Below are 110,319 nucleotides of genomic sequence, written 5' to 3' on the forward strand. Positions count from 1 at the left end.
GCGCCTGCTGAGTTATCAGGTGGCTGACGATTTGGCTGCTGGGACCATGATGAGATTGTTGCCCAACGACGAGCCGCTGCCGATGCCGGTGCAATTGGTGGCGCAAAAGGTGGAAAGGATGCCGCGCAAGGTGAGAACGTTTTGGGATTTTGCCTGTGACAGGCTGGGGCAGTTACCGCAGATTCATACTTGATTTGAAGGCAGGAGGATCACCCCTTCTCCCAAAGCAGGAGAAGGGGTGAGAAGCATTAGGCCGATTTCTTGGCTTTCTGCTTGTGATGCTCAAGGATAGGCTTGAGGAAGCGCGCGGTGTGCGACTCTTTGCACTCCGCTACGGTTTCCGGCGTGCCGGAGACCAAAATCTCGCCGCCGCCGCTGCCGCCTTCCGGGCCTAAATCGACAATCCAATCCGCCGTTTTAATCACGTCCAGGTTATGTTCGATTACCACGATGGTGTTGCCTTGGTCACGCAGCTGGTGCAATACCGCCAGCAGCTGCTGGATATCCGCGAAGTGCAGACCTGTGGTCGGCTCATCCAGAATATACAGCGTCTGGCCGGTGCCGCGTTTCGACAGCTCGCGCGCCAGTTTCACACGCTGGGCTTCACCACCGGACAGCGTAGTGGCTGACTGGCCAAGGCAAATGTAAGTCAGGCCAACGTCCATCAGGGTTTGCAGCTTACGCGCCAGCGCAGGAACGGCGTCGAAGAAATCACGCGCTTCTTCGATAGTCATTTCCAGCACTTCGTGAATGCTCTTGCCCTTGTACTTAATTTCCAGCGTTTCGCGGTTATAGCGTTTGCCTTTGCACTGGTCGCACGGCACATAAATGTCCGGCAAGAAGTGCATTTCGACCTTAATCACGCCATCGCCCTGACAGGCTTCGCAGCGCCCGCCCTTGACGTTAAAGCTGAAACGCCCAGGGTTGTAGCCGCGCGCACGTGACTCAGGCACGCCGGCAAACAGCTCGCGAACCGGAGTGAAAATGCCGGTATAAGTGGCCGGGTTAGAGCGCGGAGTACGGCCGATTGGGCTTTGGTCGATGTCGATAACTTTGTCGAAGTGCGCCAGACCGTCGATTTCACGATAAGGTGCCGCTTCGGCGATGGTCGCGCCGTTCAGCTCGCGCTGGGCCAGCGGGAACAGGGTGTCGTTGATCAGCGTCGATTTACCCGAGCCGGACACGCCGGTGATACAGGTAAACAGGCCCACCGGCAGCGTCAGGGTGACGTCTTTCAGGTTGTTGCCTTTGGCACCAGACAGCTTCAGCACTTTGGTGGGGTCGGCCGGGACGCGTTTCTCTGGCAGCGCGATTTCACGTTTGCCGCTGAGGAACTGGCCGGTCAGCGAGGCTTCCACCGCCATGATTTGGTCCACCGAGCCTTCTGCCACCACTTCACCGCCGTGGACGCCAGCGCCCGGACCGATGTCGATGACATAATCTGCGGCGCGGATCGCATCTTCGTCGTGCTCGACCACAATCACCGTGTTACCGAGGTCGCGCAGGTGGATCAGGGTTTCCAGCAGGCGTTCGTTATCGCGCTGATGCAGGCCGATTGACGGCTCATCCAGCACGTACATCACGCCCACCAGACCAGCACCAATCTGGCTTGCCAGACGGATACGCTGCGCCTCGCCGCCGGACAGGGTTTCTGCCGAGCGCGAGAGAGAGAGGTAGTTCAGCCCGACGTTGACCAAGAATTTCAGGCGGTCGCCAATCTCCTTCAACACTTTCTCAGCAATTTTGGCGCGCTGGCCGCTGAGTTTCATGTTTTGGAAGAATTCCATCGCATGACCAATGCTGAAATCAGAAATCTGTGGCAGCGTGGTCTCCTGCACAAACACGTGGCGCGCTTCTTCGCGCAGGCGGGTGCCTTTACAGGACGCACATGGGCGGTTGCTGATGTATTTGGATAACTCTTCGCGCACCGCGCTGGACTCCGTCTCTTTATAACGGCGCTCCATGTTGTGCAGCACGCCTTCAAACGGATGGCGACGAATCGAGGTGTCACCGCGATCGTTAATGTATTTAAACTCGATGGTGTCCTTGCCGGAGCCGTGCAGGATGGCGTGTTTTACGTCGCTGCTCAGCTCGCTATAAGGCGCTTCCACGTCGAATTTATAGTGCTCGCCCAAGGAGCGCAGCATCTGGAAGTAGTAGAAGTTGCGGCGATCCCAACCACGGATTGCGCCACCCGCCAGCGAAAGCTCTGGGTTTTGCACCACGCGTTCAGGGTCGAAGAACTGCTGTACGCCTAAGCCGTCACAGGTCTGGCAGGCACCGGCCGGGTTGTTAAACGAGAACATGCGCGGTTCCAGCTCGCTCATGCTGTAGCCACAAATCGGGCAAGCAAAGTTAGCGGAGAACAGCATCTCGTCGGCTTTCGGGTCATCCATATCGGCGACCACGGCGGTACCGCCGGACAGCTCCAGCGCGGTTTCGAAAGATTCCGCCAGACGCTGGGCGATGTCTTCGCGCACTTTAAAGCGATCCACCACCACTTCAATGGTGTGCTTTTTCTGCAACTCCAGCTTCGGCGGATCGGACAGATCACAGACTTCGCCATCAATACGGGCGCGGATGTAACCCTGCGCCGCCAGATTTTCCAGCGTCTTGGTGTGCTCGCCTTTACGATCTTTGATGATGGTCGCCAGTAGCATCAGGCGCTGGCCTTCCGGCTGCGCCAGCACGTTGTCGACCATCTGGCTGACGGTCTGTGCTGACAGCGGCACATTGTGGTCCGGGCAGCGCGGCTCACCCACGCGGGCAAACAGCAGGCGCAGGTAGTCGTGGATTTCAGTGATGGTACCGACCGTCGAACGCGGGTTGTGCGACGTGGATTTCTGCTCAATCGAAATCGCCGGAGAAAGACCTTCAATATGGTCAACGTCCGGTTTTTCCATTAAGGATAAAAATTGGCGAGCATAGGCTGACAGCGACTCAACGTAACGACGCTGGCCTTCCGCATAGAGAGTATCAAACGCCAGTGAGGATTTACCTGAACCCGATAAGCCGGTGACAACAATCAGTTTGTCGCGCGGGATAATCAGGTTGATATTCTTGAGATTATGGGTGCGTGCGCCCCGAACTTCGATCTTATCCATTCATCATTCCCGGATTAACGTGATAGCTCACCGTGCCGATGGCCGTCGCTCAATCTGTATCGCGGCGGTCAACGAATCGGGCACAGAGAAAGAACATAACGGGCAATTATGACACAAAATAAATCTCCTCGCACAAGAAAACCTGAATGTATATCCAGTATCCCATGTAACGATCGAGGGTTTCATAAACAAACTGGAATGAATCTTCCAAGGAATGACATCCTTGGTACGGACGCTACGTTTTATGGTTATAATGGCACAAAGTGAATTCCTCACCTTCAAACTGTGGTTTCAACCACGACATACATCATCAGGAGAATCCACATGGCCAGCAGAGGCGTAAACAAAGTCATTCTCGTCGGTAACTTGGGTCAAGACCCAGAAGTCCGCTACATGCCTAACGGCGGCGCCGTAGCCAATATCACTCTGGCGACATCTGAAAGCTGGCGCGACAAAGCGACCGGCGAGCAGAAAGAAAAAACTGAATGGCACCGCGTGGTGTTGTTCGGCAAGCTGGCTGAAGTGGCAGGCGAATACCTGAAAAAAGGCTCTCAGGTTTACATTGAGGGTGCACTGCAAACCCGTAAATGGACCGATCAGGCTGGCGTTGAAAAATACACCACCGAAGTGGTTGTTAACGTGGGCGGCACCATGCAGATGCTTGGCGGTCGTGCCGGCGGCGGCGCACCAGCAGGCGGCGGTCAGGCTTCTGGCGGCCAGAGCGGTTGGGGCCAGCCTCAGCAGCCACAAGGCGGCAACCAGTTCAGCGGCGGTCAGCAAGCTCGCCCAGCTGCGCAAAACAACGCGCCAGCGCAGAACAACGAACCACCAATGGATTTCGATGACGATATCCCGTTCTGATCCTTTGCCCTCAGCGGCAATATGACTCAGAAACTATGGTCCTTCAGCACTTGGGTCCATAAACAAAGAAGCCCCGAAAGGGGCTTTTTTGTTTTTTCGGCCATCCCCTCTATCCTTACCTTTTCACTCTTTAGCCCAGGAACAGCCCATGAATTCTACTCCTCGCTGGATTAACCCGCCGCAACAGTGGTCGGAGCAAGATGGCGTGCTGCGCGCCGTGACTGATGACACCACCGATTTTTGGAGCAATACCTGGTACGGCTTCAACCGCTTTAGCGGGCATGTTTATGGCTGGGACGTGGCAGAGGACTTCACCCTACAGGTGCGGGTGCGCAGTGATTTCACCACGCTGTACGATCAGGCGGGCATCATGGTGACTGCCGACGAGAGCCACTGGCTGAAGGCGGGCATCGAGTTCAACGACGGCCAACCGATGATTGGTAGCGTGCTGACCAATGAGAATTCTGACTGGGCGACGGGGATTTTTTCTGGCGATCCGCGAGATTTTTGGATGCGCGTCACCCTGACCGAAGGCTGCTTGCGGGTGCAATACTCCACGGATGGCCGGGTCTGGCCGCTGCTGCGTTTATGCCCATTCCCCGGCGCGAAAAGCATTCACGCTGGCCTAATGTGTTGTACGCCGCAGCGTGCCGGACTGGCAGTGGAATTCAGCGACATCAGCCTCACCAAAGCGTTGAAAAAAGAGCTGCACGACTTGTCGTAAATTCAGGTTGTAGACTTACAGCTCGAACTTCGCGCCTTGCACCACAATCTCTTCGAACTGCAAATGGTGCATGAATTCGCGCAGGATCAGCAGCGTGGCGGCGAAGTCATTGCCCTCGGGGATGCCTTCAAAGCTGGCCGGTCGGCCATTAATCACTAAGGCCAGACGATCAAAAGTGCGCTCCACGGCCTCCACCGACAGCGGCATCTGTTCATTTTCCGCCACTCCGGCCAGCCGCGCGATCGCACGAATGTCGTTATCACTGCTGCTCACTCGCGCCCCTGACGGGATGTCGTGGCGTACGCGCATCAGCTCGTCTTCCACCACCATAATGGCATTTTCCAGCTCGGCGGGCGTGGGCGGCGTATGGCGAAAATAGGCCAGCGAGGTGAGCTGGGAACCCAGTGTCAGCAGCAAGTGGAGGTCTTCGCGCCCGGCGGTGCGGACAGTTATCTCAGTCTGTTCAGGGCCAATATGCAGTAATACGCTGGATGTGGTCATCGCTCTTCATACTCCAATTATTGATGATTCAACTTACTCCCGAACAGCAGGATTAGGCAATCCTTCCACAGTATCGGTCTACCGCTGATTTCCCTCCGCCACCTAACATGATTGTTCATTCACTGAGCGGCTTGGCCGCAGCGGAGTCATTCATGTCATCCCCAACGATAAAGCAGATCAACCAGATTTATATCAACGGCCAGTTTGTCATCCCGCACGGCAGCGAAGTGATGGACCTGATAAACCCGGTGACCGAGCAGGTGGTCACGCAGGTGCGTCTGGCGGATGAAGTTGATACCCAGCGGGCGATTGCCGCCGCCAAAGCGGCTTATGTCAGTTACTCCCAGACCAGCAAAGCCCAGCGTATCCAATATTTGCAACAATTGCATGACGCCGTGCTGGCGCGGGCCGATGAGCTGGAAGCCGTGATGATCGCCGAATACGGCGGCGCGGGCTGGATGGCAAAAGGCACGGTAGCGCGCGCCTCCGGCGCTTTCCTGCAAACTATCAAACTGCTGCAAGAGTACGATTTTGTTCGCTATGTCGGGCAGGCTAAAGTAGTGATGGAACCCATGGGCGTCGTCGGCCTGATCACGCCGTGGAACGCCAACTATGGCTTTATCACCAACAAAATGGCGACGGCTCTGGCGGCGGGAAGCACGGTGGTGATCAAGCCGAGCGAGCTGAGCGCGGCGCAGACGCAAACCATCACCGAATGCCTGCACGACGCCGGACTGCCGCCGGGCCTCTTCAATATCGTCACCGGGCGTGGCGACGTGGTCGGCGCAGAAATCACTCGCCACCCGGACATTGCCAAAATCTCCTTTACCGGTTCAACGCTGGTGGGTAAAACCATCGCGCGCGGCGCGGTGGACACCATGAAACGCGTCACGCTCGAGCTGGGCGGTAAGTCGGCCAACGTGATTCTTGAAGATGCCGATTTGGAAAAAGCCATTCCTCTGGCGCTGACCATTGGCACCATCAATAGCGGGCAGGCCTGTCTGGCCGGGACTCGCCTGCTGGTGCCGCAGAGCCGTTTTGAAGAGGTGAAAGCGCAGATTAAACGCACGATTGGTCAGCTTACCGTCGGCGACCCGGCCAAGAGCGATGTTTTCATCGGCCCATTAGTCACCGCCAAGCAGTATCAGCGCGTGCAAAACTACATTCGTCAGGGCGTGGCCGAAGGCGCAGTGCTGCTGTGCGGGGGCGAAGGGCGCCCAGAAGGGCTGGAGAGCGGCTATTTCGTCAAACCGACGGTGTTCGTCAACGTGACGCCTGAAATGACCATCGCCCGCGAAGAGATCTTTGGTCCGGTTATCTCAGTGCTGACCTACAATAACGTTGAAGAGGCCATCGCCATGGCTAACGACACGGTCTATGGCCTGCACGGCTACGTGAGTGGCCAGAACCTTGAGCAAGCGCGCTACGTGGCGTCGAAAATCGTCGCCGGGCGGGTGTTCATCAACGGTATGTACGACGTGCCCGATGCGCCGTTTGGCGGCTTCAAGCAGTCGGGCATGGGCCGAGAATTTGGCACCTATGGGCTAGAGGCGTATCTTGAGCCAAAGAGCATTGTTGATGACCAACCGCTAATAACGAGCAACGCATAATGAATCGACAGCCAGAGAGTCCGCCAACAAGCCGTTCACATCTCGAGGATTCGCCGACGCTGCACAAGCTGCGTCAGCGGGTAACGGCCTGCTATGCCGGTCTCGACGCCAGTGAAGTGACGCTGCAAACCGCGCTGCCCTGGCTGTCTTTCATTCGCTACGCCGAGCCGACCGACATGAAGAAGGGCATGCTGGAACCCGCGGTGTGCATGGTGTTACAGGGTGGAAAGCGCGTGCTGATCGGCCAGGAAGTGACGGATTACGGTGCGGGCAGCTACGTGCTGGCCGCCATTGATATGCTGATTGCCGGGCAAGTGACGCGGGCGACGCAGGATGAGCCTTACCTTGGCGTACGCATTGACCTGAATATCCCGGAAATGGCCGACCTGCTGATCGACATGAAAGTCGCGCCGCCCACAGGGCAAGGCAGCAGCGTGGCGGCCTATGTGGCCCATTCTGACGAGCAGTTACAGGACGCGTTTTTACGGCTGATTAGCATGCTCGACAACCCGCAGGAGCTGCAGGCATTGGGCGGACTGGTGAAAAAGGAGATCTTCTATCGGCTGATCACTAACCCAAAATGCGATGCGTTTTACCACCACCTGCTTTCCTATTATCAGGGCAAAGGGGTGAGCGACGCGGTGATATGGATTAAACAGAACTTCACCAAACCGCTGCGCATGGAGGAGTTAGCCAAGCTGGTGGGCATGAGCGTCTCCAACCTGCATCATCGCTTCAAGGCGCTAACGGCCATGAGTCCGCTGCAATATCAAAAGCAAATTCGCCTGCTGGAAGCGCGACGTTTGCTGTTGGCGGGGGACCTCGACGCCGCCACGGCGGCTTTTCAGGTCGGTTATGAAAGCCCTTCGCAATTTAACCGTGAGTATCGCCGCTCTTTTGGCGCGCCGCCGTTGCAGGACATTGAACAGCTCAGGCTGGTCAGCATGGTGCTGTAACATTTACTGATTTCTGGTCGCAAACTCCTTCACCATCCAGTCAATAAACACCCGCACTCTTGGCGACAGCTGGCGGTTACGCGGGTAAAGCAGGGAAACTTGCATCGAAGCAGGGGGGAACTGCGGCAAAATCTGCACCAATGCGCCGGTTTGTAAGTCCTCGGTTAAACCATATTTCGGCACCTGAATAATGCCCAGCCCGCGTCTGGCGGCTTCTTTCATGCTCTCTGCGCCGGTCACCGAAAGCGTGGTGGGCAGGGTCATTGAATGCACTTTGCCCTCAACGTTGAACACCAGTGGCAATAAGCCGCCAGTGGCGGTCGAGCGATAGCCAATCATCTGATGTCCCTGGAGATCTTCCAGCGTTTTTGGCGTGCCGACGCGCTGCAAATAATCAGGGCTGGCGCAGGTTATCTCTTCAAGCTGCCCCAGCGATCGCGCCACCATATCGCTGTCTTTTAGCTCACCGGCGCGGATCACGCAGTCGATGCCTTCGCGTACCAAATCCACCAAGCGATCCCCTTCGCTCAGCACCATTTCTATGTCGGGATAGCGCGCCAGAAACTCCGGCAGGCCCGGCAGGACGAAGTAGCGTGCCATGGTGCCGTGCACGTCTACCCGCAAAATCCCCTTGGGTTGTGCTCCGGCAAAAGCCATCTCGGCCTCCTCGACGTCAGCTAAAATCCGCAAACAGCGCTGATAATAAGCTTCACCATCCAGCGTCGCGCTGACGTGGCGAGTGGTGCGCTGCAACAGCCGGACATTCAGCCGCTGCTCCAGCTGCTTGATGGCGTCGGTGACGGTTGAACGTTTTAAATCCAGATCCTGCGCGGCCTGGGTAAAACTGCGCAGTTCTACCACGCGGGTGAACAGCCGCATGCTGTCGAGTTTATCCATCTTTGGCTCTCTTTATTGTTCGAGTTATTCGGATAGTGTTAACGAATATTAGGTAATTATTCGAAAAGTTCAATGGACTACTCTCTGTTCAACGGTGAGCAACGCTGCTGACTAATTAATCAATGACGAGGAAGAGAACATGACAACCACAGCTCAAAACAAAGTGGCTTTAGTAACGGGCGCGTCACGGGGCATCGGCGCGGCGATTGCAGAACGTTTGGCGAAAGAGGGGTTCACCGTGATTGTGAACTACTCCCGTGGTGCTGAAGCCGCTGACGCGTTGGTGCAGAGAATCGAACAGGCGGGTGGCCGCGCAGTGAGCGCACAGGCAGACGTGAGTGACTCTGCGGCTGTGGCAAAAATGTTTGCCAGCGCCGAGCAGGCTTTCGGCGGCATCGACGTGTTGGTCAATAACGCGGGCGTAATGCCGCTGTCGAGCATTGCTGATACTGACGATGCCACCTTCGACAGCCTGATTGATATCAACCTGAAAGGCACCTTCAACACCCTGCGCGAAGCGGCGAAAGGCATGCGTAACGGCGGCCGAATCATTAACTTCTCTTCAAGCGTGGTGGGCCTCTACCAGCCAACGTACGGCGTCTATGCTGCCACCAAGGCGGCGGTGGAAGCCATGAGCCGGGTGTTAACCAAAGAGCTGCGCGGGCGCCAAATCACCGTCAACTCGGTAGCTCCAGGCCCAACGGCCACTGACCTGTTCTTCAACGGTAAGTCAGAGCAACTGATTGAAACCATTTCAAAAGTGGCTCCTCTGGAACGCCTCGGCCAGCCAGAAGATATTGCCGCCGTGGTTGCCTTCTTGGCTGGTCCTGATGGTGCATGGATCAATGGCCAGACGCTGCGCGCTAATGGCGGCATCATCTAAATCCCCTTCATCCCCGTCATACTTCGAGTTGTGGGGGTGTTGGCTGCGCTCGCTCACCCCGGTCACATGGATGGCCGCACCGAGTTGTTCCGCCGTATTGGGTTGGAAGATTTGTTGAAGCCTGCGATGTAAGATCGTTTATTGCAGAATTTTATCTGAAGGCAGATCTGATATTTAAATGATAAAGCCCGTCACTGCATAGTCAGCGGCGGGCTTTATTGCGTATACTCCTTGTAGATACATTGATGAAGGAATATACGATGCGAACACAAGCTACATTACAGAAATGGGGTAACAGCATTGCGCTCAGGCTGTCAGGAAATTTGAAGTCGATTCCACAGTTTGAAGAAGGGGATGTCGTAGACGTCGAAATTACGGAAGAGGGTTTGCATATTCGTAAAGCCGAGAAGAAAAACGTGACGGAAGCAGATTTACTGATGGGATTGAGTGCCTACACCGCCCATGCGGATGAATTGGTAGAACCTAAGGACAGGGAGTTAGATTTTTGATTTATATACCCAAACGCGGAGATATTTGCTGGCTGGATTTTGAGCCGACGAAAGGCAAAGAAATAGGGAAGTACCGTCCAGCCCTTATCCTCTCTCATGAAACTTACAGCACCGTCACTGGCTTGGTGATATGTACACCGATCAGCAGCAGTATTCGGGGAGCGCCGACGGAAGTATTGGTCAATAACCTTGAAACTCCTAGTGTTGTCGCCACCACGTTAATTCACACACTTGATTGGCGGCAGCGTAAGGCCAAGTTTATTGTCCGAGCTGAACCTCAGCTTTTTGATGATGTACTTGCCAGAATCATTCCGCTGATTGGTGGAGAAAGTCTATTGGCCTGATCCCTCAGGCCAACCAGATTTAACTCAATGCTTTATCCGTTTTACGCCATCCGCTGAACCAGTTAGGTTTGGCGAACATCACGAAATTCCCCAGCAGGATCATGCCGAGCCCAATCACTGCGTTAACGTGCCACTGATAGCCTTCGCCGAAAGTGGAGACAGTTAGCGCCACCAGTGGGAACAGCAGGGTGCTGTAAGCCGCTTGGCTGGCCCCGATACGCCCGACCAGGCTGAAATAGATGCCGAACGCCACTACCGAGCCGAACACGGCGAGGTAAATCAGTGAGCCGATATACTGCGGCGTCAGGTCGATGGCGAAGGATTCACCCTGCGACAGAGCCAGCGCGCCAATCACTGCGGTGCCATAAAACATCGCGTAAGTGTTGGTGGAGAACACGTCCAGCCCGCGATTTTTGTGGCGGGTGCTGATCATATTGCCCAGCGAGAAACCGTAGGTGCCGAGCAGGCTCAGGCCAATGCCTTTTAGTAATTCTGGCGCGATATGGGACGCGGAAAGGTCGTGCCAGAACAGGGTCACAATGCCCGCCAGACCGAGGATAGAAGCCGGGATCAGGGTTGGCGCGAGCTTTTGGCGGAAGAACAGCATGCCGTTAAAGGCATTGAACAGCACTGACATGGAGAAAATCACCGATTCCAGCCCGGTGCTAATATAGGCTGCAGCATGGTAGAAGCAGTAGAAGTTGAAGCTGAACACGCAGCAGCCCTGCACCATGCAAAACAGGTGGTCGCGCAGCGGCAGGCGGCGCAGGCGACGGGTTGCCAGCATGACAATCAGCATCAGGATGGCGGCCAGCAGGAAACGATAAAAAATAGAAACTGACGCAGGAACATCACCTTGCTGAAGATAAATAGCAAACCACGTCGTGCCCCAGACCAAAATAATCGAAATATATAACAGCGCGTTCATGTTCAATCCCCGGTATAGAAAGGCGGAATTCTGCGGCATTTGCCGCGACCGCGCTTGCACCGGGCTGCTGGGGTTTGCATATTCTTGCGCTTTTTTTTCCGGGCGAAAGCTCAAAAACTGGCCTCCGTACCCGCCAAACCGTTACACTTAGCGCTCTCATTCATTCCGACGGTGCGCACCATGGGCAAGGTTTATCAGGCGTTCGAAACGCTCAGGAAGCATCATGCTGTCCTGCACGACAGCGTGGAGTTAGGCTCTGGTATTAAGCTCGCCGCCTGGTCGAACAAGAATGACTGCGTCACGCAGGAGAATCCTGACCACCATACTCTGAGCCTCTACGTGGCGGATGGCTATGAAACCTATCATAAAACGCGCTCCGGCTGGCGGAACGGCGGTGGCCCGGATCGCTTTTGCATCATGCCCAAAAATAATGTGTCGAGTTGGGACGTGCGCGACGATCTCTCCTTCGTGCATCTGTATTGCAGTGATGAGCATCTGCTGCATTTGGTCGAGCAGACGTGGGAACGCACACCAGCGAGCATTCAATTGGAAGAGCGAACTTTTGCCGAAGACCCGCAAATCACGCTGCTCTATCGCCAGTTTTTGCTCAGCAGCCAGTGGCAGGAGCGCAGTAACCACCTGATGCTCAGCAGTGCATCCACGCTGCTGATGGCCCATCTGGTGAAAAACTACACCCAGCTACAGTGGGCCTTGCCGACGGTGCGCGGCGGGCTGTCGCCTGCGGTACTTAACCGGGTAAAAGAGTATATTCACGCCAATCTTTCCCAGTCGCTGCTCTTGGCCGAGCTGGCGGCCTTGGCGGAGCTGAGCGAATTCCACTTTGCCCGCATGTTCAAACAGAGCATGGGCATGGCGCCCCATCAGTATGTGATGAATGCGCGGCTGATTCAGGGCGAGAACTTACTGCGCGGCAGCGCGCTGGACGTCACGGCCATTGCGCTGGAGTGCGGCTTCAGCTCGACCAGCCATTTTAGTAACCGTTTCAAAGCCATGCGCGGTATCACGCCGACCGAACTTCGCCAGCAAATCTTGCGCTAAAAAGTCCATTCCCTCCCCACGTATTTCAGTGTTAGCTTATGATTTAGTGAAATTTAATGAGCCAACCCCATGCTGACTTCTGCCCCCGTTTTAGAAACTGAACGCCTTATCCTGCGCGGCCACCGCGTGGAAGATTTTGACGCCATTGCCGAACAGTGGGCCAACCCCGACGTGGTGAAATATATCGGCGGCACGCCGTCCAGCCGCGAGGCCAGTTGGAGCCGCTTATTGCGTTATCCGGGTCACTGGCAGATGCTGGGCTTTGGCTATTGGGCCGTTTGTCTGCGTGACGGCACCTTTGTTGGTGAAGTCGGTATTGCGGATTATCAGCGCGATATCACCCCCTCGCTGGAAGGTTTGGCCGAGATGGGCTGGGTGATCTCCCCGGCTTTCCACGGCAAAGGCTATGCGCTGGAAGCCGCGCAGAAAGTGCTGGAGTGGGCCGACACCCACCTCGACCGCCAGCTCTGCTGCATCATTGCGCCAGAGCATGTGGCTTCGATTCGCCTCGCCGAGAAGTGTGGCTTTGTGGCGGAAACCGACACCGAATATTACGGCAGCCCGACCCGCATTTTTAAACGTGCGGGGCCGCGTTTTTAACTCTTTTTATGGGTCACCAGATCCACATTGATGTTCACATTGTCTGCTGTCTATCAGGAGGTATCATGTTGAAATTATTGGGTAAGGCGTCATCTATCAATGTCCGCAAAGTGCTGTGGACCTGTCATGAGCTAGGGCTGGATTATTTACGCGAGGACTACGGCAGCGGATTTCAGTCCACCGAAACCCCTGAGTTCAAAGCATTAAATCCCAATGCCATGGTGCCGGTGCTGATCGACGGCGATTTTGTGCTGTGGGAATCCAACGTGATTTGCCGCTATCTGGTGGCGCGCGAAGGGCGTGAGGATCTGCTTTCGGCAGATATAAAAACCCGCGCCCTGGCCGAGCAGTGGATGGACTGGCAGGCGGGCGAGTTGAATAACTCTTGGCGCTACGCCTTCCCGGCGCTGGTGCGTAATAGCGCGCAGCATCAGGACCCGGCGTTAATTGAAGCCGGAGTGAGTAACTGGAATCGGCATATGCAGATTTTGGAAGCGCAGCTACAAAAAAGCGGTGACTACGTGCTGGGAGACAGCTTCACGCTGGCGGATATCCCGCTGGGCCTGTCGGTAAACCGCTGGGCGATGACCCCGATGGCTCGCCCGGCGCTGCCTGCGGTGGAGGCTTACTACGAAAGATTGAACCAGCGCGAAGGTTTCCGGCTGTTTGGTCGCAACGGAATGCCGTAAGCGAAAAATTTGTCGCTAAAAGCCCGCAATAAAAAATCCCGCGCAAAAATATAACGCGGGATTTTTATTTTCAGCGGTTTCTCTGAACGCTTATTTAAAATCAACCATCATCAGTTCGGAGATGGTTTGACCGTGCGTGGAGCTAACGCACTTATCGATATAGTTTTTAAATGGCATAGGTTTTGGCAGGCCCATGTCCATTACACGACGGTTATCGAATTTGACGTTTAATTCCGCGAAGCTGCCGTATAATTTAATGGCGCGTAAAATAATCTTATCATTGCACGGGCCAAGGATATCTTTGAACTGCTTGCGAATACCAATGAAGTCTTGATAAGTCGTTTGTTTATATTCATTAACGGCCGCTGGCGTATTGCTGGCTTTGGCGACACAAATATCTATTTCATGGAAAGGCGTGGACATATCGCCGGATGAAATATGATAGAAATCGTGCTGAATATCGCTATTCAGGCAGAGATTGACCAATACCATGGCGCAATAATCCACCGGAATAACGTCAATTCTATCTTCCAACGTACAGGGGAATTTCTTCAGTTTTAGCGCCATCAGGAACACCCAGAAAATACTGCTGGATGGGCGACAACCAAACTGAGTGTGGCCGACGATAATTGACGGGCGCGCCACGACGAAGGGCATATCAGGACACTCTTGGCGGATCAGATTTTCAATCGCACGCTTGGACGCCGTGTACTGCACCAGATCTTCGTTATGGGCGTTGTCGGGCATATCTTCATAGAAGATACTGTCTTTATCTGGCATGGAGGCCATGGCGGTGCCCACGTGGACAAAGCGTTGCAGGCTTTTTACCTGTGCCATACGTTTAGCAAAAGCCAGTGAGCCATCAACGTTCACTTTCCATAGCACCGGGTTATTACCGAATGATGCGATAGCGGCGCAGTTGATCACGTGAGTAATGTCATCAAGGCGCGGATCGTTAATAAAACCTTCAGGTTCGCCGAGATCGCCAATCAAAATAGAGTCTTCGGTGATAACGGAAAGCTGTTGTTCGGTTAAATCGAATTTTTGCAGATTACTAATAATACGTTTACGGCCAGCCAGATTATCGTCGGCCCTGACTAATAAAAGTAATTGAAGGTTATCCATAGCGACGTGACGAATAATATGTTCAACCACTGCGCCACCCACGAAACCTGATGCGCCGGTAATTAAAATATTTGGCATGACTGTTACCTATAACGAGAAAGTTCCGGCACAGTACCACTCTCATACTAAACGATATGTATACCAACGCGGGTGATAAATAAACTATAGTTAAACGAAGTGCGGGGGTAAATAATGGGGTTTATCATTACTAATATATTCTTGATATTAATTTACACGCATTTTTACAGATGGAAATAATGAATGTTTATTAATGCTTAATAAATAGCAGGGTGGGGTAAATAAACAAACCCTTCCAGCTTATCTTTTCTGACAGGTTCTTTGATGAGCGCACTGCCCTTAGCTGGCATAAGCATCAGTTTGTGCAGGAAGTGATCACTAAGATAAACTGACGGAAATCCCCCGTCGTAGTCAGGTGTTGTTTGCGGCGGAGTGTTACAGTATGCATTACGAAATGGGGGAAGTGAGCCGCAGGCCGCTCTCTCATCAAAGTTCACGAAGGGAATATTGCGCTGGTGATTCCCTCGCGCGAGTAAATAAGGTACAAGGCTGCATGAAAATCCCAAATAGAATCCAACCTCTGGTGGATGACGGCCTGATAGACGATGTGGTCCGTCGACTGAAAAGCGGCAAAGAAGCCGACGTTTACACTGTACTTTGCGGTGAAGAGATCCGTTGCGCCAAGGTTTACAAGGAAGCCACCCAGCGTAGTTTTAAGCAGGCGGTGCAGTATCAGGAAGGGCGTAAGGTTCGCAACAGCCGCAGTGCGCGTGCGATGCAAAAAGGCTCGAAGTTCGGTCGCAAGCAGCAGGAAGAAACCTGGCAGACCGCCGAAGTCGACGCGCTTTTCCGCCTCGCTAACGCCGGGGTGCGCGTGCCACAGCCTTACATCTGTCTCGACGGCGTGCTGCTGATGGAGCTGATCACCGATGCCGAAGGGCTGGTGGCGCCGCGCCTGAGTGACGTGATGCTTACGCCAGAAGAGGCGGTGGCTGACCACGACACTATGATCCGCAATATCGTGCGCATGCTCTGTGCCGGTATCGTTCACGGTGACTTGTCAGAATTCAACGTGCTGATGGACGCCAACGGGCCGGTAATTATCGACTTACCTCAGGCGGTTGACGCCTCGGCCAACAACCACGCCGAATCTATGTTCGAGCGCGACGTGAATAACATGCGCAGCTACTACGGCCAGTTTGCGCCGCAGCTGCTGGAGACGCGCTTCGCCAAAGAGATTTGGGCGCTGTATGAAGACGGCAAACTGACGCCGGAAAGCGTGCTGACGGGTCACTTTGTGGAAGACACTTCGAAAGCCGATGTGGATTCGCTGCTGGATGAAATTATTGCCGCAGAAGATGAATATTATGATCGCCAGCGTGCGCTGAAGGAACGTGATTTCAACGATTGATCTAGCAAGATTGCAATAAGAAGGGCGCAAGCAGAGAACCCACTTCGCGCCCGACGACATCGCTTTGACCAAGCTTAAAACAGTTCCCCGGTTATTCCCGCATTACCGAGTCCCGCCCGCAAAAACCGGCATTCTGTATCAGGTGCTGGCCTTGGTCAGACAGAATAAATTCCGCCAGCGGCTTGGCCTTCTCCGTACAGGTCGCCAGCGCGTAGTTGGCCCGCACGTTGTAATCCGCCGGAATGTTAAACACCCGCAGTTTATCGTTTTCACGCAGCAATCTGGCATAGCTGGTGTAGCCGATAAACAGGTCAGTCTGTCCGCTGCAAATCAGCCATTCTGACGCCAATTTGCCTTTGGGTACCACGGCACTGTTGGGGCCGCCAACCAGTCTTAGCGCTTTATTACGCAACCCCTCGCCAGAACCCGGATGGCGGCGCTCAATCTCTTCGAACATCTGCAAGGTGTAATCCCCCGACGGGTCGCTTTGCGGCGTCGAGGTGGCGAGGCGAAAACGAGAGTCGAGAAGCACGGTCAGCCAATTCAGGCCGTCCAGCTCTGGCGTATCACGCGCCACCAGACAGAGGCTGTTGCCGCAGAAGGTATTCACTTCCAGCGCGCGGCCCTGCTGCTGGATGGCCAGCGGATGAGCAGTGTTGGCGGAGGCGAAGAGATCGGTTTTCTCCCCCTGCTCAATGCGCTGGCGCAATAGCCCGGCGGGTCCAAATTCGGTTTTTACTTTCGTGCCGGTGGCTTCGGTAAAGGCTTGCGTCAGCTGCTCCCACACCAGACGCAGACTGCCCGCCGCCAACACGTTGATTGAATTTGCCATCTCTTATTCTCCTTTATTATTTTATCGCCTCACCGTGACGGCATCAGGGGCGAGGCTGGCTCCCTTTCTGCTCGGCTTGACTGACATAGCTCGTACGGTAGAAACGCTGATAATAGTCATCTGCCTGTTTCTGCATATTGATGTCGGTAAACTTTTGTGGATAAAGCTTTTTCGCCATCCACAGTTCGCCAATCGCCAGCGCTTCGGGCATCGGGTAACCCCAGGCTTTGGCGTACTCCGGCATCAAATACACGCGATGGTTCTTCACGGCGTCGATGGCCTGCCATTTCGGATCGTTATTAATTTGATCCACCACTTCCGGATAGCGATCTTGCACGAAGATCACCTGCGGATCCCACGCGATCACCTGTTCCAGCGCCACCTGCTTGAAGCCTTTCACCGTCGCGGCGGCGACATTCATCGCACCGGCATGGGCCATCATCAGCCCGGTATATTTGCCCGAGCCGTAGGTGGTTAATTCAGGATTGGCCATGTAAGTGCGTATACGCTGATCGGCAGGAATGTCTTTCAAACGCTGGCTAACAATCTGACGCTGAGAAAAAGTATAGTCGATCAATGCCGCGGCCTGTTTTTGGCGGTTCACAACCTCGCCAATCAGTCGGATGCCTTGCTTAAGCCCGTTGTCGTAAGCCTGATCCTCGTTGTCGAGGGTCGGATTGAGTTTTCCCGCCTGATCCTTGGCATCTTCGCGCAGGGAAATAGCCACCACCGCAACGCCGGTATGGCTAATCTGGTCAATCATCTCCTGCGGCGCGTAGTTGGTGACGAACACCACCTGCGGGTGCAGCGCCACCAGGCTTTCCAGATTCACACTGGTCAGGTCGCCGACCTGCGCCTTGCTATCAAGAGACGGGGCCAGACGCTCATAGCCATCGCCCAGCTGTTTTTTCCAGTTATTGAGCACGCCGACGATGTCGTCCGTGGCATCAAGCTGCGCCAGCAGGTTGAGCGTCTGGTGTTGCAACACGACGACGCGATCGACTTTATCGGGAATCGTCACCTTACGGCCTAACTGGTCGGTAATCTGGCGGGAAGCCCATGATGAAAGTGGAGCAAAGCTCAGCGCAAGGCCAAGCAGCAAAATTGAACGGAAAGCGCGCACGTTATGATCCTCTGGTTCGTTGTGAAATGGATTATATAACGGGGCGGCTTAACAAAATATGACCAAAAGTGGGGAGATGAAACAGAAAACGCAGAGCAACGGAAAGCAAAAAAATCTAGCAACGCGCAGAGGACCAGAGGCGCTATATTGGTAAGCCTTTCGACACTCATCGGAGAACCTATGTTAATCATTGCGGCGGTTGACCCTTCTACGTCAGGATTTGATGCTCTCTGCGCCGAAAGTCAGCGCGAGGGGCAACGCATGCTGGTGCGCCTGCGTGACAACTGGCGCTCTGGCGCCAACCGTTTTGCCCTAAAGGGGGAGATGCTCAACGGGGCATTTTTATTGCAGCAGGGCAGCGATGAGCGCCAACTGGTGGGCATCTGCGGGCGCAATATCGACCCCTTTGCCAACTCGCCGCGCATTGGCCGGGTGCGCCATCTGTTTGTGACCCGCGAGCTAAGGCGGCAGGGCGTCGGCCAGCTGCTGATGACTCACCTGCTGGCCGATGCGCCAGACTACTTCGACCTGCTCAATACCCATGCCCCGGAGAGTGCCGACGCCTTCTACCGCAGTTTGGGGTTTGTGCCGGTGACGGATGACCCCAATGTGACCCATCGTTTGACGCTCTAACGGCGGATTGTCATATTTTGTTCATCACTCAGAGGGCATGCTGTGGCCAATTTTTATTTTTGCTCAAGCAAAACGGGATGAAATTCAGGGACAACGATGATTAACCAAGACATGTCACCACGTCTGGCCAAGGCCAGCCAGATTGCCGCGCAGGCCGCCGAGCTGGCGCTAAACTACTTCAACCGCCGGGATGAGATTCAGGTCAGTAGCAAAAAAGTGCAGGATTTTGTCTCACAGGCCGATGTCGCCGTGGAGCAATTTATCCGCGCGCAGCTGGCCGAGCATTTCCCGCAAGATGCCATTATTGGCGAAGAGCTTGGCGGCACGCTGACCGACGCGGCCTGCTGGGTCATTGACCCTATCGACGGTACCTCGAACTTCCTGCGCGGTTCGCCGCTGTGGGGCGTGTCGCTGGGACTGGTGGAGGGCAGAAAGCCGGTGATTGGCGTGGTGGCGCTGCCGGTGCTTAATGAGCAGTTTGCGGCGGAAAGCGGCAAAGGCATCTTCCTCAACGGCGAGTATTTTGTCCGCGACAACCGTTTTGGCGACGTGCAGATCCTCTCCCTCGGCGACAGTTCCGACGACCGCCTCGATGACGCCGCCAGCTTCTACCAAGGGCTGCGCGCCGCCGATTGGTCTGTACAGTGTTATCGCTGCACCACCGTGGGCATGGTGTTTGCCGCCAAAGGGGTGATTGACGGCCATCTGCAGCGCCGCACCACCCTGTGGGATATCGCCGGAGGCGCGGTGCTGTGCCAAGAGGCCGGGCTGGAAACCGTGGTCAACTTCTGCGATGAAGGTATTCGCGGCTTGTCGGTCGCCAGCGGCACTGCCAGCTTGATGAGCACGGTCAGAGGCCTGTGGGATTTAAAACCTCGGGATTGACATATTGACTGCATCAATAGATATTGAATTTCCATTCAAATAATAAGAATTTTTATTCAATATCGGAGTTAGTATGTCTTCACCTTTATTGCCTGTTGAACAGCAGTTTTATGCCTATAACGAGCACGACTTAGAAAAGTTCGTCGCCTGTTTCAGTGAAACTTTCAAAGGGTTCCGTATGCCTGCCACCGAGCCTTCGACCGTCGGCAAGCAGCAGTTACGTGAGTTTTATGCTAATCACCGCTTTAATAACCCGAAGCTGCGGGCTGAATTAATATCCCGTTCGGTGCTGGGCAATAAGGTGTTTGACCACGAACGCATTCACGGCATTAATGAGCAGCCCATCGAAAGCGTCGCGGTGTTTGAAATTGAAAATGGCCTGATTGAAACCGCGTGGTTCTACTTCGCGTAACGGCTTCTAAACCAGATGAAAAAAGGCGACTTTCGCAAGTCGCCAATAGTTCAGACACAGAGGTTGTTGAGAAATACAGCCAAATAACACCAAGCGCATTGCAGTAAACTAGCCCTTCACCCCGCCCGCCGTTAATCCTCCCACCAGCCAGCGTTGTGCAATCAGGAACACCGCCGTGATAGGTATCGCAGACAGAATTGCCGCCGCGGCAAAGTCGCCCCACAGGTAGTTTTGCGGGTTGAGATATTGCTGCATGCCGACCGCCAGCGTGTAGCTATTGACGTCGCGCAGCAGCAGAGACGCCACCGGCACTTCGGTGATCGCGGCAATAAACGACAGAATAAACACCACCGCCAGAATCGGCACCGACAGCGGCAACAGCACCAGCCGGAAGGCCTGCCACGGCGTCGCGCCGTCGAGCGAGGCGGCTTCTTCCAGTGAATTATCAATGGTTTCGAAGTAGCCCTTAATGGTCCAGACGTGCAGCGCGATGCCGCCCATATAGGCGAAAATCACCCCGCCGTGGGTGTTCAACCCGAGGAAAGGCACATACTGGCCGAGGCGGTCGAACAGGGCGTAGAGCGCCACCAGAGAGAGCACCGCCGGGAACATTTGGAAAATCAGCATGCCTTTCAGCAGCGTGCTTTTACCGCGAAAGCGCATGCGCGCGAAGGCATAGGCGCAGGTGGTGGAGAGCGCCACAATACCAATCGCGGTGATCACCGCAATCTTGATGGAGTTCCACAACCACAGCATCACCGGGAAGGGCGGCGGCGTGACGCTGCCGTCGCTGTTGGTTACCGCCATACCCAGCGCCAGCTTCCAGTGATCCCAGGATATTTGCTCAGGAATGATGCTGCCGGTGGCGAAGTTGCCGGGCCGTAGCGAAATCGCAAATACCATCAGCAGCGGGAACAAGATCAGCGCCACAAAGCACAGCAGCAACACGTGAGTGACCAGCAGCCGGAGTTTTTGCGACTTAGGTTTAACCATGGGCATTTGTCTCTCTCCTTGTCGACTAGTCGAATTTCATGCGGGAAGCTTTCAGGTTGATCAACGCCAGCGCACCCACCAACAGGAAAATCAGTGTGGCAATCGCCGCCGCCAGCCCGAAATCTTGGCCTCCGCCGCCCTCAAAGGCGATGCGATAGGTGTAACTGACCAGCAGGTCGGTATGCCCGGCCGGGGTCGTGGTGCCAATCATGTTCGGGCCGCCGTTGGTCAACAGCTGGATCAGCACGAAGTTGTTAAAGTTAAAGGCAAAGCTCGCCAGCATCAGCGGTGCCAGCGGCTTAATAAGCAACGGGAAAGTGATACGGAAGAAGTTCTGCATCGGCGTCGCGCCGTCCATCGCCGAGGCTTCATACAGGTCATCAGGAATGGCCTTCAGCAGCCCCATGCACAAAATCATAATGTAGGGATAACCCAGCCACGTATTGACGATAATAATCATCGTCTTGGCGGTCAGCGGGTCACTAAACCACGCTGGCTTGATGCCAAACAGGCTGCTGAGCATCAGGTTGATTTCCCCGAAGCTTTGATTAAACAACCCTTTGAAAATCAAGATGGAAATAAAAGCTGGCACGGCATACGGCAGAATAAACAGCAGCCGATAAATGGCCTTGCCTTTCAGCTCCTCCCACTGCACCACGCAGGCCAGCACCATGCCCACGGCGGTGGTGAAAATCACCGTCAGCAGCGAGAAGATAATGGTCCAGACAAAGATAGACAGGAACGGCTTCTGGATGCCGTCGTCGTGCAGTACGCGCAGGAAGTTGGCCCAGCCGATATTCACCGTAAAGCCGGGACTGAGCTTCTCCGCCTGCCACTCGCCTTGGGCATTCACCGCCTGATAGAAGCCAGTTTGCATATTCGGGCGATACACCACGCCGCTCTGCACATTGGTCAGCTGTTTGCCATCTTCGGCGCGCTGGTACAGCGGCTGGCTGCCGGAAAACTGGCGCAGCGAGCTCATTTTCAGGCTTTCGCCACTCGGCAGCTTGGCAGTCAATTGCCCCAGCGCCTGACGGTTTTGGGTGACGACGCGCAGCCCGGCTTTTTCCCCCTCGGGCATGGCCTGCGGAGAGAGCGTTAAGGTTTGCGGCGTCGCCGGATTAAAAGCAAAGGGGACGGACACTAATATTTCGCCACTGTCTGGCGAGGTCAGGGCCAAGCGCCACTGGTCGGCGTCGGCGGGGAATAAGACGAACGGGTAGGCTTTATCAGCCTGAAACTGTCGGTCCATTAATACCGACTGCGCCCGTTCAAAGGTCAGTTGGTTGGTGCTGCTGTAGTTGGTGAAGGCGATGAAAATGGTACAAACCAGCGGGAACAGCACGAACAGCGACATACCGGCGAGGCCGGGATAAATATAGCGCCACGAGTAGGCGCGGCGGTTAGCATAAATATATAAGCCGACGCTAGAAAGCAGCAGCGTTAGCATGGCAAACAGCATCTCGCCCTGCGCGTACATCAGGACAATCAGGTAGCCGGTAAACAAGGCGAGCAGACTGACCACCAGCCATTTCACGCCACTGCCGATGCGCCCTTTTTTTCTGGCTGACATTCCGCTTTCTTGCATAGCACATCCCTTGTTACGCCGGGGCGAAGCTTCACCCCGGCGGGTTACGACTCACTTTAGCTCAGGCGTCAGATTACTTGGTGACGCGGGTTTCAGCTTCTTTCAGCGCCTGCTCGACGGTTTGACGACCATTGATAGCATTGATGATCGCGCTGCGTTCGGCATACCAGAAGTTACTCATCTGCGGGATATTCGGCATGATTTCGCCGGTTTTCGAGTTCGCCATGGTGGCGGCAATGCGCGGATCTTGCTCCAGTTTTTCCTGATAGGACTTCAGCGCGACGGCGCCCAGCGGCTTGTCTTTATTCACTGCCGCCAAGCCGTCATCGGTCAGCAGGTAGTTTTCCAGAAACTCTTTGGCCAGCTCTTTATTCGGACTGGCGGCGTTAATACCCGCGGTTAATACCCCGACGAACGGCTTCGACGGTTTGCCGTGGAAGGTTGGCAGCAGCGTCACGCCGTAGTTGATTTTGCTTTTATCGATGTTTGACCATGCCCAAGGGCCATCAATGGTCATCGCGGTCTTGCCCTTGTTAAACGCGGCTTCGGCGATGGAGTAGTCAGTGTCGGCATTAATATTTTTGTTCTTCACCATGTCGATGATGAATTGCAGGCCAGCCTGCGAACCCGCGTTATTCACGCCGGTGTCTTTGATGTTGTATTTGCCGTTTTCGTATTTGTACGCGTAACCGCCGTCGGCGGCGATAATTGGCCATGTGAAGTAGGGTTCTTGCAGGTTCCACATGATGGCGCTTTTGCCTTTGGCGCGCAGCTCTTTGTCCAGCGCGGGGATCTCTTCCCAAGTCTTCGGCGCCTGCTTGATGATGTCTTTATTGTAAATAAGCGACAGCGCTTCCACTGAAACCGGGTAGCCGATCAGCTTGCCGTTGAAGGTCACCGCGTCCCAGGTAAACGGGAAGAGTTTATCTTTGAACGCCTGATCCGGGCTGATTTCCGCCAGCAAGCCGGACTGGGCGTAGCCGCCAAATCGGTCATGGGCCCAGAAGATAATGTCCGGGCCGTCGCCAGTGGCAGCCACCTGCGGATACTTCTCTTCCAGTTTGTCTGGGTGTTCAACCAGCACTTTGATGCCGGTGTCCTTCTCAAACTTCTTACCCACTTCGGCCAGGCCGTTGTAGCCCTTGTCTCCATTAATCCAGATGACCAACTTGCCTTCTTCGATTTTGGCAAACGCGGAGGACGACATGAAAAGCGTTGCCAGGGCAGATACTGCGAGAGTTCGTGTGACTGTCTTATTCATCATCTAATCCTTTAACGAGCGTAGAGAGGCGATTTTTATTCCGTCTGAAGGTGACGTTAATGTCGTAAAAGTCGGTTTGAGGTAGCCAGATAAGCTTGCCGGACCAGTGTCGGCGATAACTCAACATAGCTTCATCATCCCCCTCTCTACGCCCCCCTCTCTGGTTGTGTGATCCACTTAACACTGCCGCGCATTCTGTGGGGTATAACTCAAAATTATGGGTGGCAATTTGCCATCAAGATCACGAATTTGATCTTTAGTGTGAACTTTCAGCCGTTTGCGCAATAGCCTCATCCTCCTTCCTCCTCCCCCACTAAAATCTTTGTTACGGATGATTACGAAAAGGTATCGTTCCCGCACTCTGCCTGACATTCAGTTTCCTTGCTTACGCGGCAAATAAATGATTGACCGCGCGGTGAGCAGGAGACTCCAGCAAGTCTGTTCAGGAGTCGGCTATGGCGGGCGTATCACTTCGTAACCTCTACAAAGCCTTTGGCGACACGGTCATCTCAAAAGACGTGAATATTGAGATTGCCGAAGGTGAGTTCGTGGTTTTTGTCGGACCGTCTGGCTGTGGCAAATCCACGCTGTTACGCATGATTGCGGGCCTGGAAGACATTACCTCCGGCGACTTGCTGATTGGCGAGAAACGCATGAATGACGTGCCGCCCGCCGAGCGTGGCATCGGCATGGTGTTTCAGTCCTACGCGCTCTACCCGCACCTCTCCGTGGCCGAAAACATGTCCTTCGGCCTGAAGCTGGCGGGCACCAAAAAAGCCGAAATTACCCAGCGCGTGAATCAGGTTTCAGAAGTACTGCAACTGGCTCACCTGCTGGATCGCCGCCCGAAGGCGCTCTCCGGCGGCCAGCGTCAACGCGTCGCCATTGGCCGCACGCTGGTGGCGGAACCGACGGTTTTCCTGCTCGACGAGCCGCTGTCGAACCTCGATGCCGCGCTGCGCGTCCAGATGCGTATTGAGATCTCCCGTCTGCATAAGCGTTTGAAACGCACCATGATTTACGTCACCCACGATCAGGTCGAAGCCATGACATTGGCCGACAAAATCGTGGTGCTCGACGCCGGTCGCGTGGCGCAAATCGGCAAGCCTCTGGCCCTTTACCATTACCCGGCCAATCGCTTTGTGGCCGGGTTTATTGGCTCGCCAAAAATGAATTTTCTGCCGGTGAAAGTCACCGGTGTTGAAGCCGAACGTGTGCAGATTGAACTGCCAGACCGCCAGCGCGTATGGCTGCCGGTCGAGGGCAAAGAGGTCACGGTCGGTAGCAATCTGTCTCTGGGTATCCGTCCTGAACACCTCTTACCGAGCGATATTGCAGAAGTGACGCTGTCCGGCGTGGTGCAGGTGGTCGAGCAGCTCGGCAACGAAACCCAGATTCACATCCAGATCCCGGCTATCCGTCAAAACCTGGTGTACCGCCAGAACGACGTGGTGTTGGTAGAAGAAGGTGCAACATTCGCAATAGGCTTGCCGCCTCATCGCTGTCACTTGTTCCGCGAGGACGGGACTGCGTGCCGACGGCTACACCCAGAGCCCGGCGTTTAAAGCACGCGATCCCCCTACAGGAGAACAATGATGATGACTTTGCGTAAATACTCTCTGCCGCTGGCAGTCGCGGCGGGTATTTTTTCTACACAAGCGATGGCAGTTGACTTCACTGGTTATGCGCGTTCGGGCATTGGCTGGACTGGCAGCGGCGGCGAGCAGCAATGTTTTAAAGCGACCGGTGCTGACAGCAAATATCGTCTGGGTAACGAATGTGAAACCTATGCCGAGTTACGTCTTGGACAGGAAGTGTGGAAGGAAGGGGATAAGAGCTTCTACTTCAACAGCAACATCGGTTACGCCGTAGACCAGAGAAATGACTCCGAATCGACCAGCCCTGCCGTGCGTGAAGCTAACGTGCTGGGTAAAAATCTGATTGACTGGCTGCCGGGTTCAACTATCTGGGCCGGTAAGCGTTTCTACCAACGTCATGACGTGCACATGATTGACTTCTACTACTGGGATATCTCTGGTCCTGGTGCAGGTATCGAAGACATCGACTTGGGCTTTGGTAAGTTGTCTCTGGCAGCCACCCGTAACACCGAAAGCGGCGGTTCTTACGGCTACATCGCTGACCAGCGCAACGAAGTTCCAACCTCTAACGACGTGTTCGACGTGCGCGTAGCGGGCCTGAACACTAACCCAGGCGGCGTGTTAGAGCTGGGTGTTGACTACGGCCGTGCTAACCCGCGTGACGGTTTCTCTCTGGCTGACGACGCCACGAAAGACGGCGTAATGCTGACTGCTGAACACACGCAGAGCATCTACAACGGCTACAACAAATTCGTCCTGCAATACGCCACCGACTCCATGACCGATCCGGGCACTAACGGGGCAAGCGGCCACTCCAGCGGCGGCAGCGTAAACAACAACGGCAACATGTGGCGCGTGCTCGACCACGGTGCCATCGACTTCAACGATACTTGGGGTCTGATGTATGTCGCGATGTACCAAGATGTTGATCGCGATAACAATAACGGTACAACCTGGTACACCGTGGGTGTGCGCCCGATGTATAAATGGACGCCAATCATGAGTACCTTGCTGGAAGTGGGCTACGACAACGTCAAATCCCAACGCACCAGCCAGAACAACGGCCAATACAAAGTCACCCTGGCGCAACAATGGCAGGCTGGCGACAGTATCTGGTCACGTCCGGCAATTCGTCTCTTCGCCACCTACGCCGACTGGAACGAAAAATGGGGCTACGACACCGACCGCGGTCTGAACAACGGTCTGGCCATGAGCGACACCAGCACCAATACTTTCAGTCGTGGTAAGGACAGTGAGGTTACCTTCGGGGCTCAAATGGAAATCTGGTGGTAAAACCTTCGTCATCCTTCGCGCTGTGGCCGCGTTGGCTTCCGGCGCTCACCCCAGTCACGTAGTTGTCTACGCTCCTGGGGATGAGCTTGGTTGCCGCCTTGCCACAACACGAATGATTTAGAAGGTTGTGTGCCTACATTGGCTCAAAAAGATAAAAGACCAAGATGTGCTGGCTGGCGATCCTTTCGCCAGCCTTCATGGTGATTCAAAAGGAAATAACGATGAAAAAGAATCTGCTGTCACTGTGTCTGTCATTGAGCCTGTTGGCGATGACCCCCGCAGGTGTTTATGCTGCGCAAACTGACACAGCGGTTGCGCCGGTGATCTCCGCTCAGACCTTACAGAAATTGTCGTGGACGCCACTGGTTCCTCCGGTGACGCAGGATGTGACGCTGTCGGCCTCTGGCGCACAAATCAATCAGGGTAATATTCAGGGCGCGGTAGGGGCATTTGCTGTTCCAGCTGACCGTGGATCTCTGGAAATTACCGTCACCAGCATCGCGACCGGTAAAACGGTATATGTGCCGAACGTCTTAGTGCTGGACGAACAAATGCGCCCGGCGGCCTATTATCCGTCGAGCTACTTCCCGTATGAAAAACCGGGCATTGTCTCTAGCGATCGTCTGGAAGGCACTTTGAAACTGACGCCAGCGCTGGGTCAGAAACAGATTTACCTGTTGGTTTACACCACCAAGCAGGACCTGGCGACCACTACCCAGATGACCAACCCGGCCAAGGCCTATGCCGCTGGCGTGGGTAACGCCATCCCGGATATTCCAGACCCGATTGCTCGCCACACGCCAACCGGCACGCTGAGTATTAAAGTTCGCGCCGAGCAGAAGTCGGGCAACATCATGATTGGTCAGATTCTCGATAACGTGAATACCAGCACCAGCTCTGCGGCTCCGGCTCCAACGCCGATTATCGTTGGTCAGCAAGCTGCGCCAGCACCGGTTCGCACCGAACCTGCTGCACCAGCCAAACCGGCCGAGCCAATGCTGTCTGATTCAGAAGCCTACTTTAACAATGCGATTAAGAAAGCGGTGAAAGCCGGTGATGTCGATAAAGCACTGAAACTGCTGGACGAAGCCGAGCGTTTGGGTTCGAAAACCGCCCGTAAAACCTTTATCGACAGCGTTAAGCATTAATCCCCGCTGGCGCTTCAGCTCCTCCGTTTTGGGGGAGCTGAACATCCTTTCTCTTCCTCCTGCCCTTTTGTTACTCTGTTGTTAATTTAGACAGCGGAGCAGGGCCATGGCGCCAAAAAACTGGGTCGATTTATCGAAAGATAGAGAGAGGCATCGAAACCATTCAGGCGCATTTTGAAGGCCACGCCTATGATCCCCACTGGCACGACAGCTATTTAATTGGCGTAACCCGGCAGGGCGTGCAGCAGTTCAGCTGCCGTCGGCAAAAACACCAAAGCCTGCCCGGCAAAGTCTTTATGCTTGAACCCGGCGAGATCCACGACGGTGACGCCGTGGCACCCGACGGTTTCACCTATCACATGCTCTATCTCGACCCGCAGTGGCTCAGCCGCGAACTGGCCTCGCGTCGGGAGGATTTCATCCCCGGCGGCGACCCCAGTTTTGAGCGCACTCTGGCGCAGGATGTGCAACTGGCTCAGGCGGTTTCCAGTGCCTTCGACGCTTTGCACGGCAATGACCTGCGCATTGTCCGCGAGTCCGCGTTAGACGGCATGCTCAATGCGCTGGGTGGCCACCTGACGTGGCGACTGAAGGCCGACGGCGAGGGAACAGATGCCTCACTGGCCTATCGCGCGCGGGACTATCTTCACGCCCATATGCAGGAAGATATTGGGTTGGATCAATTGGCCGCCGCCCTTGGGGAAAGCCGTTTCATCGTCACTCGCGCCTTCAAGGCCGCTTTCGGCTTGCCGCCTCACGCCTACCTGATTCAGCTAAAACTGACCCGCGCCCGCCACTGGCTCGCCGCCGGGCACTCGCCGGTAAGAGTCGCCACCGACCTCGGTTTCGCCGACCAAAGCCACCTCGGCCGCTGGTTCCGCCGCGCATATCAGCTGACGCCAGCGCGTTATAGGCGGCTGTGTGGCAAAGAGGGCAATATTTAACGAGGGAAATCTAAATGAGGGGAGGTTTGCTTGCAGAGGGTGTCAAATAGCCGCTATAAAAAAGACTCCCGAAGGAGCCTTTTCTACGTGGTATTAACCTAAGTTCGCCATCTTTTGGCTTTTAGGCTGACCGACTAAATCCATATCTTTTTCTTTCAGACCGACTTTAGCGAGTTTGCTGCCATCAATTTTCGCCCAAAAATCCACTGAACGTTGCGCGGCGGCATTGGCTTTCTCGGCGCTGATTTTTGTCGCTTGCTGAGTCATAACGCCTCCTAATCATATTGTGGCTGATGCTGCTGATTCTAACGCAGCCCTGCTCATTTAACAATCAACTATGGATCGCACTAAGACGGCCTTTTATTGCTCAAAACGACTTATCTTTTCGATGAGGCGTTGCTTAATGTCGTCTAAACCTGCCGAAATTTTATTAAGGTCGTTCCAAACGGCGGCAAAGCCATAAGACCTATAACGCGGTCTTGCTTCATCGGTCGGATCTTGAATAATAATGTCCTCGATGCCAGTCATATCACAAAAGGTTGTCGAGTAAATCAGCGCAATAATGAACACGTTGCCTGTTAACGGAGTCCGCTGCTTGGCTAAGAAATTTTCTAGCATGCAAATAGCAAATTCACCTCTTAGCGGATCATATTTGCAAAGTATTACGGCATGAAGAGAGTCTGGATCATTATGGTCGATAACCTTAAGTGAGATATCCAGAATGCCGTCCTCTACGCTGCCTTGGTATCGCTCCATTGCCCACTGCCAATCTAAAGTGCCGCTGTATTCATCACTTTTAAGCCGTTGTTTATCTGTACCACTCAATGTACCTACAGAAATATTATTCCACCCGAAACCTGAAATGACCTCTGAGGTGGCACCCAAACATTTATCGTGAATATCCTTATTTGATAACTCGTTCACTAGGCATCCTTCCTTAGCTTGTTTTTTGTGCGACAGATAATACCCCCGTTACCGCCGGCTGTGCACAAATCTTCCAGATTGAGTTTTTCTGGCGGGCTATGCTCCGGTTTTCACTGTGCAAAATCGGAGTTTGTTTCTATGAATGCCCCTGTATCTCCTTCATCCTCATCCTCTTCACTACCGGAACGCTGCGTGGTGGTAATCAATAGTGAACTGAGTGCCGGACATGCCGCCAATGCCGCGGCGGTGCTGGCGTTGACTCTCGGCCAGCGCCATCCGGGGCTGGTGGGGGAGCCGTTGATTGATGCCGATGCGCGAGTGCATCCGGGGTTAATTCCTATCGGGATTAGCGTGCTGGTGGCGGACAGCCAAACCCTGTCGCAGCTGCACCAAACGCTGCTAAACGATGATGAGATGGACGGAGTGATTTTCCCGGTCGAAGGCCAGCAAACCACCGACTACGCGGCATTTCGTCAGGCGGTCACTCAGGTGCCGACGGATTCGCTGAAACTGCTGGGCATCGCGCTGGCAGGTAACAAGAAAGTGGTAAGAAAACTTACCGGCAAGCTCGGCTTATTGGGCTGATTCTGTGAATTCAGTCACGCCAGTGGTCATTCTTTCAAGCATAAAACTATTTTTTCATTAAAATGAAATGACGGTTCAATAATTGAAAGGGATGAAGAAATGAAAATTGCACTGATGATGGAAAACAGTCAGGCCGCGAAAAATGCGTCGGTCCTGAAAGAGCTGAAAACCGTGGCGGACGAGAAGTCTTACTCGGTTTACAACGTCGGCATGAGCGACGAGCAGGATCATCACCTGACCTATATTCATCTCGGTATCATGGCCAGCATCTTGCTGAATGCCAAAGCGGTGGATTTTGTGGTCACCGGCTGCGGCACCGGGCAGGGCGCACTGATGTCACTGAATATCCACCCTGGCGTGGCCTGCGGTTACTGTATCGACCCAGCGGATGCCTACCTGTTTGCCCAAATCAATAACGGTAACGCGCTGTCTCTGCCGTTCGCCAAAGGCTATGGCTGGGGCGCCGAGCTGAACGTGCGCTTTATTTTCGAGAAAGCCTTCTCGGGTGAAAGAGGTCAGGGCTACCCGGCTGATCGCAAAGAGCCTCAGGTGCGTAACGCCGGGATTCTCAATCAGGTCAAAGCCGCCGTGGTGAAAGAGAACTATCTCGACACCCTGCGCGCCATTGATAAAGATCTGGTGAAAACGGCGGTAAGCGGCCCGCGCTTCCAGAAATGCCTGTTTGAAAATGGGCAGAATAAAGAGATCGAAGATTTCGTCAGAACCCTGCTGGCGTAATTCCCCAGCCATGCCTCGCAACGCGCGCGGGCATGGCTGTCATATTGCTGTCATATCCGCTCTTTACTCTCCTGCTATTCGAAAAAAAACTCAGGAGCTCTCCCTTGCGTAAGTCCCTCGTCGCATTACTGTTTTTAACCCTTTCCGGCGCTGCATTTACTTCTCAGGCCGCTGAAGAAGCTAAGCCGTTTGTCACCAGCAAAGAGGTTGATCTGAGTAAATATCTGCCAGCTCCTCCGGCGGATGACTCGGCGCAAACCAAGGCTGAAATCAAAGAGCTGTTGGCGATTCAGGCCAGCCGTACCCCGGAGCAGGAAAAGGCGGCGATTGCCGACGCGCAGGAAAACGTCTGGCGCTTTGCCGATGTGATGGGCCCTGAATTCACCGCTGAAAAATTGCCAAAAGTGGCCGCGCTGTTTGACCGTGTCGTCGCGACGGAAGACGTGGTGGATGACTCCGCCAAGAAGTTCTTCAACCGTTCGCGCCCGTACATGGTGGATGAGCAGATCCACCCGCTGCTGAAAAAATCTAAGTCTGGATCATGGCCGTCTGGTCACTCCACCGTCGGCTATCTGATGGCGACCGTGCTGGCCGATATGGTGCCGGAAAAACGCAACGAGCTGTTCACCCGCGCCGCAGGCTATGCCGAGAACCGTCTGGTGGCAGGTTTCCACTACCGTTCTGACACCGTAATGAGCCGCACCGGTGCTGCGCTGATCGCCCAGAAAATGGCCGAGCAGCCAGAGTTCCAGACTGAATTCGACGCCGCCAAAACCGAACTTCGCGCGAGCATGGGGTTGAAGTAATTTCCCCGTGTCCACTCGCTCACAGGGATGTGGCGCGATCTAAACCAGTAAGTCCTCAAAGGCACTTACTGGTTTGGCCTTTCAGGTATTATTTTGGCAATCAGATAGACGACTAATATAGACAGGCCAATTGCTATAAAACGCTCATGCCAAGTTTCATAGTGAAAGAACCAATAACAGCATACAAAGAAGAGTAAGCCGCCGACGATAGCGCCAATAGACTCTATTAAGCTATACATGAGGCGTTTGCCCATACTTAGCTTAGGTTGCTGATCTTTTCTTCGCATTTATCTCACTCTCAACTAAATCAATGATGCTCTCAAAAGCTGGTTGGCCTTGAGTTCGCCTTACGTTTAGGGCTTCCACGAAGGGATTAAGAGCCGGCTCGACTAGAAAATAGAGCAGATCATAATTTCTATGCCGTAGTGCATTATAAACTTCAGGATTGTTCTTCAGAAGCCTGTCGGATGTATAGAGACACCTTTCGATCATACCTCCAACGAGCAACGTATTGCCGATCAATCCACCACGAATTGTAATTAAGACTGAGCTACGTTGGGCAATCGTTGTTGCAATCTTACCTGCTATAAGTGAGTTCGTAAGTGTACGCCCAGCCACTGAGGCCATTGTTTTGCTATAGATAGTGTTTTGCTTAGACTCAGGCACACTCTTGTTGAAGATGTTGAGAACAGTCTCGATAGTTCTCATAAAGTTATGATTTTCAAGAATGCCATGTCTAATTGCTCCTACCATTCTGATCCTTTCTGTCTCCCGTTGATAGCGGCTATTAGTGTTAATGAAGCCGTAAGCAAGGTATCCGATATCAGTTGGCACAGACATAATTCCGTGCACAAAACCAATGGCAGTTTCAGGTGAAATAATGATTTTGGCTATACGTTTAGCAATTTCTGCATAGCTACGCATGATTGATTCCTTTCATTTTTTCTTTGATTATAGAATCGATATTTAAAATTGGCAAAATATCTCTTCAATTCAATATAATAACAAAAGATTGAATGTTGGGGTTTTATAAACCTAATGGCTTTGCTTTATTGTTGGAGATTTTTTTGATTTTATAAAGTAATTATATTTATGTTTTTAATATGATGCATTAACTACTGATTTATTCATTTTATAAATGAAATCTTTATTAGCTGTGGCAATATATTTTAGGAAGACTTTTAAATCTGATTTCTTGCTTGGTGTTAAGCCGAGATGCATCGAGTAACATCAATTGCACTTAATTAGTTTTCTGTATTAAATTCGGTACAGTTCGCTGTAAGCTCACTGTGTTATACAGTTTTAAACGGGGTTTGTGATTGCTGATGGCTCTACTTTCACCTCTCGCCATGTATCCCCAGCCCGTCCAGATACACTGTGGTACAAAGCCGACTTTTTAGGCCGAAATAATAGGATACACTCTGTTCATCCCTCCTGATGCTAATGGACGTTTCCGTGGATCATATTGACCATATTCTGATCGTGGATGATGACCGCGATATTCGTGACCTTATCGCCGATTACCTGCAAAAGGCCGGGCTGCGCACCAGCGTGGCGGCTAATGGCAAGCAGATGCGCGCCTTGCTGGAAACTCAGCCAGTGGACCTGATTGTGCTGGATATCATGATGCCCGGTGACGACGGTTTGGTGCTGTGCCGCGAGCTGAGCAGCGGCAAGCATCGCACCATTCCGGTCCTGATGCTGACGGCCCGCCATGAAGAAACCGATCGGATTTTGGGATTGGAAATGGGCGCGGACGACTATTTGGTGAAGCCTTTTGTCGCCCGCGAGTTGCTGGCGCGCATTAAGGCAATTTTGCGCCGGGCGCGCATGTTGCCGCCGAATCTGCAAGTGACCGAAGCAGGGCGGTTGCTCTCCTTTGGCGTGTGGGATTTAGACACGTCGGCGCGCCATTTGGTGGATGCCGACGGCACTATTGTGGCGCTCAGCGGCGCGGAATATCGGCTGCTGCGGGTGTTTCTCGACCATCCCCAGCGCGTGCTAAACCGCGACCAACTGTTGAATCTGACTCAAGGCCGCGACGCCGAACTGTTCGAGCGTTCGATAGATTTGCTGGTCAGCCGCCTGCGTCTACGGCTCAACGATGACGCCCGCGAGCCGGCCTACATCAAAACCATGCGCAGCGAAGGCTACGTTTTCTCCATGCCGGTGGTGATCAAAGAGGCACGCGAATGACGTGGTGGCCGCGCTCTCTGCTTTCTCGCCTGCTGATTATCGTGCTGCTCGGCCTGCTGCTGGCTAACGCCCTGACGCTGAGCTTATTAATGTATGAGCGTATTAGCAGCGCGCGCTCGGTGATGCTGGGCAACCTCGAATATGACGTGGCGACCAGCGTGGCGATCCTCGACCGGCTGCCCGCCGCCGAGCGCCCGGCCTGGCTGAGCATGCTCGGGCGCGGAAACTACCACTATTTGCTCAGCGCCGGTCAGTCCGGTAAGTACCCGACGACGTGGCGTTCACAGGATACTGCCAAGTCGCTGGAGCAGGCGCTGGGGGCCAATTATCACCTGTCGATCAATGCTATTCCGGGCAAGCATGAGCAGTTACAGGCGCACCTCACCCTGAAAGACGGCCAGCCGCTGACCATCGACATCACGCCGCGCCCGACGCCCATCGCCAACTGGCTGCCCTTTGTACTCTGCGTGCAGCTGGCCTTGTTGCTGATTTGTTCGTGGTTCGCCGTGCGTCAGGCGGTGCGGCCACTGACCGTGTTCACCAAGGCGATAGAGTCCCTCGACCCAACTTCGCTGTCAGCCAGCACCATGGCGGAGAGCGGGCCTGCCGAAGTGCGCTACGCCGCGCGGGCTTTTAACGCCATGCAGGCCAGAATCAAAGGCTATCTGAAGGAGCGGGCGCAAATTCTGGCGGCCATTTCTCACGATTTGCAGACGCCGATAACCCGCATGAAATTGCGTGCCGAAATGGCCGACCAGCCCGAGCTGCGCGACAAGCTTCTGTTAGATCTCGAGGAGATGACCCATCTGGTGCGCGAAGGGATTGCCTATGCCCGTGCGTCAGAAAATCTTGAAGAGAAGTTCAGCCGAATCGACCTCAACGCCTTTATCGACAGTCTGGTGTGCGACTATCTCGACGTGGGGAAAAACGTCGCTTTCATCCCCGCCGGGCAGCCCGTGGCGCTGGTGACTCACCCGCAGGCGCTGCGGCGTATTCTGACCAATCTAATTGATAACGCGCTGAAGTTTGCCGGCAGCGCCGAGCTGCGTCTCAGCCTGAGTGAGAGTGGGGCGGCGGAGATCGTCATCGCCGACAATGGGCCGGGGATCCCGCCGGAGGAGCTGGAGTCCGTGTTGCAACCTTTCTATCGGGTCGAAAGCTCGCGCAATCGCGATACCGGCGGCACCGGGTTGGGTTTGGCTATCGCCCAGCAGTTGGTCAATCAGTTGAAGGGCAAGCTACAATTGGCCAATCGCCAGCCACAGGGTTTGCAGATCACAATTCATCTCCCACTGACTGAATAATTGTTTTCTTATGTATCAGCGCCGCCCGGCGCTATACAGAAAAACAAATCTCGCGTTAACTGAAACAGCCCACATACATTTATCCGTTTAAATAAGTCATCCGCCGAGACAAGGTTCGGCGGAAATAAACTTAACTTAATCGATATATTATGAGGCTTATTATGAAACTCTTCCGCACCGTTATTCTGCCACTCTCTTTGCTTATTGCCGCCGCTGCCGCCACGCCTGTCTTTGCCGCAAAAGAAGTCAATAATACACAGGGCTTGGTGAAAATTGGCACCGTTTCTGACAGCAGCAGTAATGCTCTGTCGTTATCGGAGTTAAATGACAACCTCTCCATGAAAGCCGATAAAGCCGGAGCCAGCGCGTATCGCATTATCGCCGCCGGGGGGAATAACAGTTATTACGGCGTGGCCGAAATATACCGTTAATTGTGTATCTCATTATTTATTACGTCATCCAGATACATAGACATAAGAATCCGCTACCAGACCGAAACATGCCAGATACATAACCACTTTAGTCTGGTTATGTCGGGAAGCTCATCCCGCCCATGTCCCTTGGTCTGGTATTTCAGGAGAAAAATGATGAAGCCGCTACACAAAACGTTTTTGGCAATGACCGTCGCCGGTCTAATGACCGGCTTTTCCGCCCACGCGGAGCAGGTTCACACCATTGTTCTGGTGCACGGCGCTTTCGCCGACGGCACCGCCAGCTGGGAACAGGTGATCCCCGCGCTACAGTCGCGCCATTACGAAATTATCACCGCGCAAATCCCGCTGACCTCGCTGAAAGATGACGTCGAAGTGACCGAACGCGCTATTGCCCGCGCCAAGGGCGACGTGATTCTGGTCGGCCACTCGTGGGGCGGCACGGTCATCACTCAGGCTGGCAACAACCCGCGCGTCAAAGCCTTAGTGTACATCAACGCCTTCGCGCCGTCCGCCGGGCAGTCCACCGCCGATCTGGTGAAAAGCTTCCCGGCACCTCCGGGCAGCGCAAAAATTGTGAAAGGGGTCGACGGCTTCCTCAGCCTGCCAGCCAGCGCTATTGCCAGCGACTTTGCGCAGGACGCCACGCCCGAGGCGCAGAACATCGTGGGCATAACTCAGGTGCCAATCCGCGCCTCAAGCTTTGATGAAAAAGTCACTAAAGCCGCGTGGGAAACCAAGCCCAGCTGGTTCTTGGTCGGCAGCAAAGATCGGATGATCAACCCCGACTTGGAGCGCGCGATGGCGAAGAAAATCCACGCCCGCGTGACCGAGCTGCCGGTAAGCCACGTCCCGATGCTGTATGACCCAAAAAACGTCGCCCGCACCATTTTCAAAGCGGTGAATATCACTTCGGGTAACTAGCCCGTCGTCAGGGAGTTCTCATGTCAATTCTGATTGCTTATCTGGGCGGAATGCTCACTTTATTAAGCCCGTGCACGCTGCCGGTGATCCCGCTGGTATTTGCCGGAGCGGGCAGCAATAAACGCCATTTCGCGGCTCTGCTCGTCGGCATGGTGCTGACTTTCACGCTGGTGGCTTTGCTGGCAACGGCAAGCAGCGAGTGGGTAGTGCATGCCAGTAAATATGGCCGCTGGCTGGCGCTGGGCTTACTGGCTATCACAGCACTTTCGCTTATCTCTGAGCATTTTGCCCAGAAGATTGCGCAGCCCGCGGTGCGCCTTGGCTCCCTGCTTGATAGCCGCAGCCGCCAGCAGCGGGGGGTGACCAGCGCTCTGCTGGCCGGTGGGGCAGTCGGGTTGTTGTGGGCACCCTGCGCGGGGCCGATTCTGGGGGCCATTCTCAGTACCACCATGCTCAACGGAGCCTCCGGGCAGAGTGGATTACTGCTGCTGGCCTACGGCAGCGGCTGCGCGACGATGCTGGCAGTGCTGTGGTTTTGCGGCGACAAACTCTTGGCCAAGCTGCGAGCTAAAATGGCGATCACCGTACGTTTTCGCCAGATGGCCGGGGTGATGATGTTGGCGTCGGTAGTGTTTATCGCCTCGGGGGCTACCAGCTTGCTGGATACCAATAGCGCCGTCGGCCAGCAGTTAGAGCAGCATCTGCTGACACTTAAGCCTTCGCCGGCCAAGAGAGTCGTTCTGCAACCCGTTGATATTCAGGCGCCGTCCAGCCAGATGCCGTCTCTCAATGGCGCTATAATCTGGCTGAACTCCCCGGCACTCACGCCAGAGCAGTTAAAAGGCAAAGTGGTGCTGATCGACTTCTGGACCTTCGACTGTATTAACTGCCAGCACAGTATTCCCCACGTTCGCGAGTGGGCGGAGAAATATCAATCTCAAGGTCTGGTGGTTATTGGTATTCACACCCCGGAGTATCCGTGGGAAAAGAATATCGATGCTGTGAAACAGGCGCTGAATAAATGGAGTATTAAGTATCCTGTCGCCATTGATAATAATTACGCCATCTGGAATGCCTTCGGTAACCAATATTGGCCTGCGCATTATTATTTCGATGCTAAAGGACAATTGCGTTATCAGAACTTCGGGGAGGGTAATTATCAACAGCAAGAAAAAGTCATTAATGCGTTATTGGCCGAAGCTAAGGCTTAATTTAATAAGGAGGTAATTTCACATTAGATAATCTCGCTGTGTTAATGCTGTGTCTGTAATCATTTATTTAATTTAACTCTCAACTTTCTGGAGCTTTATATGAAACGTATTGCTATGTCCGCTATTGCCTTATCTCTGATCTCTTTTAGCGCTGCCTCTTTAGCTGCTGAAGCCACGGGCCCCAATTTAGAGCGTTGCTTTGGCGTGGCGAAAGCGGCAGATAACGACTGTAAGGCCGGGGCGGGCACCACCTGCGCCGGGACTTCCAAAATCGATTATCAGAAAGACGCCTACAAGATGGTTCCGCAAGGCACCTGCACCTCAATCCAGACGCCAAAAGGCCACGGTTCACTGACCGAAGGCTAAGCCAAAAGGGCCACCACCATGACGACAATAACTCAACTGGGTGCCGGGCTTGGGCTGAAGCCGGAGCATTACCAGCAGGCGCTTAACAGTCCGGCGGACGTTTGGTTTGAAGTCCACAGTGAAAATTATCTCATGGCCGGTGGCCCGCGCAGGGAGTGGCTGGAGGCGATTCGCCAGCAGCACGCGATTTCCCTGCATGGCGTTTCGCTCTCTCTGGCCGCCGACGCCCCGCCGGACGCCGCGCTGCTCTCTCGCCTAAAAGTGCTGGTGGACGAGGTTAAACCGGCCTTGGTTTCCGAGCATTTGGCCTGGTCACAGTGGGACGGCGCTTACTACCCGGACCTGCTGCCGGTGCCGCGCACCACGCAGGTGATGCGCCGGTTAATCGACAATATCGACCGGGTGCAGGACGTGCTGGGCAGGCAGATTTCGCTAGAGAACCCAACGCACTACCTGCATATGCCGGAGCACGAGTGGGATGACATCGCGTTTCTGCATGAAGTGAGCTGTACCACGGGGTGCGGGCTGCTGCTGGACATCAACAATGTGTGGCTCAGCGCCCACAACCTGGGGTTTGACGCCGGCGCGTGGCTTGACGGTTTTCCGGCAGACAGTGTTACCGAGATTCATCTGGCCGGATTCAGCAGCGACGAAGGCGGCAGCAGCTTGCTGATCGACAGCCACGACAGCCCGGTGTCCGACGACGTTTGGGCGCTTTATCAACGACTTATTCAGCGCATCGGCGCGCGCCCCACGCTGATTGAACGTGACGACAAACTGCCCGAGTTCGCCGTGTTATTGCAGGAGCAGCAGCGAGCACGAGGCATTCTTCACACCTACGGAGGCTGGCGATGAACGACGAACTGGCCCGATACCATCAGGCTTTTATCCGCGCCCTGTATGACGAGAACAGCGCCGAGCTGGCGCATTTACAGCAGCAGCCGGGCTTCTCGGTCTATCGCAACAGCGTGCTGAAAGGCTGCATCGACGCGCTTCAGGCCAATTTCCCCAGCGTCGCCAGCCTGACCGGTGAGCATTTCTTCCGCGAGATGGCGCGGCAGTACGCGCTGGTGGAGCCGCCACGGGAAGGGATGCTGATTCGCTACGGCGAGTTTTTCCCGGCATTTATTGCCACTTACCGGCCCGCTGCCGAACTGGGCTATCTGGCTGACGTGGCGCGGCTCGACTGGCTGTGGCTGGAGGTGTTTTGCGCCAAAAAGACAGCGGCCTTGGAGGTGCAGGCATTGACCGGGTTGTCGCCAGAGTGGGTTGGCGAAAGGGTTTTAACTCTTCGCAGCGCGGTGCGCTGGCATTGGCACCCGAGCCTGCCGGTCTTCACCCTGTGGCATTTCAACCGTTACCAAACTGCGCCGCCGGAGAACATCCAGTGGCGCGGCGAGGGCGCGCTCTTGGTGATGCGCCAACAGAGCATCGAGGCCGAGCCGATAAGCCGTGGCGGCGCGGCATTCCTCACCGCCTGCCGCGATGGCGCGAGCCTGAACGCGGCGAGCGAACGGGCATTACTTACAGAGCCGGCATTAGACATTGGCCCTTTTTTCACGCGCTTACTGCATCTCGGCGTTTTTGCCGCGATGGCGCATTAATTCGTAGAGGTAATAATGAAAACGACAGACATATCTTTGAATACTCAGGCTTCTGCTGAGCAGGGCTTGCGCGGATTGTGGAATGCCACGTGGCGCGGCGTGCAGCGTCTGGTTAGCGACAACCTGCTGCTGCTGGTCGCCCGAGTGGGTATCGCAGCGGTGTTCTTCCTTTCTGGGCGCACCAAAGTGACGGGTTTTATGACCCTTAAGCCTTCGACCTATGAGCTGTTTAAAACCGAATACGCCTTGCCGCTGATCCCCTATGACATTGCCGCGCATCTGGCGACCTTCGCCGAGCACACCTTCCCGGTGCTGCTGGTCCTCGGCCTACTCTCCCGCTTCGCCGCCAGCGGCCTGCTGTTTATGACGCTGATTATTGAGATCTTTGTCTATCCCGACGCATGGCCAACCCACTTGATTTGGGGAGGATTGCTGCTGATGGTCATCTCACGCGGAGCCGGGAAGTGGTCGCTGGATCGGGTGTTGGGGTTGGTTTGAGGTAGGAGTCAAAGCCAGTTTTGGGGCTGGCTTTGACTTAAACAATGACCAAGCTTACCAGGCTAGCTTCTCTTTGCTGGCTTTCTCGTTTTGGTCATACATCATTTTGATGGTGGTGTAGTTACACATATCCACAGGACCTTTGCAGTAATCTTTGATCACTTTATCCATGATCTTTTTGTCTTTCGCTTCAGTCAGCGCTTTGAAATCAGACAGGTTTTTCTTCTCCATCATGCGCAGCATAGAGTCCTGACACATATCCAACTGCCCGTCGCAATATTCCTTCTTCACTCTCGCCTGAATGTACTCAATGACCTCTTTCTTCTGCGCTTCTGAACCATCGAATTTCATCGGGTTCACGAAAGCGGCGCTAGCCATGAATGTGCATGTCATCAGAGCAAAGCCCAGAATTTTTTTCATCAGAATGTCCCTTTACGTTATACGAATCATTTAGCGCGCGAATGGTAACATTTTCTAATGGGTGGATCATTTATGTTACGGATGATCTAAAGAGGGCTTATGGAAGATGTAAAAAAGCCACCCGACAAGGTGGCTTAAATATCTGAATCTAAATCGAATTTGGTGGCCCCTACTGGACTTGAACCAGTGACCAAGCGATTATGAGTCGCGTGCTCTAACCAACTGAGCTAAGGGGCCGTGGGGCGGGATTATACGGTAAGTTGCTGTTACAGGTCTACTGGTGTTCTGTTTGTATGCGCGTTTTATGTGCAATTGTAGACTGTTGTCATTCAAGCGTTTTTTTGCGATAACTCAGGTAAATACGTCTTAGGGATGCATTATGATTACCGATATTATTGCCGAGGATTTGTGCGTGGTTTTCTGTGGGATCAACCCCGGCCTTTCGACTGCGCATCACGGTTTCCATTTCGCTAACTCTAATAATCGCTTTTGGAAAGTTATCCATCAGGCGGGGTTCACCGAGCGTTTGCTGAAGCCGGAAGAGGAGCAGCACCTGCTGGACACGCGGTGTGGCATCACCATGCTGGTTGAGCGCCCGACGGTAGAGGCCACTGAGCTGGTGCGCGATGAACTGCGCGAGGGCGGGGCGGCGCTGACGGCTAAGATTGAGCGCTATCAGCCACGTGCTCTGGCCGTGCTGGGTAAGCAGGCGTTCAGTAAGGCGTTTGGTATCAGCAAAGTGAGCTGGGGGCGTCAGACGTTAAAAATCGGTAAGACGGAAGTCTGGGTGTTACCGAACCCAAGCGGGTTGAATCGCGCGACGCTGGACGAGCTGACGGCGTCTTACCGCGAGCTGTATGACGCGCTGAACGCGCAATAATTTGCGGCTGGCTGAAAAGCAAAAGCCCCGCGGCGGCATCACCATCGCGGGGCTTTTTAATGACGTTTAATCTAAAGATTAGTCGTCGAGGAAGCTGCGCAGCACTTCAGAACGGCTTGGGTGACGCAGTTTGCGCAGAGCCTTAGCTTCGATCTGACGGATACGTTCGCGGGTAACGTCGAACTGTTTACCCACTTCTTCCAGCGTGTGGTCGGTGTTCATATCGATACCGAAACGCATGCGCAGGACTTTAGCTTCACGCGCGGTCAGACCGGCAAGAACGTCGTGTGTTGCAGAACGCAGGCTTTCTGAGGTTGCCGAGTCCAGCGGCAGCTCGAGGGTGGTATCCTCGATGAAATCACCCAGATGCGAATCTTCATCGTCGCCGATTGGCGTTTCCATGGAGATAGGCTCTTTAGCGATTTTCAGCACTTTACGGATTTTGTCTTCCGGCATCAGCATACGTTCAGCCAACTCTTCCGGCGTCGGCTCGCGGCCCATCTCTTGCAGCATCTGGCGTGAAATACGGTTGAGTTTGTTGATAGTCTCAATCATATGCACCGGAATACGGATGGTACGCGCCTGGTCGGCGATGGAGCGGGTGATAGCCTGACGGATCCACCAGGTCGCATAAGTTGAGAACTTATAACCACGGCGATATTCAAACTTATCAACGGCTTTCATCAGGCCGATGTTACCTTCCTGAATCAGATCAAGGAACTGCAGACCACGGTTGGTGTATTTCTTGGCGATAGAAATAACCAGACGTAAGTTTGCTTCAACCATCTCTTTCTTCGCACGACGCGCTTTCGCTTCGCCGATGGACATACGACGGTTGATATCTTTAACCTGCTCGATGGTCAGGCCGGTTTCTTCTTCGATTTGACGCAGTTTCATCAGGCCGCGTTGCACTTCTTCGGTCACTTCTTTCAGCTTCTCAGACCATGGTTTGCCCATAGCCAGAGCGGCATCAAACCAGGTTTGGCTGGTTTCGTTGCCGGCGAACAGGTTGACGAAGTTTTTCTTCGGCATTTTGCACTGTTCAACACAGACTTTCATGATGAAACGTTCCTGAGCACGGACGCGATCCATCATGGAACGCATGCTGTTAACCAGGAAGTCGAACTGTTTTGGTACTAAACGGAACTGTTTGAAGACGTCGGACAGTTTCAGAATTTCTTCTGCGGCGCTTTTGTGATTACGGCCGTTTTTCTTGATGACAGCGCGTGTGGCTTCGTGCTGCTCACGCAGTTCGGTGAACTTCTGGCGCGCCAGCTCTGGGTCGATGCTGTTGTCGTCTTCAGCGTCGTCATCTTCATCTTCGTCTTCGTCGTCGTCGTTTTGCTCTTCAGTCGTCAGTTCAGAACCAACGTGAGTGGCAGTCGGCGCGATCTCTTCTTCTGCGTTCGGATCAACGAAACCGGTGATCAGATCAGACAGACGCGCTTCGCCCGCTTCAACGCGATCGTACTGTTCGAGCAGGTAAGTGATGGCTTCTGGGTATTCGGCAACTGAGCACTGGACCTGGTTGATACCGTCTTCAATACGCTTAGCGATGTCGATTTCGCCTTCACGGGTCAACAGTTCAACGGTACCCATTTCACGCATGTACATGCGCACGGGGTCAGTGGTACGTCCAATTTCAGATTCAACGCTGGAAAGCACCTGAGCAGCAGCTTCGGCTGCATCTTCGTCAGTATCAGGACGGTTTTCGGCCAGCATTAAGTCATCGGCGTCAGGAGCTTCTTCAAGAACCTGGATGCCCATGTCGTTAATCATCTGGATGATGTCTTCGATCTGGTCGGAGTCGACGATATCTTCCGGCAGATGGTCATTGACCTCAGCATAGGTCAGATAGCCTTGCTCCTTACCACGGGTGACAAGTAGCTTAAGCTGTGACTGCGGGTTTTGCTCCATAAGACGGTATCCACACTTCAGAGTATTTGGGTTGGTGTTGGTCAGCGAAACCGCCAACAATAACGTTTACCCGTTAGGGTATCGGGGCGTTTACTTGTTGCCGCGGCCCGCGATGGCGGCATCGTGCGGGACTCTGTCCCACTATATATCGGCACTTAAGCCGTTCAATTTTTCTTCGCTAAAACCTGATTTAACGAGCTGACTTCGGCGCGTTCTTCCGGGCTAAGCCCGTGGGTTCTGGCTTTAGCGATTAATTCTTCAAGCCGCTGCTCTAAAATCGAGTCATAGAGGCTGGCTAGCGTGGCGCGAAACTCTTCTTCGACCATATCCTCAACGATCATATGGTTCCAAGTAGCCAGAGTTTCAAGCTGCTGGTAGAACTTATTGTCGCGATACAACTCAAGCAACTGGCCGGTAGTCAGGCCCGGCTGGGCTAAGCAAGTGGTTACTAACTCGCTAAACAGATCCAGTCCCGGTTGCTTCGCTCGCTCCAATCCTTGCAGCGAGGGTATAAGTGTAGCCAGTTGTGGATTTTGTACCAGTAACCCAATAAGTATACGCATGGTTGTGCGTTTTAGCTGGGGCACCTGATAGGTATTGCCACTATCGACCTGCTTAGGAACCAGTTTTTCGAGCTGGCTGTCGTCTAAAATACCGAGCTTATTGCCTAGCTGCTGGCGCAAATACATGCGCAGCGTCTCGCCGGGTACCTGGCGAATCAAAGGTAGCGCCAGCATGCTCAACTTGGTACGCCCGTCGGGGCTGCTCAAATCGACCTGCGGCATCAGCGATTCAAACAAGAAGGTTGAGAGCGGCAGCGCCTGCTCCATCCGTTGTTCGAAGGCTTCTTTACCTTCTTTACGCACCAGCGTGTCTGGATCTTCGCCGTCGGGTAAAAACATAAAGCGTAACTGGCGGCCGTCGCTCAAGTAGGGCAGCGCTGTTTCTAACGCACGCCATGCTGCTTCGCGACCGGCTCTGTCGCCGTCATAGCAACACACCACGTTATCCGTGGCGCGGAACATCAGCTGAATGTGGTCGGCGGTGGTCGAGGTGCCTAAGGATGCAACGGCATAATCGATGCCAAACTGCGCCAGCGCCACGACGTCCATATAACCTTCGACAACCAATAAGCGTAAAGGTGTCGGATGTTTCAGCTGTGCTTCATAAAGGCCATACAACTGGCGGCCTTTATGGAAAATCTCGGTTTCGGGGGAGTTCAGATATTTTGGCGTACCCTCGCCTAATACCCTGCCACCAAACGCAATAACCCGGCCGCGCTTATCGCGGATGGGGAACATGACGCGTTCGCGAAAACGGTCATAACTGCGTCCGTTGTCATTGGTGACCAACATACCCGCATCAATTAATGAGGCTTTGTCATCGGCATTTTTGCCAAAACGCTTGAAGGCGTTGTCCCAGCCAGGAGGCGCGAAACCTATGGCAAAATGAGCGATAACATCTTCACTTAATCCGCGCTGAGAAAGGTATTCTCTGGCAGGTGCGCCAACGGGTTGTTTAAGTGATTGCTGATAGAAGTCGGCAAGCGGCTCCATCAACTGGTAGAGGCTCTGACGCTGATGGCGCTCCATCTGGCTTGGACCGGTGCCCGCTTCATACGGCACTTCCAAACCCTGCATTGTCGCCAATTCCTCGATACTTTCGACAAACTCAAGCCTGTCGTAGTTCATCAGGAAGTCGACGGCGTTGCCGTGGGCTCCACAGCCGAAACAGTGATAAAATTGCTTATCGCCGTTTACAGTAAATGAGGGTGTTTTCTCATGGTGGAAAGGGCAGCACGCGTGGTAATTCTTACCCTGTTTCTTCAGCTTTACGCGAGCATCGATAAGGTCCACGATGTCGACACGAGCCAGTAAGTCATTGATAAATACGCGTGGAATTCTCCCAGCCATAAGCCCCTTACTCACTAGCCTATAAACGAGAACAAGCCGCGCATTCCTTTCGGAAAGCACGGCATGCGTATGCAACTACTCATCGATCCTGTGTGCTTTTGCGAGAGCAAATACACGGTGGGGTTGCCCCCGAAGATTAATACAGACGAGTGCGGCGTGCGTTTTCGCGAGCCAGTTTCTTGGCGTGGCGTTTTACTGCAGATGCTTTAGCGCGTTTACGTTCGGTAGTCGGTTTTTCATAGAACTCACGACGACGAACTTCTGCCAGAACACCCGCTTTTTCGCAGGAACGTTTGAAGCGACGCAGAGCTACGTCGAACGGCTCGTTTTCACGTACTTTAATTACAGGCATGTGCCTCTCACCTCGATAAAATCGGTTTGTTTGCTGGTTTGTACCAGCACATTTCAAAATGGTGCGGAATTTTACTCCAACTTGCGCTGCGTTGTAAAGCATAACGGCAAATTGAAGCAGCGCCTCCCAACCCATCTATTTCCAAAAGTGCGCTCGCTTTTGCGTCGGCCGGCGATTATATACCAATCAACTTAAATTGCTCGACATTAATTGGCAAAAGCAGCGGATTTGCTTCTGAGAAGCAGCGCTGACGCGGCGTTGTGTGCTAAACTGCGCGCCGCGAGTTAGCGCGAGAATAAGATGGAAAACGTGATGCGAGTACTTGGTATAGAAACGTCCTGCGATGAAACCGGCATCGCTATCTATGACAGCGAAGCGGGCTTGTTAGCCAACCAATTGTATAGTCAGGTAAAACTGCATGCTGACTACGGCGGCGTGGTGCCTGAACTGGCGTCGCGTGACCACGTGCGCAAAACGATTCCTCTCATTCAGGAAGCTTTGAAAGAAGCCGGGCTGACGGCCAAAGACATCGACGGCGTGGCTTATACCGCGGGTCCGGGTCTGGTTGGCGCGCTATTAGTGGGTGCCACCATCGGCCGCTCTCTGGCCTTTGCCTGGGATGTTCCAGCCGTGCCGGTTCACCATATGGAAGGGCATCTGCTGGCACCTATGCTGGAAGACAACCCGCCAGATTTCCCGTTTGTTGCTTTGCTGGTTTCCGGCGGCCACACTCAATTAATTAGCGTCACTGGCATTGGTAAGTACGAGTTGCTGGGTGAGTCTATTGATGACGCCGCTGGCGAAGCATTCGATAAGACCGCAAAATTGCTGGGTCTGGACTACCCCGGTGGCCCGATGCTGTCGAAGATGGCGCAGCAGGGGACTGAAGGGCGCTTTACTTTCCCGCGCCCGATGACCGACCGTCCGGGGCTGGATTTTAGCTTCTCAGGTTTGAAGACATTTGCAGCGAACACCGTTCGCGCTAATGATGACTCGCCACAAACTCACGCTGATATTGCACGGGCTTTCGAAGATGCCGTGGTGGATACGCTGGCAATCAAATGCAAGCGCGCGCTGGATCACACCGGCTTCAAACGCCTGGTTATGGCGGGAGGCGTCAGTGCTAACCGCACGCTGCGCGCCAAGTTGGGCGAGATGATGACTAAGCGCGGTGGCGAAGTGTTCTACGCGCGTCCTGAATTCTGTACCGATAACGGCGCGATGATTGCTTATGCTGGCATGGTGCGTTTGCAAACTGGCGCGACGCAGGATCTGAGTGTGTCTGTGCGTCCGCGCTGGCCTTTGGCTGAGTTGCCGCCAGTCTGAATGGGGCTGCGGCTGTGTTGCTGCGGCAATAAAAAAAACGACCTCTTGAGGTCGTTTTTTTGTGTCTAAAATCTGAGTTTATTTGTCGTTTTCAGCGTTCTTTGCCGCTTCTTGCGCGGCTTTTTTAGCTGCACGTTTCTGCTTCAACTTATCCCAGATTTTGCCCTCTTGCCCACGCCACAGACGCTGGATGTTGTCGTGGTGACGCAACAGAATCAGACAGGAGAGCATGGCGACAGGGAAGGTGAACTGTGGCTTGAACCACCAGACATAGAATGGCGCAATCAGCGCGCTGATGATGGCGCCGAGTGACGAGTAGCCGCTCAGCAGGACGGTGAGCAGCCAGGTGCCGGCCATCAAGCCCGTAAGGTCAAAGCCGATGGGCGCGATAGCACCGAAGGCTGTCGCTACGCCTTTGCCACCCTGAAAACGGAAAAAGACCGGATAGATGTGACCGAGACAGGCGGCGATGGCGGTAATGCCAAGATAAACCGGGGAGACGTCGAGGCGGTAAGCCAGCCAAACCGGCAGCATGCCTTTTAACACGTCGAAGATGAGCACCGACGCGGCGGCGGCGCGGCCACCAATTCGCAAGACGTTAGTGGCCCCCGGATTGCCGGAACCCTGTGTGCGTGGATCGGGTAATCCCGCTACCCGACAGACCAGAATTGCACTGGAAATCGAGCCGCAGAGATAGGCGAAAATAATCATGCCAAGCGCGGTAGCACTCATAACGCAGTTCCGTCTAATAGGGGTCGTTTTAATCGCAACATCCATGGATAATACGCATTTTCCGCCGGAAGTGGTATCCGGCTGACCCAAAAACAGAGAAACGCGTGATGGATATCGTATTTATTGAGCAACTGAATGTAATCACCACCATTGGCGCTTATGACTGGGAACAGACCATTAAGCAGAAGCTAGTGTTCGATATCGAAATGGCATGGGACAACCGCCAAGCCGCTGCCAGCGACGATGTTAATGACTGCCTGAGCTACGCCGATGTCAGCGAAGCCGTCATTCAGCACGTTTCAACGCAGAATTTCGCGCTGGTCGAACGCGTCGCGGAAGAGGTCGCCAGCCTATTATTATCTCGCTTCAACTCACCGTGGGTACGTATTAAGTTGAGCAAGCCGGGCGCCGTGGCGGAAGCGACTAACGTTGGGGTGATTATTGAGCGGGGCGCGCGCGGCTAAATTTGCGAATTAAATATCATCGCCTGCAACTCATCGCGCGAATTTTTGTCATAAAAAAGCGCTAGAAATAAGGCGTTTAAAGACATTACTGTTTCAGCGATATCCATTTCGATGTCGCTACTTCTCCCTCTGTATAAGTTGGATATTAAATGGTCGTTGAAAGTCATTCATTGCTGATTGCAGCAATTTTGGGTGTTGTCGAAGGGTTAACTGAATTTTTACCGGTTTCCTCAACCGGGCATATGATCATCGTCGGCAACCTTTTGGGTTTCACCGGTGATACCGCAAAGTCATTTGAAGTCATTATCCAACTTGGCTCGATCATGGCGGTGGTCGTGATGTTCTGGCGCCGACTGTTCGGCATGATTGGGATTCATTTTGGCAAGCCGCCTGTCCACGAAGGCACAGGAACAGGGCGACTCAATCTGGGCCACATTATACTGGGCATGCTGCCCGCCACGGTTATTGGGTTGATTTTCCACTCGCAGATTAAAGCCCTGTTTGAGCCGAAAAACGTTATCTATGCGTTGGTGGTCGGTGGGGTGTGGCTGATAGCCGCAGAGCTGCTCAAGCCGAAGAAGCCGCGTGCCGAAGGCGTGGATGATATGACTTACCGTCAGGCGCTGATGATTGGTGTCTGCCAGTGCTTAGCGCTATGGCCGGGGTTCTCGCGTTCTGGCGCGACCATTGGCGGCGGGATGCTGAGTGGGGTGAGCCGCTATGCGGCCTCGGAGTTCTCTTTCCTGCTGGCCGTGCCGATGATGTTGGGCGCTACCGTGCTGGACCTCTATAAGAGCTACACCTTCCTGAGCATGGCAGATTTGCCAATGTTCGCCACGGGCTTTGTGGTGGCCTTCTTGGTGGCGTTAATCGCGATCAAAACCTTCCTGTCGGTGATCAAACGCTTCTCGTTTATTCCCTTCGCCATCTACCGTTTTGTGGTGGCTTTCGTGGCATACACTGTTTTTATCGCCTAAAAAACCCGTTTTTCTGGTGTAGAAATGCAAACCGCAGGAACATGAGTCCTGCGGTTTTTTATTTTAAATGAGGAAATTATTCGGCGGGATCTTGCAGCGCTTTCCAGTCGGCGATGGCGCGAATACGCTGTTTCTTCAGCTCTTCTTTGATTGCCAACCCTTCTAAACCTGAATTTACGATGTCTTTAATCGACACGGTGAGTGCTGCGGCATAGGCTTGGCGCAGGTAATCGCCCTGTGGATAAGGGTTCTGCTCGAAACCGGTTCGCCCGCGAGCATCAGCCTCGCTGGTGAAAATCATCTGCTCGAGCCGCTGTGGCTTGCGCCAAACATCAATAGTGTCGAACAGCTTTAGAATCGTTTCTGGACGCAATTTATTGACCGTGTGGATCAGGTCATGGAATTCAGCGACCAGCTTCGCCAGATCGCGAATATGGGTTGGCACTCGGAGCCGCTGGCAAAGATTTTCCACCAGTTTAACGCCCGCCGGGCCGTGGCCGTGGTGATGCGGCCAGTATTCCGGATTGGTCAGCCCTTTGCCCAAGTCATGGCAGAGTGCGGAGAAGCGAATATCAACATCCGGCGTCAGCTCTGCGGCAATTTTCAGGGTCATCAGGGTATGAATGCCGGTATCGATTTCCGGATGCCATTTCTCCGGTGCGGGCACGCCAAACAGCGCGTCAACCTCTGGGAACAGTACCTTCAGCGCGCCACAGTCACGCAGCACTTGGAAGAAAACTTGCGGGTCCTGCGTTTGCAGCGCCTTTTCCGTCTCTTTCCACACGCGCTCGGCCGTCAGGGCTTCAAGCTCGCCGGAATCCGCCATTTGCTGCATCAGTTGCTGGGTTTCTGGCGCGACGCTGAAACCAAGATGGGCAAAGCGCGCGGCAAACCGCGCCACGCGCAAAACGCGCAGCGGGTCTTCACCAAAGGCATCAGAAACGTGGCGCAGCAGGCGATTTTCGATATCGCGCTGGCCGTGGTAAGGGTCGAAGAGTTCACCTTCGGCACTTTTGGCGATGGCGTTGATGGTCAGGTCGCGACGCATCAAGTCCTGCTCTAATGTGACATCTGGCGCGGCGTAACAGGTAAAACCGTTATAACCGCTGCCAGATTTTCTTTCCGTGCGAGCCAGCGCGTATTCATCATGAGTCACCGGGTGCAAGAACACGGGAAAGTCCTTGCCAACCTGCTGATATCCCTCAGCAAGCATGTATTCCGGCGTGGCGCCAACCACTACCCAGTCGTGCTCGGTAACCGGCAGATTTAACAAACTGTCTCGGACTGCGCCGCCGACCAGATAGATTTCCATTATGTGACTCAGCTCATCCAGCGATCATTTTTCTTACGGCGAGGCACCAGATGCGGCAGGATTAAGCCCAACAGCAGGCCAACACCGGCGACACCGCCGCCATACATGAACCATTGTAAAATGATAGTACGCTGTTTGTCGTCAAGCTGAACATTTACCGCGCTCACTTTCTTCTGCGCCACAATCAGCTGATTTTTCAGGTCCTGATTCTCTTTCTTCAGGCCATTAATGATGCCATCGCTCGACGAAACTTTTTGCTGCATTTCAGCCGTGCGCTGGTTCCAGCTGGAATCAATGTTGGTCAGCTTGTCAGTCAGGGTTTTCACCTGCTGCTCTAAATCAGGAACGCGGGTGCGGATGCTTGGCACATTGCTCAACTGGTCCAGAGGGATCCAGGCGGTTTTACCTTTAGAGTCAATGATTTCGCCGTACTTAGTGCTGTCATTAACGCTACGCAGGGTGACTTCGTCACCGGCATTTAGCGTGCCAACGATACGATATTGATTACCCGGACCACTGTGGATATAAGTGATCAGATCGTCGGAAATGTAGCGCTTTTCATCGGCGTGAGCGCCCCAAGTGATGCTTAAACTAAGCAAAGCGAGACCAATTAGGCGGAGTTTCTGCATTATTTCATCGTTTCTTTGTGAATTTATGGAACGCGATGTAGGAACCGACGTTATGAGGGTTTGATACTAAGGGCAACAGTTTGACTACGCAACGTATAAACAGGAATGGGAACTATCTTACTATCCCGTTGCATGCGGCTTGCGGCCAGACCCTGTGTTAGAATTGCGACTTATCGCTAACTCCTTTTGTCGGCTTTATGACAGCCTTTTGACATCCAGAACTCGGTGTGAAGATCACTATGACCGTAGAAATAGAATTAAAGTTTATCGCCACTGCCGCGGCTATCGCCGAATTACCGGAGCAATTGGCGCAATTTTCCAGCCAACACTCTGCTCCACAGAAGCTGACCAACATCTATTACGAAACCGCTGATAACTGGATGCGCAGCCACGATATGGGCCTGCGTATTCGCGGTTTTGACGACCAATATGAGATGACCATAAAAACCGCCGGTAGCGTGGTAGGGGGCTTGCACCAGCGCCCGGAATACAATGTTGAGCTGAAGAAGCCGACCTTAAAACTCAGCGCTTTCCCGAAGGAAATCTGGCCAGAAGGCTGCAAAGTCGCTGCGCTACAAAAGGCGCTGTTGCCGCTGTTTTCCACCCATTTTATGCGCGAGAAGTGGGTGATCACTTACCAGCAAAGCGAGATTGAGCTTGGTTTGGATCAGGGTGAAGTGGTGGCCGGAGAGCTTTCCGAGCCTTTAGCTGAAATTGAGCTGGAGCTGAAAAGCGGCAACACCGCTGACCTGCTGGCGCTCGCCGCGTTGATTGGTCAAAACGGCGGGCTGCGGCAGGGCGGCTTGAGCAAGGCTGCCCGTGGTTATCACTTGGCGAAAGGCAATCCGGCGCGCGAACCGCGCCCGCTGCCCGTATTCAAGGCCGCGCCGAAAGCCACGGTGGAGCAGGCAATGGAGGGCATTTTGGCTCTCGCGCTGGACCAGTGGCAATATCACGAAGAGCTGTGGGTGCGCGGCGACAAAGCCGTGCGTCTGAGCGTGCTACAGGCTGTTGAAGCCGTGCGTCAGGCGTTGGTGCTGTTCGGCGGGCTGATCCCACGTAAAGCCTCAACTGAACTACGCGCCTTGCTAACCGACTTACTGCCAGCGCTGGAGCAGAAGGGCGCCGACGCCCAGGCCGTGTGTTACAGCCCGGCCTACCTGAAATGTAAGTTAGCACTCACTTCGTGGCTGACGACTCAGCAGTGGAAACCTTTCATTGATGAGAAAGCGCAGAAGAAGCTTGATGGCTCCTTCAAACGTTTCGCCGACATCATGTTGGGCCGCACCGCCGCTGATTTAAAAGAGGCATTCGGCCAGCCGCTGGATGAAGATGGCTTCCGCGACCAGCTGGCTCGCCTAAAGCGCCAGATCATCTCTTTCCATATGTTAGCGGGCGCTTACTCACCTGAAGAGTACAACCCTTACATTAATGGCTGGCTTGAGTTGCAGCAGGCGATTATCCAGCAGCAGCATGCGTGGGAAGATTCTGCCCGCCAGCACGCCGTGATGATGGACGCCTTCTGGCTCAACGGCAAAGTCAAATAACAAGCCGCGTTTTGGTTTATGGTGAAGTTTAATTGAACAAGTGGCCTGAGTCTGACTCAGGCTTTTTTGCGAAAGGAACCTGATCTCATGTTGCCACTCCCCTCTGTTTTGCAAAGTCAGGCTGACAACTTTGTTATTCGTTGTCAGGAGCACGCCGCGCCCTTACCAGAGCTTGATGAAAGCACGCTGGCGGTGGCCGCGAGCAGTGATTTTATCAGTGAAAACCTGCTGGCATTTCCAGACTGGTGGCATGAGATTGTGCAGCATCCGCCGCACGCGCAGGAGTGGCAAAGCTATCGCGGCTGGCTAGCCGAGGCGCTGGCGCAGGTCAGTGATGAAGCCGGGCTGATGAAGGCGCTGCGCCTATTCCGCAAACGCATTTTGACCCGCATTGCCTGGTCACAGGCCATGCTCACCAGCCAGTGCGAAGAGACGCTGCATCAGCTCAGCGAGTTAGCCGAAACCCTGATCGTTAGCGCCCGCGAATGGCTGTACGACGCCTGCTGCCGCGAGTTTGGTACGCCGATGAATGCCGACGGCGTGCCGCAAAAGCTATTAATCCTTGGCATGGGCAAGCTGGGCGGCGGCGAGCTGAACTTCTCCTCAGACATCGACCTGATTTTTGCCTATCCCGAGAATGGCCAAACCAAAGGTGGCCGCCGCGAGCTGGATAACGCGCAGTTCTTCACCCGTCTTGGCCAGCGGCTGATTAAAGCCTTAGATCAGCCAACCATTGATGGTTTTGTTTATCGCGTGGATATGCGCCTGCGGCCGTTTGGCGACAGCGGCCCGCTGGTGATGAGTTTCCCGGCCTTGGAGGACTATTATCAGGAGCAGGGGCGCGACTGGGAACGTTACGCTATGGTCAAGGCGCGGTTGATGGGCGGCGCGGAGGACAGCAGCAGTCAGGAACTGCGCAAGATGCTGATGCCATTCGTTTTTCGCCGCTATATCGACTTCAGCGTGATTCAATCTCTGCGCAATATGAAAGGCATGATTGCCCGCGAAGTGCGCCGCCGTGGCCTGAAGGACAACATCAAGCTGGGCGCGGGCGGTATTCGCGAAATCGAGTTTATCGCGCAAGTCTTCCAACTGATCCGCGGCGGCCGCGAACCCTCTTTGCAGCAGCGCTCTTTATTACCGACGCTGCAAGCCGTGCAAGAGCTGGAGCTGCTGCCCGCCGTGCAGGTGTCGCAGCTGCGTGAAAGCTACCTGTTCCTGCGTCGGTTGGAGAATCTGTTGCAGGCGATTGCTGACGAACAGACCCAAACCCTGCCATCGGACGATCTCAATCAGGCACGTCTGGCATGGGGGATGGACTTCCCTAACTGGCCAACGCTGCTCGACGCCTTGAACGCCCACATGCTGGCGGTGCGCGCCGTGTTTGATGATTTGATTGGTGATGACACGCCGGACATTGGCGAAGATCCGCAGCACGCCGAGTTCAGCAGCCTGTGGATTGACGCCCTTGAGCACGACGATATTGCCCATCTGGTGCCGCAACTCGCGCCGGAAGCTCAGGGGCAGCTGTTGCGGCAAATCGCCGAGTTCCGCCGTGACGTGGATAAGCGCACCATCGGGCCGCGCGGCCGTGACCAGTTGGATCAGCTGATGCCGAACCTGCTGGCGCAGGTGTGTGGCTATAAAAATGCCGATATCACCCTGCAACGCCTGACCCTGCTGCTGCTCAATATTGTTACGCGCACCACTTATATTGAACTGCTGGTTGAGTATCCGGGGGCGCTGAAGCAGCTGGTGCGCCTGTGCGCTGCATCGCCGATGGTCGCCAACCAGCTGGCACGCCACCCAATTTTGCTCGACGAGCTGCTCGACCCGCGCACCCTCTACCAGCCGATTGCGCCGGATGCCTATCGCGACGAGCTGCGCCAGTATCTGCTGCGCGTGCCCGCCGATGACGAAGAGCAGCAGCTGGAAGCACTGCGCCAGTTTAAGCAGGCCCAGCACCTGCGCATCGCCGCCGGGGATATCTCGGGCGCGCTGCCGGTGATGAAGGTCAGCGACCATTTGACCTATCTGGCCGAGGCGATCCTTGAAGCCGTTATCCAGCAAGCCTGGGAGCAGATGGTGACGCGCTATGGTGAACCTTCGCACCTGCGCAGCCGGGAAGGGCGCGGTTTTGCCGTGGTGGGTTATGGCAAGTTGGGGGGCTGGGAGCTGGGCTATAGCTCAGATCTGGATTTGGTTTTCCTGCTCGACTGCGCGCCGGACGTCATGACCGAAGGGGAGCGCAGCATTGATGGCCGCCAGTTCTACCTGCGGCTGGCCCAGCGCATTATGCATTTGTTCAGCACCCGCACTTCGTCCGGCATCCTGTATGAAGTGGATGCGCGCCTGCGGCCGTCCGGCGCGGCGGGGATGCTGGTCAGCACCATTGAAGCCTTTGCTGATTATCAGCAAAACGAAGCCTGGACCTGGGAGCATCAGGCGCTGGTTCGCGCTCGCGTGGTCTACGGCGACCCGCAGCTGACCCGCCAATTTAATACCACGCGCCGTGAGATTCTGTGCCGCCAGCGTGATGCCGACACCTTGCGCAAAGAAGTGCGCGAGATGCGCGAGAAGATGCATGCCCATTTGGGCAGCAAAAAAGGCCATACCTTCGACCTGAAAGCCGATCCGGGCGGTATCACGGACATTGAATTCATCGCACAATATCTGGTGTTGCGCTTTGCCCACGATGAGCCGGGTCTGACCAAGTGGTCTGATAACGTGCGTATTTTCGAGCTGATGGCGCAATACGACATTATGCCGGAGGATGAGGCGCGCCGGCTGAAGCACGCCTATGTCACGCTGCGCGACGAGATTCATCATCTGGCTTTACAGGAACATAGTGGCAAAGTCGCTGTCGATAGCTTTATGACTGAACGCGAGCAGATTTTGGCGAGCTGGCAAGGCTGGCTCAGTTAATCGCCGCGTCCAAGCTTTTTTTCGCGGTATGAGCGCTTGTGATATTATCCGGCGCACTATTTTTATGTCAGGTTGTATCTGTTTTTGGAGCAAGGGATGAAAGTGACTTTACCTGATTTTCACCGTGCCGGCGTACTGGTCGTGGGCGACGTCATGTTGGACCGCTATTGGTATGGTCCGACTAACCGTATTTCACCAGAAGCGCCGGTGCCGGTCGTGAAAGTCACCACCATCGAGGAGCGCCCTGGCGGTGCTGCTAACGTGGCGATGAATATAGCGTCACTCGGCGCGGGATCTCGTTTGATTGGTCTGACGGGCATCGATGATGCAGCGCGTGCTCTGAATCAGCATTTGGACAACGTTAACGTTCATTGTGATTTCGTGGCGTTAGCAACTCACCCGACAATTACCAAGCTGCGCGTGCTGTCTCGCAACCAGCAGCTGATCCGCCTCGATTTCGAAGAAGGTTTTGACGGTGTTGATCTCCATCCTATGCTGGAGAAGATCGAACAAGCGTTGCCAAAAACCGGCGCGCTGGTGCTGTCAGATTATGCCAAAGGCGCGCTGAAAGACGTGCAGCCGATGATCCAATTGGCGAAGAAGGCCGGCGTTCCGGTACTTATCGATCCAAAAGGATCGGATTTCGAGCGTTATCGCGGCGCGACCTTGCTGACGCCAAACCTGTCCGAGTTCGAAGCCGTGGTTGGCCGCTGCAAAGACGAAGCAGAAATCGTCCAGCGCGGCATGAAGCTGGTGTCTGACTTCGAGCTGTCAGCCCTGCTGGTGACCCGTTCCGAGCACGGCATGACCCTGCTTCAACCGGGCAAAGAGCCGCTGCACCTGCCGACTCAGGCTCAGGAAGTGTATGACGTGACCGGTGCTGGCGACACGGTTATCGGCGTTCTGGCCGCCGCTTTGGCTGCTGGCAACTCGCTGGAAGAGTCCTGCTTCTTGGCCAACGCCGCCGCAGGCGTAGTGGTCGGCAAGCTGGGTACTTCCACGGTTTCTCCGGTCGAGTTGGAAGATGCGATTGGCGGGCGTTCAGAAGTGGGCTTTGGCGTGATGACCGAAGCCGGGCTGAAAGAGGCCGTGGCGCTGGCTCGCCAGCGTGGTGAAAAAGTGGTGATGACCAACGGCATTTTCGATATCTTGCACGCGGGTCATGTTTCTTATTTAGCCAATGCGCGCAAGCTCGGGGATCGCCTGATTGTGGCGGTGAACAGCGATGCTTCCACCAAGCGTCTGAAAGGCGAAACTCGCCCGGTCAATGCTCTGCAAAATCGCATGATAGTGCTCGGCGCGCTGGGTGCGGTTGACTGGGTGGTGGCTTTTGAAGAAGATACCCCGCAGCGCCTGATCGCCGAAATTCTGCCTGATCTGCTGGTAAAAGGCGGCGATTACAAGCCGGAGCAGATCGCGGGTAGCAAAGAAGTTTGGGCTAACGGCGGTGAAGTTCGCGTGTTGAACTTCGAAGATGGCTTATCGACAACGGGCATCATCAACCAGATTAAAAGCCAAGACTAACTGTCGCCAATTTCTGCCGACAGAGAATAAAAAAACCACGCCTTTGAGCGTGGTTTTTTTATGCAGGACAGCCGCCGGGAATTAGGCTTCTGGCTTCTGCTCGGTAGCTAATTTGGCTTCCAGCTCGGTCAGGCGCTGCTCGAGAGCAACTAGCTTCTCGCGGGTGCGCAGTAGAACCTGAGTCTGCACGTCGAACTCTTCGCGATTAACCAAATCCATACGGCTAAATTGCGCCTGCAATACCTGACGAATTTTCTTTTCAGCATCTTCACCAAACTCACGGATACCCTTCGGCATTGACTCGTGAACCTGACGAGCGATTTGTTCAATTTTTTTCGGGTCGATCATGGTTTTTCCCTTGTCTCGAATAAGCAGCTTTGTACTAGTGTAATCCTAGATACTCTTTCTATAAACCTTCGCGATGGCATTATTCGGCTATTCGACACATTGCCGAGACCTTTTATTGGCGTTATAGTTGACCTGCTTATTCTCAGGGCGGGGTGAAAGTCCCCACCGGCGGTAAACCACATCTTTTTTGGCGGAACGCATTTCTGCCATAGTGGGAGCCCGCGAGCGCTCAAACTTTGCAGTTTGAGGTCAGCAGATCCGGTTAGATCCCGGAGCCGACGGTTATAGTCCGGATGGGAGAGAGTAACGGTTCAAGCCAGGCAAAAAATTGCCTGCTGCGTTATTTTTTCACACTGTCGCACGGCATTGCTGGGCTACAGTGAACTCCTCAAGACGCCCTGATTCTGGTAATCCATGTATATTACATACAGTTTATGAGGTTATTTTTACCATGAATCAGACCCTACTTTCCGAATTTGGTACACCAAATCAACGCGTTGAGCAGGCTCTTGAAGCCCTGCGCAATGGCCGCGGTGTGATGGTGCTGGATGACGAAGATCGTGAAAACGAAGGCGATTTAATTTTTGCCGCTGAAAACATGACCGTTGAGCAGATGGCGTTGACCATTCGCCATGGCAGCGGGATTGTCTGTCTCACCATGACCGAAGAGAGCCGCAAAAAGCTCGATTTACCCATGATGGTTGAGACCAACTCCAGCGCGTACCAAACGCCATTCACCGTCACCATTGAAGCGGCCGAAGGCGTCACTACCGGTGTTTCTGCCGCTGACCGCATCACCACCATTCGCACCGCCATCAAAGACGGCGCTAAGCCTTCTGACCTGAACCGCCCGGGGCATATCTTCCCTCTGCGCGCGCAGGCGGGCGGCGTGCTGACTCGCGGTGGCCACACTGAAGCCTCTATCGACTTGGTCAAACTGGCCGGTCTGAAGCCTTTCGGCGTGCTGTGCGAACTGACCAATGACGATGGCAGCATGGCGCACGCGCCAGAAGCGATTGTCTTCGCCAAGAAACACAATATGCCGGTACTGACCATTGAAGACTTAGTGGCTTACCGTCAGGCGCAGACTCAGAAAGCCAGCTAACTGAACTCACTCCTGAATCTTAAAGGCCGCAGATGCGGCCTTTTTTATCTCTAAAGCACTATTCCGGCATTACAAAGACGAAATTGATAGATAGCTCGCTAAGTGAATTAACCCCCCTTCCTGCCGCGTCAAAAAGCCCATAACGCTAATTCAATTTTTTTGAATAACTTCATCATGGTTATCCGGCTGTAAGCAAATAAGAAAGAGAGTACCGTATTTCCATCGTGCAGAATTGCTTCTGCCACTCATTCACTCTGAGCTAAGGAAAACGTTATGACTTCCCCTCGTATGCCAGCACTGTTTTTAGGCCACGGTAGCCCGATGAACGTGCTTGAAGACAATGAATTTACCCGCGCATGGCAAACTCTGGGCGAGACATTACCGCGTCCAAAAGCCATCGTTGCCGTCTCTGCCCACTGGTTCACTCGTGGCACGGCCGTGACCGCGATGGAGCACCCGCGCACCATTCACGATTTCGGCAACTTCCCGCAGGCGCTGTTTGATCAGCGTTACCCGGCCCCCGGCTCGCCCGAGCTGGCGAAAAAGCTGCAAGAGCTGCTCAAGCCGATTGACGTGATTGCGGACACCGGCGAGTGGGGCTTCGACCACGGGACATGGGGCGTGCTGATCAAAGCTTACCCAGAGGCGGATATTCCGGTGGTGCAGCTGAGCATCGACGGCACCAAGCCGGCGGAATATCACTATCAGATTGGTAGAAAGCTGGCGGCGCTGCGTGATGAAGGCATTATGATCGTGGCGAGCGGCAATGTGGTTCACAACCTGCGCCTAATGAAGCGTGACGGGGAGGGCGATAATTACCCGTGGGCCACTGCTTTCAATGAGTATGTGAAAGAGAATCTGCGCTGGAAGGGTGAAGACAGCCAGCATCCGCTGGTAAATTTCTCTCAGCATGAGGGCGCCGCGCTCTCTAACCCGTCTATCGAGCACTATCTGCCGCTGCTGTATGTGGTGGGAAGCTGGGACGGCGTGGAGCCTATTTCCACCCCGACGGATGGCATCGTGATGAGCTCGTTGAGCATGCTTTCGGTACAGGTGGGTTAATCTTCTAGAGATAAAAAAACGGGGAGTGAATTGAATTCGCTCCCCGCTTCGTTTATTAGATAGATCGTGACAGTTAGCCGACGATCACGTGCGGATAGAAGCGAGAGAGATCTTGTGTGATCAGCTCTTTGTCTTCGCGCAGACCAATGCCGCAAGGCTGATCGTTCACCAACCAGCTGCCAATTAGCGTGTAGCTATCGCCAAATTTAGGCAGGTGGTGGAACTGCTGGTGGATCATCCCTTCCTGACCATATGGGCCATCGACGCTGGCCACTTCCTGCCCTTTTTCGATGATGCGGATATTGGCACCTTCGCGGGAGAACAGCGGCTTAATCACGTAATGATCCATCTCTGCATGCTCTTCTTCCGCGAAGTAGGCAGGCAGCAGATTAGGGTGATTCGGGAACATCTTCCACAGCATGGGCAGCAAGGCTTTGTTGGAGAGAATGGCTTTCCACGCTGGCTCCAGCCAACGCACGCCCGCATCTTCCAACTTGGTTGAGAAGATCTCGCGGAACATAAACTCCCACGGATAGAGCTTGAACAGGTTGCTGATCACCTGATCCTGCGGATCGGTAAACTGGCCGCGTTCGCCTAAGCCGATCTCTTCGATAAACAGAAATTCGCTGGCTAGCTCGGCTTCTAATGCGCAATCTTGCAAGTACTGCACGGTACCGCGATCTTCCTCGGTATCCTGACAGCAGGCGAAGTGCAGCAAAGAAAAACCGTGCTGGTTTTTCAGCTCGGCAAAACGCTCAATCAGCTTTTCCTGCATGCTGTTGTACTGGTCAGCATCCTGCGGCAGTTTACCTGCGGCAATTTGCTCTTCGAGCCACAGCCACTGGAAGAAGGCAGCTTCGTACAGCGAGGTTGGCGTATCCGCGTTGTTTTCCAATAGCTTAGGCGGGTTAACCCCGTCGTAAGCCAGATCCAGACGCGAATAGAGCGAAGGCTGTTGGGTGCGCCACGAGCTTCTGACAAATTCCCAGCAGTGCTTGGGGATCTGGAATTGCGCCATCAGCGCGTCGTCGGCGACAACTTTCTCCACCACCTTCAAACACATCTGGTGAATGTCGGCGGTGGCGTCTTCGATCTCTTCGATCTGCGCTAAGGTGAATTCGTAATAGGCGTCTTCACACCAGTACGGCTCGCCATACATGGTGTGGAAATTGAAGCCAAACTCTGTGGCTTTTTCTCGCCAGTCTGGACGCTCGGCAATCGGTAAACGTTTCATCTGGGACTCTTAGCCGCCCATGCTGCGTGATGGTGAACGCGTGGTCGACGCGGAGCTACGCTGCATAGTGTTCTGCTTAGCGACGCTTTCGCCGAAGCCGCCACGGGTTACCGTAGAAGTGGTCGCTGGCTTAGGCGCCATCGCGGTTTTCGGCACATTCATCGTGCGTCCACCGGCAGTGGCAGGGCCGTAGCTTTTGCCCGTTGCATCAACGAACTTGCCACCCGCCGGGCTGGCAGGGTTTTTCGAGGTGAAGAGAGGCTGTTGGGCAAAGCCCGCGCCGCCGCCCATCATACGGCCCATCATGTAACCGGCCATCAGAGGCATCCAGAAGCTGCCGCTCTGCTGTGGCTGAGCCGCCATGCCTGCCTGAGCTGGGGTTTGAGTACATTGCCCTTCGCCGAACTCTGCCACGCACTCTTCACGACTAGCGTATTTTGGCGCGGTTTTCTCAGCTTCTTTCTTGGCCGCGTCATACGCCGCAGTACATTGCGCGCTGTTCGACGGGTTGGCTTTTGAGCAATCGTCCGCATTTTGGTAAAGCGAGACGGTTTCATCGGTTTTTTCGCAAGCGGAGAGCATAAAGACAGCGCTGACTGCTAATGCGACAGGTGCGATACGGTAGCTACGCCAGGATTTCCGGAAGGTAGCCAGATTGATGTTTTGTGTCCGTTTCATCGAATTATCCCATGTATAGGGCTTTTTCGCCCCTTTCCCAGTAATGCGTAAGAATAGGGTAAAGACGGTTAATGTTAAAGCAGTCAGGGGCAATTGTTACGAGACTTTACGAAAGGCTGTGACCCAGACAAAAAAAAGCGGCCTTTTTAGGCCGCTTATCGCAAAAGTAGGTTATTCCCTTTAAAACCAGATTAATTCTGGAAAGGATTCCCACTCTTCTTGGTCGTCGATGTGCTGCTACCTGAGTTAGCCGGAGTGCGGTTAACCACTGGGGAGCTAACCTGCTCTGCCCGAACCTGTGTAGCGGCCGGAGCAGCAGGAGTCTGGCTGCCGTTATAACCATCAGCGGAGGCATCTTGCTGTGGGTTTTCTGGCGCCACGGCTTCCGGCGTCGTTGGGATAGCTTTACCCAGGGTGCCGTTCAGCGCCAGCAGGTCATTCTCATTCAACGTACCTAACGCAGACTTAATGTTCAGCTGGTTAATCAGGTAGGTATAACGCGCAGAAGAGAGTTGTTGCTTGGCGTTGTACAGCGTGGTGGTGGCATCCAACACGTCAACGATAGTACGGGTACCCACTTGGTAGCCGGCTTCCATCGCGTCTAAGGAGCTTTGTGCAGAAACAACGGCTTGTTTGTAAGCGTTGATGCTACTGATTGACGCAGAAATGTTGTTGAAGGAAGAACGCACGGTCTGAACCACTGAACGATGCGCGCTTTCCAACTGCTCACTTGCGCCAACAAAGTTGTATTGCGCTTGTTTCACCTGAGAAGTCACCGAGCCGCCGCTATACAGTGGCAGGGAGAAGCTCAGGCCAATTTTGTTCTGGCCCGCATCGGAATCTCGGGTGCTGGCAGATTCACCGGTGTTAGAACCGTTGTATTTGGTGTTGCTCACGCCAGTTGACGCGGTCAAATCGATAGTTGGCATGTGACCGGTTTGGGCGGAACGGATTTGCTCACGCGCCAAGTCCTGGGACAGACGGGCAGACAACAGGCTCAGGTTGCGGTTTTCCGCTTCTTTCAGCAGGCCGGCGACCGGCTGTGGGCGCTGGGTGTTGAAATTGTTGATATTCAGAGAAGAGAGCTGCGGATAATAAACGCCGGTAACCTGACGCAGAGATTCCAGCGCGTTATCGAGGTTATTACGGGCAGTCACTTCGTTCGCCAACACGGTGTCGTATTGTGAACGGGCGTTTTGCACGTCAGTAATTGCCACCAGGCCCACGTTAAAACGTTGCGAGGTTTGGTCTAACTGACGGTAAATCGCTTGTTTCTGTGCTTCGGTATAAGACAGAGAGTCAATCGCGCTCAACACGTTGAAATAGGCTGTCGCCGAATCCAGGATCAGTTTCTGCTGATCAACCTGGAAGGAAACGTCCTGAATACCGGCTGCTTTTTCTTGCAGGGTCAGGGCACGCCATTTCGACATGTCAAAAATAGTCTGGGTCAATTGCAGAGACGCGCTGGTCTGGTTGCTGTTAACGCCATTCGCATCACGGTAGCCGTTGGTATAGTTATAATCCGCACCCAATCCGAGTTGCGGTAATAAAGGACTGCGAGCTTCGTTAATTTTTTCGAATGCAGCATCACGATCGGCTGCGGACTTGCGCAGATCCGGGTTACTTTCCCTGGCTTGCTGGTAGACCTGCATCAGGTTTTCAGCCTGGCTCATCGCGCTGAAGCCGCCCAGGCTCAGTCCGATTAGAAGGGGGAGCAGTTTCTTCATTTGCATTCCTTGTTGTGCAGCAATGTTGTTATGGTGACGCTGTCAAAATACCAATAGACGCGGATTCTAGCAGAGACTGGCAGAAGGACTGAGTGGCTTTACGTGCCTTCTCAGCCAAAGTGGTACAAATCTACCACAAACGTGCCTGATTATTATTAGCGCAATTTCATCAAATTGACCTCAAATGACGATAATTTGTCAGCAAAAGGTAATAAGGAAACAGCATTATGTCCCAAACGAAGGGTTCACCCGTTACTTTCGGCAAAGATGATGTAGAAATTATTGCACGTGAGACGCGATATAAAGGTTTTTTTTCAATCATTGCATATCGCTTCCGCCACCGCCTATTTAGCGGTGAAATGAGTAATGAAGTGGTTCGCGAAGTTTTTGAGCGCGGGCACGCCGCCGTCTTATTGCCCTATGATCCACAACGTGATGAAGTGGTGCTGATTGAACAGATTCGCATCCCATCCATTGATTCCAGTGATACCCCTTGGCTTCTGGAGATGGTCGCCGGTATCATTGAGCCCGGCGAATCGGTCGAAGATGTCGCCCGGCGCGAAGCGCTGGAAGAAGCTAATATTGTTGTCGGTCGCTGCAAACCCGCGCTGAGTTACCTCGCGAGCCCGGGTGGAACCAGCGAACGGTTGTCGATTTTGGTCGGCGAAGTTGATGCGACAACAGCACAGGGAATTCACGGCCTTGCAGCCGAAAATGAGGACATCCGCGTGCATGTGGTAAGTCGTGAACAGGCTTATCGCTGGGTGGAGGAAGGAGTAATCGACAATGCGGCGTCAGTGATTGCACTTCAATGGCTGGCCCTGCACCATGAATCCCTGCGAAAAGAGTGGTCCAACTAATGATTAAGCGCTATACCCCTGATTTTCCTGAAATGATGAGATTGTGTGAAACCAATTTCGCACAACTACGTCGTTTGATGCCGCGTAATGATGAAGTGGGCGAAACGGCGACTTATCAGGTAAGTAGCGCAACCTACCGTCTGACCATTACTGAGTCTACGCGTTACACCACGCTGGTTGAAATCGAACAGACCGCCCCGGCGGTGAGCTACTGGAGCTTGCCTTCGCTAACCGTGCGTCTTTACCACGACGCGATGGTTGCGGAAGTGTGTTCGACCCAGCAGATCTTTCGCTTCAAAGCACGCTATGATTATCCTAATAAAAAGTTGCATCAGCGTGACGAAAAGCATCAAATTAACCAGTTCCTTGCGGACTGGTTGCGTTATTGCCTTGCGCATGGAGCGATGGCCGTTCCGGTTTGTTAGACAGACTTCAATTACAAAGGATACGACTTGGAAAGCCTGTTTATACTGCCTTTGGTTAATGGGGCCAAAGTCAGAATTCTGCAAATTACCGATACCCATCTTTTCGCCGGTGAGAATGAAACGTTGCTGGGAGTGAATACTTTCCGCAGCTATCGCGCCGTGCTGGACGCCATAAAGGCGCAGAACCGTGGCATCGACATTATTGCCGCCACGGGCGATTTAGCACAGGATCAATCCCTGGATGCCTATCATCACTTTGCGCGCGGGATTAATGAGCTGTCCGCCCCCTGCGTCTGGCTGCCGGGAAACCATGATTTCCAGCCAGCCATGGTCGACGCCCTGCGCGAAGAGGGCATTCACCCGTCGAAACAGCTTCTTTTGGGGGATGACTGGCAGGTCATTCTGCTCGATACCCAAGTCTTCGGCGTCCCCCATGGCCATCTCAGCGAGTATCAGTTGGAGTGGATGGAGCGCTGCTTGCAGCAATATCCAGAGCGTTTCACGCTGATTATGCTGCATCATCACCCGCTGCCGTCAGGCTGCACGTGGCTGGATCAACACAGCCTGCGCAATGCCCATATGCTGGCGGACGTGTTGGCGAATTATCCCAAGGCCAATACCTTGTTGTGCGGCCATATTCACCAAGAGTTGGATCTCGATTGGCACGGCAAACGGCTGTACGCCACGCCTTCGACCTGCGTACAGTTCAAGCCTCACTGCACCAATTTCACCATTGACACCGCCGCGCCGGGCTGGCGCTACCTTGACCTCTACCCAGACGGCCGGGTGGAAACGCAGGTCATGCGCATTGAAAGCGATGAGTTCCGTCCGGATAGTGATTCGGACGGCTACGAATGAGTACCTTACTCTACCTGCACGGTTTCAACAGTTCTCCCAACTCGGCAAAAGCGACCTTATTGAAAGATTGGCTGGCGGTACAGCATCCGCACATTGAGATGGTGGTGCCGCAGTTATCCCCTTTCCCAGCAGAAGCGGCGGAAGAGCTGGAGTCGCTGGTGATGCAAAAAGCCGGGCGCAAGCTGGGCATCGTAGGGTCTTCTCTCGGCGGCTATTACGCCACGTGGCTTTCGCAGTGCTTCACCGTGCCCGCAGTAGTGGTTAACCCCGCCGTGCGGCCTTTTGAGCTGCTTGTCGACTACCTTGGGCAGAATCAGAACCCCTACACCGGGCAGCAATATGTGTTAGAGTCACGCCACGTTTACGACCTGAAAGTGATGCAGGTTGAACCGCTGGAGTCCCCAGATTTACTCTGGCTGCTCCAGCAAATGGGTGATGAAACCCTCGATTATCGACAGGCCGTGGCCTATTACACTGCGTGTCGGCAAACGGTAGAACCCGAGGGGAATCATAGTTTTGTCGGCTTCGAGCGCTATTTTTCGCCGATTGTTGATTTCCTGGGGCTGGCTTCAGACTAACCTTTCAGAGCGAAGTATCTTCTGGTTTTTCCTGAGTCGCCGCCCGTGGGCATCTGCCCTGCGCACGCATTTGTACTTTTTTATACTATCGTTAGCCCACGTTAGCCCACCAACCTATGAGCCACGAATATTCAACGATGAGCCAATCAACTTATAACGCGGATTCCATAGAGGTCCTCAGCGGTCTTGAACCGGTGCGTCGACGTCCCGGCATGTACACCGATACCACTCGACCAAACCATCTGGGTCAGGAAGTCATCGATAACAGCGTCGATGAAGCTTTAGCCGGCCACGCGCGCCGTATCGAAGTGATCCTCCATGCGGATCAATCCCTTGAAGTTATCGACGACGGGCGCGGTATGCCTGTGGACATTCACCCGGAAGAGGGTGTGCCCGCAGTTGAACTGATTTTCTGTCGCTTGCACGCAGGCGGCAAATTCTCCAACAAAAACTACCAGTTCTCCGGCGGCCTTCACGGCGTGGGGATCTCCGTGGTCAACGCCTTGTCGACGCGTGTCGAAGTGGCGGTGAAACGCGGTGGTGAAGTCTATGAAATGGCGTTTGAGAACGGCGACAAAGTGCAGGATCTGCACGTCACCGGCACCTGCGGTAAACGCAACACTGGCACCAGCGTGCATTTCTGGCCGGACGTTAGCTTCTTTGACAGCCCGCGTTTTTCCGTTAGCCGCCTCAGCCATTTATTAAAAGCCAAAGCCGTGCTCTGCCCGGGCGTTGAGATCTTGTTCAAAGATAAAGTGAACAATACCGAGCAGCGCTGGTGCTATGAAGATGGCTTGACCGACTACCTGATGGAAGCCGTAAACGGCCTGATCACCCTGCCTGAAAAGGCTTTTGTGGGGGCTTTTGCCGGTGATGTGGAAGCCGTTGACTGGGCGCTGCTGTGGCTGCCTGAAGGTGGTGAACTGCTGACGGAAAGCTACGTCAACCTGATCCCAACCATGCAGGGCGGTACCCACGTCAATGGTCTGCGTCAGGGCTTGCTCGACGCCATGCGCGAGTTCTGCGAATTCCGCAATATTCTGCCGCGCGGCGTCAAGCTGTCGGCGGAAGATATCTGGGAGCGCTGTGCCTACGTGCTCTCGGTGAAAATGCAGGACCCGCAGTTTGCCGGCCAGACCAAAGAGCGTCTCTCTTCTCGCCAGTGCGCGGCTTTCGTCTCGGGCGTGGTGAAAGATGCCTTTAGCCTGTGGCTGAACCAGAACGTGCAGGCCGCCGAGCAGCTGGCCGAACTCTGTATTTCCAGCGCCCAGCGCCGTCTGCGCGCCGCCAAGAAAGTGGTGCGTAAGAAACTGACTAGCGGCCCCGCGCTGCCGGGCAAGTTGGCCGACTGTACTTCGCAGGATCTGAACATGACCGAACTCTTCCTGGTGGAAGGGGACTCGGCAGGCGGATCCGCCAAGCAGGCGCGCGATCGCGAATATCAGGCGATCATGCCGCTGAAGGGTAAGATCCTGAATACGTGGGAAGTCTCTTCCGACGAAGTGCTGGCTTCGCAAGAAGTTCACGACATTTCGGTGGCGATCGGCATCGATCCGGATAGCGAAGATTTGACCCAGCTGCGCTACGGCAAAGTCTGTATCCTCGCGGATGCTGACTCCGACGGCCTGCACATCGCCACGCTGCTGTGCGCGCTGTTTGTCCGCCACTTCCGCTCGCTGGTGCGCGGCGGCCACGTCTATGTGGCCATGCCGCCTCTCTACCGTATCGACCTGGGCAAAGAAGTGTTCTACGCCCTCGACGAGCAGGAGAAAGAGGGTGTGCTGGAGCAGCTGAAGCGTAAGAAGGGCAAGCCGAACGTCCAGCGCTTCAAAGGTCTGGGTGAGATGAACCCGCTGCAACTGCGCGAAACCACGCTCGACCCGAACACGCGCCGTCTGGTGCAGTTGACCATCGACGAAGAAAATGTCGATCAAACCCTGCGCATGATGGACATGCTGCTGGCCAAGAAGCGTTCAGAAGACCGTCGCAACTGGTTGCAGGAAAAAGGCGATACCGCAGAATTAGACGTTTAATTTCAGCGTCGCCATAAAAAAACGCCGGGGCTTTGCAGCTCCGGCGTTTTTGTTTCAATCTATCGGCGATGCTGCTAAAAGTAGCAGCTAGCGCCAGCCGGTGATCAGGCTTTTTCGATGATGTTGATCACCACATCTTGCACGTCAGCCTTGATGTTTTCGCGGTGCGCGTTCATGTGCGCAGCCTGCTGGTGTGCTTCGAGGTGCGCGAGGCTTTCCCACTCTTCCACCATGAAAACAGAATCTGGTGCGCTTTTGCGCCACGGAATCTGGCCGCTGATATCAGTGAAAGGATCGTAGCGGTGACAACCCTCTTCGGCCAGAACGCTTGGCAGCAGGGCGTTGATCTTTTCCAGAACCGCGTCGCGGCGGCCCGGTTTCATGATGATTTCAGCAATAACAGTGATCATAACAACCTCTTGTTTGAAACCTGACAGGCTTCTCAATGAACCTCTAAACTATGCGCGACCAAACACATTTTCAAGGTGTGCGCGATATGCAGCGAAATAACCGTCGATATCAGGCTGCTTAATCACGTCATTACAGATAAAGGTCGGCAGGCCGTGCATACCCAGGAACTGATTAGCTTTGTGCTGCGCCAGATACACGCCGTCGACGCCCACGCCGTGGAAGAACTGCTCTTTATCTTCGAAAGCTTCCAGCGGAGCATTCCAGGTCAGAGAAAGCATGTAGCTTTTGCCTTGCAGCAAGCCGCCTGAGCCGTATTTCTGCGATGCATCTGAACGGGTGCGGCCATCGCTGGCGTACAGCTTGCCGTGGCCTTCGGTGAAGATCTCATCGACGTATTTTTTCAGCGTCCACGGCATACCCATCCACCAGCCCGGTTGCTGATAAATCACGGTATCGGCCCACAGGTAGTTCTCAATCTCGGTCGGGATGTCATAACCGTCTTCCAGCGTGGTCACGCGCACGTTGTGTCCGGCTTCGGTCAGGACGGAGTGGCCGAGTTTGGTCAGGCTAATGTTCAATGCGCCTTTTGAGTGGGCAAAGGTTTTACCTGCGTTAATAATCAAAATGTTGCTCATAGGGAGTGCCTCGTTGGTAAACTGTTGTCCAACAGTTTACTGAAGCATTGGCCTGAGAAAAATGTGCGCTAGAGCACAAGACTATGGACTAAAATGCAATAAACCTTCGCAGAATCGCCTGTTTTTATCATTTAATGCCCTTTTGCAGCTCGGCCAGACGTTAAGCCTTCGGCGCGCAGGTTTTGTAATTCTGCCGATAAAGAGAGTGGCTGTGACAGCCATGCGCCGGATGATGTACTATCGCCAACATTATTGCCTCGTGGCACGCCCGCGAGCGTAAGCTTTCTAAATAGAGAAACCATCACGCCACGGTTTTGAGGATGAAACATAATGAGCGAAATAACTCATGACGGGACAGAGCGTCTAGCTCTGCACACGTTTACTGAGAACGCCTATCTCAACTATTCCATGTACGTGATCATGGACCGCGCGCTGCCGTTTATTGGTGACGGCCTCAAGCCGGTTCAGCGCCGTATCATTTATGCGATGTCCGAACTTGGCCTGAATAACAACGCTAAATTCAAGAAATCGGCACGTACCGTCGGTGACGTATTAGGTAAATATCACCCGCACGGCGACAGTGCTTGTTATGAAGCGATGGTGCTGATGGCGCAGCCGTTCTCTTACCGCTACCCGCTGGTGGATGGTCAGGGGAACTGGGGTGCGCCGGATGATCCGAAGTCCTTCGCCGCCATGCGTTATACCGAATCGCGCCTGTCGAAGTACGCCGATGTTCTGCTGCGCGAGCTGGGTCAGGGCACCGTGGACTACGTGCCGAACTTCGATGGCACCATGCAAGAGCCAAAAACCTTGCCTGCGCGCCTGCCGAATATCCTGCTCAACGGCACCACGGGGATTGCCGTGGGCATGGCGACGGATATTCCTCCGCACAACATCCGCGAAGTGGCCGCCGCCGCCGTCGCCCTGCTGGAAAAGCCGGGCAGCTCGCTGGAAGATTTGCTGGAGTTCGTGCAGGGGCCTGACTTCCCAACCGAAGCCGAAATCATTACGCCGCGTAACGAAATTCGTAAGATTTACGAGTCCGGCAAAGGCTCGGTGCGCATGCGCGCCGTGTGGAATAAAGAAGACGGCAGCGCGGTGATCACCGCCTTGCCGCATCAGGTTTCTGGCGCGAAAGTGCTGGAGCAGATCGCCAACCAAATGCGCAACAAAAAGCTGCCAATGGTTGAAGATTTGCGTGACGAATCTGACCACGAGAACCCGACGCGTCTGGTTATCGTGCCGCGCTCCAACCGTGTGGATCTGGATCAGGTGATGAATCACCTGTTCGCCACCACCGATCTGGAACGCAGCTATCGCATCAACATGAACATGATTGGCCTCGACAACCGTCCTTCGGTGAAAGGGCTGGTTGAGATCCTGCGCGAATGGCTGGACTACCGCCGCGAAACGGTGCGTCGCCGCCTGAACTATCGCCTCGATAAAGTGCTCAAGCGTCTGCATATCCTTGAAGGTTTGCTGATTGCCTTCCTCAATATCGATGAAGTCATTCATATCATTCGTACCGAAGATGAGCCGAAGCCGGTGCTGATGGCGCGTTATGAGCTGAGTGAGACGCAGGCCGAAGCCATTCTTGAGTTGAAATTGCGCCACTTGGCGAAACTCGAAGAGATGAAGATTCGCGGTGAGCAGGACGAACTGGCGAAAGAGCGCGATCAGCTGCAAGCGTTGTTGGGTTCTGAGCGCAAGCTGAGCACCTTGATTCGCAAAGAGATTCAGGCCGACGCCGAAGCCTATGGCGACGACCGCCGCTCGCCAATTACCGAGCGCGAAGAAGCCAAAGCCATGAGCGAGCACGACTTCGTGCCTTCCGAACCTGTGACTATCGTCCTGTCCGAAATGGGCTGGGTGCGCAGTGCGAAAGGCCATGATATCGACGCCAGCGGGCTAAGCTACAAAGCGGGGGACAGCTTCCGCGCCGCCGCCAAAGGTAAGAGTAACCAGCCGGTGGTGTTTATCGACTCTACCGGGCGCAGCTATGCGCTGGACCCAACCACGCTGCCATCGGCGCGCGGGCAGGGCGAGCCATTAACCGGCAAGCTGACACCGCCACCGGGTGCTACTATTGAACAAGTGTTGATGGCCGCTGACGACCAGAAACTGTTGATGGCTTCGGACGCGGGCTACGGCTTCGTTTGTACCTTCAATGATCTGGTGGCGCGTAACCGCGCCGGTAAAGCGATGATCACCTTGCCGGACAACGCTAAGGCGCTGCCGCCAATCGAACTGCACGGCGAAGACGACATGTTGCTGTCTATCACCGCTGCCGGTCGTATGCTGCTGTTCCCGGTTGCCGACCTGCCGCAGCTGTCGAAGGGCAAAGGTAATAAAATTGTTTCAATTCCTGCGGCGCAGGCGGCGTCGGGCGAAGACAAACTGGTGTGGTTGCTGGTCTTAGCGCCGCAAACTTCGCTAACCTTGTATGTCGGTAAGCGTAAATTGACCCTGCGTCCGGAAGAGCTACAGAAATTCCGTGCAGAACGTGGTCGTAAAGGAACCCTGTTGCCGCGCGGCTTGCAGCGCATAGACCGCGTTGAAGTGGATTCCCCGGTAGTAAAATCATCAGGTAACAGCGAAGAGTAACTCGCCGAAGCCCAGAGTAAATGCTGAATTATTCAGGGCACCTTTGTGCCCTGAATGCTTTACAAAACTCCGCGAATTTGAAGTTGTTGCCTAGCGCAAAAATTTTACAAATGTATCAACAAAACCGTTGTGTCATGCTGGCTGAGGCCTGAGAATAGCCCGGCGCAGAGGGAAGGGAGCCGCAAGACGTCTTGCCTGCTTCGGCTGTATGCTTAAGAGGATGTTATGTTATTTATTTTGCGTCTGATCATCGTCGTTCTTTATTCAATTCTGCTAAGTATTTTGGGTTGTATCTACTGCCTGTTTAGCCCGCGAAATCCAAAACACGTGGCGACATTTGGTCATATGTTCGGGCGTCTGGCCCCGGTGTTGGGTATTACCGTTGAAAAACGTATCCCAGCCGAAGCGGCGCATTATGGTAAATGCATTTATATTGCTAACCACCAGAACAACTTCGACATGGTGACTGCCTCAAGCGTGGTGCAGCCGCGTACAGTGACCGTGGGTAAAAAGAGTCTGGTGTGGATCCCGTTCTTCGGCCAACTATACTGGCTGACGGGCAACTTGTTGATTGACCGTGATAACCGCGCCAAAGCGCACGGCACCATCTCGCAGGTGGTTAATCACATCAACAAGAAGAACATTTCGATTTGGATGTTCCCGGAAGGGACCCGCAGCCGCGGTCGTGGCCTGATGCCATTCAAAACCGGCGCTTTCCACGCGGCGATTTCAGCCGGCGTGCCTATCGTGCCCATTTGTGTTTCCAACACCAGCAATAAAATTAAATTAAACCGTTGGTCAAACGGTCTGGTGATTGTCGAGATGCTGCCGCCGGTGGATACCTCCCAGTACGGCAAAGAGCGTCTGCGCGACCTGTCTAACCACTGCCATCAGATCATGGCGGATAAAATTGCCGAGCTGGATGCTGAAGTTGCCCAGCGTGAAGCCGCGGCAAAAGCCAAAAAGTAAACCTTTTCCGCCTGCCGCCAATGAAGGTAGCAGGCGATTTACACAGCTTTGATTTTGTTTTCATGGAGAAGATATGTCACTCAGTCGTCGCTCATTCCTGCAAGCAACCGCAGTGGCTTTAGCCGCGGGCGCGTTGCCACTGAGGGCAAATGCGAATGGACCGCAGCCTGTTTTACCCGTTCCACCGCTTATCGAATCCCGTCGTGGTCAGCCCCTGTTTCTGACCATGCAAGCTGCGCACTGGTCATTCCTTGGCGGCAATAAGGCACCCGTTTGGGGCTTTAACGGCATGTACCTTGGGCCGACGGTGCGCGTCTACAACGGCGACGACGTCAAACTTATCTACAGCAACCGCCTGTCTGAATCTGTCTCAATGACCGTCAGCGGCTTGCAGGTACCCGGCACCCTGAGCGGGGGCGCGGCGCGCATGATTTCGCCCAACGTCGACTGGTCCCCGGTGCTGCCCATTCGTCAGGCCGCCGCCACCTGCTGGTATCACGCCAATACGCCAAATCGCATGGCGCCGCACGTGTATAACGGGCTGGCGGGCATGTGGCTGGTGGAAGATGAATTCAGCAAAAACCTGCCGTTGCCGAACCACTACGGCGTGGACGATTTCCCGATTATCATCCAAGACAAGCGTCTGGATAACTTCGGCGTGCCGCAGTACGACATGCCTTCTTCCGGCGGCTTTATTGGCGACACCATGCTGGTTAACGGCGTGCAAAGCCCCTATGTCGAAGTGTCACGCGGCTGGGTGCGCCTGCGCCTGCTCAACGCGTCCAATGCCCGTCGTTATGAGTTGAGCATGACCGACAACCGCGCGTTCCACGTGATTGGCTCGGACCTCGGTTTCCTGCCCGCGCCGGTCACCGTCCAGCGCCTGTCGCTGGCACCGGGCGAGCGCCGCGAAGTGCTGATCGATATGTCGCAGGGCGACGAAGTGTCCATCACCGCCGGTGAAGCGGCGAGCGTGATGCAGCGTCTTCGCGGCCTGTTCGAGCCGTCAAGCATTCTGGTTTCCACCCTGGTGCTAACCTTAAAACCGACCGGCCTGCTGCCGCTGGTGACTGACAACCTGCCAATGCGCTTGCTGGCGGACCAGATCCTTGGCGGCAGCGTGGTGCGCACCCGTGAGTTCCGTCTGGGCGACAGTCAGCCGGGCATTAATGGTTCCATCTGGGACATTAACCGTATTGATACTACCGTGCAGCAAGGCTCGTGGGAGCGCTGGAATATCCACGCTGACCTGCCGCAGTCCTTTACCGTGCAGGGCGTCTCCTTCCTGGTGAAAAGCGTCAACGGCGCCGCGCCGCTGATTGAAGATGCCGGTTTCAAAGACACGGTGTGGGTGGATGGCGACGTGGAACTGCTGGTGTACTTCAATCAGGCATCATTCGAGCACTTCCCGTTCCTGTACCAGAGCGGCACGCTGGAGATGGCGGATCGCGGGTCGACCGGGCAAATGCTCGCAACGCCGTCGATGTAGGTTCACAGATTAATGGACATAAAAAAACCCGCCTCGGCGGGTTTTTGCTTTTGAGCACGGCTCAATTACATGGTGTCAGGGTCCGGGCCTAAGCGTTTGTTCAGATCCAACTTGGCGATCTCCGCCAGTTCTTCTCTTTCCAGTTTGAAATCAAATACGTCGAAGTTTTCATGGATGCGTTTAGGCGTTACTGACTTAGGAATCACAATCAAACCATTGTCGAGGTGCCAGCGAATCACCACTTGCGCCGGGGTTTTCTCGTATTTCTCTGCCAGTTTCTGGATCAGCGCCTGATCGAATACCCCTTCGCCACCCTGAGCCAGCGGGCTCCAGGATTCCGTCGCGATATTATGGGTGGCATTCCACGCGTGAAGCTGGCGCTGTTGCAGCATAGGGTGCAGCTCAATCTGGTTCACCACCGGGAAGATGCCGGTTTCGTCTTTCAGCTTTTGCAGGTGGGGAATGTTGAAGTTACACACGCCGACGCTTTTCGCCAGACCCTGCTCCTTCAGCTTAAGGATCTGCTTCCAGGCTTCGACATAGTTACCTTCGTCCGGCTTCGGCCAGTGGATCAAATAGAGATCGACATAGTCCAGACGCAGCTTCTTCAGGCTCTCCTCGAGGGCTTTCTCGGCGTGCAACTGATCGTCATTCCACAGTTTGGTGGTGATGAACAGCTCTTCGCGCGGCACATTAATGCCACTGAGTGCTTCGCCGACGCCTTCCTCGTTTTTATAAATGGCAGCAGTATCAATGTGGCGGTAGCCGGCATTGATGGCCGTCGTCACAGCATTGCTTGCCTCTTCGTTACTGGCTTTCCATACGCCGAGTCCGAGCTGCGGCATCTTGTTGCCATCGTGAAGCTTGATGTTGGGTTGCGTTGCCATGAGTTTCTCCTTTACGGGTTTAACTAAGTTAGCTAATTACTTTGACTGCAGTTTTTATCATGCGTTCATATCTAGAATGACTCGGTAGCGCGCCTTGCCATCCTCCAAGTGCTTCACAGCATCATTGATTTTGCTGATAGGGAAGTGCTCGACCTGCGGGGTGATCTGATGACGGGCGCAGAACGCGAGCATATCCGCCAGACGTGACGGGGAGCCGGTGGGTGAACCGGAAATTTCGGCCTGTTTGCTGATGAGCGCCATGACGTGCACCGGCACGGCTTCAGGCACGACGCCAACAAAGTGCAGACGGCCTTTCGGTGCGAGAGTGGCGATAATGGCATCCCAATCCAGCGAGGCGTTGGCGGTGACCATAATGAAGTCCAGCTGACCGGCGATCTTCTTCAAATCTGCCTGGTCGCGGGTAGCAATAACGCGGTGCGCCCCGAGGGAAAGGGCTTCATCGCGCTTGGCCGTTGATGAGGTAAATGCCGTCACTTCGCAGCCCCACGCGTTGAGGAAGCGCACCGCCATATGGCCCAAACCGCCGATGCCGATCACCCCCACGCGATGGGTTGGCAGCACGCCAAATTGCAGTAACGGGTTGAAAACGGTGATACCGCCGCAGAACAGCGGACCGGCGCTGGTGACCTCTACGCCTTCTGGCAGGGGGATAGCCCACGCCCAGTGACTGCGAATTTTATCGGCAAAGCCGCCGTGATGGCCGATGATGGTCGCTTCGACATCGTGGCACAGATGCTGGTCGCCCGAAATACAGGGATGGCAGTGCATACAGCTGCCGCGATTCCAGCCTACGCCGACCGTTTGCCCGACTTTCAACCCTTTATTGCGCGCGTGGTCACCCAATTTGGTGATTTTCCCCACCACTTCGTGTCCCGGAACAAAGGGGTATTGCGTGATCCCCCAGTCATTATTCAACATCGACAGATCAGAGTGGCACACGCCACAGTAATCAATGGCGACTTCAATCTCTTCATCACCGATAGGGCCAGCGTCGAAAGCAAACTTCTCCAGCGGGCTGCCTGCACTGGCGGCGGCCCAGGCATTAAAGGTATTTTCTGCGGCTTTAGATCCGGACATAACTCTCTCCAATCCTGTGATTTACTCATAAAGCCTAGCAGCTAACCTTGGTTCTGCTGGTTTCAGATGTGACTAAGTGATGCCCATTTCTGCCTAAGACTTGCCTGTTTCTACTGGCGACTGTAGAAAGCCGCGCGCGCGTGGCAGAATTAATGTCGGATCATTGAAAGTGAGGAAGGTCAGAATGGAATATGTTGAGCGTCTTTGCTCGAATCTGGCGGCACAGGTTGCGCGGATGAGTAGCGATAAGTTTCTCCACCATTCGACAGTGCCGCAGGTCACGCTGATGTATGCCGAAAAGCATCATCCGCGTACGCCCGTGCTCTACAACCCCGGAATAGTGATTCTGTTTCAGGGCAGCAAGGTTGGCTATCTGGGCAAGCGCACTTTCTCCTATGACCCGAAAAATTACCTGATGCTCACGGTGCCCTTGCCCTTTGAATGCGAAACCTTCGCCAGCGCCGAGCAGCCGATGGCCGGGATCCAGATCAGTATCAATACCGTGATGCTGCAAGATTTACTGATGGATATGGAAGAGGCGGGCTTTTCCGGGCAGAAGGATCAATCCTCGGGTATCAGCTCGGGCGTGCTGGATGAAGACATTCTTTGCGCCGCCGAGCGCCTGCTGGATTCGATGGAAAAGCCGCTGCGCGCCAAGGTGCTTGGCCCGCAGATCATCCGCGAAATCCTTTTCATGGTGCTGACTAGCGACAATGGCGGGGCGCTACAGGCCTTGGTGAACCGTCATACGCACTTCAGCCAGATCTCCAAAGCCTTGCGCCGCATTGAAACGCAATATGCGGAGAACCTGAGCGTGGAGCTGCTGGCCAGCGAAGTAAACATGAGCGTGTCGGCCTTCCACCATAATTTCAAAGCCGTCACCAGCACCTCGCCGCTGCAATATCTGAAAACCTATAGGTTACACAAGGCACGGATGATGATGATGTATGACGGTTTGAAGGCCAGCGCCGCGGCCCTGCGCGTGGGGTATGAGAGTGCTTCGCAGTTTAGCCGGGAGTTTAAACGCTACTTTGGCGTGACGCCGAGTGATGAAATTGCCCGTGCGCGGGAGAATAATGCCCTGCCGCTGGCCGGGACGCTCGCCGGTTAAAGCTGGCGACAGGCGACTTGCTATAAATACTGCGACAGATAAAAAGAAACCCGCTACTCGGCGGGTTTAGTTTTTGTGGAGCAGGCGGCCATGCGGCATTTGCGTTTCTTCCATATCACCAGCAGCCCGCCGACCAAGCCAATCACCAGCAACAGCACGGGTAAAATCATCAGCCCGGCCATCACCTGATCCTCGTGGCGTTTAACCAGCGGGATTTGGCTCAGGGCGTACCCCAAAGTGACCAAGGCTCCCACCCATAGCAGCGCGCTTAGCCAGTTGAACAGCTGGAAACGGGCATTACTCAGGCCTGAAATACCGGCCATGGTAGGCAGCAGGGTGCGGACAAACGCCAGAAAGCGACCCACCAGCAGCGCGGTTAAACCGTGCTGGATAAACATCTGATGCGCCCGCTGGTGGTAGTGCGTGGGGAGTTGCAGCAGCCAGCCGCGCACCACTTTGGTGTGGCCGAGCCAGCGCCCCTGAAGGTAACTCAGCCAGCAGCCAAGACTTGCCGCCACTACCAGAATAATCAGAGTAGGGACAAAACTCATCACGCCACGGGCAATCAGCGCGCCGGTCAGCAGCAGCAGGCTGTCCCCCGGCAGAAATGAAGCTGGGAGCAGACCATTTTCCAGAAACAGAGTGATAAATAATACGGCGTACACCACCCAAAGAACCTTCGGATCGGCGAGAACGCTAAAGTCATGCTGCCAGAGTGCATGAAGGATATCGATAAGTACTGCCATAGTCTGTCCTGTCAGAGTGCTGAAAAACGACAACGTGGCTAGTGTAACGCAGATCCGCACCCCGTGGGTTGATCTGTCATAGACAGAAAGCACCCAAAACCGTGCCTTCTGTAACAATCCTTATACTGAAGTGGCAATGCGTGCGAAACCGGCGTCCAGATCTTCAATCAGATCTTCGACGTTCTCCAGCCCGATATGCAAGCGCACCAGCGTGCCGGTGAAATCCACGGTTTCCGCCGGGCGAATGGCTTGAATCTCTTCTGGCTGATTAGCCAAAATCAGTGATTCAAAGCCGCCCCACGAGTAGGCCATGCTGAAATGCGCGAAGTTGTCGAGATAGTCTGCCAGCTGTTGGCCGTTCAGGCGATCTTTCAGCACGAAGGAGAACAGGCCGCAGCTGCCGGTGAAATCTCGCTTCCAGAACTCATGGCCCTTACTGCCCGGCAGCGCAGGGTGATTGACCACCGCCACTTCAGGACGTTCGCTCAGCCACTGCGCCACGCGAATGCTGCTCTCTTCATGCTGGCGTAGGCGGATGCCCAGCGTGCGCAGGCCGCGGCTGGCGACATAGGCGGTGTCGGCATCGACCATTTGGCCCATCAGATAAGAGTGCTCGCGAAGCTGCTCCCAACAGCGCTCGTTGGCCACGGCGGTGCCGATCATCGCGTCGGAGTGGCCGATGATGTACTTGGTGCCCGCCTGAATGGAAATATCGATGTCGAAATCCAGTGCTTTAAACAGAATGCCCGCCGCCCAGGTGTTGTCGATCATGATGATCACCTCCGGCGACACGGCGCGAACCGCACGCACCATCGCGGGCAGATCCGGCATCTCCATGGTGATCGAGCCGGGCGCTTCGAGGAATACTACTTTAGTGTTTGGCTGCATCAGGGAGCCAAGGTTTTCGCCGATATCCGCCGGGAAATAGGTAGTGCTGACGCCAAGCTTGCGCAGCACTTTTTCGGCGAAGTCTTGGGTCGGCTCATAGGCCGAGCTGGCCACCAGAATGTGGTCGCCGGTGGAGACAAACGACAGGATGGCGTTGCTGACCGCCGCCGCGCCGCATGGGTAGAGCACGCAGCCCGCGCCACCTTCCAGCTCGACCATGGCTTGCTGGAATGAGAAGTGAGTCAGGGTGCCGCGACGGCCATAAAACAGCTCGCCGTTGGCGCGATTCTTGGTGGCAAACTTCTTCTCTTCTACCGAGTTAAACACCAGAGAAGAGGCGCGCTGGATCACGGCATTAACCGAGCCCAGCGTATATTTTTTGTCGCGCCCGGCGCTGACCAAAGTGGTTTCAATTTTTTTGGAAGAGATGGCTTTCTTAGAAGACATGATGCCTGTTCACCCTGTTAGTGTTTTTAAGCTCGTGCCTCGCGGCACGAGTCTTTTTCTTTAACTTAACATGATGATTAGGCTGGATCAGGTTTTGCCTGCATGTATGAGAAAATTTCAGTCTCTTTGCGACTTGGGCTAGCCCGTATAGACCCCGAACAGCTTCGGCAGCGTCAGGGAAATAGCCGGAATGTAAGTCACCATCATCAACACGGCGAACAGCACCAGATAGAACGGCAGCATGGCTTTCACCACTTTCTCAATGCTCTGTTTACTCACCGCGCTGGCGACAAACAGCACCGACCCTACCGGCGGCGTGATCAGCCCGATCCCCAGGTTAACCAGCATGATCATGCCGAAATGCACAGGATCTATGCCCAGCGAGTTGATGACCGGCAGCAATACTGGCGTGAGGATCAGGATGATTGGCGCCATGTCCATCAGCGTGCCGATCAGCAGCAGCATGATGTTGATCCACATGAGAATGACGTACTTGTTGTCCGAAATGCTGGTGAAGAAGTCGGTGATGCGCATCGGCAGCTGCATGTAGGTCATCACGGCACCGAAGGCGGCGGCAAAACCAATCAAAATCATCACGATACTGACGGTTTTCACTGTCCGGTACATCAATTTTGGCAGCTCAGACCATTTGTAGTCGCGGTAGATAAACATGGTGACGAAGAAGGACCACAGGCAGGCGATGGCGGCGGATTCGGTGGCGGTAAAGACGCCGCTGAGAATACCGCCCATGATGATGACCACGGTCATCAGGCCCCACAGGGTGTCGACGAAAATCTTCAACGCCTGCTTAAACGGCACGCGCTCGCCTTTCGGATAGCCCCGTTTATGGGCGAATACCACGCACATCACCATCAGCGTCAGGCTGAGCAGCAGCCCCGGCAGGATACCGGCGATGAACAGCGCGGCAATCGACACCGTGCCGCCCGTCGCCAGCGAGTAAATCACCGAGTTATGGCTGGGCGGCGTTAAAATGGCCTGCACCGAGCCGCTGGCGGTTACCGCCGCGGCGAAGTCGCGCGGATAGCCCTTCTTCTCCATCTCCGGGATCATCACCGAGCCGATAGAGGCCGTGTCGGCCACCGACGAGCCGGAGATCGCGCCGAAGAAGGTGGACGCGACGATATTCACCAGCGACAGCCCGCCGCGAATAAAGCCGACAAATATGTACGCGAAGCTCACCAGACGGCGCGCAATGCCGCCTTCCGCCATGATCGCCCCGGCCAAAATAAAGAACGGAATTGCCAGCAGTGAGAACTTGTTTACGCCGTTGGTCAGTTGGATCATCAAGGCTTCCAGCGGCAGATCAATCCACAGCGCGCCCGCGACGGCGCTCAAACCCACGGCGTAAGCCACCGGCACGCCGATGGCCAGCATTACCCCCAGCGTTAAGAGTAAAATTAATGCATCCACGATGTCGTCTCCAAGAATAGGGCTATCAGGCTTCGGTATTACCCATTTGCACCACCGGACGGTGGCCTTGAGGGCCGGCAAAAATCTGCTCGATGATAAACAGCACGGTGAGCGCAGAGCCTATTGGCAGCGGCAGGTAGGTCTGTCCGGCGGTCAGCAGCGGGAACTCAGCCACCGGCTGATGCCACATTTCGCTGCACAGCAGCAGGCTGTACCAGAAGATGAACAGGCTGATCGCCAGCATCATGATGTCGGCCAGCAGGGCGGAGAATTTTTTCAAAGCGGGCGGCAGGCGATCGGTCACCATCGCCACCATGATGTGCGAACCGGCGCGGTACGCCACCGCAGCGCCAACAAAGGTGAAGGTCACCATGCACATAATGGCAATGGGTTCCGGCCATGACAGGGCGCTATTGAGCACGTAGCGGGCAAAAATGCCGATGGGGATAACGGCGACCATAAACAGCAGGGCAATGCCTGCCAGCCACATGGCACAAATGTAGAGAAAGTCCATCAAACGCTGATAGCTAGAAAGCATAAAACCTCCCCAAAGGGTGCGCAAAAAACGAGGCAGGCGGGCTGCCTCATCTCAAGTTATTGAACGTCGGCAATTTGCTGCATCAGGTCTTCATGACCCTTGCCGAATTCGTCACGCACCGACTGGGTGGCTTTGAAGTAAGGCTGAGTGTCGATGTCGTAAAACTTCACGCCACCGGCTTTCATTTTTGCCAAAGACTCGTCGTTATAGGTTTTCCACAGCTGGCGTTGCTCGTCTTGCGCCTCTTTGGCGAGTTTCAACATCAGCTGTTGATCGTCTTTGGACAGCTTGTCCCACTTCACTTTCGAGTAGAGGAACAGCTCAGGGATAATGAAGTGGCGGCTGTAGGTGTAGTTTTTCACCACCGGCAGGTAGTTATGGGCGACGAAAGTCGGCGGGTTGTTCTCCGTACCGTCAATCACCCCGGTTTGCATGCCGCTGAACACTTCACTGACGCCCATGGCGACGGGGTTGGCCCCCATGGCTTTCAGGGTGGCAAGCGCAATCGGACTGCCCTGAACGCGGATTTTCATCCCATGCAGATCGTCCGGCTTCACCACCGGCTGTTTGGTGATGAGGTTACGCGTGCCGCCATCCATCCAGCCGAGAAACACCAGTTTGGAGCTTGGGTTGTTGGTTATCTTGTCGCCAATTTCTTTACCGATTTTGCCATCCAGCACCTTGTGCATATGGTCTTCATCGCGGAAGACGTAAGGCAGGGTGAAGACGTTAATCTCAGGCAGAATCGAGGCCACCGGCGTCATGGAGACGCGGATAATATCCAGTGCGCCGATCTGCGCCTGTTCAATCTCCTGCTTTTCATCACCCAGTACGCCGCCGGGGAAGGTTTTAATTTCCAGTCGGCCATCGGTTTGTTGTTTGAGTTTTTCGCCCATCTTTTGCACGGCGACGACGTTGGGATAGCCCTGCGGATGGACATCCGCGGCTTTAATGGTTTGCGCCAGCAGGCTGTGGCTAAAAACTAGGGTCGCGGAACTCAGGCAAAGGCTGAGAAGTGCTTGCTGCATTTTCATCAGTTTGTCTCCAGGGTACTCAGTAAAAGTGAACATCAAAAAAGAGGGAATTGAATGACCTGCACGAAGACTGCCGGTGTCCGGTCTATGTCTTCACAAGCAAGATACCCGATTAGGTTTGTCGGTTATTTGAGCGTTATCACAAAGTGTAAACAGTTTTGAAATGTCATTACTTAATATTTAAAACATTGTTTTAATGTTTGAATGTGGCGGCAGCGTGTTGATTTCGGTGTGGATTTTTTCTGAAAGTGTGAAGTCGGTAAGATTGTGTGGTTTTTAATCGGCCATTTGAAAGCCTTGTTTTTGGTCAAAGACAGCGCCAGCGCTAGGCGCGATAATGTAAATAATAATGAGAACCACTATCAATTCGGGCTTTTAGTTTGCTATGATTTGGGGCTGTCTTTACCCATGAATAAACCCTTTAACACTGATTTTTGCTGGAGGCGACGCGTGAAAACGGCTCGCAATAATATGAAAAAAGTGGCGTCAGCTTTGATGTCCTTCGTTTTGGTAGCAGGTCTGAGTGGCACCGCGTTAGCAGCACCTTCTTCTCCTGCGGCCAACGCCGTCACGCAAACGGCTCAGCCTTCTGCAACGAACAGCAACGACGCGCCAACGGCAGTCACTCCGGTTAGCACCTCTTCTGAACCTACCGCCAATACCGCCGCGGTTCCGGTTATCCCGAAAGATCTTTCAGTTCTTGGCATGTATCACCACGCTGACGTCGTAGTGAAGACCGTGATGATTGGTCTGCTACTGGCCTCCGTCGTCACCTGGACGCTGCTGTTCAGCAAGGGCGCGGAAGTGTGGAGCGGTAAACGCCGCCTGCGCCGTGAGTTCTCCGCGCTGGCCGGTGCCCGCACCTTGGACGAAGCCGCTGAAGAAGCCGAAAGCTTCGCAGCCACCAGCATCAGCAGCCAAATGCTGCGTGACGCACAAAACGAGCTTGAGCTTTCTGCCGGTTCTACCGACAACGGCGGCATTAAAGATCGCACCAGCTTCCGCCTTGAGCGCCGTGTTAGCGCGGCGGGCCGCCACATGGGCCGGGGTAACGGTATTCTGGCGACCATCGGGGCGATTTCTCCGTTTGTCGGCCTGTTCGGCACCGTCTGGGGCATCATGAACAGCTTTATCGGTATCGCACAGACGCAAACCACCAACCTCGCGGTTGTGGCACCGGGCATCGCCGAAGCCCTGCTGGCAACGGCGGTTGGTCTGGTCGCGGCAATTCCTGCGGTGGTTATCTACAACATCTTCGCGCGTACCATTGCTTCTTACCGCCACCAAGTGGGTGACGTGGCGGCACAAATTTTACTGTTGCAAGGCCGTGATCTGGACCTGGCCGCGAGCGCGGGCGAAACGCCACGTCCTCAGGCAGACCGCCAGCTGCGCGTAGGGTAATTCATCATGGCCATACGTTTAAATGACGACCTCGACGAAAGCGGTGAAATGCATGACATCAACGTCACGCCTTTTATCGACGTGATGTTGGTGTTGCTGATCATCTTCATGGTGGCCGCACCGTTAGCGACCGTTGATGTGCGCGTCGATTTACCCGCTTCAACCGCCAAGCCTCAGCCGCGCCCTGAAAAGCCGGTGTTCCTGACGGTGAAAGCCGATAAGCAGCTCTATCTGGGCGATGACGTGGTAAACAGCGCCAACCTGACGTCCATGCTTGACCAGCGCACGCAGGGCAACAAGCAAAGCACCATTTTCTTCCAGGCTGATAAGTCGGTGGATTATGAAACGCTGATGAACGTGATGGATACGCTGCGTAAAGCAGGTTATCTGAAGGTCGGTCTGGTGGGCGCCGAGCAGACTGCTGCTCAGTAAGGCTGGATCCGCACCGCCTTAAACCCTCTCCCTAACAAGAGAGGGTTTTTTTATGCCTGTTCGTCTATTAGCCCCGCGCGTGGGCCGCGGCTTTTTCAATCAGGGCGTCATCCGGCCTTTTGCCGGTATACAGCACAAACTGCTCGACCGCCTGTAATGCCGCGACTTCCGCGCCGGTGATCACCTGCTTGTTCTGCTCGAGCGCGTAGCGAATCAGCGGGGTTTCTACCGGCGATGCCACCACGTCGAACACCACCGAGGCGCGATCAATCACGCGTTTGTCGAAGGCCAGTGCGTCGACGTCCGGGCCGCCTTCCATGCCAATTGGCGTGACGTTAACCAGCATATCCACGGCGGCGTCACCGACCTCGCTTCGCCACTCGTAGCCGTACTCTTTGGCCAGCGCGCGGCCACTTTTCTCGTTGCGAGCAATCACATAGCCCTTGGTGAAGCCGGCATCGCGGATGGCCGCCACCACGGCTTTGCCCATGCCGCCGCTGCCGCGCAGGGCGAACACCGCGTCCTTCGGCACCTGATACTGCTCCAGCAGTTTCGCCACGGCGATGTAGTCAGTGTTGTAAGCCCGCAGGAAGCCGTCGTCATTCACAATAGTGTTGACCGATTGAATGGCGGTGGCGGACGGGTCAAGCTCGTCGAGGAAGGGGATGCAGGCCTCTTTGAAGGGCATCGACACCGCACAGCCGCGAATGCCCAGCGCGCGCACGCCCTTCACGGCGGCCTCAATATCTTGGGTTGAGAAGGCTTTGTAGATAAAATTCAGATCCAGAGCTTGATACAAATAGTTATGGAAGCGAGTGCCAAAATTGCCGGGGCGGCCGGACAACGACATACAGAGTTGGGTGTCCTTATTGATTTCGCGAGCCATGATCCTTCCTTATCAGTGATGTTGAAAACGCGTAATGCTTCAACCTTAGCCAAAGCTTCCGACCGCCGCTAGGCTTATCAGGCTATATACTTAATCAATAACGTCATCGGAGGTGAACATGAATTTAGACTTGTTCGATCATCCAGATTTCCACCCACACTGGCGGGAAGAGTTAGCGCCGGGGGCCGTGGTGCTGCGCGGCGGCGCGCTGCGAGACGACACCGCGCTGCTGGCGGAAATCGACAGAATTGCCGGATTGGTGCCTTTCCAATATCGCGCTACGCCGGGCGGCTATGCGATGTCGGTCGCCATGACCAACTGTGGCGAGGTCGGCTGGGTGACTGACCGTCAGGGCTATCGTTACCAAACCACGTCGCCGGAGAGCCAGCAGCCCTGGCCGCCGATGCCCGAGCTGTTCCGCACGCTGGCAGTCGAGGCCGCCGAGCAGGCCGGTTTTGCCGGTTTCGCGCCCGACGCCTGCCTGATCAACCGTTATCAGTCAGGGGCGAAAATGTCGCTGCATCAGGACAAAGACGAGCACGACTTCGGCGCGCCGATTGTGTCGGTGTCGCTGGGATTACCGGCGATATTTCAGTTTGGCGGCATGGAGCGCAGTGATAAGACCCAGCGAGTGACGCTGACTCACGGGGATATCGTGGTATGGGGCGGGCCGTCGCGGCTGCGTTATCACGGCATTTTGCCGTTAAAAGCCGGCGAACATCCGCTTACCGGCGGCTATCGTTTCAATCTTACCTTTAGAAAGGCGGCTGGACGGTAAAGCACAGGACTTTGCACGCATTCTGCATTAAACTGCGCGCTGCAAAAATTGACATGTTGAACGATTAATTAGGCGGTAAGAGCGATGAACGGGACAATCACAACTTGGTTTGAAGATAAAGGTTTCGGCTTTATCAAAGATGAAAACGGCGATAACCGTTATTTCCACGTGATTAAAGTCACCAACCCCGAGCTAATCAAGAAAGACGCCGTGGTGACGTTCGAGCCGACCACCAACAATAAAGGCCTGTCGGCGTTTGCCGTCAAAGTCGAGCCTGAAAGCAAATACATCTTTATTGCCGGTGAGCGCATCAAAATCACCAGCATCAAGTCCTATCTGGCTTACAGCGAAGAAGTCCCTGCCGAATCGCAAATCGACAAAGAGAATGCCGTGCTCTCCGTGGGCCTGTTGATGAACCGCATTCGCCCGAAAGAAGAAGAGAAAAAGGCCACAACGCGCACCCTGAAGAAGCTGGCACTCACCACCTTCCAGAACACCACTTACATCTTCTCGGAAGACGAAATCGACGTCGACGCCACCATGAAGATCCTCAAAGGGCTGTAAGCCCGTAGCAGGCCGTTGCAGCGACACGCGCACCGGCCCGCCATGATTTCCCTCTAATAAGTCACCGTCACCAGCACGGTATCGCTATAGGTTCCCGGCGGTGGGTTAGCCTGACTTGGGTTAACCGTCGCGGAGTAAGCCACGTTTTGCGACGCGCCGGTGCCGGTCATCGCTGTATTGGTCGCGGCGGTCCATACCGACGCATCCCCTTTAAAGATTTGATACTGCAAATAGCTGGTCACGCCGTTATTGGTCGAGGACATCTGCCGATACTGCCCGCTGCCCGGCACCGTGCTGGTCAGGTTGACGCTATAAGCCGCGTTCAACGTGCAGCGAATGCTCAGCGAGTTGTTGGTTACTGAGGCAAAGCCTGCCGGGAAAGCCGCCGAGCCGAAGTTCACATTTGGCGCATTGTCGATATAACAGAAGTTGGTCACCGTCATATTCACCGTGACTGTCGTGCTGTCTGCGCCATCGGTATAAACACATAGCCCCAGCACCCCGACGAAGCAAATATGGTAGGTCCAGTTAATCCCCAGCGTATCGCTATAACTTCCCGCCGGTAAATTCACCCCGGTCACCGTGCGCAGGTAAAGTGGCAGCGAGCCGTCGCTGGCGTTGAATAAGCCCAGCAGGCCGAGTAGCGTGGTACTGCTCCAGGTGGTCTGATTGCCAACGTTCACCACCGTGCCACAGCCATTGTCCTGACAAATCTGATAAGGCAGTTTTACGCCGTTCGGCCCAAGCATTGCTGCCTGATTGCCGACACCGTTGGCTGAGGTTGCAATAGTGGCCGTGACTGTGTTGGTACTTAATAAGGAGAGCAGCGAGCCGGTGCATTTAAAGCCGCTGGTCGCCGTCACCTGTTGCGCGGTACTGCCCGCCACAAAGGAGCTGAGGGTGCCAAAACTCCCCGTGCCAGGACTGCTGGAGCAGGCGGCATAGGCCGCTGGCAGGCCAACGACTAACAGAGCCAGCGCGGCCAGCGCGCGCAGCCCCATCCTGAGTAGATTCATATCTTACCTCCTGACCCTGCGTTGGGATGGCAAACCAGCGGGCCAATTTGCTCAATGCTGTGATGGTTGAGATTCAGGTCAAAGCCGACCCGACAAACTGAATTATCTTCCTGCCGAATCACTAACACGTTGTGCTGCTGAAGGTTGCTGAAGTAGACCAGCCCCTCATAGCCAGACACCGTGGTTTGCTGACTGTTTTGCTCAGTAACCAGCGTGCCCAATTTGAGCGGCTCGCCGTGGATGTCGTTGATTTTAATGGTGGCCGACAGCTCGCGCTTCACCGGGAACTTCACCACCACGCCACTGCCTTCGCGCACGGAAATATTGTCCACCACGCGATTCGCCACGGCATCGGCAGGCAGAGGCAGGGTGTCAATTTCCACCTTCGCCGGGTAATAGGAGCTGACGGTGGGGATCAGCAGATGGCCTTTTTTATCGGTTTTGCCCATTTTCTGGTTTTCATACATCACCGGCACGTCGGCGTAATTGTCGGTATCCACCACCATGAAGGCGTCGTTAATCTTGTCCGACAGGAAGAAGTCATTGGCGATAAACACCACCGAGCCGCTCAGATCTGCCCAGTTGGTGTAGTTGCCGCTTTCACCATACAGCCCGCCCTGCAGGGTGGCGTAGCGCGTTTTCCAAGTGGCATCGGCTTGCTGATAAGGGTCGCTGCCGCCGGTATAGGCCAGATTCCAGCCCAGCCCGCCCTCGGTCGGCGCCGTCTTGCTGGCCCCAATCTGCTCGCGGTAGTGGCCGCCGCTGTCGCGCTGCAATCCGGCATTGATGCTGGTGTTCATATCCAGCGGGATGATGAACTGAAGCTGGGCGCTGTAGCCGCTGTCGCTGAGGGTTTTATTCAGAGACAGGAACATGCTCGACTGCCCCCACAGCGAGCGGCTGTAAGAGAGGTTGAGCAGCCGCGTATGGCTCTGGTCATAGGCTTCCACGTCGTAATAACCCACCCCCACCGTGCCGCTGGACTGGCCGAAAGGCGAGGTGCTGAAAGTCACCTGATCGGCCCGGCGGCTCAGGCTGGTATCACTGGTGTAAGAGGTTAAATCCTGATAGCCCGGCGTGCGCGACGAGCGCAGCGCCGAAAGGCTAAACAGGGTGGAATAGTAGGAGTAGCCGACCGTATATTGGTTGCCGCTTTTCTCGTCGGTAACGCGGGTGGGGTCCTTCGGATTGGTGATTTCGCCGTTGTTATTGGGTATGCCGCCAATCACATTGTTCGCCGGATTATTGCCATTGATATCAAACTCACCGAGGGTGCGCGGCGCGCGGTTGGCCTGACTCTGGCTGCCAGAAACGCTGAGCGTCCCCCAGTGCCCGACCGCCAAATCAGCTCCAATGCCGCCTAATGCCAGCCCGTTGGTTGCCTCACCGTGGCTGGAGAGCGTCAGGTAATTGGTGATGCCGTAGCGATAAATGCCGCTGAAAGCCGCGTCGGAGTAGTCGCCGCTGCTGATACCATAATTTTGCCTGACCGCGCCGAGGGATAAGTCGAAATCAGACAACCCGCTGCGCAGCAGGGTATTGGAAACATAAAACGGCACGCTGGTGGAAACCTGTCGCCCAAGGGCGTCGGTGGTGACCACCGTGGCCTCGCCCGCGCCGTTGATATAAGGCACGTTGGTCAGGGTGAAGGGGCCGGAATTCAGATTATTGGTGCTGGCCTTAAAACCGTTAAGGAACAGGTCGACGGTGGTCGGCACGGCGGCAGTCCCGCTATATTGCAGCAGCGGATAGGTCACCAAGTCCGGGCGCACGCCGAAGTTGCGGCTGACGCGCAGCCCGCCCATGCGCGCCGAGTTGCTCCAGGTCAGCGAGTTACTCACGAAGTCGCCCACCTGATAGCTGATCAAGCTCTGCTCGTCCGAGTAGCGCCAGTAGGTGTCATAGCGGATATAGCCGTCGGAGGTTGAACTCTCCGAGAATCCCTCGGGCGTGTCCATGTTGTAGCGCCAGGTGCCGGTGTTGGTCAGAATTCCCACGTCGCTGAACAGCCGCTGCTCCATCCAGGTGGCGACGGATCGCGGCCCTTCGTGCGGGTCAGTGTAGTAAGAGTCATAGTTGAACAGCAGGCCGTTGCTGCTCTGCGACGGCGTATAGCTCAGTAGGCTGTCGCCGCGAATATTTTGCTGCGGCAACCACGCATCGGGTACCTTCAACACCAGCTGCTGGCTGGCCGAGTTGTACTCGGTTTTCACCCCTGGCAGCGCGCTGACGTTGACTAAGCCTTGCTGCTGGCCGTTGAGATGCACGTGATTTTTCGCCAGCACGCCGGACTCGACGAACCACGCGTTGTCACGAAAAATCACCGGCACCACCTGATTATCCGTCTGACCATTGACCATGATCGCCAGATAATAGGTCGCCTCCGCCTGCGTGGGCAGCGCGCGCGGCGCGGCGGGCAGGGCGTCATACTCTGCCCCCTGTCCGACCATGGGCAGCAGCAGTAGGCTCATGCCGCTGGCATACATCAGCGTGATACCGTGGCGAACCGTTCGGCGTGCCGTGTGGCACGCCATTTGGTAAGCCAATAGCCCCGTCCTCAGGGCGAAACCTCTGGTTTCCATGGGTTGCGGCTCCGGGATTATTCGCCGCGAGGGATCACAATAGGTTCAGCGTTATCAGCGATTTGCGCATTGAGCTGCCCGCCGGGGATCACGCCCGCAGGCACCGGCCATCGCATCTCTTGCCCCGGCAACACATATCCCATAAAGCCGGTAGTCATGGCTTTAACACCGCGCTTGGCGTCGCCAGTCATTGACCAGAAGACGTTGCTCAGGCGGGCGTGAACCACGCCAGTATTGCGAATTCTCAGGAAGGACTTACCGCCGCCGCTCTCAATGCTCCATTTAAGGACCGGCTTGGTGGCATCCGCCAGATTGCGTTTGATATCAGCACGTTCATTGGTCCAGATGCCTTCGCCGTCGAGGAATAGCGGCAGCAAATAGCGCATTTGCAGCTGTAAACCGACCACGGCTTTCTCTTTACCCTGCTCGGAAGGCTGCAATGGCGAAGGAATTTCGTCGATGATGATGCGAAACGCTTTCTCGGTCTTCGGCGGAACTTGGGTATTACGAATCAAGCGAATCAGCTGGCGCTGGCCGGGAGCGACGGTGGCGAAAGGCGGGCTGGCGACCACGTCATTTTGGTCCGCATAGCGTTCGGTGAAATTTTCTTGTTTCCACGCCAGCACGCGGACTTGCAGGGAAACTGGCGCTGCGCCCCGGTTTTCCAACCACAGCGCTGAGCCGTTTTGGTCAGACTCGATGATTTGATACACCGGCCACACCAGTACCGAACTGGCGGCCCAGCCAGGAGCCGCCACCAAAAACAGGCTCAGTGAAAGCAAACTAATCAGTGCGCGTAATAATGTTTGATACATAGTTCATTTCCTGATGATTCAATAAGTTAAGGTAACTGTGACCGTATCGCTATAGGTTCCCGCTGAGGGTAATGGGGTCACGGCAAATAATCGTGCATACACCGGATAGGTTTGGGTGGTTGCCGGGAAATTGTTGATGGTCCGCGCCAGCGTGCCGGTGCCCCACACTTGGCTTCGCCCCGAATCCTGATAAAGCTGATAACGCAGTTTTTGCGCGGCATTGCTGGTGTTCGCCATAAAGCGGCCCGTTGAGGTGCCGCCATTAACGCCATAATCGATAGCAATGGTGACGTTGGCGCCGGTGGTGCAGGTCACGACGATGCTGCCTGTCCCGCTGGCGCTGGTGACGTCAACGTTATTGGTGATGGAAGACATCGAGCCAAAATTGATGGTGCCGAGGTTGGTGATTGGCGTAGCAAGTGAATTACCAAAGGCGCAGCCACTGACAATGGTGGCATTGACGGTAAAAGATGAGTTTGCCGTTGCCGCCTGTGCGTTTGGGCAAGCCAGAACGGACAGCAGCAGTAGCAGATGAAACGGCGTCGAAGACCTAATGATCATAGTCAGCCTCCGTTACCAACTGACCGTAACATTGACCGTGTCTTGATAGGTGCCCGCGGCAGGTGTGGTTTGTACCGGCACTCGTCCATAAACGGTATGCCACTGATCGGCACCATTGCCGACGTCGCTCAGGCCGGTGGTGTTGTCCCAAATAGTGGCAAAAGTCGCGCTGGTATAGAGGTTATAAAGTACCTTCAGCGCGGCGTTGCTGGTATTGACCATATTGCGGCTGTTCACATTGCCACTGTTGCCGCCGTCCATCAGGATTTTGTAGCTCAGGCCGTTGATACAATTGACGCGAATCGAGCCCGCCAACTGGGCGCTGGTGGCGCTGATAATGTTGCTCAGACTGGCATAATTGCCAAAGCTCAGGGTGCCGTAAGTGGTTGAACCGCCAGTGGTTGTCCCTGCGCTACAGGCAGGAAGCAGCGTCGCCGTGACGCCAATCGTTGCCGCATGACTGGTTGGCAGTAGAGCGGGCATCAGGAGCATACAGCGAAAGGGCAGCAACAACAGCGCCTTGATATCCATGGTCTTTCCTTCCTTGAATGGCAGTAGGTTCAGGGCCGAAAGCGGCCCTGACTCATTAAGCTATTACCAGGAAATCGTGGCGACGACGGTATCGTTATAGGTTCCAGCCGGAGGAGTTGTGCCGCCAGCGCCCGTTTGGTCGCCAGGTAAGACGCGGCCATAGATCGGGATATTCTGCGCGGTAGTTCCTGTGGTTAGGGTGATCGGCGTATTGATGCCAATCTCAGTAGTACGCGCTGCATCAGAATAGAGGCGATAGGAGATTTTGTTGGCATCAAAGGTCATTGCGCGCACTGCGCCGGTTGCTGCCAGCCCGCCATTGAGCGAAAGTGTTGGTGTCAGGCCAGTACTACAGGTGATAGTGACCGCGCTGCCGTTGGTGCCAGTGACCGTACCATTGATAATGCTGGTTAAATCGGCGTAGTTACCAAAGTTCAAAGTACCCCACTGGTTGGTGCCGCCTGTAGTGGAGCCGTTACCAACAGTACAACCAGTGCTGATGATCAGTTGAACACCGACCTGACCTGTCAGTGTGCCTGCTGCCTGCGCACCCAGAGGAAGGGTGAGTAATGCCGCAGTGATTAAACCCAGTAATGATTGATTTTTTACGTCCATGATGACTCCCAATAACAACTAACTCGTGCTGTGTGTGCATGCAAAGGCGTTTGCATGTGTAATTTCTCTGGCGGCAACAACAGAAAAAAAAGGAAAAAGTCATCAGGTCAAAGCTTTGCTGGCATCTCACTTTTGGAGATTTATCACTGAGTTTTTCAGTGTTTATGATGAATAAATGAGCAAATCTTTCTTTTGAATCATGAGAAGTTTCTTATAGTTGAGTTAAATATAAGTTAATAAATTTAACTTAAGGAGAAGTTTTTAGCACTTTTGGCAAAAAGATAGAAAAATCTGAATTTTTAAATTAGGCGGGTGTAAATACTGATAAGTTGAAATATTTGGATATTTAAACCTAAGAGTAGTCTTAATTTGATTTATGTAACACTAATTTACTAAAGATAGCTTGTTGTCCAACTGATTGAATTATGTCCAAAACATCAGATATTCAGGTGTTTACAGATAAATTTTACTGTCTGATAACATCGCGTTTTGCTCTGCTTACAACCCAATGAGATTTTTATGTCTTTAGCTGAATCGTATACAGCCAGTCGACTGGCTGACATTAATGCACTGGCGCAATTTTTAGCTTTTGATCAAACAGAGGGGGCTTCTCCCAGCGAGCTGGCGCGCTTTCAGGCACCTTTACTTATCCTGCTTGGCAACGCAATTTTGCCGGTCGCCGAGGGCGCTTTTGCCGCGCTCGCCAGCGGTGCTGTGAGTAAAATTCTGATCGCCGGGGGGATTGGTCATTCGACCGAGTTGCTTTATCTGGCGGTAAAAAATCATCCAAGGTACGCGTCCATTGCCACCAAAGGGCGCAGCGAGGCGGAAATACTGCAAGATATCGCCATCAATTTCTTCGCCATTGAGCCAGCCAAGCTCCTGTTGGAGACGTTTTCAACTAACTGCGGCGACAACGCCACTCAGGCCCGACGGGTGTTGGATCTGGCGGGTGACGGCTCATCGCGCATTATCCTGACGCAAGATCCGCTGATGCAGCGGCGCACCGACGCCAGCTTCCGCAAGGTCTGGCAGGACCGGCCAGAGGTGGAATTCATCAACTGGCCGACCTTCGTGCCCCAGCTCGATAAGCTGGAAGAAGAACCCCAGTACGCTGGCGAAACGCGGGACAGCCTGTGGTCATGGCCGCGCTTCGCTTCGCTGCTATTGGGCGAGATCCCGCGCCTGCGCAACGATCCGCAAGGCTACGGCCCGCGCGGCAAAGACTTTATCGCCGCCGTCGACATCTCCCCCGAATTGGAAGAAGCCTACGCGCGACTGCTCCCGCTATTGGGTGAAAGTCATGGGGATCGGTCGTTTTAAATACAGTTAGTTGTAGTTTTGTCTTTTATAAGAGACAATCCCGTCAGGTTTAGTGATGGGGACAGGGATGTACACAACTGAACATTATCAGGATAGAAACAAGAAACAGCCGTTCAAAATTTGGATGGATAAACTCAGGAAGAAGGATCTTCGCGCCGCAGCAAAAATTGACGTTGCCTTGGACCGTGCTCAGGCCGGTAACTTTGGTGTGCATAAATTTGAGCGCGATGGGGTATGGGAGATTAAGATCGATTATGCGGCGGGATACCGGATTTATTACTCGATAGAGAACGGAAAAATCATCTTACTTCTCGCGGGTGGAACGAAGAAGAACCAAAACGCAGATATCGATAATGCAGTGAAATACTTAGCTGATTATCAGACGAGGTAAAATCATGGTTTCAAACAAAAAAACGGCAGTTGCCCCAGAGGCAGTACCGCCATCAGTCAGCCGTGATGCGGAGATCATTGCTACACTTCGTGCCGATCCCGCCTATGCCGAAATTTATCTTCAGACAGCTTTAGAAGAGATCTATGAAGTTGGCGGCGTGGCGGCCTTTCTCACCGCACTGCGTCGCGTCATTGAAGCTCGCGGCGGCGTCACCGAAATCGCTAAAAAATCCGGCATCACGCGGCAACATATCTACAAGGCGCTGTCTGAAAATGGCAATCCAACCATCGGTACGCTAACTGAAATCACTCGAGCGGCGGGAGTCAGACTGACCCCCGCGCAACATGCTAATTAAGTGGGTTGTTCCGCCATTGTTTCTTTCCCCGCCATCGCCACCATTACCACTATGGCGGAAAGCAGGGTGATCGCCGCCAGACTGAGCAGGACGTGATGCAGGGCGGCGGCGTAAATCTGTTGCAGTTGGGCGGTGCTTGCTTGCGGGATCAAGCTGTGGGCATGAGTTAAATCGCCGGTTGCCAGACGCTGGCTGGCGTCACTTAAGCTCGGGCCTGAGAAGTGCTGGCTCAATCCACCCTGTGCGAAAGCGGCGAGAAGGGCGCCGACGGTTGCCAGCGAAAGCCCTTCGCCCGCCACGCGGGTGGTGCTGAAAATCCCCGTCGCCATGCCCGCGCGCTCCTTGGGAACCACGCTGACCGAAAGCCCGTCCATCAATCCCCAAGGCACGCCAACCCCCAAACCAATCACCAGCATCGGCAGGATCATCTGCCCGGCGTTTTGCGCCTCGACGGCAAGGCTTAACCACCACAGCCCAAAGGTGGCGACGAGCAAACCGGCGGTGCACAAAAGGCCGGGGCTCACCCAGCGCGTCAGGCAGGCGGCAATCAGCGGCACGGCCAGCATCGGCAGGGAGAGCGCCATCATCATTAACCCGGCCTGCTCCTCGCTCATCTGCATGATGCCGATAAACTGCATCGGCAGAATGACCAGCAGCACCACAAAACAGAATCCGGTAGCCAGCGGCAGTGCCTGAACGCCAATAAAACGCGGGAAGCGGAACAGCGACAGGTCGAGCATCGGGTTGCGCACGCGCAGCTCAACCCAGATAAACAGCGCCAGCAGCAGTGCGGCGCCAGCCAGCAAACCCAGCACTGGCGGGCTTTGCAGGCCATATTGCGGAATAGCCATCAGCGCCCAGGTCAGTAAAGCCAGCATCGAAGTGAAGGTCAAAGTACCGGGCCAGTCGATGCCGGTGGCGTTAGGGTTGCGCGACTCATGCATTCTCGACGCGCCGGTTAACAGGGCCAGCAGGGCAATCACCGTGGCGGAAATAAATACCGAGCGCCAGCCGAGGTGGGCTATTAGCAGGCCCGCCAGAAAAGGCCCGAAGGCCAGGCCGACGCCAAAACTGGTACCTAGCAGGCTGAACGCGCGGGTGCGCGCCGGGCCGTCAAACTCTTGCGCTAAAGCCGCCGAGCCTCCCGCCAGCGCCGCCGCTGCCGCCACCCCCTGCGCGCCGCGCAGCAGGTCAATCCACAGCAGGCTGTTGCTAAAGCTTTGCAGCAAAGAGAGCAGGGCAAAGCCCGCCACGCCCACTACAAACACCTTTTTGCGGCCGAATTCATCGGCCAGCGCTCCCGCCGCCATTAAGCAGCAGCCAAAACTGAGCATAAAGGCATTGGTTATCCAGCTTAGCGCCTGCGCGCTGCCGCCCAATTCGCGGGCAATGGCCGGGGTGGCCACCGCGCCGCTGACAAAATTGAGTGGCAAAATCAGCGCTGCCAGGCAGACGGTAAACAACACGCTTAGCTGGCCGCCCTTGGTTTGGTTAGATGGACTCATGGCTTTCTCCGGAAATGAATAATGTAGAGATGATAAAATGTCTGCAATTTTGCGGAAATGGGCTTAAAGTCCGTAGATTGCGGACAAAATAGCTCTAATTACCTCGCGGAGTGAAGATGGAAAACCTAAACGGCATACTGGCATTCGTGCGTGCGGCGCAGCATCAAAGCTTCGCGGCGGCGGGCGAGATCATGGGGATCTCGGCCTCGGCGATAGGTAAGAGCGTGGCGCGGCTGGAGGCAAAGCTCGGCGTGCGGCTGTTTAACCGCAGCACGCGGCGCATCAGTCTGACTGACGAAGGCCAGCTATTTTTCGAGCGTTGTCAGCAAATCGTGGCGCAGATGGAGGAGGCCGAGCAGGAGTTATCGCGCGTTTCCGCCGAGCCGCGCGGTAAGCTGCGGGTGAGCATGCCGGCAATTGGCTATCGCATGTTGTTGCCGCACTTGGCGGAATTTATGCAGTGTTATCCGCAGGTTGAGCTTGAGCTCGATTTCAGCGATCGCATGGTAGACCTGATTGCCGAAGGCATAGACGTCGCGGTGCGCAGCGGCGAACTGCCGACCTCGCAATTGATGTCGCGCCGCCTCGGGCCATTCCATTTTGTTATCGTCGGCAGCCAGGACTATTTTGCCAGAAACCCCGAACCCCATAGCCCGCAGGACTTAGCCCGGCACGCCTGCCTGCGCTACCGTTTTCCGGGCAGCGGGCAGATCCAGCCGTGGGATATCCGCAGTGACATGGCGCTAGAGCTGCCGGTTGTGGTGAGCAGTAACAACCTTGAGGCACTGATTCAGGCCGTGCTACACGGCGTCGGCATTGCCTATATTCCCGAGTTTCTGGTGCGCGAACAGCTCAAAACCGGCGTGCTGAAATCCGTTCTCAGTGACTATTTATATGACGACGGCAAGTTTTCCATTGTCTGGCCAAGCAGTCGTCATATGTTGCCCAAGGTCCGCGTGTTTATCGATTTCCTGACGGAGAAACGGATTCTGGTGGAGGACTAAATCGGCACCGCGAACTGGAAGCTTGCGCCGCTGTGTGGCTGGTCGAGCAGTTCAATATCGCTGCCGTGCAGTTGCAAAATGCGGCGCACAATCATCAGCCCGAGGCCGCCCGCGCGGTGCTTATTGGTGCTGAGAATCGAAGGCCGCACAAACAGGTTGGCCTTTAACTCTGGCGCAATGCCCGGCCCGCTGTCATTCACCTGCACCATTACTTCATGAGCCTGTTTCCACAGGCGGACATGGATGGTGCCTCCCTCCGGCGTGTGGCGCAGGGCGTTGTCCAGCAGGTTGGTCAGCACCCGTTCAATCATCCCCAGGTCGGCGTTAACCAGCGGAATATCCGGCATGATGTCGGCATTGAGTTTCTGGCCGCGCGCCTCGGCGGCGAGTTCGAATTTCTGGAATACGTCCTGCACCAGTTCGCACAGTGAGAACGGCTCTTTCTGCGGCTTCACCACGCCATATTCCAGCCTTGCCAGCTCGAACAGCTCCTGCGCCAGACGCCCCACCTTGCGGCTCTGGGCGAGGGCGATGTCGAGATAGCGCTGGCTCTCGTCGCTGCTCAGGCGGTCGGCCTTCATCGACAAGGTTTCCAGATAGCCGTGCAGCGAGGTCAGCGGGGTGCGCAGGTCGTGGGAAATATTAGCGATAAACTCGCGGCGCTGTTGGTCCTGCGCGGTCAGGCTCTGCCACTGCTGATCAATGCGTTTTGCCAGCCCGACAAACGCCTGTTGCAGCTGCGCCACTTCATCCTTCGGCTGGCCGACCGGCGGCTGGGTTTGGGCCAGAGCCTGAATCGCCTCCATGCCGCCATCGTCCAGCGTGGCGATTTGCGCGGTGAGTTTACGCACCGGGCGAGTCACCCAGCGGAAAGCCAGCGCCCCGGCCAGCAAGCCAAACAGCACCACCATCCCCATGGATCGCAGCGCCATATAAATGGCCGACTGGAACTCCGCCTTACTGGCCAACGCCCGGTAGTCGTCGCCCTGCAGCACAATGTAGACATAGCCTTTAAGCACGCCATTGGACGTCAGCGGCGCGGCGCTAAACACCTGCCGCTGGTCGGTGGTGCGCGGGTTGTCGCCATATACCGGCATGGTTTTGCCGTTAAGCAGCTCGTGCACCGGGGTTAAATCTATCTTCTGGCGCAGCAATTTTCCCGCAGGGGCGGCATTGCCGACGATGTCGCCTTCGCTGTCGAGCAGATAAACCTCGACGCTCGGGTTGACGGCCATCAGCTGGTTAAACAGGTTATGCACCGCGTTAGGATCTAACCCGTTTTGGCTCAGCAGCGGGTTATTGGCGGCAATCTGCGTGGCCAGATTGGCAGACAAACGTTGAATCGTCGCCTGACTGAATCTGTCGCTCGAGCGTACCTGCATCACGCCGGAAATCAGCGAGCAGGCCACCAGCAGCAGAATAAAAACCAGGGTGAGTCGTTGCGAAAGCGTCATTTTACTCATGATTTATCCTTGCGCGTCTTCCGCTGACGACGTGAATTTATAGCCTTTTCCCCATACGGTCAGGATGCGCTCTGGCTCAGCCGGGTTGCTCTCAATCTTGATGCGCAGTCGGTTGATATGGGTATTCACCGTGTGTTCATAACCCTCGTGCTGATAGCCCCACACCTGATTGAGCAGGCTCAGGCGCGAGAACACCTTGCCGGGATTTTTGGCGAAGAAGTAGAGCAGGTCGAACTCGCGCGGCGTCAGTTCCACCGTCTGCTGGTTCAACGCCACTTCGCGGGCAATAGGGTCAATGACTAACCCGGAGAAGCTCAGGGTCCCGGCGTCCATCTTCATATTGCGGCTCATGGCTTCCTGACGGCGGAACAGCGCTTTGACTCGCGCCACCAGCTCCAGCATAGAGAAGGGTTTCGCCAGATAGTCGTCGGCCCCCAGCTCCAGCCCCAGCACGCGATGCACTTCGCTGGAACGGGCGCTGATGATGATGATCGGCGTGTAGCGCGTCATGTTGCGGGCGCGGCGGCAAATCTCTAGCCCGTCAACGCCGGGCAGCATCAGGTCCAGAATCAGCGCGTCCCAACCCCCTTTCTCTAAATGCGCTACGCCCAGATTGCCATCGGCGGCGTGGGTTATCTCATAGCCTTCATCGCGTAAATGCAGATTGAGCAGCTCGGCGATGTTGCTGTCGTCTTCCACGATCAAAATCTTTTTGGGTTTTTCCATCTCAGTCGAGCCTGCGGGGAGGGGAGGGTATGAGTAGCAGTCTACACAAGCTGCTTACTCAGAGTTATCACATTTTATTTAACTTTGCGTGAGGTCTTGGGGAACAAATCCGCTCAATACTGGCTTCATCGACAGGGCGAGTGAGAAACAAAAACATGACGCTACATACCGACTTTTCACCGCAGAGTGAGCCGCAGCAAAACCAGGCCAAGCCAGAGATTGTCCACCCATTGTGGCTGCGTCTGTGCCACTGGCTGAATGCGCTGGCAGTGCTGATTATGGTTACCAGCGGTTGGCAAATTTATAACGCATCGCCGCTGTTTGATTTTGAATTTTCCCGCAGCCTGACCCTCGGCGGTTGGCTGGGCGGCGGTCTACAGTGGCACTTCGCCGGAATGTGGCTGTTCGGCTTTAACGGCGTGTTTTACCTGCTGATGAATATTGTCACCGGCCGAATGAAGCGCAAATTCTGGCCGCTGACCCCAAGAGGCGTGCTGCGAGACTTAAGCGCGGCGCTACGCGGCAAGCTGGCTCATGCCGACTTGCGTCACTACAACATGGTGCAGCGCGCGGCCTATGTCTTCGTGATGCTCGACGGCATCGTGCTGGTGCTGTCAGGGCTGGTGGTGTGGAAGTCGGTGCAGTTTCCCCTGCTCAGAGAGTTGCTGGGGGGTTTTGACACGGCCCGCGTGGTGCATTTCTTTGCGATGGCTTCGCTGGTGGGATTTGTTGCCGTGCATTTGGTGATGGTGGCGCTGGTGCCGAAAACCCTGCTGGCGATGCTGCGCGGACGCTGAGGAAAGGTCATGAAGAACATTTTTAAAAAGAACATCAAGCAGATTTTCACGCCTTCAGACACTCAGGTCATCGTGCAGGAGGCGCAGAAACAGATTATTCGCCACCTCGACGCCCCATCGCGCCGTCGTTTTTTGCAGCAAGGACTGACGCTGGGCGGCATGGCGATGCTGACCGGCTGCGATATCAGCGATAACGCCGGGGTCGAGAAAGCCTTGAATACTGTCTCCACCTTTAATGATCGAGTACAGGGTTGGCTGTTTGGCTCGACCCGACTGGCCCCGGTTTATGCCGAATCGATGATAACCCGGCCTTTCCCGTTCAACGCGTTTTACGCCGAGGACGACGCCCCCGAGGTGGATGGCAATGCCTATCGCCTGAAGATCGCCGGGCTGGCGCTGGATAAACGCGAATGGTCGCTGGCGTCGCTATACCAAATGGCGCAGGTCAGTCAGGTCACTCGCCACATCTGTGTCGAAGGCTGGAGCGCAATTGGTAAATGGGGCGGGGTGCCGTTTGGCGATTTCCTGCGCCTGATTGGCGCCGACCTGACGGCGGAATATGTCAGCTTTAAGTGTGCTGACGAGTATTACACCAGTATCGACATGGCAACCGCGCTGCACCCGCAAACCCTGCTGGCGCTGACTTACGACGGGCAAATCCTGCCGCGTAAATACGGTTTCCCGATGAAATTGCGTATGCCAACCAAGCTTGGCTACAAGAATCCAAAGCATATCGAAGTGATTGAAATTACCAATAAGTTCACCGGAGGTTATTGGGAGGATCAGGGTTACAACTGGTACGGCGGGAGTTAAAAAAGGCCTATTTTATTTGCCATTTTGAACCCGGGCAGTGCTCACTTTTTTTGGATGAATTGGCTCACGTACTACGTGTACGCTCCGGTTTTTCCGCGCTGGCCGTGTCCAAACTAGCTGCAACAATAACGGCCTTCGGCCCGAGTTAATTAATAAGAAGTTGAACGTGAACCTTACCTGCACAACTGTGCAACTACTTTAAAAAAGGAAATACCATGAAAAAGCTGATGACTGTTCTGATGTTCTCTACCGTAATGATGGGTTTCGCTGGCGTGACTCAGGCTGCTGACTCTATGTCTAAAGACACCATGGGCAAGATGTCCCACGACTGCATGAAGAAAGACAGCATGGGTAAAGACGCTATGGGCAAAGATTCCATGGGGAAAGATTCGATGGGCAAAGACTGTATGTCTAAAGATCACATGAAAAAAGACAGCATGGGTAAAGATTCCATGAGCAAAGATTCAATGGGTAAAGATGGCATGAAAAAAGACGCGATGAGCCAGTAAGTCCGCGTCTAACATGATACCGCTCTCCTGTGTCTGAGCGTTTCATCTCGGCCCGCCGTTCTCCGGCGGGCTTGGCTTTTTTTACTGCTTCTGCTTATCCAGCCATTCGCCCCACACTTCCAGCGCTTTACTCAGATTCGCTCGGCCAAAGCCGATACGCAGAAAATCTTCTGAAACGGCCGTTAATTCAGACGCATAGGTCACAGATGGAATGGTCATCACGCCGGTTTCCTCCACCAGACGCGTGGCGAACTGCTCCGCGCCCTCCGGCCCTTTATAACGCACGAAGGCCAGCACTCCGGCTTTCGGGGGAGCCAGCTCGAAAAGCTGCGGATAGCGCGCCAAAAAGTCGGTCAACTGGCCTAGCTGCTCGCGGGAGCGTTGCATCACGCGTTGTAGAATGGCCTCGCGGGCATTGAGCGCGATGGTGGTCAGCATCTCGCCCGGCAGGGAGTTGCAGATGGATAAATACTGCTTCATGCGTTCCAGCTTCAGCAGCCATTCCGCGTCCTGACAGGCTACCCAGCCAATGCGCAGGCCGGGCAGGCCATAGGCTTTTGAGGTGACATTCAGAGAAATGCCGCGCTCATAAATGTCCGCCACCTGTGGCAGACGTTCGGCGATATCAAACTCGGTCAGCCGATAAACTTCGTCAGAAAACAGCCAGATACTGCGCTCGCGGCACAGTTCAACCAGCTCGTCTAGCTGCTGGCGGCCGATCAGCGCGCCGGTCGGGTTATGCGGGAAGTTAATCACCAGCGCCTTAGTGTTAGGGCGCAGGGCAGCGCGAACATCCGCCACGTCCAGCGCCCAGCCTTGGTCGGCGTTCAGCGCCACGCCGCTCACCGCGCAGCGCGACATCGCCACGCTCTCCAAAGACTGGTAGTTCGGCGTGACAACAATGGCGTGATCGTCTGCGTCCAACAGTGCGTGGAAACTGGCGTAAACCGCCTCATCGGCACCGGCAAAGCTAATGATGTTTTCCGCCGTGGCCTGGTCATACGTCGAGGCAATTGCCTCAAGCAACTCAGGCGTACCGCGCAATGGTGGGTAGTCGAGGATCGCCTCAAGCACCGGCTGGCGGTGCTGCTCCCCTGCAAGGGCGAACAGCTGCTCGATGCTCATGGACTCAGGGTAAGACGAGGAGAGCGGGAAACGCACCGCGTGCTCTAGCTTCGACAAATAGGAGATTAAACGGAAATCTTGTGGAAAGCGCGACATGGCGTACCTGCAACGATGTTAGACCGTGTTTAACGGCGATGTTTAGCGGCGATAACCTTGGCCGAAACGACGCTCGAGGCGGCTTTGGATCAGCTCGAACACAATCGACATAATCCAGTAAATCGCGGCGGCGGTCGCCAGCATTTCCATATAGCGATAGGTGCTGCGCCCATAAGACTGCGCAAGGAAATTCAGCTCCCACAGGCCCATCAGCGACACCAGCGACGAATCTTTCAGCATGGAAATAAACATCGAACCGGCGGGAGGAATGATGATGCGCAGAGCCTGTGGCGCGGTGACGTGCACCGCGACGGTCCACGGCGACAGCCCGAGCGCCATCGCGGCCTCTTTCTGCCCGCGCGGCACGGAGAGCACGCCGCTACGAATGGTTTCCGCCAGATAGGCCCCGTAGTTCAGCGACAGCGCGATAATCCCCGAGCTGAGCGCGCCCAGCACAATCCCGGCCTGTGGCAGCGCCAGATAGATGATTAACACCTGCACCAGCAGCGGGGTGCCGCGAAACAGCGAGGCATAGAAAGTCGCGCAGCCAAAGGCCACGGCGTTATCTGACATGCGCCCTAATGCGGTGATTAACCCTAATAATAGGCAGAAAAACATTGAACAGGCGGTGATCAGCAGAGTCAGCGCCGCGCCCTGAATAAAGCCGTCCGGCGACAGGCGCAGGCCGAGCAGGAACGGCAGCTTCTGCTCAATCAAATCCCACTGTAGCCCCATCTTGCCGAACAGGCTGAACAGCAGGCTAAGCAGCACCAGCCAGGTGATCAGCGTTTTGATTTTGAAGGCGCGCGGCGTGGCCGACAGGCTGGCATCAGCCAGCGCCGGGTTAGATTTTTCCGCCACGATAGGTTTCACGTCAGGGAGTTGCGCCATCCGTTACGGCTCCTCTTTGGTGATGTCTTCGCCCAGCCAGTGCTGAGAAATCTTCGCCAAAGTGCCGTCGTCGCGCAGTGATTTTATGGTATCCGCCACTTTCTTATCCCACTCAGGATCTCCCTTGTCGGTAGCGACCCAGTTAGGCTCGGCGTAAAGTTCGGTGACGATTTTGAACAAATTAGGGTTACGTTTGATGCGCGAATTGGCAGTGGCAAGGTCGGAGACGATGGCGTCAAGACGCACGCCCGGTCCCAAGGCTAAATTCTGGAAAGCCACTTCTTCATCGCTGGGAATGGCCTGCACATTATTGAAGGGGAAATCGATCGGTTTCGCGCCGGGGATCACCAGCGTTTTTTGCAAGTAAGTTTCGTAGCTGGAACCCATGCCGATGCCGACTTTTCTGTTGCTCAGATCCGCTGCTGACTTAATGCGATCGTCTTTCTTATTCACCACCAGCACAGCCGGAGAGCTGTAATAAGGCGTCGGGAAGTCGAGCACTTTGGCGCGCTCGGTGTTTGGCGTCATCGAGCAAATACAGGTATCCCAGCGCCCGCGCCAATTGCCGCCAATGATGGTTTCCCAGCCCGGCGCGGTGATTTCTGCTTTCACGCCCATGCGTGCAGCCACGGCTTTGGCGACATCCACGTCAAAACCCGCCAGCTGGTTGTTATCATCGATAAAGCCAAATGGCGGGTAGTCATTAACAATCACATTGCGCAGCACGCCGGTTTTAGTGACGCGATCTAAGGTCGCGCCAGCGTGGGTACCAGCAGAAAAAAGCGTAGTGGCAAGCAGAGTGGCAACCAGAGCGGATAGGCGCATGGCGTGGCTTTCCTTACATAACCTGAGTGGATGAATGTTAATAGATTGTCAGATTACGTTTTGGACGTATAGATGTCCAGTTTCAAATTATGCAGTGGTTTCCCAGCCCATGGGTAAGCCGCTGCACGCCCCAAAATGAGGCAATGGTATTATAAAGGTGCGACGCCGATTGTCGGCGAAAAATGAAGATTTGCCCTAAGCCAAATAACGGCCTCGGCCATGTTAAAAGTATCTTAAAAGTATTGGAAAAATCACTTCTACGCCGCCTTTCATCAATTTTTCTTATTTCTAAGCCCTAAATTGACACAATTCCTGCCCTTTAGTCGCTGCTGGCATGCTCCTTGCTCATGTTCTTTATTAAATACATCTCAAAAAAAAGAATGTTAATGAGGGGAACACATCATGCCATTGCACCAGCTACCAAAAATCAATAAACCCGCGCTGATCATTGTGGATATGCAAAACGATTTTATTCGTCAGGGCGCTCCCTTTGAAGTGCCGGGCGGCCGGGAGACTATCGCGCCGCAGCAGCGCCTGCTCCAGCATTTTCGGGAGGGCGGCTACCCGGTGATTTTTCTGCAATGGGTCAGCGTGGAAAACGACGCGTGGCGCAGGCTGGAGAGCAAATTCAGCTGGACCTCTTTCCTCGACGAGCAAACCAAAGCCTGTCGCGTAGGGCACTTGCGCCGCTATGAAGACAGTGAGGTCGAGCTGAATTGTGCAGATATCATCGCTGAACTGGCACCTATTAATGGCGAAATCATCGTGCCGAAGCACGGCTTTGGCGGCTTCTACGGCACCACTCTTCAGCAGCATCTCTCCGAGCTTGGCGTTGATACGCTGGTGGTCACCGGCGTGGTGGCTGAGTGCTGCGTCGAAGATACCGTGCGTGAAGCGCTATATCACCATTACACCTCAATCGTGGTCTCCGACGCCGTGGAGTCCATGAGCGCGCCGCGCAAAATCGAGTGTTTGGCCGTGTTAGATGAAAACTATGGCTGGGTCGCCGAGTCGGGCGAGGTGATTGATTATTTAAGTTCCGCCAACGCCTATTAATAGTTTTACAACTTGCTCGTTAACTTCATAAAAACAAAGAAAATACAGGAGTCGAACCATGCTTTCCTATTTCAGCATTCACAACATCATGGTTAATATCCCGCTCGGCAAAGACGGCTATCAATTATCTTGGATCGAGGCGATCGGTACGCTATTTGGCTTGATCAACATCTGGCTCGCCAGCCGTGAGAAGACCATCAACTACCTATTTGGCCTGTTAAACGTCACCCTGTTTACGGCGATCTTTTTCCAAATCCAGCTTTACGCCAGCATGATGCTGCAAGTGTTCTTCTTCGTCGCCAACGTGGTTGGCTGGGTGATTTGGTACAAAGACGATAAAAAAGAGGCCCCGGCGATCAAGATCCGCTGGATGCCGCTCAACAGCTTTGTGGTGACGGCGGTGGTCAGCGTGCTGTTTATCCTGCTGATGACCTTCAACATTGACGGTATTTTCTCGTGGCTGACCGGCGTTGCCTTCGCGCTGCTGTCCAAAATGGGCGTCAACGCCGCCGCTGCTGCCGGACGCCTGGCCGTTGGCGGATTCCACCATTCTGGTACTGTCGATCGTGGCGACGGTATTGATGATTAAAAAGTATGTGGAGAACTGGATCATTTGGTGCGCGCTGGATGTCATCAGCGTGGCGCTGTACGCGGTGCAAGGGGTGTATGTGATGTCGATTGAATACGCGATTTTGATTGGCATCGCGGCGTTTGGCTCATGGTCGTGGATCAAATCGGCGAAAGAGCACGGCTCGCGGCCGCTGCGCCCGGCCTCTTCAAGCCCGCTCGCCGAGGGGCTGGTTTCCGAGAAAGTTTGAGCATGCTAAAAAACAAAACCCGCCATCTGGCGGGTTTTTTAATGCTGGCGCAAATGGAGGAATATCACTCCGCCACTTTCTTGTCGCCTTTGATAAGCTTGCGCGCCGCGGCTAATGCATCATTGTCCGGCGTCGCGGGTTTAGCTTTATTCAAGGCGCTGCTCAACTTGGAACGGCCCCAAAGGTCAAAGCCGTCGTCCTCTTGCAAATGGTCGAAGATCGACGGGGCTGGCTGCTTTTTATTGCTCATCGGCTATCTCTGTATAGTGCGAAATTCCTGCCAGCATAGCGTTTTCTGCGGCCAATAAACAAACCTAGCCCAGCAAATGCCCAAAAACAAACTGCTTAAACTCCAGCAAAGGCGAGTCGTTCTTCTCCACTCGCATGCGCAGCAGCGCGCCTTCCCAAGAATTTAGAATGAAGTCACTCAGTGACTTGGCGGACAAATTACTGTCGAGCTGCCCTTGGCGCTGAGCGTCCAGCAGGCAATTTTCAATCACCTGACACCAGGCGGCGAACTGCTCCACCAGGCGCAGGCGAATGGCTTCGCTGTGGTCGGCGATTTCGGCGCTGAGATTGCCCATCAGGCAGCCTTTACTGAACTTGTTGTCGCGAAAAGCCACGATCAGGCTGTCGAAATAGGCCTCCAGCCGAGCCAGCGGCGCGAGGTCGGTATTGCCGAACGCGCTATCCAATCTGGCCTGCGCGCGCTCGAAATAGGCATCCACCACCGAGGCGCCAAAGGTCTCTTTGCTGTCGAAATGGTTGTAGAAAGAGCCTTTCGGCACGCCCGCCTGCTCAACGATGCTCTGAATGCCCGTCGCGGCAAAGCCTTCGCGATGGAAGGTTTGCAGCCCGGCCTGAACCAGATTGGTGCGGGTATTTAGGTTTGGCTTCGGCCCACGGCGGCCTCTATTATCAGCTTCAGCAGGGCTGTTCATCGTTGATCTCCAATTGTCTTGACAATATAAACCGACCGGTCATATTTTATTTATAGCCGTTACGCCTTCGACTGTCAATTGATACCCCTCTTCACTACGGAGCAAACACCATGAGCAAACCTGCCCTGAAATGGGATGTTTTAACCATTAAACGCCCTGGCCTAAGCCGGGATATTCCTGCCGGCCTCGAGTCGCTGATGTGGGTCGCTAATTCAGCCACGCTGATTTATGGCGAGAAAGACGCCGTGCTGGTCGATACCTTCCTGACCAAAGAGCAGTCGCAAACGCTGTTGGACTGGGTGATTGCCAGCGGCAAAAACCTCACCACGATCTACATCACCCACGGCCACGGTGACCACTTCTTCGGGCTGGCCCCGCTCTTGGAACACTTCCCGCAGGCCCGCGCGGTGGCGGCTCCGGCCATTGTTAAGGCGATGCATGCCCACCTTGCTCCGGCTTCGGTGGACGGTTTCTGGCGCAAGCTGTTTCCGGGTGAAATCGACGACCGGCTGATTGCCGCCGAGCCGCTGAGCAGCGACGAGTTCGAGCTGGAAGGGCACAAGCTGTTGGTGGTGCATACTGGCCGCACGGATACTGCGGAATCGACCAGCCTGTATGTCCCTTCCCTCGAGTTAATCGTGGCGGGTGACGTGGTATACAACGGCATTCACCCTTTTCTTGGGGAGACGGATAAGCAGAGTCGGCTGGAGTGGATTGCCGCGCTGGACACCCTTGCGGCGCTCAAGCCAGCTTATGTAGTGGCGGGCCATAAAGTGCCGGAAAACGACGACGCCCCGGAGAATATTGCCAAAACTAAACAGTATTTGCTGGACTTCAATCGTCTCGCCGAGGAAACCGACAGCGCCGGGCAGCTTTATCAGGCCATGCTGGCGCTCTATCCAACCCGCGTTAACCCCGGCTCCCTGTGGAAGGCATCGCAGCTGACGAAGCCAGCGCAGTGATCCAGCTGCAGGCCGCGCTAGTCCGCCGCCTGCGCTTCACGCAGTGCTGCCCAATTTAACAAGGCATCCAGCACCGGGCAGAGGTCTTGCCCCCATTCCGTCAGTGAGTATTCCACTCGCGGCGGGACTTCGGGGTAGACGATGCGTTTGACGATGCCGTCACTTTCCAACTGACGCAGTTGCTGAATCAGCATCTTTTGCGAGACCGCGGGGATTGCCCGTTCAAGATCGGAGAAGCGCAGCACCCGGCCGCCGAAAAGTTGAAACAGAATGAGCAGTTTCCACCGCCCATCCAGCAGTTTAATCACCTTTTCGACGCCGATGGCGGCTGTTTCACGGGTGTATTTGTGGCCCTGACCCTGCGGCGGGGGCGCGCTGTTTTCATTTATCGTTGTCATTTTTTTATAGTAAATAATATTGGCGCTTTTCGCCTTTAAATTCAAAAAACTTACTTTTAAGTATGTACCTGACTTAATTGTATGTACTTGTTATCAATATATTTTACCACGATGCTTAGCTGGAAATGAACATCCACTGAGGGCATCAACATGAGTTTTGAATTAGGTTTGGCGGGCGCGAGAGTTTTGGTTACCGGCGGCACCAAGGGCGTGGGCGAAGCCGTGGTGCAAGTTTTACGAGAAGTGGGCGCGAAAGTGGTTACCACCGCGCGGGACGTCTCCCGAGGCCCGAGGGATGATGTGCACTATATCGCCGCCGACGTCAGCACCGCACAGGGCTGTGCCGAGGTCGCTGCCGCCACCTTAAAGCAGCTTGGCGGGATCGACGTGCTGGTTAACGTGGTGGGCGGCTCAACTGCGCCGGGCGGCGGTTTTGCCGCGCTGGATGACGAGCAGTGGCTGTCCGAGCTAAATCTCAATCTGCTGTCGGCGGTGCGGCTCGATCGCGCTCTGCTGCCAGAGATGCTCAAACAGGGCGCCGGGGTGATTGTCCACGTTACCTCTATTCAGCATCAGCTGCCGCTGCCGGAATCCACTACTGCCTATGCGGCGGCGAAAGCAGCGCTGTCCACTTACAGTAAAAGTCTGTCGAAAGAGGTGACGCCGCAGGGCGTGCGCGTGGTGCGCGTCTCGCCGGGCTGGGTGGAAACCACCGCCGCGGTGGCGATGGCCGAGCGCCTCGCCGAACAGGCGGGCACGGATTACGAGGGCGGTAAGCAGATCATTATGGACTCTCTGGGAGGAATTCCGCTGGGACGGCCGGCTAAACCGCGCGAGGTGGCCGACCTGATTGCCTTCGTGGTGTCGCCACGTGCGGCATCCATCAGCGGCACCGAGTTCGTTATTGACGGGGGCACCATCCCCACCGCCTAATCATGGTCTGGAATAATAGACACTTTATGGCGCTTTCGATGCAGGCCAAGATTCTTCATTCTGGTGTTCTCAAAACGACAACACTAAGGAAGTATCATGACTCAACGTATCGACTACGCCAAAGCCTCCCCAGAGGGTTATAAAGCCTTTGGCGCCGTGTACTCAACGCTGCTGAAAGGCAGCTTGCCGAAGGCGCTGATTGACTTGGTTTACCTGCGCGTTTCCCAAATCAACGGCTGTGCGTTCTGTATTGATATGCACTCCCGCGACCTGCTGAAGTCGGGTTTATCGGTGGAAAAGCTGGTGCTGGTCCCCGTATGGCATGAGGCGGGCGCCGTGTTCACTGCCCGCGAGCGCGTGGCGCTGAGCTGGGCGGAAAGCGTCACTCGCGTTAGCGAAACCGGCGTGCCGGATGACGAGTATGCGGCGGCCATCGCCGAGTTTAGCGAGCAGGAGCTGGCTGATCTCACTTATGCCATTGGGCTGATGAACGCCTTCAACCGTTTTGGCGTAGCTTTCCGCGCCACACCGGCCGCTGCCGCCAAGGCCTAAAGCCGTTCCTGTGTCAGGATCACCC

Annotated in this window: 112 protein-coding genes, 1 tRNA gene, 2 pseudogenes and 1 riboswitch (1 of these 116 cut by a window edge); of the genes and pseudogenes, 65 read left to right on the forward strand and 50 right to left on the reverse strand. The window is 54.8% G+C overall.

Going from position 1 to position 110,319, the window contains the following annotated elements; translation table 11 throughout:
* Positions 1 to 193, forward strand: the final stretch of a protein-coding gene (locus SBO83_RS09030) for a LysR substrate-binding domain-containing protein (RefSeq protein WP_396131266.1). Its footprint begins 704 nt before the window's first position; 193 of the gene's 897 nt are visible here — the last part of the coding sequence; its start codon lies beyond the left edge, outside the window; it ends in the stop codon at positions 191 to 193.
* Positions 194 to 248: 55 nt separating this feature from the next.
* On the opposite strand, the gene uvrA is transcribed toward SBO83_RS09030, so the two are convergent.
* Positions 249 to 3,104 (reverse strand): excinuclease ABC subunit UvrA, encoded by a 2,856-nt coding sequence (gene uvrA / locus SBO83_RS09035; RefSeq protein ID WP_353503499.1) that lies wholly within the window; start codon positions 3,102 to 3,104, stop codon positions 249 to 251.
* A gap of 324 nt (positions 3,105 to 3,428) precedes the next feature.
* Here uvrA and ssb1 point away from each other — a divergent pair, with 324 nt between their 5' ends.
* Both ssb1 and SBO83_RS09045 read left to right on the forward strand, forming a co-directional pair.
* On the forward strand, positions 3,429 to 3,965 hold the full coding sequence (ssb1, locus tag SBO83_RS09040) for a single-stranded DNA-binding protein SSB1 (protein ID WP_353503498.1): 537 nt from the start codon (positions 3,429 to 3,431) through the stop codon (positions 3,963 to 3,965).
* Positions 3,966 to 4,113: 148 nt separating this feature from the next.
* Positions 4,114 to 4,689, forward strand: coding sequence for a DUF1349 domain-containing protein (locus SBO83_RS09045; RefSeq protein ID WP_396131267.1), 576 nt, complete (start codon positions 4,114 to 4,116; stop codon positions 4,687 to 4,689).
* 15 nt (positions 4,690 to 4,704) lie between these two features.
* On the opposite strand, the gene SBO83_RS09050 is transcribed toward SBO83_RS09045, so the two are convergent.
* Entirely contained in the window at positions 4,705 to 5,190 is a 486-nt protein-coding gene (locus tag SBO83_RS09050) for a hypothetical protein (protein WP_396131268.1), read from the reverse strand.
* 152 nt (positions 5,191 to 5,342) lie between these two features.
* Here SBO83_RS09050 and SBO83_RS09055 point away from each other — a divergent pair, with 152 nt between their 5' ends.
* Positions 5,343 to 6,800: an aldehyde dehydrogenase family protein gene (locus SBO83_RS09055; protein ID WP_396131270.1), complete on the forward strand. Its 1,458-nt coding sequence runs from the start codon at positions 5,343 to 5,345 to the stop codon at positions 6,798 to 6,800.
* Positions 6,800 to 7,756: an AraC family transcriptional regulator gene (locus SBO83_RS09060; RefSeq protein ID WP_396131271.1), complete on the forward strand. Its 957-nt coding sequence runs from the start codon at positions 6,800 to 6,802 to the stop codon at positions 7,754 to 7,756. The genes SBO83_RS09055 and SBO83_RS09060 overlap by 1 nt, the downstream gene beginning before the upstream one ends.
* Positions 7,757 to 7,759: 3 nt before the next feature.
* Here the strand turns inward: SBO83_RS09060 and SBO83_RS09065 are convergent, their stop codons facing one another.
* Positions 7,760 to 8,653: a LysR substrate-binding domain-containing protein gene (locus SBO83_RS09065; RefSeq protein WP_396131273.1), complete on the reverse strand. Its 894-nt coding sequence runs from the start codon at positions 8,651 to 8,653 to the stop codon at positions 7,760 to 7,762.
* A gap of 139 nt (positions 8,654 to 8,792) precedes the next feature.
* On the opposite strand from SBO83_RS09065, the gene SBO83_RS09070 reads away from it, so the two are divergent.
* The 3 genes from SBO83_RS09070 (at position 8,793) to SBO83_RS09080 (ending at position 10,389) form a co-directional block, all read left to right on the forward strand.
* Positions 8,793 to 9,536 (forward strand): SDR family oxidoreductase, encoded by a 744-nt coding sequence (locus SBO83_RS09070; RefSeq protein ID WP_396131275.1) that lies wholly within the window; start codon positions 8,793 to 8,795, stop codon positions 9,534 to 9,536.
* Between the two features lie 260 nt (positions 9,537 to 9,796).
* Positions 9,797 to 10,045, forward strand: a complete 249-nt coding sequence (locus SBO83_RS09075) for an AbrB/MazE/SpoVT family DNA-binding domain-containing protein (protein WP_353503490.1) — start codon at positions 9,797 to 9,799, stop codon at positions 10,043 to 10,045.
* Positions 10,045 to 10,389 (forward strand): type II toxin-antitoxin system PemK/MazF family toxin, encoded by a 345-nt coding sequence (locus tag SBO83_RS09080; protein ID WP_324254481.1) that lies wholly within the window; start codon positions 10,045 to 10,047, stop codon positions 10,387 to 10,389. The genes SBO83_RS09075 and SBO83_RS09080 overlap by 1 nt, the downstream gene beginning before the upstream one ends.
* 19 nt (positions 10,390 to 10,408) lie before the next feature.
* Here the strand turns inward: SBO83_RS09080 and SBO83_RS09085 are convergent, their stop codons facing one another.
* Positions 10,409 to 11,317, reverse strand: coding sequence for a DMT family transporter (locus tag SBO83_RS09085; RefSeq protein WP_353503489.1), 909 nt, complete (start codon positions 11,315 to 11,317; stop codon positions 10,409 to 10,411).
* Between the two features lie 180 nt (positions 11,318 to 11,497).
* Between SBO83_RS09085 and SBO83_RS09090 the strand changes: the two genes are divergently transcribed.
* The 3 genes from SBO83_RS09090 to SBO83_RS09100 all read left to right on the forward strand — a co-directional run bounded on the left by SBO83_RS09090 (position 11,498) and on the right by SBO83_RS09100 (position 13,665).
* Complete coding sequence (locus SBO83_RS09090; protein WP_353503488.1) at positions 11,498 to 12,376, forward strand: AraC family transcriptional regulator; 879 nt, start codon at positions 11,498 to 11,500, stop codon at positions 12,374 to 12,376.
* A gap of 69 nt (positions 12,377 to 12,445) precedes the next feature.
* A complete protein-coding gene (locus tag SBO83_RS09095; protein WP_396131276.1) occupies positions 12,446 to 12,976 on the forward strand; it encodes a GNAT family N-acetyltransferase in 531 nt (176 codons plus the stop codon).
* Between the two features lie 65 nt (positions 12,977 to 13,041).
* Positions 13,042 to 13,665, forward strand: coding sequence for a glutathione S-transferase N-terminal domain-containing protein (locus tag SBO83_RS09100; RefSeq protein ID WP_396131277.1), 624 nt, complete (start codon positions 13,042 to 13,044; stop codon positions 13,663 to 13,665).
* A 90-nt stretch (positions 13,666 to 13,755) separates the two neighbouring features.
* On the opposite strand, the gene SBO83_RS09105 is transcribed toward SBO83_RS09100, so the two are convergent.
* Entirely contained in the window at positions 13,756 to 14,868 is a 1,113-nt protein-coding gene (locus SBO83_RS09105) for an SDR family oxidoreductase (RefSeq protein WP_396131279.1), read from the reverse strand.
* 493 nt (positions 14,869 to 15,361) lie between these two features.
* On the opposite strand from SBO83_RS09105, the gene SBO83_RS09110 reads away from it, so the two are divergent.
* Positions 15,362 to 16,219, forward strand: coding sequence for a PA4780 family RIO1-like protein kinase (locus tag SBO83_RS09110; RefSeq protein WP_353503484.1), 858 nt, complete (start codon positions 15,362 to 15,364; stop codon positions 16,217 to 16,219).
* Positions 16,220 to 16,310: 91 nt separating this feature from the next.
* Here the strand turns inward: SBO83_RS09110 and SBO83_RS09115 are convergent, their stop codons facing one another.
* Positions 16,311 to 17,051, reverse strand: coding sequence for a molybdate ABC transporter substrate-binding protein (locus SBO83_RS09115; RefSeq protein WP_396131280.1), 741 nt, complete (start codon positions 17,049 to 17,051; stop codon positions 16,311 to 16,313).
* Between the two features lie 43 nt (positions 17,052 to 17,094).
* Positions 17,095 to 18,174 (reverse strand): ABC transporter substrate-binding protein, encoded by a 1,080-nt coding sequence (locus tag SBO83_RS09120; protein ID WP_396131282.1) that lies wholly within the window; start codon positions 18,172 to 18,174, stop codon positions 17,095 to 17,097.
* Positions 18,175 to 18,354: 180 nt separating this feature from the next.
* Between SBO83_RS09120 and SBO83_RS09125 the strand changes: the two genes are divergently transcribed.
* From SBO83_RS09125 to SBO83_RS09135, 3 genes are all read left to right on the forward strand, one after another.
* Complete coding sequence (locus SBO83_RS09125) at positions 18,355 to 18,807, forward strand: GNAT family N-acetyltransferase (protein WP_396131284.1); 453 nt, start codon at positions 18,355 to 18,357, stop codon at positions 18,805 to 18,807.
* A 96-nt stretch (positions 18,808 to 18,903) separates the two neighbouring features.
* On the forward strand, positions 18,904 to 19,692 hold the full coding sequence (locus SBO83_RS09130) for an inositol monophosphatase family protein (protein WP_396131285.1): 789 nt from the start codon (positions 18,904 to 18,906) through the stop codon (positions 19,690 to 19,692).
* Positions 19,693 to 19,765: 73 nt separating this feature from the next.
* Positions 19,766 to 20,104: a nuclear transport factor 2 family protein gene (locus SBO83_RS09135; protein WP_185689159.1), complete on the forward strand. Its 339-nt coding sequence runs from the start codon at positions 19,766 to 19,768 to the stop codon at positions 20,102 to 20,104.
* A 108-nt stretch (positions 20,105 to 20,212) separates the two neighbouring features.
* Here SBO83_RS09135 and malG read toward each other — a convergent pair whose 3' ends face one another.
* The 3 genes from malG to malE all read right to left on the reverse strand — a co-directional run bounded on the left by malG (position 20,213) and on the right by malE (position 23,949).
* Complete coding sequence (malG, locus tag SBO83_RS09140) at positions 20,213 to 21,103, reverse strand: maltose ABC transporter permease MalG (RefSeq protein WP_034793391.1); 891 nt, start codon at positions 21,101 to 21,103, stop codon at positions 20,213 to 20,215.
* Between the two features lie 19 nt (positions 21,104 to 21,122).
* Positions 21,123 to 22,670: a maltose ABC transporter permease MalF gene (gene malF, locus SBO83_RS09145; protein ID WP_396131286.1), complete on the reverse strand. Its 1,548-nt coding sequence runs from the start codon at positions 22,668 to 22,670 to the stop codon at positions 21,123 to 21,125.
* 88 nt (positions 22,671 to 22,758) lie between these two features.
* Positions 22,759 to 23,949, reverse strand: coding sequence for a maltose/maltodextrin ABC transporter substrate-binding protein MalE (gene malE, locus SBO83_RS09150; protein WP_396131287.1), 1,191 nt, complete (start codon positions 23,947 to 23,949; stop codon positions 22,759 to 22,761).
* A gap of 452 nt (positions 23,950 to 24,401) precedes the next feature.
* Here malE and malK point away from each other — a divergent pair, with 452 nt between their 5' ends.
* The 4 genes and pseudogenes from malK (at position 24,402) to SBO83_RS09170 (ending at position 28,929) form a co-directional block, all read left to right on the forward strand.
* Positions 24,402 to 25,511: a maltose/maltodextrin ABC transporter ATP-binding protein MalK gene (gene malK, locus SBO83_RS09155; protein ID WP_034793386.1), complete on the forward strand. Its 1,110-nt coding sequence runs from the start codon at positions 24,402 to 24,404 to the stop codon at positions 25,509 to 25,511.
* Between the two features lie 30 nt (positions 25,512 to 25,541).
* Positions 25,542 to 26,837: a maltoporin gene (locus SBO83_RS09160; protein WP_272901264.1), complete on the forward strand. Its 1,296-nt coding sequence runs from the start codon at positions 25,542 to 25,544 to the stop codon at positions 26,835 to 26,837.
* Between the two features lie 221 nt (positions 26,838 to 27,058).
* Positions 27,059 to 27,985, forward strand: a complete 927-nt coding sequence (gene malM / locus SBO83_RS09165) for a maltose operon protein MalM (RefSeq protein ID WP_396131288.1) — start codon at positions 27,059 to 27,061, stop codon at positions 27,983 to 27,985.
* Positions 27,986 to 28,091: 106 nt separating this feature from the next.
* Positions 28,092 to 28,929, forward strand: a pseudogene (locus SBO83_RS09170) (AraC family ligand binding domain-containing protein).
* Between the two features lie 93 nt (positions 28,930 to 29,022).
* Here the strand turns inward: SBO83_RS09170 and SBO83_RS09175 are convergent.
* Positions 29,023 to 29,196 (reverse strand): hypothetical protein, encoded by a 174-nt coding sequence (locus SBO83_RS09175; RefSeq protein WP_396131289.1) that lies wholly within the window; start codon positions 29,194 to 29,196, stop codon positions 29,023 to 29,025.
* A gap of 93 nt (positions 29,197 to 29,289) precedes the next feature.
* Positions 29,290 to 29,853: a hypothetical protein gene (locus SBO83_RS09180; RefSeq protein ID WP_396131290.1), complete on the reverse strand. Its 564-nt coding sequence runs from the start codon at positions 29,851 to 29,853 to the stop codon at positions 29,290 to 29,292.
* A 138-nt stretch (positions 29,854 to 29,991) separates the two neighbouring features.
* Between SBO83_RS09180 and SBO83_RS09185 the strand changes: the two genes are divergently transcribed.
* The 3 genes from SBO83_RS09185 (at position 29,992) to SBO83_RS09195 (ending at position 31,982) form a co-directional block, all read left to right on the forward strand.
* Entirely contained in the window at positions 29,992 to 30,438 is a 447-nt protein-coding gene (locus tag SBO83_RS09185) for a DUF2000 domain-containing protein (RefSeq protein ID WP_396131291.1), read from the forward strand.
* 99 nt (positions 30,439 to 30,537) lie between these two features.
* Positions 30,538 to 31,176: an RpiB/LacA/LacB family sugar-phosphate isomerase gene (locus SBO83_RS09190; protein WP_034793380.1), complete on the forward strand. Its 639-nt coding sequence runs from the start codon at positions 30,538 to 30,540 to the stop codon at positions 31,174 to 31,176.
* A gap of 104 nt (positions 31,177 to 31,280) precedes the next feature.
* Positions 31,281 to 31,982, forward strand: coding sequence for an acid phosphatase (locus SBO83_RS09195; RefSeq protein ID WP_353503475.1), 702 nt, complete (start codon positions 31,281 to 31,283; stop codon positions 31,980 to 31,982).
* A gap of 261 nt (positions 31,983 to 32,243) precedes the next feature.
* Here the strand turns inward: SBO83_RS09195 and SBO83_RS09200 are convergent, their stop codons facing one another.
* A complete protein-coding gene (locus SBO83_RS09200) occupies positions 32,244 to 32,906 on the reverse strand; it encodes a hypothetical protein (protein WP_396131292.1) in 663 nt (220 codons plus the stop codon).
* Between the two features lie 531 nt (positions 32,907 to 33,437).
* Between SBO83_RS09200 and SBO83_RS09205 the strand changes: the two genes are divergently transcribed.
* The 9 genes from SBO83_RS09205 to SBO83_RS09245 all read left to right on the forward strand — a co-directional run bounded on the left by SBO83_RS09205 (position 33,438) and on the right by SBO83_RS09245 (position 40,516).
* Positions 33,438 to 34,178 (forward strand): response regulator, encoded by a 741-nt coding sequence (locus tag SBO83_RS09205; RefSeq protein ID WP_353503474.1) that lies wholly within the window; start codon positions 33,438 to 33,440, stop codon positions 34,176 to 34,178.
* Positions 34,175 to 35,482 (forward strand): ATP-binding protein, encoded by a 1,308-nt coding sequence (locus tag SBO83_RS09210; RefSeq protein ID WP_396131294.1) that lies wholly within the window; start codon positions 34,175 to 34,177, stop codon positions 35,480 to 35,482. Before SBO83_RS09205 ends, SBO83_RS09210 begins: the two co-directional genes overlap by 4 nt.
* Positions 35,483 to 35,643: 161 nt before the next feature.
* On the forward strand, positions 35,644 to 35,913 hold the full coding sequence (locus SBO83_RS09215) for a YdgH/BhsA/McbA-like domain containing protein (RefSeq protein WP_396131295.1): 270 nt from the start codon (positions 35,644 to 35,646) through the stop codon (positions 35,911 to 35,913).
* 156 nt (positions 35,914 to 36,069) lie between these two features.
* Positions 36,070 to 36,837 carry an alpha/beta fold hydrolase gene (locus SBO83_RS09220; RefSeq protein ID WP_396131498.1) on the forward strand — a complete coding sequence of 256 codons (768 nt, stop codon included), beginning with the start codon at positions 36,070 to 36,072 and terminating at the stop codon, positions 36,835 to 36,837.
* Positions 36,838 to 36,857: 20 nt separating this feature from the next.
* Positions 36,858 to 38,048 (forward strand): redoxin family protein, encoded by a 1,191-nt coding sequence (locus SBO83_RS09225; RefSeq protein WP_396131296.1) that lies wholly within the window; start codon positions 36,858 to 36,860, stop codon positions 38,046 to 38,048.
* 99 nt (positions 38,049 to 38,147) lie between these two features.
* The gene (locus tag SBO83_RS09230; RefSeq protein WP_034793372.1) at positions 38,148 to 38,414 is read left to right on the forward strand and encodes a BufA1 family periplasmic bufferin-type metallophore; all 267 of its coding nucleotides are present in this window, start codon (positions 38,148 to 38,150) and stop codon (positions 38,412 to 38,414) included.
* Positions 38,415 to 38,432: 18 nt separating this feature from the next.
* Positions 38,433 to 39,269 carry an MNIO family bufferin maturase gene (gene bufB, locus SBO83_RS09235; protein ID WP_396131297.1) on the forward strand — a complete coding sequence of 279 codons (837 nt, stop codon included), beginning with the start codon at positions 38,433 to 38,435 and terminating at the stop codon, positions 39,267 to 39,269.
* A complete protein-coding gene (locus SBO83_RS09240) occupies positions 39,266 to 40,018 on the forward strand; it encodes an HvfC/BufC family peptide modification chaperone (RefSeq protein WP_396131298.1) in 753 nt (250 codons plus the stop codon). The genes bufB and SBO83_RS09240 overlap by 4 nt, the downstream gene beginning before the upstream one ends.
* A gap of 15 nt (positions 40,019 to 40,033) precedes the next feature.
* A complete protein-coding gene (locus SBO83_RS09245) occupies positions 40,034 to 40,516 on the forward strand; it encodes a DoxX family membrane protein (RefSeq protein ID WP_396131299.1) in 483 nt (160 codons plus the stop codon).
* Positions 40,517 to 40,570: 54 nt separating this feature from the next.
* Here the strand turns inward: SBO83_RS09245 and SBO83_RS09250 are convergent, their stop codons facing one another.
* Entirely contained in the window at positions 40,571 to 40,936 is a 366-nt protein-coding gene (locus tag SBO83_RS09250; protein ID WP_353503467.1) for a hypothetical protein, read from the reverse strand.
* Positions 40,937 to 41,096: 160 nt separating this feature from the next.
* Positions 41,097 to 41,173: transfer RNA gene (locus SBO83_RS09255), tRNA-Ile, on the reverse strand.
* A 142-nt stretch (positions 41,174 to 41,315) separates the two neighbouring features.
* Between SBO83_RS09255 and mug the strand changes: the two genes are divergently transcribed.
* A complete protein-coding gene (mug, locus tag SBO83_RS09260; protein ID WP_396131300.1) occupies positions 41,316 to 41,816 on the forward strand; it encodes a G/U mismatch-specific DNA glycosylase in 501 nt (166 codons plus the stop codon).
* A 78-nt stretch (positions 41,817 to 41,894) separates the two neighbouring features.
* On the opposite strand, the gene rpoD is transcribed toward mug, so the two are convergent.
* From rpoD to rpsU, 3 genes are all read right to left on the reverse strand, one after another.
* Positions 41,895 to 43,733 carry an RNA polymerase sigma factor RpoD gene (gene rpoD / locus SBO83_RS09265; protein ID WP_353503460.1) on the reverse strand — a complete coding sequence of 613 codons (1,839 nt, stop codon included), beginning with the start codon at positions 43,731 to 43,733 and terminating at the stop codon, positions 41,895 to 41,897.
* 164 nt (positions 43,734 to 43,897) lie between these two features.
* A complete protein-coding gene (dnaG, locus tag SBO83_RS09270) occupies positions 43,898 to 45,646 on the reverse strand; it encodes a DNA primase (RefSeq protein WP_396131301.1) in 1,749 nt (582 codons plus the stop codon).
* Positions 45,647 to 45,782: 136 nt separating this feature from the next.
* Entirely contained in the window at positions 45,783 to 45,998 is a 216-nt protein-coding gene (gene rpsU / locus SBO83_RS09275; RefSeq protein ID WP_001144069.1) for a 30S ribosomal protein S21, read from the reverse strand.
* Positions 45,999 to 46,310: 312 nt separating this feature from the next.
* Here rpsU and tsaD point away from each other — a divergent pair, with 312 nt between their 5' ends.
* Positions 46,311 to 47,324 (forward strand): tRNA (adenosine(37)-N6)-threonylcarbamoyltransferase complex transferase subunit TsaD, encoded by a 1,014-nt coding sequence (gene tsaD, locus SBO83_RS09280; protein WP_396131302.1) that lies wholly within the window; start codon positions 46,311 to 46,313, stop codon positions 47,322 to 47,324.
* Between the two features lie 78 nt (positions 47,325 to 47,402).
* Here tsaD and plsY read toward each other — a convergent pair whose 3' ends face one another.
* Positions 47,403 to 48,056 carry a glycerol-3-phosphate 1-O-acyltransferase PlsY gene (gene plsY / locus SBO83_RS09285; protein ID WP_396131303.1) on the reverse strand — a complete coding sequence of 218 codons (654 nt, stop codon included), beginning with the start codon at positions 48,054 to 48,056 and terminating at the stop codon, positions 47,403 to 47,405.
* Positions 48,057 to 48,163: 107 nt separating this feature from the next.
* Between plsY and folB the strand changes: the two genes are divergently transcribed.
* Both folB and bacA read left to right on the forward strand, forming a co-directional pair.
* The gene (folB, locus tag SBO83_RS09290; protein ID WP_396131304.1) at positions 48,164 to 48,520 is read left to right on the forward strand and encodes a bifunctional dihydroneopterin aldolase/7,8-dihydroneopterin epimerase; all 357 of its coding nucleotides are present in this window, start codon (positions 48,164 to 48,166) and stop codon (positions 48,518 to 48,520) included.
* Between the two features lie 149 nt (positions 48,521 to 48,669).
* Positions 48,670 to 49,497: an undecaprenyl-diphosphate phosphatase gene (gene bacA, locus SBO83_RS09295; RefSeq protein ID WP_396131306.1), complete on the forward strand. Its 828-nt coding sequence runs from the start codon at positions 48,670 to 48,672 to the stop codon at positions 49,495 to 49,497.
* A 76-nt stretch (positions 49,498 to 49,573) separates the two neighbouring features.
* Here the strand turns inward: bacA and SBO83_RS09300 are convergent, their stop codons facing one another.
* The gene (locus tag SBO83_RS09300; protein WP_396131307.1) at positions 49,574 to 50,809 is read right to left on the reverse strand and encodes a multifunctional CCA addition/repair protein; all 1,236 of its coding nucleotides are present in this window, start codon (positions 50,807 to 50,809) and stop codon (positions 49,574 to 49,576) included.
* A gap of 8 nt (positions 50,810 to 50,817) precedes the next feature.
* On the reverse strand, positions 50,818 to 51,438 hold the full coding sequence (locus SBO83_RS09305) for a TIGR04211 family SH3 domain-containing protein (protein WP_185689177.1): 621 nt from the start codon (positions 51,436 to 51,438) through the stop codon (positions 50,818 to 50,820).
* Positions 51,439 to 51,677: 239 nt separating this feature from the next.
* Between SBO83_RS09305 and SBO83_RS09310 the strand changes: the two genes are divergently transcribed.
* The 3 genes from SBO83_RS09310 to hldE all read left to right on the forward strand — a co-directional run bounded on the left by SBO83_RS09310 (position 51,678) and on the right by hldE (position 57,434).
* Positions 51,678 to 52,985, forward strand: a complete 1,308-nt coding sequence (locus SBO83_RS09310) for a CYTH domain-containing protein (protein WP_396131308.1) — start codon at positions 51,678 to 51,680, stop codon at positions 52,983 to 52,985.
* Between the two features lie 87 nt (positions 52,986 to 53,072).
* Complete coding sequence (glnE, locus tag SBO83_RS09315; protein WP_396131309.1) at positions 53,073 to 55,910, forward strand: bifunctional [glutamate--ammonia ligase]-adenylyl-L-tyrosine phosphorylase/[glutamate--ammonia-ligase] adenylyltransferase; 2,838 nt, start codon at positions 53,073 to 53,075, stop codon at positions 55,908 to 55,910.
* Positions 55,911 to 56,006: 96 nt separating this feature from the next.
* Positions 56,007 to 57,434 (forward strand): bifunctional D-glycero-beta-D-manno-heptose-7-phosphate kinase/D-glycero-beta-D-manno-heptose 1-phosphate adenylyltransferase HldE, encoded by a 1,428-nt coding sequence (gene hldE, locus SBO83_RS09320; RefSeq protein ID WP_353503451.1) that lies wholly within the window; start codon positions 56,007 to 56,009, stop codon positions 57,432 to 57,434.
* An 81-nt stretch (positions 57,435 to 57,515) separates the two neighbouring features.
* Here hldE and ubiK read toward each other — a convergent pair whose 3' ends face one another.
* The gene (gene ubiK / locus SBO83_RS09325; RefSeq protein ID WP_034793327.1) at positions 57,516 to 57,782 is read right to left on the reverse strand and encodes a ubiquinone biosynthesis accessory factor UbiK; all 267 of its coding nucleotides are present in this window, start codon (positions 57,780 to 57,782) and stop codon (positions 57,516 to 57,518) included.
* Positions 57,783 to 57,916: 134 nt separating this feature from the next.
* Positions 57,917 to 58,091, forward strand: a riboswitch (FMN riboswitch).
* Positions 58,092 to 58,233: 142 nt separating this feature from the next.
* On the opposite strand from ubiK, the gene ribB reads away from it, so the two are divergent.
* Complete coding sequence (ribB, locus tag SBO83_RS09330; protein ID WP_353503450.1) at positions 58,234 to 58,887, forward strand: 3,4-dihydroxy-2-butanone-4-phosphate synthase; 654 nt, start codon at positions 58,234 to 58,236, stop codon at positions 58,885 to 58,887.
* A 273-nt stretch (positions 58,888 to 59,160) separates the two neighbouring features.
* Positions 59,161 to 59,949 carry a 4,5-DOPA-extradiol-dioxygenase gene (gene ygiD / locus SBO83_RS09335; RefSeq protein ID WP_396131310.1) on the forward strand — a complete coding sequence of 263 codons (789 nt, stop codon included), beginning with the start codon at positions 59,161 to 59,163 and terminating at the stop codon, positions 59,947 to 59,949.
* Positions 59,950 to 60,022: 73 nt separating this feature from the next.
* On the opposite strand, the gene SBO83_RS09340 is transcribed toward ygiD, so the two are convergent.
* From SBO83_RS09340 to tolC, 3 genes are all read right to left on the reverse strand, one after another.
* Positions 60,023 to 61,183 (reverse strand): glutathionylspermidine synthase family protein, encoded by a 1,161-nt coding sequence (locus SBO83_RS09340; RefSeq protein ID WP_396131311.1) that lies wholly within the window; start codon positions 61,181 to 61,183, stop codon positions 60,023 to 60,025.
* A gap of 9 nt (positions 61,184 to 61,192) precedes the next feature.
* Positions 61,193 to 61,861, reverse strand: a complete 669-nt coding sequence (locus tag SBO83_RS09345; RefSeq protein ID WP_396131312.1) for a DUF1190 family protein — start codon at positions 61,859 to 61,861, stop codon at positions 61,193 to 61,195.
* 191 nt (positions 61,862 to 62,052) lie between these two features.
* Positions 62,053 to 63,588 carry an outer membrane channel protein TolC gene (gene tolC / locus SBO83_RS09350; RefSeq protein WP_353503446.1) on the reverse strand — a complete coding sequence of 512 codons (1,536 nt, stop codon included), beginning with the start codon at positions 63,586 to 63,588 and terminating at the stop codon, positions 62,053 to 62,055.
* Between the two features lie 227 nt (positions 63,589 to 63,815).
* On the opposite strand from tolC, the gene nudF reads away from it, so the two are divergent.
* From nudF to parE, 5 genes are all read left to right on the forward strand, one after another.
* A complete protein-coding gene (gene nudF / locus SBO83_RS09355) occupies positions 63,816 to 64,448 on the forward strand; it encodes an ADP-ribose diphosphatase (protein WP_396131313.1) in 633 nt (210 codons plus the stop codon).
* Positions 64,448 to 64,873 carry a DUF1249 family protein gene (locus tag SBO83_RS09360; protein WP_353503444.1) on the forward strand — a complete coding sequence of 142 codons (426 nt, stop codon included), beginning with the start codon at positions 64,448 to 64,450 and terminating at the stop codon, positions 64,871 to 64,873. Before nudF ends, SBO83_RS09360 begins: the two co-directional genes overlap by 1 nt.
* 27 nt (positions 64,874 to 64,900) lie before the next feature.
* Entirely contained in the window at positions 64,901 to 65,731 is an 831-nt protein-coding gene (gene cpdA, locus SBO83_RS09365) for a 3',5'-cyclic-AMP phosphodiesterase (protein ID WP_396131314.1), read from the forward strand.
* Positions 65,728 to 66,309 carry an esterase YqiA gene (yqiA, locus tag SBO83_RS09370; protein WP_353503442.1) on the forward strand — a complete coding sequence of 194 codons (582 nt, stop codon included), beginning with the start codon at positions 65,728 to 65,730 and terminating at the stop codon, positions 66,307 to 66,309. Before cpdA ends, yqiA begins: the two co-directional genes overlap by 4 nt.
* 137 nt (positions 66,310 to 66,446) lie before the next feature.
* Entirely contained in the window at positions 66,447 to 68,342 is a 1,896-nt protein-coding gene (gene parE, locus SBO83_RS09375; RefSeq protein ID WP_353503441.1) for a DNA topoisomerase IV subunit B, read from the forward strand.
* 104 nt (positions 68,343 to 68,446) lie between these two features.
* Here parE and SBO83_RS09380 read toward each other — a convergent pair whose 3' ends face one another.
* Together SBO83_RS09380 and SBO83_RS09385 are read right to left on the reverse strand one after the other, a co-directional pair.
* On the reverse strand, positions 68,447 to 68,752 hold the full coding sequence (locus SBO83_RS09380) for an antibiotic biosynthesis monooxygenase (RefSeq protein ID WP_396131315.1): 306 nt from the start codon (positions 68,750 to 68,752) through the stop codon (positions 68,447 to 68,449).
* 48 nt (positions 68,753 to 68,800) lie between these two features.
* Complete coding sequence (locus tag SBO83_RS09385; RefSeq protein ID WP_396131316.1) at positions 68,801 to 69,388, reverse strand: NAD(P)H-dependent oxidoreductase; 588 nt, start codon at positions 69,386 to 69,388, stop codon at positions 68,801 to 68,803.
* Between the two features lie 330 nt (positions 69,389 to 69,718).
* Between SBO83_RS09385 and parC the strand changes: the two genes are divergently transcribed.
* The 3 genes from parC to ftsP all read left to right on the forward strand — a co-directional run bounded on the left by parC (position 69,719) and on the right by ftsP (position 74,450).
* The gene (gene parC / locus SBO83_RS09390) at positions 69,719 to 71,992 is read left to right on the forward strand and encodes a DNA topoisomerase IV subunit A (protein ID WP_396131317.1); all 2,274 of its coding nucleotides are present in this window, start codon (positions 69,719 to 69,721) and stop codon (positions 71,990 to 71,992) included.
* Between the two features lie 225 nt (positions 71,993 to 72,217).
* A complete protein-coding gene (locus SBO83_RS09395) occupies positions 72,218 to 72,961 on the forward strand; it encodes a 1-acylglycerol-3-phosphate O-acyltransferase (RefSeq protein WP_353503438.1) in 744 nt (247 codons plus the stop codon).
* A 73-nt stretch (positions 72,962 to 73,034) separates the two neighbouring features.
* Positions 73,035 to 74,450 carry a cell division protein FtsP gene (gene ftsP / locus SBO83_RS09400; protein ID WP_396131318.1) on the forward strand — a complete coding sequence of 472 codons (1,416 nt, stop codon included), beginning with the start codon at positions 73,035 to 73,037 and terminating at the stop codon, positions 74,448 to 74,450.
* 65 nt (positions 74,451 to 74,515) lie between these two features.
* Here ftsP and dkgA read toward each other — a convergent pair whose 3' ends face one another.
* Both dkgA and ahr read right to left on the reverse strand, forming a co-directional pair.
* Positions 74,516 to 75,337, reverse strand: a complete 822-nt coding sequence (gene dkgA / locus SBO83_RS09405; RefSeq protein WP_396131319.1) for a 2,5-didehydrogluconate reductase DkgA — start codon at positions 75,335 to 75,337, stop codon at positions 74,516 to 74,518.
* Positions 75,338 to 75,394: 57 nt separating this feature from the next.
* Positions 75,395 to 76,435: an NADPH-dependent aldehyde reductase Ahr gene (ahr, locus tag SBO83_RS09410; RefSeq protein ID WP_353503436.1), complete on the reverse strand. Its 1,041-nt coding sequence runs from the start codon at positions 76,433 to 76,435 to the stop codon at positions 75,395 to 75,397.
* A 184-nt stretch (positions 76,436 to 76,619) separates the two neighbouring features.
* Between ahr and SBO83_RS09415 the strand changes: the two genes are divergently transcribed.
* Positions 76,620 to 77,546 carry an AraC family transcriptional regulator gene (locus SBO83_RS09415; RefSeq protein WP_353503435.1) on the forward strand — a complete coding sequence of 309 codons (927 nt, stop codon included), beginning with the start codon at positions 76,620 to 76,622 and terminating at the stop codon, positions 77,544 to 77,546.
* Positions 77,547 to 77,599: 53 nt separating this feature from the next.
* Here SBO83_RS09415 and SBO83_RS09420 read toward each other — a convergent pair whose 3' ends face one another.
* The 5 genes from SBO83_RS09420 to SBO83_RS09440 all read right to left on the reverse strand — a co-directional run bounded on the left by SBO83_RS09420 (position 77,600) and on the right by SBO83_RS09440 (position 82,630).
* Complete coding sequence (locus SBO83_RS09420) at positions 77,600 to 78,292, reverse strand: VTT domain-containing protein (protein WP_396131320.1); 693 nt, start codon at positions 78,290 to 78,292, stop codon at positions 77,600 to 77,602.
* Between the two features lie 120 nt (positions 78,293 to 78,412).
* Entirely contained in the window at positions 78,413 to 79,627 is a 1,215-nt protein-coding gene (metC, locus tag SBO83_RS09425; RefSeq protein ID WP_396131321.1) for a cystathionine beta-lyase, read from the reverse strand.
* Between the two features lie 138 nt (positions 79,628 to 79,765).
* A complete protein-coding gene (locus SBO83_RS09430) occupies positions 79,766 to 81,058 on the reverse strand; it encodes a TRAP transporter large permease (RefSeq protein ID WP_353503433.1) in 1,293 nt (430 codons plus the stop codon).
* Positions 81,059 to 81,083: 25 nt separating this feature from the next.
* Entirely contained in the window at positions 81,084 to 81,596 is a 513-nt protein-coding gene (locus tag SBO83_RS09435) for a TRAP transporter small permease subunit (RefSeq protein WP_396131322.1), read from the reverse strand.
* A 56-nt stretch (positions 81,597 to 81,652) separates the two neighbouring features.
* Positions 81,653 to 82,630, reverse strand: a complete 978-nt coding sequence (locus tag SBO83_RS09440) for a TRAP transporter substrate-binding protein (protein WP_396131323.1) — start codon at positions 82,628 to 82,630, stop codon at positions 81,653 to 81,655.
* A 471-nt stretch (positions 82,631 to 83,101) separates the two neighbouring features.
* On the opposite strand from SBO83_RS09440, the gene exbB reads away from it, so the two are divergent.
* The gene (gene exbB, locus SBO83_RS09445; protein ID WP_353504030.1) at positions 83,102 to 84,031 is read left to right on the forward strand and encodes a tol-pal system-associated acyl-CoA thioesterase; all 930 of its coding nucleotides are present in this window, start codon (positions 83,102 to 83,104) and stop codon (positions 84,029 to 84,031) included.
* Positions 84,032 to 84,037: 6 nt separating this feature from the next.
* A complete protein-coding gene (gene exbD, locus SBO83_RS09450; protein WP_353503432.1) occupies positions 84,038 to 84,463 on the forward strand; it encodes a TonB system transport protein ExbD in 426 nt (141 codons plus the stop codon).
* Positions 84,464 to 84,530: 67 nt separating this feature from the next.
* On the opposite strand, the gene SBO83_RS09455 is transcribed toward exbD, so the two are convergent.
* Entirely contained in the window at positions 84,531 to 85,349 is an 819-nt protein-coding gene (locus SBO83_RS09455) for a shikimate 5-dehydrogenase (protein WP_396131325.1), read from the reverse strand.
* 118 nt (positions 85,350 to 85,467) lie between these two features.
* Here SBO83_RS09455 and alkB point away from each other — a divergent pair, with 118 nt between their 5' ends.
* Both alkB and SBO83_RS09465 read left to right on the forward strand, forming a co-directional pair.
* The gene (gene alkB, locus SBO83_RS09460; RefSeq protein ID WP_396131327.1) at positions 85,468 to 86,127 is read left to right on the forward strand and encodes a DNA oxidative demethylase AlkB; all 660 of its coding nucleotides are present in this window, start codon (positions 85,468 to 85,470) and stop codon (positions 86,125 to 86,127) included.
* 84 nt (positions 86,128 to 86,211) lie between these two features.
* Positions 86,212 to 86,691 (forward strand): cold shock domain-containing protein, encoded by a 480-nt coding sequence (locus tag SBO83_RS09465; RefSeq protein WP_396131329.1) that lies wholly within the window; start codon positions 86,212 to 86,214, stop codon positions 86,689 to 86,691.
* Positions 86,692 to 86,744: 53 nt separating this feature from the next.
* On the opposite strand, the gene SBO83_RS09470 is transcribed toward SBO83_RS09465, so the two are convergent.
* The 6 genes from SBO83_RS09470 to SBO83_RS09495 all read right to left on the reverse strand — a co-directional run bounded on the left by SBO83_RS09470 (position 86,745) and on the right by SBO83_RS09495 (position 92,811).
* Positions 86,745 to 87,707, reverse strand: coding sequence for a Csu type fimbrial protein (locus SBO83_RS09470; RefSeq protein ID WP_353503428.1), 963 nt, complete (start codon positions 87,705 to 87,707; stop codon positions 86,745 to 86,747).
* Positions 87,704 to 90,289 carry a fimbria/pilus outer membrane usher protein gene (locus tag SBO83_RS09475; RefSeq protein WP_396131331.1) on the reverse strand — a complete coding sequence of 862 codons (2,586 nt, stop codon included), beginning with the start codon at positions 90,287 to 90,289 and terminating at the stop codon, positions 87,704 to 87,706. Before SBO83_RS09475 ends, SBO83_RS09470 begins: the two co-directional genes overlap by 4 nt.
* Before the next feature lie 17 nt (positions 90,290 to 90,306).
* Positions 90,307 to 91,104: a fimbria/pilus periplasmic chaperone gene (locus SBO83_RS09480; protein WP_396131333.1), complete on the reverse strand. Its 798-nt coding sequence runs from the start codon at positions 91,102 to 91,104 to the stop codon at positions 90,307 to 90,309.
* 18 nt (positions 91,105 to 91,122) lie between these two features.
* Positions 91,123 to 91,665: a Csu type fimbrial protein gene (locus tag SBO83_RS09485; protein ID WP_034793259.1), complete on the reverse strand. Its 543-nt coding sequence runs from the start codon at positions 91,663 to 91,665 to the stop codon at positions 91,123 to 91,125.
* A 12-nt stretch (positions 91,666 to 91,677) separates the two neighbouring features.
* A complete protein-coding gene (locus SBO83_RS09490; protein ID WP_353503424.1) occupies positions 91,678 to 92,196 on the reverse strand; it encodes a Csu type fimbrial protein in 519 nt (172 codons plus the stop codon).
* A 63-nt stretch (positions 92,197 to 92,259) separates the two neighbouring features.
* Positions 92,260 to 92,811: a spore coat protein U domain-containing protein gene (locus SBO83_RS09495; protein WP_396131334.1), complete on the reverse strand. Its 552-nt coding sequence runs from the start codon at positions 92,809 to 92,811 to the stop codon at positions 92,260 to 92,262.
* A 519-nt stretch (positions 92,812 to 93,330) separates the two neighbouring features.
* On the opposite strand from SBO83_RS09495, the gene SBO83_RS09500 reads away from it, so the two are divergent.
* From SBO83_RS09500 to SBO83_RS09510, 3 genes are all read left to right on the forward strand, one after another.
* The gene (locus SBO83_RS09500; protein WP_396131335.1) at positions 93,331 to 94,134 is read left to right on the forward strand and encodes a YdcF family protein; all 804 of its coding nucleotides are present in this window, start codon (positions 93,331 to 93,333) and stop codon (positions 94,132 to 94,134) included.
* A gap of 67 nt (positions 94,135 to 94,201) precedes the next feature.
* Positions 94,202 to 94,525: a type II toxin-antitoxin system RelE/ParE family toxin gene (locus tag SBO83_RS09505; protein WP_396131336.1), complete on the forward strand. Its 324-nt coding sequence runs from the start codon at positions 94,202 to 94,204 to the stop codon at positions 94,523 to 94,525.
* A gap of 4 nt (positions 94,526 to 94,529) precedes the next feature.
* Positions 94,530 to 94,880: a helix-turn-helix domain-containing transcriptional regulator gene (locus SBO83_RS09510; protein WP_353503419.1), complete on the forward strand. Its 351-nt coding sequence runs from the start codon at positions 94,530 to 94,532 to the stop codon at positions 94,878 to 94,880.
* Here the strand turns inward: SBO83_RS09510 and SBO83_RS09515 are convergent.
* Complete coding sequence (locus SBO83_RS09515) at positions 94,877 to 96,385, reverse strand: MFS transporter (RefSeq protein ID WP_396131337.1); 1,509 nt, start codon at positions 96,383 to 96,385, stop codon at positions 94,877 to 94,879. The two genes, SBO83_RS09510 and SBO83_RS09515, sit on opposite strands and share 4 nt — an antisense overlap.
* A gap of 116 nt (positions 96,386 to 96,501) precedes the next feature.
* Here SBO83_RS09515 and SBO83_RS09520 point away from each other — a divergent pair, with 116 nt between their 5' ends.
* Positions 96,502 to 97,389: a LysR substrate-binding domain-containing protein gene (locus SBO83_RS09520; RefSeq protein ID WP_396131338.1), complete on the forward strand. Its 888-nt coding sequence runs from the start codon at positions 96,502 to 96,504 to the stop codon at positions 97,387 to 97,389.
* On the opposite strand, the gene SBO83_RS09525 is transcribed toward SBO83_RS09520, so the two are convergent.
* Positions 97,386 to 98,852 (reverse strand): sensor histidine kinase, encoded by a 1,467-nt coding sequence (locus SBO83_RS09525; RefSeq protein ID WP_396131339.1) that lies wholly within the window; start codon positions 98,850 to 98,852, stop codon positions 97,386 to 97,388. The two genes, SBO83_RS09520 and SBO83_RS09525, sit on opposite strands and share 4 nt — an antisense overlap.
* 3 nt (positions 98,853 to 98,855) lie before the next feature.
* Positions 98,856 to 99,578, reverse strand: coding sequence for a response regulator transcription factor (locus SBO83_RS09530; protein ID WP_353503415.1), 723 nt, complete (start codon positions 99,576 to 99,578; stop codon positions 98,856 to 98,858).
* Positions 99,579 to 99,733: 155 nt separating this feature from the next.
* Here SBO83_RS09530 and SBO83_RS09535 point away from each other — a divergent pair, with 155 nt between their 5' ends.
* The 3 genes from SBO83_RS09535 (at position 99,734) to SBO83_RS09545 (ending at position 101,697) form a co-directional block, all read left to right on the forward strand.
* A complete protein-coding gene (locus tag SBO83_RS09535; protein WP_396131340.1) occupies positions 99,734 to 100,375 on the forward strand; it encodes a cytochrome b/b6 domain-containing protein in 642 nt (213 codons plus the stop codon).
* A 9-nt stretch (positions 100,376 to 100,384) separates the two neighbouring features.
* Complete coding sequence (locus SBO83_RS09540) at positions 100,385 to 101,188, forward strand: molybdopterin-dependent oxidoreductase (RefSeq protein WP_396131341.1); 804 nt, start codon at positions 100,385 to 100,387, stop codon at positions 101,186 to 101,188.
* A 215-nt stretch (positions 101,189 to 101,403) separates the two neighbouring features.
* Positions 101,404 to 101,697: a pentapeptide MXKDX repeat protein gene (locus SBO83_RS09545; RefSeq protein WP_353503412.1), complete on the forward strand. Its 294-nt coding sequence runs from the start codon at positions 101,404 to 101,406 to the stop codon at positions 101,695 to 101,697.
* Between the two features lie 81 nt (positions 101,698 to 101,778).
* Here SBO83_RS09545 and SBO83_RS09550 read toward each other — a convergent pair whose 3' ends face one another.
* The 3 genes from SBO83_RS09550 to SBO83_RS09560 are packed head-to-tail and all read right to left on the reverse strand — an operon-like array spanning position 101,779 to position 104,634.
* The gene (locus tag SBO83_RS09550; protein WP_396131342.1) at positions 101,779 to 102,918 is read right to left on the reverse strand and encodes an aminotransferase class I/II-fold pyridoxal phosphate-dependent enzyme; all 1,140 of its coding nucleotides are present in this window, start codon (positions 102,916 to 102,918) and stop codon (positions 101,779 to 101,781) included.
* Positions 102,919 to 102,960: 42 nt separating this feature from the next.
* Positions 102,961 to 103,809 carry an amino acid ABC transporter permease gene (locus tag SBO83_RS09555; protein WP_034793230.1) on the reverse strand — a complete coding sequence of 283 codons (849 nt, stop codon included), beginning with the start codon at positions 103,807 to 103,809 and terminating at the stop codon, positions 102,961 to 102,963.
* A gap of 3 nt (positions 103,810 to 103,812) precedes the next feature.
* A complete protein-coding gene (locus SBO83_RS09560) occupies positions 103,813 to 104,634 on the reverse strand; it encodes a transporter substrate-binding domain-containing protein (RefSeq protein ID WP_396131343.1) in 822 nt (273 codons plus the stop codon).
* Positions 104,635 to 105,036: 402 nt separating this feature from the next.
* Here SBO83_RS09560 and SBO83_RS09565 point away from each other — a divergent pair, with 402 nt between their 5' ends.
* Positions 105,037 to 105,690, forward strand: a complete 654-nt coding sequence (locus SBO83_RS09565; protein ID WP_396131344.1) for an isochorismatase family protein — start codon at positions 105,037 to 105,039, stop codon at positions 105,688 to 105,690.
* Positions 105,691 to 105,748: 58 nt separating this feature from the next.
* Positions 105,749 to 106,508, forward strand: a pseudogene (gene pnuC / locus SBO83_RS09570) (nicotinamide riboside transporter PnuC).
* A gap of 64 nt (positions 106,509 to 106,572) precedes the next feature.
* Here pnuC and SBO83_RS09575 read toward each other — a convergent pair.
* Positions 106,573 to 106,758, reverse strand: a complete 186-nt coding sequence (locus SBO83_RS09575) for a hypothetical protein (RefSeq protein WP_353503407.1) — start codon at positions 106,756 to 106,758, stop codon at positions 106,573 to 106,575.
* A gap of 64 nt (positions 106,759 to 106,822) precedes the next feature.
* A complete protein-coding gene (locus tag SBO83_RS09580; protein ID WP_396131345.1) occupies positions 106,823 to 107,449 on the reverse strand; it encodes a TetR/AcrR family transcriptional regulator in 627 nt (208 codons plus the stop codon).
* Between the two features lie 110 nt (positions 107,450 to 107,559).
* Here SBO83_RS09580 and SBO83_RS09585 point away from each other — a divergent pair, with 110 nt between their 5' ends.
* Positions 107,560 to 108,411 (forward strand): MBL fold metallo-hydrolase, encoded by an 852-nt coding sequence (locus tag SBO83_RS09585; protein WP_353503405.1) that lies wholly within the window; start codon positions 107,560 to 107,562, stop codon positions 108,409 to 108,411.
* A gap of 17 nt (positions 108,412 to 108,428) precedes the next feature.
* Here SBO83_RS09585 and SBO83_RS09590 read toward each other — a convergent pair whose 3' ends face one another.
* Positions 108,429 to 108,809 carry a winged helix-turn-helix transcriptional regulator gene (locus SBO83_RS09590; RefSeq protein WP_353504029.1) on the reverse strand — a complete coding sequence of 127 codons (381 nt, stop codon included), beginning with the start codon at positions 108,807 to 108,809 and terminating at the stop codon, positions 108,429 to 108,431.
* Positions 108,810 to 108,959: 150 nt separating this feature from the next.
* On the opposite strand from SBO83_RS09590, the gene SBO83_RS09595 reads away from it, so the two are divergent.
* Complete coding sequence (locus SBO83_RS09595; RefSeq protein ID WP_396131346.1) at positions 108,960 to 109,742, forward strand: SDR family oxidoreductase; 783 nt, start codon at positions 108,960 to 108,962, stop codon at positions 109,740 to 109,742.
* A gap of 96 nt (positions 109,743 to 109,838) precedes the next feature.
* The gene (locus SBO83_RS09600) at positions 109,839 to 110,294 is read left to right on the forward strand and encodes a carboxymuconolactone decarboxylase family protein (protein ID WP_396131347.1); all 456 of its coding nucleotides are present in this window, start codon (positions 109,839 to 109,841) and stop codon (positions 110,292 to 110,294) included.
* The last annotated feature ends 25 nt before the right edge of the window (positions 110,295 to 110,319 follow it).

The sequence above is a fragment of the Ewingella allii genome (assembly GCF_044430645.1).
In the GTDB taxonomy this organism is placed as follows: domain Bacteria; phylum Pseudomonadota; class Gammaproteobacteria; order Enterobacterales; family Enterobacteriaceae; genus Ewingella; species Ewingella allii.

What these genes read in the sequence shown, in the direction of transcription:
- SBO83_RS09530 (WP_353503415.1), bottom strand. Translation starts at nt 99,578, where the DNA reads ATGGAAAAACCCAAAAAGATTTTGATCGTGGAAGACGACAGCAACATC.
- SBO83_RS09485 (WP_034793259.1), bottom strand. Translation starts at nt 91,665, where the DNA reads ATGATCATTAGGTCTTCGACGCCGTTTCATCTGCTACTGCTGCTGTCC.
- SBO83_RS09200 (WP_396131292.1), bottom strand. Translation starts at nt 32,906, where the DNA reads ATGCGTAGCTATGCAGAAATTGCTAAACGTATAGCCAAAATCATTATT.
- SBO83_RS09110 (WP_353503484.1), top strand. Translation starts at nt 15,362, where the DNA reads ATGAAAATCCCAAATAGAATCCAACCTCTGGTGGATGACGGCCTGATA.
- SBO83_RS09115 (WP_396131280.1), bottom strand. Translation starts at nt 17,051, where the DNA reads ATGGCAAATTCAATCAACGTGTTGGCGGCGGGCAGTCTGCGTCTGGTG.
- malM (WP_396131288.1), top strand. Translation starts at nt 27,059, where the DNA reads ATGAAAAAGAATCTGCTGTCACTGTGTCTGTCATTGAGCCTGTTGGCG.
- SBO83_RS09520 (WP_396131338.1), top strand. Translation starts at nt 96,502, where the DNA reads ATGGAAAACCTAAACGGCATACTGGCATTCGTGCGTGCGGCGCAGCAT.
- SBO83_RS09345 (WP_396131312.1), bottom strand. Translation starts at nt 61,861, where the DNA reads ATGAAACGGACACAAAACATCAATCTGGCTACCTTCCGGAAATCCTGG.
- SBO83_RS09160 (WP_272901264.1), top strand. Translation starts at nt 25,542, where the DNA reads ATGATGACTTTGCGTAAATACTCTCTGCCGCTGGCAGTCGCGGCGGGT.
- SBO83_RS09220 (WP_396131498.1), top strand. Translation starts at nt 36,070, where the DNA reads ATGAAGCCGCTACACAAAACGTTTTTGGCAATGACCGTCGCCGGTCTA.
- glnE (WP_396131309.1), top strand. Translation starts at nt 53,073, where the DNA reads ATGTTGCCACTCCCCTCTGTTTTGCAAAGTCAGGCTGACAACTTTGTT.
- SBO83_RS09585 (WP_353503405.1), top strand. Translation starts at nt 107,560, where the DNA reads ATGAGCAAACCTGCCCTGAAATGGGATGTTTTAACCATTAAACGCCCT.
- SBO83_RS09420 (WP_396131320.1), bottom strand. Translation starts at nt 78,292, where the DNA reads ATGGCAGTACTTATCGATATCCTTCATGCACTCTGGCAGCATGACTTT.
- SBO83_RS09495 (WP_396131334.1), bottom strand. Translation starts at nt 92,811, where the DNA reads ATGGACGTAAAAAATCAATCATTACTGGGTTTAATCACTGCGGCATTA.
- SBO83_RS09595 (WP_396131346.1), top strand. Translation starts at nt 108,960, where the DNA reads ATGAGTTTTGAATTAGGTTTGGCGGGCGCGAGAGTTTTGGTTACCGGC.
- SBO83_RS09385 (WP_396131316.1), bottom strand. Translation starts at nt 69,388, where the DNA reads ATGAGCAACATTTTGATTATTAACGCAGGTAAAACCTTTGCCCACTCA.
- SBO83_RS09490 (WP_353503424.1), bottom strand. Translation starts at nt 92,196, where the DNA reads ATGGATATCAAGGCGCTGTTGTTGCTGCCCTTTCGCTGTATGCTCCTG.
- yqiA (WP_353503442.1), top strand. Translation starts at nt 65,728, where the DNA reads ATGAGTACCTTACTCTACCTGCACGGTTTCAACAGTTCTCCCAACTCG.
- ssb1 (WP_353503498.1), top strand. Translation starts at nt 3,429, where the DNA reads ATGGCCAGCAGAGGCGTAAACAAAGTCATTCTCGTCGGTAACTTGGGT.
- exbB (WP_353504030.1), top strand. Translation starts at nt 83,102, where the DNA reads ATGAAAAAAGTGGCGTCAGCTTTGATGTCCTTCGTTTTGGTAGCAGGT.
- SBO83_RS09090 (WP_353503488.1), top strand. Translation starts at nt 11,498, where the DNA reads ATGGGCAAGGTTTATCAGGCGTTCGAAACGCTCAGGAAGCATCATGCT.
- bacA (WP_396131306.1), top strand. Translation starts at nt 48,670, where the DNA reads ATGGTCGTTGAAAGTCATTCATTGCTGATTGCAGCAATTTTGGGTGTT.
- rpsU (WP_001144069.1), bottom strand. Translation starts at nt 45,998, where the DNA reads ATGCCTGTAATTAAAGTACGTGAAAACGAGCCGTTCGACGTAGCTCTG.
- malF (WP_396131286.1), bottom strand. Translation starts at nt 22,670, where the DNA reads ATGTCAGCCAGAAAAAAAGGGCGCATCGGCAGTGGCGTGAAATGGCTG.
- SBO83_RS09075 (WP_353503490.1), top strand. Translation starts at nt 9,797, where the DNA reads ATGCGAACACAAGCTACATTACAGAAATGGGGTAACAGCATTGCGCTC.
- SBO83_RS09070 (WP_396131275.1), top strand. Translation starts at nt 8,793, where the DNA reads ATGACAACCACAGCTCAAAACAAAGTGGCTTTAGTAACGGGCGCGTCA.
- ribB (WP_353503450.1), top strand. Translation starts at nt 58,234, where the DNA reads ATGAATCAGACCCTACTTTCCGAATTTGGTACACCAAATCAACGCGTT.
- SBO83_RS09525 (WP_396131339.1), bottom strand. Translation starts at nt 98,852, where the DNA reads ATGAGTAAAATGACGCTTTCGCAACGACTCACCCTGGTTTTTATTCTG.
- metC (WP_396131321.1), bottom strand. Translation starts at nt 79,627, where the DNA reads ATGTCTTCTAAGAAAGCCATCTCTTCCAAAAAAATTGAAACCACTTTG.
- SBO83_RS09300 (WP_396131307.1), bottom strand. Translation starts at nt 50,809, where the DNA reads ATGGAAATCTATCTGGTCGGCGGCGCAGTCCGAGACAGTTTGTTAAAT.
- SBO83_RS09135 (WP_185689159.1), top strand. Translation starts at nt 19,766, where the DNA reads ATGTCTTCACCTTTATTGCCTGTTGAACAGCAGTTTTATGCCTATAAC.
- SBO83_RS09480 (WP_396131333.1), bottom strand. Translation starts at nt 91,104, where the DNA reads ATGTATCAAACATTATTACGCGCACTGATTAGTTTGCTTTCACTGAGC.
- hldE (WP_353503451.1), top strand. Translation starts at nt 56,007, where the DNA reads ATGAAAGTGACTTTACCTGATTTTCACCGTGCCGGCGTACTGGTCGTG.
- SBO83_RS09245 (WP_396131299.1), top strand. Translation starts at nt 40,034, where the DNA reads ATGAAAACGACAGACATATCTTTGAATACTCAGGCTTCTGCTGAGCAG.
- SBO83_RS09600 (WP_396131347.1), top strand. Translation starts at nt 109,839, where the DNA reads ATGACTCAACGTATCGACTACGCCAAAGCCTCCCCAGAGGGTTATAAA.
- SBO83_RS09580 (WP_396131345.1), bottom strand. Translation starts at nt 107,449, where the DNA reads ATGAACAGCCCTGCTGAAGCTGATAATAGAGGCCGCCGTGGGCCGAAG.
- SBO83_RS09215 (WP_396131295.1), top strand. Translation starts at nt 35,644, where the DNA reads ATGAAACTCTTCCGCACCGTTATTCTGCCACTCTCTTTGCTTATTGCC.
- mug (WP_396131300.1), top strand. Translation starts at nt 41,316, where the DNA reads ATGATTACCGATATTATTGCCGAGGATTTGTGCGTGGTTTTCTGTGGG.
- SBO83_RS09065 (WP_396131273.1), bottom strand. Translation starts at nt 8,653, where the DNA reads ATGGATAAACTCGACAGCATGCGGCTGTTCACCCGCGTGGTAGAACTG.
- SBO83_RS09095 (WP_396131276.1), top strand. Translation starts at nt 12,446, where the DNA reads ATGCTGACTTCTGCCCCCGTTTTAGAAACTGAACGCCTTATCCTGCGC.
- SBO83_RS09500 (WP_396131335.1), top strand. Translation starts at nt 93,331, where the DNA reads ATGTCTTTAGCTGAATCGTATACAGCCAGTCGACTGGCTGACATTAAT.
- SBO83_RS09505 (WP_396131336.1), top strand. Translation starts at nt 94,202, where the DNA reads ATGTACACAACTGAACATTATCAGGATAGAAACAAGAAACAGCCGTTC.
- SBO83_RS09050 (WP_396131268.1), bottom strand. Translation starts at nt 5,190, where the DNA reads ATGACCACATCCAGCGTATTACTGCATATTGGCCCTGAACAGACTGAG.
- SBO83_RS09175 (WP_396131289.1), bottom strand. Translation starts at nt 29,196, where the DNA reads ATGACTCAGCAAGCGACAAAAATCAGCGCCGAGAAAGCCAATGCCGCC.
- SBO83_RS09045 (WP_396131267.1), top strand. Translation starts at nt 4,114, where the DNA reads ATGAATTCTACTCCTCGCTGGATTAACCCGCCGCAACAGTGGTCGGAG.
- SBO83_RS09060 (WP_396131271.1), top strand. Translation starts at nt 6,800, where the DNA reads ATGAATCGACAGCCAGAGAGTCCGCCAACAAGCCGTTCACATCTCGAG.
- ftsP (WP_396131318.1), top strand. Translation starts at nt 73,035, where the DNA reads ATGTCACTCAGTCGTCGCTCATTCCTGCAAGCAACCGCAGTGGCTTTA.
- SBO83_RS09435 (WP_396131322.1), bottom strand. Translation starts at nt 81,596, where the DNA reads ATGCTTTCTAGCTATCAGCGTTTGATGGACTTTCTCTACATTTGTGCC.
- bufB (WP_396131297.1), top strand. Translation starts at nt 38,433, where the DNA reads ATGACGACAATAACTCAACTGGGTGCCGGGCTTGGGCTGAAGCCGGAG.
- tolC (WP_353503446.1), bottom strand. Translation starts at nt 63,588, where the DNA reads ATGAAGAAACTGCTCCCCCTTCTAATCGGACTGAGCCTGGGCGGCTTC.
- ubiK (WP_034793327.1), bottom strand. Translation starts at nt 57,782, where the DNA reads ATGATCGACCCGAAAAAAATTGAACAAATCGCTCGTCAGGTTCACGAG.
- SBO83_RS09455 (WP_396131325.1), bottom strand. Translation starts at nt 85,349, where the DNA reads ATGGCTCGCGAAATCAATAAGGACACCCAACTCTGTATGTCGTTGTCC.
- SBO83_RS09545 (WP_353503412.1), top strand. Translation starts at nt 101,404, where the DNA reads ATGAAAAAGCTGATGACTGTTCTGATGTTCTCTACCGTAATGATGGGT.
- SBO83_RS09360 (WP_353503444.1), top strand. Translation starts at nt 64,448, where the DNA reads ATGATTAAGCGCTATACCCCTGATTTTCCTGAAATGATGAGATTGTGT.
- SBO83_RS09565 (WP_396131344.1), top strand. Translation starts at nt 105,037, where the DNA reads ATGCCATTGCACCAGCTACCAAAAATCAATAAACCCGCGCTGATCATT.
- SBO83_RS09560 (WP_396131343.1), bottom strand. Translation starts at nt 104,634, where the DNA reads ATGCGCCTATCCGCTCTGGTTGCCACTCTGCTTGCCACTACGCTTTTT.
- SBO83_RS09085 (WP_353503489.1), bottom strand. Translation starts at nt 11,317, where the DNA reads ATGAACGCGCTGTTATATATTTCGATTATTTTGGTCTGGGGCACGACG.
- SBO83_RS09535 (WP_396131340.1), top strand. Translation starts at nt 99,734, where the DNA reads ATGACGCTACATACCGACTTTTCACCGCAGAGTGAGCCGCAGCAAAAC.
- SBO83_RS09130 (WP_396131285.1), top strand. Translation starts at nt 18,904, where the DNA reads ATGATTAACCAAGACATGTCACCACGTCTGGCCAAGGCCAGCCAGATT.
- SBO83_RS09055 (WP_396131270.1), top strand. Translation starts at nt 5,343, where the DNA reads ATGTCATCCCCAACGATAAAGCAGATCAACCAGATTTATATCAACGGC.
- tsaD (WP_396131302.1), top strand. Translation starts at nt 46,311, where the DNA reads ATGCGAGTACTTGGTATAGAAACGTCCTGCGATGAAACCGGCATCGCT.
- SBO83_RS09210 (WP_396131294.1), top strand. Translation starts at nt 34,175, where the DNA reads ATGACGTGGTGGCCGCGCTCTCTGCTTTCTCGCCTGCTGATTATCGTG.
- rpoD (WP_353503460.1), bottom strand. Translation starts at nt 43,733, where the DNA reads ATGGAGCAAAACCCGCAGTCACAGCTTAAGCTACTTGTCACCCGTGGT.
- SBO83_RS09465 (WP_396131329.1), top strand. Translation starts at nt 86,212, where the DNA reads ATGAACGGGACAATCACAACTTGGTTTGAAGATAAAGGTTTCGGCTTT.
- SBO83_RS09470 (WP_353503428.1), bottom strand. Translation starts at nt 87,707, where the DNA reads ATGAATCTACTCAGGATGGGGCTGCGCGCGCTGGCCGCGCTGGCTCTG.
- folB (WP_396131304.1), top strand. Translation starts at nt 48,164, where the DNA reads ATGGATATCGTATTTATTGAGCAACTGAATGTAATCACCACCATTGGC.
- uvrA (WP_353503499.1), bottom strand. Translation starts at nt 3,104, where the DNA reads ATGGATAAGATCGAAGTTCGGGGCGCACGCACCCATAATCTCAAGAAT.
- SBO83_RS09340 (WP_396131311.1), bottom strand. Translation starts at nt 61,183, where the DNA reads ATGAAACGTTTACCGATTGCCGAGCGTCCAGACTGGCGAGAAAAAGCC.
- SBO83_RS09305 (WP_185689177.1), bottom strand. Translation starts at nt 51,438, where the DNA reads ATGCAGAAACTCCGCCTAATTGGTCTCGCTTTGCTTAGTTTAAGCATC.
- exbD (WP_353503432.1), top strand. Translation starts at nt 84,038, where the DNA reads ATGGCCATACGTTTAAATGACGACCTCGACGAAAGCGGTGAAATGCAT.
- SBO83_RS09185 (WP_396131291.1), top strand. Translation starts at nt 29,992, where the DNA reads ATGAATGCCCCTGTATCTCCTTCATCCTCATCCTCTTCACTACCGGAA.
- dkgA (WP_396131319.1), bottom strand. Translation starts at nt 75,337, where the DNA reads ATGGCAACGCAACCCAACATCAAGCTTCACGATGGCAACAAGATGCCG.
- SBO83_RS09310 (WP_396131308.1), top strand. Translation starts at nt 51,678, where the DNA reads ATGACCGTAGAAATAGAATTAAAGTTTATCGCCACTGCCGCGGCTATC.
- ahr (WP_353503436.1), bottom strand. Translation starts at nt 76,435, where the DNA reads ATGTCCGGATCTAAAGCCGCAGAAAATACCTTTAATGCCTGGGCCGCC.
- SBO83_RS09550 (WP_396131342.1), bottom strand. Translation starts at nt 102,918, where the DNA reads ATGTCGCGCTTTCCACAAGATTTCCGTTTAATCTCCTATTTGTCGAAG.
- dnaG (WP_396131301.1), bottom strand. Translation starts at nt 45,646, where the DNA reads ATGGCTGGGAGAATTCCACGCGTATTTATCAATGACTTACTGGCTCGT.
- SBO83_RS09190 (WP_034793380.1), top strand. Translation starts at nt 30,538, where the DNA reads ATGAAAATTGCACTGATGATGGAAAACAGTCAGGCCGCGAAAAATGCG.
- alkB (WP_396131327.1), top strand. Translation starts at nt 85,468, where the DNA reads ATGAATTTAGACTTGTTCGATCATCCAGATTTCCACCCACACTGGCGG.
- SBO83_RS09250 (WP_353503467.1), bottom strand. Translation starts at nt 40,936, where the DNA reads ATGAAAAAAATTCTGGGCTTTGCTCTGATGACATGCACATTCATGGCT.
- nudF (WP_396131313.1), top strand. Translation starts at nt 63,816, where the DNA reads ATGTCCCAAACGAAGGGTTCACCCGTTACTTTCGGCAAAGATGATGTA.
- SBO83_RS09415 (WP_353503435.1), top strand. Translation starts at nt 76,620, where the DNA reads ATGGAATATGTTGAGCGTCTTTGCTCGAATCTGGCGGCACAGGTTGCG.
- ygiD (WP_396131310.1), top strand. Translation starts at nt 59,161, where the DNA reads ATGACTTCCCCTCGTATGCCAGCACTGTTTTTAGGCCACGGTAGCCCG.
- SBO83_RS09540 (WP_396131341.1), top strand. Translation starts at nt 100,385, where the DNA reads ATGAAGAACATTTTTAAAAAGAACATCAAGCAGATTTTCACGCCTTCA.
- SBO83_RS09575 (WP_353503407.1), bottom strand. Translation starts at nt 106,758, where the DNA reads ATGAGCAATAAAAAGCAGCCAGCCCCGTCGATCTTCGACCATTTGCAA.
- SBO83_RS09590 (WP_353504029.1), bottom strand. Translation starts at nt 108,809, where the DNA reads ATGACAACGATAAATGAAAACAGCGCGCCCCCGCCGCAGGGTCAGGGC.
- parC (WP_396131317.1), top strand. Translation starts at nt 69,719, where the DNA reads ATGAGCGAAATAACTCATGACGGGACAGAGCGTCTAGCTCTGCACACG.
- SBO83_RS09225 (WP_396131296.1), top strand. Translation starts at nt 36,858, where the DNA reads ATGTCAATTCTGATTGCTTATCTGGGCGGAATGCTCACTTTATTAAGC.
- SBO83_RS09555 (WP_034793230.1), bottom strand. Translation starts at nt 103,809, where the DNA reads ATGGCGCAACTCCCTGACGTGAAACCTATCGTGGCGGAAAAATCTAAC.
- SBO83_RS09515 (WP_396131337.1), bottom strand. Translation starts at nt 96,385, where the DNA reads ATGAGTCCATCTAACCAAACCAAGGGCGGCCAGCTAAGCGTGTTGTTT.
- SBO83_RS09440 (WP_396131323.1), bottom strand. Translation starts at nt 82,630, where the DNA reads ATGAAAATGCAGCAAGCACTTCTCAGCCTTTGCCTGAGTTCCGCGACC.
- malK (WP_034793386.1), top strand. Translation starts at nt 24,402, where the DNA reads ATGGCGGGCGTATCACTTCGTAACCTCTACAAAGCCTTTGGCGACACG.
- SBO83_RS09510 (WP_353503419.1), top strand. Translation starts at nt 94,530, where the DNA reads ATGGTTTCAAACAAAAAAACGGCAGTTGCCCCAGAGGCAGTACCGCCA.
- SBO83_RS09240 (WP_396131298.1), top strand. Translation starts at nt 39,266, where the DNA reads ATGAACGACGAACTGGCCCGATACCATCAGGCTTTTATCCGCGCCCTG.
- SBO83_RS09395 (WP_353503438.1), top strand. Translation starts at nt 72,218, where the DNA reads ATGTTATTTATTTTGCGTCTGATCATCGTCGTTCTTTATTCAATTCTG.
- parE (WP_353503441.1), top strand. Translation starts at nt 66,447, where the DNA reads ATGAGCCAATCAACTTATAACGCGGATTCCATAGAGGTCCTCAGCGGT.
- malE (WP_396131287.1), bottom strand. Translation starts at nt 23,949, where the DNA reads ATGATGAATAAGACAGTCACACGAACTCTCGCAGTATCTGCCCTGGCA.
- SBO83_RS09380 (WP_396131315.1), bottom strand. Translation starts at nt 68,752, where the DNA reads ATGATCACTGTTATTGCTGAAATCATCATGAAACCGGGCCGCCGCGAC.
- malG (WP_034793391.1), bottom strand. Translation starts at nt 21,103, where the DNA reads ATGCCCATGGTTAAACCTAAGTCGCAAAAACTCCGGCTGCTGGTCACT.
- SBO83_RS09230 (WP_034793372.1), top strand. Translation starts at nt 38,148, where the DNA reads ATGAAACGTATTGCTATGTCCGCTATTGCCTTATCTCTGATCTCTTTT.
- SBO83_RS09105 (WP_396131279.1), bottom strand. Translation starts at nt 14,868, where the DNA reads ATGCCAAATATTTTAATTACCGGCGCATCAGGTTTCGTGGGTGGCGCA.
- SBO83_RS09125 (WP_396131284.1), top strand. Translation starts at nt 18,355, where the DNA reads ATGTTAATCATTGCGGCGGTTGACCCTTCTACGTCAGGATTTGATGCT.
- SBO83_RS09100 (WP_396131277.1), top strand. Translation starts at nt 13,042, where the DNA reads ATGTTGAAATTATTGGGTAAGGCGTCATCTATCAATGTCCGCAAAGTG.
- SBO83_RS09475 (WP_396131331.1), bottom strand. Translation starts at nt 90,289, where the DNA reads ATGGAAACCAGAGGTTTCGCCCTGAGGACGGGGCTATTGGCTTACCAA.
- plsY (WP_396131303.1), bottom strand. Translation starts at nt 48,056, where the DNA reads ATGAGTGCTACCGCGCTTGGCATGATTATTTTCGCCTATCTCTGCGGC.